This is a genomic window from Actinoplanes subglobosus, from assembly GCF_042650585.1.
Taxonomy (GTDB): domain Bacteria; phylum Actinomycetota; class Actinomycetes; order Mycobacteriales; family Micromonosporaceae; genus Actinoplanes; species Actinoplanes subglobosus.
On record NZ_JBHSBL010000014.1, the window covers coordinates 1 to 115,343 of the forward strand.

The following is a 115,343-nucleotide window of genomic DNA, read 5'->3' on the forward strand; positions in this document are numbered from 1 at the left end:
CCCCGCACCCCGCACCCCGCACCCCGCACCCCGCACCCCGCACCCCGCACCCCGCACCCCGCACCCCGCACCCCGCACCCCGCACCCCGCACCCCGCACCCCGCACCCCGTACCCCGCACCCCGCACCGGCGATCTTGATGGGCCGGATGCCGCGGCGGCGTGGACTGGTGTGCCGTGTTTGGGTTATGTGAGACGGTGTGTGACGTGTTGGACGATCCGGTTGAGGTGGCCACTCGGCTTGTCGGGGAACGTTTCCCCCAGGCACATGCCGCGTTTCTCGGCGGAAGTGCGCCGACCGCCCGCCGGACACCCTGGTCCGATCTGGACATCGTGGTCGTGATGGACGGGGAGCCGGCCTCGTTCCGGGAGACGCTCCGACATTCCGGCCAGCTCGTCGAGTGGTTCGTCTACACGCCGGCCTCACTTCGGCACTACTGGCGGCAGAACGTCTCGGGCCGCCGCACTCCTCTGCTGCGGATGGTCGCCGAGGGAATCCCTCTGATCAGCGTCGACGGTGTGGCCGAGACCTACCAGACCGAGGCTGCCGCGTTGCTCGCCGCCGGGCCGCCGGTGCCGGGCGCGGATCAACTCGCCGTTCAGCGTTACCTGGTCACGGACCTGCTCGACGACCTGCGCGGCGGCTCCGACCCGGTGGAGATCTCGTTCCTGGCAGCGACTCTCGTGCTGGCCGCCTCTGACCTGCTCCTGCTTTCCGGGAATCGCTGGTCGGCACGAGGCAAGTGGCTGCCCCGCCGCTTGGCCGAGGTCGACCCCGATCTACCGGCACAGCTAGCGGAGGCTCAGCGGGCCGTGATCGCGGACGGCGACCGGGAGCCGCTAGTGGCCGTGGTGCTGGCCGTTCTCGACCGGACGGGCGGCCCGCTTCAGGAGGGGTTCCGGCTGGCCGGCGTCGAACCGGGCCGATAATTTTCCGCCGCCAAGCCCTCTCCCGCGCGTACGCAGAGTCATGTCACCGTTCGACTCACCGCTCCACAGTGCCCGGTCTACCTGTGGCGATTCGCAGACTTCTCCGCAAGCCGTGATTTGCCGGAGTGCAATTGCTCACCCTAGGTAGTCACAAGTTGGAGTCGTATCGTCACTTAAAAGTGAGCTATTTCGATAAGTCTCTCTTTTCGTGTGCGTTACGAAGTTACCGGAATACGCAACGTCGCTGATCTTGGGTATTCTCACGTCCGCCCCCCTGTCGCGGCGAACGGAGGAAGAACCGTGACTGAAACTGCCGATCGTGCGGCCGACCCCAACCTGCGCACCGATCTGGAGGACACCTACGGTCGATACGAGGAGCTCCGCTCCGGAGTGGACGAGCTGCAGCGCAGCGTCGCGACCCTGCAGGTCAGCGCCGAGTCCGAGACCGGTGAGGTCCGGGCCACTGTGGATGCTGACGGCCAGCTCGTCGATCTCCGCCTCAATCAGGACGCATGCCGCGAATGGCCGGTCGAAACTCTCGCCCGCGTCATCGTGGAAACCGTTCAGCATGCCTCGGCCGGCAAATCCCGACAGATCGAACAGCTCGTCACCAATCATCGTCAGGTCGACAACACCTGACCGTCCCGACTCTGGAAAGAACGGCACCGGATCGGCGCCACCACCATCCTTTTGCCTTCTGCCCGGGCCACGAGCATGTCCCCCCGTGCGAGACAGCGCTCAACACTTCTTGTTCAGCTGAGCTCTCGCCGAAAGCACCGCGGTATCTCTGGGCCGACGACCCCACCTGATCGTCATGAACTCACGCTTCCACGCCGGGCCGCGGTTCTCACTCCCGACCCGCGACCCGGCAAAATGCCCGTCCTGCGCCCTCTTTACGGGGGCATTGAGCAACAAATGCCCGACAACTCGACGACAAATACGGAATCACCGATTCTGGCGCGCGCCCCAGTCCACCTCGGAGAGCGATTGTGGGCGCCTCTACCCGTACAAGAAATCAAATCGCCATGTCGACGAACCGAGAGAGGTGCAGCTGCGCCGCCACCGTGATGGTGTCGGTCGGGCCGTTTCGGTGTTTGGCGACGATGAAGTCGGCCTCGCCGGCGCGTGGCGACTCCTTGTCGTAGTAGTCGTCGCGATGTAGCAGGATCACGACGTCCGCGTCCTGCTCGATGGAGCCGGACTCACGCAGGTCGGACAGCTGGGGCCGTTTGTCGGTCCGCTGCTCGGGACCACGGTTCAGCTGACTCACGCCGATGACCGGGCACTCGATCTCCTTGGCCAGCAGCTTGAGACCACGGGAGAGCTCGGAGACCTCCTGCTGACGGCTCTCCGTCTTCTTCGGCGAGGACATCAGCTGGAGATAGTCGATGACCAGCAGGCGCAGGTTGTGACGTTGCTTGAGGCGACGCGCCTTCGCCCGGATCTCCATCAAGTTCATGTTCGGGGTGTCGTCGACGAAGATCGGCGCTTGGCTGATCTCGCCCATCCGCCGGGCAAGTTTGGTCCAGTCGTCGTCGGAGAGCTGGCCGGAGCGCAAGGTGTGCAGCGGCACGCGCGCCTCGGCGGAGAGCAGGCGCATGACCATCTCGATCTTGCTCATTTCGAGCGAGAAGATGGCGCTGGCGTGGCCGTACTGAATCGCCGCATTGCGGGCGAAGTCCATGCTGGCCGTCGACTTACCGAGACCGGGACGACCGGCCACGATGATCAGCTGACCGGCGTGCAGGCCGTTGAGCAGCCGATCCAGGTCTTGGAAGCCGGTCGGGATGCCGGTCATCACACCGCCGGATGCACCAACAGCCTCGATCTCGTCGAGGGTGGGCTGCAGCATGTCGCCCAGGGCCGCGAAGTCCTCGCTGACCCGTTTCTCAGTGACCTCGTAGATGGCCTGCTGTGCCAGGTCGACGATGTCGTCGACGTCACGTCCGCCGTTGCCACCGGTGCCGTAGCCCAGCTGCACGATCTTGGTGCCGGCCTCGACCAGACGTCGCAGGATCGCGCGCTCGGAGACGATCCGGGCGTAATACGACGCGTTCGCCGCGGTGGGCACGCTCTCGATCAGGGTGTGCAGGTAGGGCACACCGCCGACACGCTGGAGATCGCCGGAATCGGCGAGGGCGGCCGCGACCGTCAGGGCGTCGGCCGGCTCGCCACGGCCGTAGAGGTCCAGGATGACGTCGTAGACGGTCGCGTGGATCGGCCGGTAGAAGTCGTTGACCTTGAGGATCTCGACGACGTCGGCGATCGCGTCCTTGGACAGCAGCATGCCACCGAGCACGCCCTGCTCGGCCGCGACGTCCTGCGGAGGCGTCTTGTCGAAGCCGCCCTCGAAGCCCCCGCCACCGCCTTTGTTGCCTCCGCCGCCACCCTTGCCTCCGCCACCGCCGGGCTGGGACGGCGGCCGCGACTCGGGCCTCGCGTCGTCGGTGATCGACACCGGTTTCCCCCTCCACTCGGCCAGGGCCGCCTCAAGGTCGAACTGCCTCCCCCTTCGACGGATCCCGGGCGGGATTCAGGGGTTCGCTGAAGATCTGAGGCTGGACCACTGTACGAACCCGGCTGCCACCTGCCCAACTGCCGCGGTGGACGAGCCTCGGGACAACCTGTGGACATCTCCCGTGACTCTGTGGGTAGCCCTGTGCACACGGTGTGGACAACTTCTGAGGCAGCAAACCCGAGCAGGGGATTCGTCGTCCCCACCTGTGGAGGGCAGAAACAAGTCAGGATCTGCGGAAATAGCTACTCGGGTGAGCAAGCAGTCGCACTGAGGCGTTGCGGTTCCGCTTCGGGCACGTCACCCTTTCCAGGTGGACCAACGGGAGTGGGACTACGGGACCCGCATGTCGCGCCCTCGGCGCGCTGCGGGTGCTTGGCCCACCCGGGAACCGGAGATCGAGGAGCCTGAGCAGCGCTGGTCCTCTCTGACCGACACCGGCAGCTTGGCCCCGAGCGACGAGGCGCTCGCCTGGCAGCGCCGTGCCGACGACTGGGCCCAGCAGGCCGAGGTCGAGCCCTACAGCGGCGGTGGCCAGGCGATCGAGCCGGTGAACAGGTGGTCTTCGGAGGTCACCACCACCGGTCGTCCGACCTTCCCGGCCGACGGTGTCGGCTGGCGCACCGAGACCGCCGAGTGGCGGGCCACCGGTGCGCGCTGGCGGCAGACCACCGAGTGGCGCTCGTCCACCGGCTCACACGTCTGGCGTTCCACCACCGAGGCGTGGCGTGCCGAGGACGAGGCCGCCGAGCGGGAGAAACCGTCGATCCCCGGCACCGCGTGGGAGACCGGCGCCGACCGGGAGGTCCCGTCGTGGCGGCAGTCGCCCGCGGTGGAGCAGCCCGGTGGCACCCCGTCGTGGCGGCAGCCGGCCGCCGAGACGCCGTCCTGGCGGCGTAACGATCCGGACACGTCGTCGTCCTGGCAGCGCCGTCCCGACCTGCCGGCCGCGACCACTCCGGTCGAGCAGACCCCGTCGTGGCGGCAGCCGTCCACCCAGATGCCGACCTGGCAGCAGCCGTCCACGCAGACGCCCGGCCAGGCACCCGCCGCGCAGACGCCGTCCTGGCAGCAGCCGCAGCAGACACCGTCCTGGCAGCAACCCTCGGCGCAGCAGCCCTCCGCGCCGCAACCGTCCACCCAGACACCGTCGTGGCAGCAGCCGCAGACCCCGGCGCAGCCACCGGCCGCGTCGCGCCGCCGGGCGGCCGACACCGGCACGGGCACCTGGTCCACCGCGGCCTCCGCCGGCACCTCCTGGACCGACCCGGGCCGGTCCGGTCCCGGGGAGAACACCACCGGCCTGACCCGCTGGGAGCGCACCGACGCGCCCGGCTGGCAGCGTTCGGCCGCCGAGGACGCCCGGCACCTGGTCCGTGAGGACGACCGTGCCGCCTGGCGCCGTGACTCGGGGTTCGGCGACCGCCCGACCCGGGTCGGGCGCCGGCGGGCGGCCGAGGCCGATCCGGCACCGTCCGGCGGCACCGGCTGGTCCAGCGGGTCGGAGTCGGACAACTGGGCCGGGCACACCGACACCGGCAGCATCCCGGTCTTCCGCGATCAGGACGAGCCGCCCGCCTGGGGCATGCGTTCCGAGGCACCGTCACGGCGTGACCGGCGCCGGCAGGCCGAGGAGGCCCGCCCCGAACCAGCCCGCCCGGAGCCTCCCCGTGCCCCGCAGGCACGCCCTGACCAGGGCCGTCAGGAGGCGCCCGGCCGCCGTGGCGCCCAGCCGGACCGGCAGCAGCGGTACAACGCCAATCCGACGAACTGGCGTGAGGACACCGCCTCGTGGGACGCCGATCAGGACACCAGCAACTGGACCCGCGACCCGGACACCGGTCAGTGGAGCCGTGCCGGCGACGACCCGCGGGTGCTCGCGTGGCGTGCCGAGGCGGCCCGCCGCGAGGCCGTCAAGGACGCGCCGGAGCCGCCCGCCCGCCGCTCCCGGCGTGACGAGCCGGTCGGTGGTGTGCCCGGTGGGCCGCTGCCGAGCAGCTCGATCCCGGCCGGAGGCACCAGCGGTGGCGGCTGGTCGGCCGGGAGCGCCCCGATCGACGAGGGCCGTTCCGCCCGTCGTGGCCGCCCTGAGGAGGCGTACCGGGCGGATGGCTACCCCACCGGCCGCCGCCGCGCCCAGGAGCCGCCACAGGCCGCTGAGGAGCCGCTGGGCCCGCAGGCCTGGCAACTCTCCCCCGAGCCCCGGCAGAGCCGACAGTCCCGCCGTCTCGGCGTCGACCCGGAGGGTTACCCGGGTGACGTCGGCCGGTCACGTCCCGACGACTACCCGCCTGACGGCGGCCGGTCCCGGTCCCGGTCGGGGGGTTACCCCGGTGAGGGCGGCCGTCCCGGACCGATGCCGCCGCAGTGGTCGGAGCCGGCCGAGCCCGAGCCGCGCCGCCGGGCGTACCGGGACGAGCCCGAGGCTCCCCGCTGGCAGGATTCCGGTTCCGGCAGCGGTCAGCGTGAGCTTCCGGGCGGTGGCGGCTACGGCCAGCAGCGTCCGGAACAGCGCAGTGGTTTCGGCAGCGCGGCCCGTGAGCTTCCGGCCGGGCCGTCGGCCCAGCCGCAGAGGCCTGCCTATGGTGGCGGTCAGCGAGAGCTTCCGGCGGGTCCTTCCGCACAACCACAACAGCCGGTGTACGGCGCCCGAGAACTGCCGGCCGCACCGGCCAGCGGGCCGTCCTGGGCCGATCAGGAGCGCCAGCAGCGGCAGTCCCCTCAGCAGCGCCCGGCCTACGGCGGCGGCGAGACGTCCTGGCTGGATCAGGAGCGCCAGCAGCGGCAGGCTCCTCAGCGCCCGGCCTACGGTGGCGGTGCCGAGACCTCCTGGCTCGACCAGGAGCGTCAGCAGCAGCCGCAGCGCGGGCCGGCGTACGGCGGTCAGGGGATCCCGGAGCAGCCGTCGGCCTACGACGTTCCGCCGGAGCAGCAGCGGCGCCCCGGTTTCGGGTCGGCTCGCGCGTTACCGGCGGGCAGTTCGGCGCCCGCCTCTGGGCCTGCCTGGACCGGGCAGCAGAAGCCGGTGTACGGCGGTGGCCAGTCCTCCGACGACCTGTCGGCACGCTGGCCCGACCCGCTCACCGACACCTCGTCGCGGCGTGGCCGTGGCGACCGTGACGATCCTCCGCCGCCCTCGGGAGGCGGCTTCGGCGACCGTCCGCCGCTCGCGGACTGGCTCGCCGCCGAACGCGCCGGCCGGCGCGGGGCCGATTACCGAGGCGCCGGGCAGGACGGTGAGACCGACTGGCGCCGAGAGCTGTCCCGCCAGAACGATCTGGCCGAGGGCGAGTCCCGCCGTTACGACACGTCGGACTTTCCTCCCTTTCGGCCAAGCGGTTCAGCCGCGGTCGATGGATCGTCGAATCTGGCCCTGAGCGCCACCTCGGTGATCGCCGCACCCGGCGCGGGTGCCGGCGGTGTCGCCGTGGAGGAGGACACCTCCTGGCCGCCTCGGCGGGCAGCGGGCGCTTTCCAGGGCACCGGTTCCTACGAGCGTCGCCCGATGGGCGGCGACTTCCTGCAGAACAGGCAGAACGACCTGCTCGGCTCGGATGACGACGAGGAGGAGCAGGAGGACAACGGCACCCCGCTGGCCGCGGTCGGTTACACCGTGGGGTGGTACGGCGTACCGGTCGTCCTCTTCGTGCTCGGCATCTTCGTGGTCAACAGTGGCCAGAGCGGTCACGCCTTCGACACGCTCGCCGACGCGGCTCCGGGGTTCGGCATCGCACTGGTGCTGAGCATGGTGGTGGCCTACGGGCTGCGGACCGTCACGACAGCCTGGAAGTCGGCGAGTGTCGGCCTGGCCGCGGCAGTGGTCGGCGGCGGCCTCGCCACGGTCCTGAGCTCTGCGATCACCGGTAACAGCCTGAGCTGACCGGCTCCGCTCCGCTCCGCGGCGGGCGGCCGTGGTGTGGGGAACGAAAACGGCGCGCCGAGCCGAGGCCCGACGCGCCGTTTCGGCGTAGTACGACGACTACTTGGCGGCCACCACGTTCACCGGGAACGTCGCGGTCACCTCGGGGTGCAGCTTGACCTGCACGTTGTACGAGCCCGTGGTCTTGATGTGACCCGGCAGCTCGAGGCGACGACGGTCCAGGGCGGGACCACCGGCGGCCTTGACCGCGTCGACGATCTCGGCCGGGGTGATCGAGCCGAACAGACGGCCACCGTTGCCGGAGCGCGCCTTCAGCGTGACCTTGAGGCCGGCCAGCTGGCCCTTGACCTCGTTGGCCTGGCCCAGGTCACGGATCTCACGAGCCTCGCGGGCCCGCTTGATCACGACGACCTGCTTCTCGGCGCCCTTGGTCCACTGGATCGCGAACCCCTGCGGGAGCAGGTAGTTGCGGCCGTAACCGTTCTTCACCTCGACGATGTCGCCGGGGGTGCCGAGGCCGGAAACCTCCTGCGTAAGGATGATCTTCATCTCGGTGCCCCCTCTCAGCGAGCCGTGGCCGTGTACGGCAGGAGCGCCATCTCACGGGCGTTCTTGACCGCGCGGGCGATCTGCCGCTGCTGCTGGGAGGTCACACCGGTGACGCGGCGGGCACGGATCTTGCCGCGGTCGGAGATGAACTTCCGCAGGAGAGCGGTGTCCTTGTAGTCGATGTAGGTGATCCCGTCCTTGTCGAGCGGGTTCACCTTCTTCTTCGGCTTGCGAAGCGCCGCAGCCTTAGCCATTGCTCAAACTCCTGTTGGTGATCTGGAAAGCCCGGAAGGGCTTAGAAGGGAGGCTCGTCGTCGAACGAGGAGTTGCCACCACCGCCGGAGCGGTTGCCGCCGGACGCCGGTGCAGCCGTGGCCCAGGGGTCGTCGAAGTCGTTGCTGTTGCCACGACCGCCACCACCGCTGTTGTTGCCACCGCCGCCACCGAACTGCCGGTTGCCACCGCCGCCACCGCCGGAGCCGAAACCGCCTCCGGAGTTGCCGAAGCCACCGCCACCGCCGGACCGGACCGCTTTCTGCACCGTCGCCGTGGCGTAGCGCAGGGACGGGCCGATCTCGTCCACCTCGAGTTCGTAGGAGGAACGCTTCTCGCCCTCTTTGGTCTCGTAGGACCGCTGACGCAGCCGGCCCTGCACGATCACCCGGGCGCCACGCTGCAACGACTGGACGACGTGCTCAGCAGCCTCACGCCAGATGTTGCAGGTGAGGAAGAGCGCCTCGCCGTCTTTCCACTCGCCGCTCTGCCGGTCCAGCGTCCGCGGCGTCGAGGCGATGCGGAACGAGGCGACACCCGCACCCGAGTTGGTGTAACGCATCTCAGGGTCGTTGACCAGGTTGCCAACGACCGTGATTACGGTTTCTCCAGCCATGAAACTTCTCCTCGCCGCTCGTGTCGTTGATGCAAAGGGTCTCAGGACCCTCTGACAAAAACGGCTCAGCGGGTCTCGGGACGGATGACCTTGGTGCGCAGGATGGACTCGTTGAGCCGGAGCTGACGGTCCAGCTCGGCCACGGCCTCGGGCGTCGCCTGCAGGTCGACGACCGCGTAGATGCCTTCAGCCTTCTTGTTGATCTCGAACGAGAGCCGGCGACGGCCCCAGACGTCGAGCTTCTCCACCGAGCCACCCGCGGTCCTGATCACGTTCAGGTACTGGTCGAGCGACGGAGCAACGGTGCGCTCCTCGAGCGAAGGGTCGAGGATCACCATGAGTTCGTAATGACGCAAGACAATCTCACCTCCTGTGGGCTATGCGGCCACGGTCTCTCCGTGGCAGGAGGTCTTGTGTCGCTCGCAGAAGAAAGCCGTGGGAGGTATGGCCCACGGCGAACACACTGCGAACCGAGCCAGCATACCCAGGTGGGGCGTGTGACCCAAAAACGGCGACCCCGTCCGTGGGACGAGGTCGCCGATGGAGAGCCGCGGGGCGTCCGGCCCGATTCGTTGGGTGGGACCTGGGGAGGAACGACCACACCGATGAGGTTGGACGCGTCCGCCCCGCGGAGCTTTCAAGGAAGAGCTTACGCCACATTTGTGCGTGATGCACGTTGCGACACGATTGCCCGAATCGCGGCAGTTGCGACACCGAGGATGCAGACGAGCGCCGTGAGGCCCAAGAGCCCCAACGGGCGCCCGTCGTCGATCCGCCCGACAGCGGCCACCGGCTGAGCGGCGTCGAAACTGCCCGGCTCGGTCGGCTCCAGCGCCGGCACGCCGCCGTCCTCGTCCGCCGCCGGCGACGCGACCCGGCCCTCCGGCGGCGCGGGTGGCACCACCGACTCCCGTCCGCCCTGCGCGACATCGGCACCGCCAGGAGGCATTCCGGCGAACGCGGGCGCGCCGATTCCGGCCGTACTCCGCAAAGATCTGCTCTTGATCCTGGGGTTGATGCCGCTGTGCGGCGCCGCCTTCGCCGCGGTGGCCGAGGTCCGCGGTGCCGTCGCCGACCGCTGCTCGGCGGCCTTGTGCGCTCCGCGCCGAGAGTCCTTTGATCTGGTACGGGTGGGCTCCGACACCGGTGCGACCGAGTCCGGCAGGATCGAACCGGAGGTACGTGACGGCGAGCCCGATCCGGCGGCCGGTTTCGACATCACCCCCGGCGAACCACCGCCGAACGGCTCCGGGGTCGGCCCCGGCTCCTCGAACGATGCCGACGGGGCAGCCGTGATCAGCATCGGCATCACGTCCTCACCGAACGAGCACTCCGGGGTGAGCATCACCGCCGTGGTACCGCGGCGGAACACCACCTCGGCCGCCCCATCAGCCGGGATGACCCCCCGCGGCGCGCCGGCCAGCCTCAGCTGGGCGTCGTGCCCGGTCTGGTTGACCACCCGGACCACGCTGCTGGCCGGGACCGTCATCGCCTCGACGCTCGGCCGCGAACCGCAGGACAGCCCGAAGACCCCGAAGCCGCCGAAACTCACCTGCCGATCGTTCGCCTCGACCTGGTCGGCGCTCGCCGTCCCGTTCGCCACCAACGGGGCGCCGAAGATCAGACCGCACAGCCCCAGCGCCGCCATCCGGTATCGGAACTGCCGCGACATGGACCAACCCCCAGTTCAACACCGGCACGCGCCGGCATCCGTCAGCAAAGATCAATGGAGGTAACGAGTCGCTGTGGAGCGCGGTGACGCGTGCGGAAAGCGTCGTACCCGCGTCGTAGGCTCGTCCCATGCGCATCGGAGCCCACGTCGATTCCACCGACCCGCTGGCTGAGGCCGCCGCCCGCGGCGCCGAGGCGGTGCAGTTCTTCCTGACCGACCCACAGAAATACAATTCCCCCAAACCTCGCGAGGACGCCGAGCAGATCCGGGCCTCCGAGATCGAGGTGTATGTGCATGCGCCGTACATCATCAATGTCGCCTCGCCCAACAACCGGATCCGTATCCCGAGCCGCAAGCTGCTCATGGCGCACGCCCGGGCCGCCGCCGAGCTGGGGGCGAAAGGGCTGATCGTGCACGGCGGTCACGTCGGCGCGGGTGCCGACCTCGACGCCGGCTTCGTCAACTGGCGCAAGGCGTTCGAGTATGCGGAGAGCGAGGGTGGCCTGCCGCTTCCCGTCCTGATCGAGAACACGGCCGGTGGCGACAACGCGTGCGCCCGGCGCTTCGACGCCCTGTCCAGGTTGTGGGAGGCGGTCGGCTCGTTCGGTGCCGGGTTCTGCCTGGACACGTGTCACGCGTTCGCCGGTGGTGAGGACCTGCTCGGCATCGTCGACCGGGTCAAGGCGATCACCGGGCGGATCGACCTGATCCACGCCAACGATTCAAAGGGTGGATTCGACTCGGGTCAGGACAGGCACGACAACCTCGGGAGTGGGAAGATCGACACCGAGTTGGTGGTCGCCGCCATCCGCGCTTCCGGAGCTCCGGCCATTGTGGAGACACCCGGTGGGGTCGAGGGGCAGGCCGCCGACATCGCCCTACTGCGGGAGCGGGCGGGCAACTGACGCATCGCCCGGGGGAGGGTCATGTCCGAGCAGCCGCAACCGATCGCGCCCGTTTCCGCGCCCGCGGATCCGGTGTCGCGCGATCCGCGGCCGGCCGCCCCGCGCCGCCGATTCGCCTTGTTCCGGAGAAAGGCCGCAAATCCGGCCTCGAAACCGGCGCCGGTGGTGACTGTCACACCCGAGGCCTCACCGGGGTCAGTCGCCTCTTCTCCCGTCGGGCAGGCGGCTTCCAGCCCAGCCTCGCCGACTCCCGCCGGGCAGACGGGGACATCGGCCGACCCCGCTTCTCCGTCGCAGCAGACGGCTACCGGTCCGGCGTCGCCGACGGTCGCCGCGCCTGCCTCCGTGCTGCCTCCTCCCACCTCACCTGCTTCCGCCTCGCCTTCCCCCGCCCTGTCTTCCTCCACCTCTCCTTCCCCCACGCCGCCTTCCTCCACACCGCCTTCCTCCACCTCGCCTTCCTCCACACCGCCGTCCTCCACCTCGCCTTCCTCCACACCGCCGTCCTCCACCTCGCCTTCCCCGGCCTCGCCCTCCCCCGCCTCGCCGACCTCTGCCTCGCCGCCCTCTACCAGGGCAACAAAGACGGCGTCTGCTGAGGACCTGGTCGGCGACAAGGCGGCGGGAATCGACAATTCCGATAAATCCGGTGAATCGGCTCAGGCTCCACACAGGACGGCAGCCCGGAAGGGCCTCCCCGACACCCGGCCGCCTGGCGCGCCGCCGGACCCGTGGGCCGTGTTCGCCATGACACAGGACAAGCAGCCCGGTCGTCTCCGCCGTGGTCTGCGGGCGACGCTGCGTGGTTTTGTTCACGAATACGCCCTGATGATCTACGCGGCTTGCCTGCTCGCTGTGGCGATGACTTGGCCGGCCCTGCGATACCCGATGCACACCCTGCCGCAGGACCTCGGTGATCCGTCCCGGCAGGCATGGCAGGTCTCCTGGATCGGGCACATCCTGGTCACCGACCCGGTGCGATTGTGGCAGGCCAACGCCTACTTCCCCGCGGCGGACAGTCTCGCTTTCGGCGACAGCCTGGTCGGCTACGCACTGGCCGGGATGATCGGCACCGGCCCGGCCGCCGCCGTCCTGCGGTACAACGTGTTGTTCGTCCTGGCCCATGCCCTGCTGGTGATCGGCACCTACGCCTTGGTGCGACAACTCGGCGCCCAGCGCACCGGCGCCGCGGTCGCGGCCGTCGCGTTCGCCTACGCACCATGGCGGCTGGCGCAGGAGGGCCATCTCGACATCATCTCGGCGGGCGGCATCCCGCTGGCGATCGCCATGCTGGCACGGGGACACGGCTATTCACTGAGGCACGGGTTCCGCTCCGACCGTCGTAGCGCGGCCTGGGCGATCGCTGGCTGGCTGGTCGCGATCTGGCAACTCACCCTCGGCTTCTCCCTGGGCATCCCCTTCGCCTACGTACTCGGCCTGCTCCTGATCGCCCTGATGCTCGCCTCAGCAGTGAACGCCGCCCGAGGTTTCCTCCGCGACCGCCGAGACCGCAAGGACCACCGCGAAGTAGCCGCCCTGACCACCCCCGTCGCGGCCGACACACCTACAACCGGCGACACGCCTGCTTCGGCCCCTGCCGTCACCGGTGCATCCCTTGCTGCCGCGTCCGCTGCCGGCGCCACCAAACCCGGTACAGCCATGCCCGCTACAGCCGCCAAGGAGGGCCCCACCTCCGCCGCCGCTGTCGGGGCCGATGCGGGTGCCGGTGCGGCCGCACCCGCCGCCGGTGATACCGATGCCAGCGCAATCACGTCCTCAAAGGCCGACGCGCCGGCCGGGGCCGGGGCCGGGGCCGGGGCCGGGGCCGGGGCCGGGGCCGCCAAGTCTGCTCTGTCAGATGCCGTGGGCGCTCCATCCGCTGCCTTCGGTGCCTCGGCTCCTGCCGCCGTCGCTCCGGCCGGTATCACTCCCGTTACGGCCGCTGGTTCCGGAGCGGCAACCAGTCCGTCTCCCGGCACTGCTGCCACTTCCGCCATTGCGGCGGCTGGTCCGCCTCATGCTGCCGCCGGTCCCGCCACGGCTGCATCAACAGGTGTTCCTACGCGTGCCGCTGGCACCGCCGCCTCTTCCGAAACCACTGCTGCCGCTGCCGCCGCCTCTTCCGAAACCACTGCTGCCGCTGCCTCTTCCGAAACCACCGCAGGCACTACCGTCGCCTCTTCCGAAACCACCGCAGGCACTACCGCCGCCTCTACCGAAACCACCGCAGGCACTACCGCCGCCTCTTCCGAAACCACCGCAGGCACTACCGCCGCCTCTACCGAAACCACCGCAGGCACTACCCCCACCGCTTCCCCACTCACTACCGCTGCCTCTGACGCAACCTCCACGGTCACCGCCGCCACCGCTTCCCCATCCACGAGTGGGGCTGGGGCTGGGGCTGGGGCTGGGGCTGGGGCTGGCGGGAAGGATATGAAAGACACCGCCGTCCAGCCTGCCCTGGACCTCTCCCGGGCCGACGTGCTGGAGAGTCCGCGCCGCAAGCACAACTGGCTGCGGTTCTTCCGCAGGCCGGTCCCGGTGCGCAAGAAACCCCGCTGGAAACCGCTCATCGGTGTCCTGCTCACCAACGTCAACATCATGGGCGCGACGATCTTCGCTGCGGTCGGCATTCTGATCGCGGTGCCGTACATCCGGCTCGACGACACCGGCTCCCGCCTGGAGGAGATCCAGTTCTTCTCGCCGCCCCTACGCAGCCTGCTGATCGGCCCGGCCGAGTCACGCGTCTGGGGCGCCGCCCACGAGACACCCCGATCCACCCTCGGCTGGGCGGCCGAGATGTCGCTGCTCCCCGGATTCGCGCTCTACGCCCTGGCGCTGGCCGGCCTGTTCCTCTCGATCTGGAAACTCCGGCACCGGCTCCTCCTGCTGACCGCGCTGGCTGTGACGATCGTCCTCACCCTGGGCACGACCTTCTTCGACGGCCGCTGGACCTATCTGCCGCTGTTCGGCCATTTCCCGGCCTCGTTCGACCTGCGCATCCCGGGCCGTCTGATGCTGTGGGTGACACTGCTGCTGGCGATCCTGGCCGCCGGCGCGGTCGACGACTTCGTCCGACGGGCCGAGCACATGGCCGCCCAGCGGATTCCCCCGTGGCCGGGCCCCTGGCTGCGCCTGGCGACACTGACGCCACTGTTCCTGGTGGTTCTCGAAGGCTGGAACACCACGGCCCATCCGGTCGTCCCGGCTCAGCCGGACGCGTTGCGTACCGTCCCCGGCCCGATGCTCGTGTTGCCGACGGCCGAGCTCACCGACCAGACGGTCCAGTTGTGGACCACCACGAAGTTCCAGGACCTCGCGAACGGAGGCGGCGGGTTCGGCGCCCAGAAACAGGCCGAACTGCGGGCCAAGGTCGCCGGTTTCCCAGACGTGACCAGCATCAACTATTTGGACTCCATCGGTGTACGGCGGGTACTGCTGCTGAGCGACCACATCGCCGGCACCTCGTGGGAGGACGCCGGCGATCTGCCGGTGGACAACCTCGACATCCGGCGTGAGGACGTCCCCGGCGCCGTGGTCTTCTACCTGAGCTGAGGAACTCGAAGCGCCTTCGGGACAGCGCGGCCCAGACCGACATCAGCCGTGCAGCGAGTTCCGACACGAAGGCAGAACGTGTGCGCCGACCCACACTGCCGCCGACCCCGATCGGCATGCCGCCAGCCGCCAGCCGCCACTGCCGCCGACCGGCATGCCGCAGCCGACAGCCGCTAATGCCGCCGGCCCTGACCGGCATTGCACCGGCCGATAGCCGCCACCGCCCGCGACCCCGATCAGCGATGCACTGACCGCAGCACCCGGCACCGATCACGGCTCCGGTGATGTCCGGCGACGATCACGGGTGCCGTGGTGTCCCTGCATCGGCCTGTCGGCCTTCACCCCGAGCCCCACCACCACCGGTGCGTAGCCGAGCCCGTGCCCGCACCAGGTTCCGAAACCGTCGGCCCCGCAGCAAACCCCGAAAGGTGTTCAGCTGGTCGGCACCGGCTCGGCCTTGTGGACGGGCGGGGGCGGCGGCGGGGGCAGAGCCTCGTCCGAGGGCCCCATCCCGAAGAGGCGCCGCAGACCGGTGATCCATGGATGCTCCGGCCCGTTCAGCGGACCGGCGTCCGGGTCGGCACCGTCGTAACTGACCCGGACCACGTCGAGCTCGGGCCGCCAGATCTCCCGCACCACCAGACCGCACAGCACGCCGACGGTGACCAGGCGCAGGGTGGAGGCGAGCACGAAGGTGCCCTCGGGGATGACCGCCGTGCCCCCGGCACCGATCAGCTCGGCGTAGAAGGCGGCGAGGTAGCCGATCTCGGCGATGGTCCAGGCGATGATCGCGCCCCACTTCGGCCGGGCCAGGACGACGAGCGGCAGGAGCCAGAGCACGTACTGCTGGGACCAGACCTTGCTGAAGATCAGGAACGCGGCGACGACGAGGAAAGCGAGCTGCGCCAGCCGCGGACGGCGCGGCGCGAGCAGGCCGAGCAGCATGATCGCCAGGCAGGAGAGGCCGAAGAGGGCGTACGACAGGTGGTTGAGCGTCGGCACGTGGTCGCTGAGCCACTGGAACGGGCCCTGGTCACCGGCCTGCCCGGAGTTCCACTTGCTGTCGATGTAACGCCCGATGTACCAGAACGTGCCCCAGTCGATCGGCCGCTCGTCGTTGAGGCGGAAGAACCGTAGCCAACTCTCATGCCACATGATCATGACTGGCAGGTTGACCAGGAGCCAGGTGACACCGGCGGCCACGAACGAGCTGACGAACGCCCATATCCGGCCGGTGCGCAGCGCCAGGATCAGGATCGGCCCGAGGATGAACACCGGCCACAGTTTGGCCGCCGCTCCCAGGCCGAAGAGCACGCCGGCCCACATCGGATACCGCTTCACCCACAGGTAGAGGCCGAGGGCGAAGAACCCGATCGCCAGGAAGTCCCAGTTGATCGTGGCGGTGACCAGGACGATCGGGGAGAGCGCGAAGATCGCCGCATCCCAGGGCCGGCGACGGCGCAACGCCAGGATGACGGCGACACTCATCACCGCGAGGATCGAGAGCACCAGGGCGTTGACGTTGTAGAACCAGCTGCCCTGGTTGATGTCGGGATGGCTCTGCCCGTACGAGTGCACCGGCAGGCCCAGCGCGCCCATGAAGTATCCGGTGACCACCGGATATTCGACCGGGTGATCGCGGTAGGGGACCTTGCCCTCGTTGAGCCCCTCGGCGAAGTAGAGGGCCAGCACATCGGTGTAGCAGTACCGCGTGTACTGGACGTTCTTCTGCCAGTTGCCGTCCATGCAGGGCGACTTCTGCACCCAGGAGAGCGCCAGCACGAGGCAGGCCAGCGCCATCACGATCCGCGGCGCGGTCCAGAACCGGCCGGGCCGGGCGTCCGGCCGGACGGCGTGGGCGCCGAGTGGCCCGCCGATGGCTTCGGAGAGTCCGCGCACGAAGCCGTCCGAGGTCGCGCTCGAGACGTCAGGCCGATCGGAGGGCGGTAGGGCGCTCATGTCTTGGCATCATGCCGCATCCATGGCCCGGAAAGGTGACCGGCCACGTCCGGCACACCGATCTTCATCAGACACACAGGTCATCGAAAGACGAAGCGGCGCCCATCTCCACGAGATGGACGCCGCTTCTCAGCGAAACTCGCTAATCGTCGTCGTTACCTGGGCCGTTGCCGGTATTACCAGCATTGCCCGTGTTGCCGGTGTTACCGGTATTGCCAGTGTTGCCGGTGTTCCCGGTGTTGCCGGTGTTATCCGTCTGGCAGAGGTTCGGGGCGATCTGGCAGAACGAGCTGTTGGGGTCCGGAGTGGTCGGCGCCTGCACGACCGGCCTCGTACCGTTGCCCTTGCTGTCGTCGCCGGTCTTGATGCGCTCCGGGAACTTCTCCTCGTCCCACTTCATCGCCTCGGCCGCGGTCTCGATGAACTCCTCCCAGATCGAGGCAGGAGTACCGGAGCCGAACATGTCGCTGGTGCCGTTCTTCTCCTTCAACGGAACGCGGTTTCCGGCACCGCCGACCCAGACCGTGGCGGCCAGCTGCGGGATGCCACCGACGAACCAGGCGTCACCACTCAGGCTGTCGTTGCCGACCTCGATCTCCCAGGTTCCACTCTTGCCGACCGACTCGTGGCCACTGATCGTCTTCCTGGCCCTCTCCGGGATCTTCTGCATCACCCCGAGCAGGTTGGACATCTGGTCGGCCTCGAAGACCCGCACGCCCTTCTGCCCAGCGGCGTAGAGGGTCTTCTCCTCACCGGTCTTGGGGTTGCGCTGCTTCACCTGGCTGATGAAGTGGGCGTCGTGCCGCACCCCACCGTTGACGAGGGTGGCCACACCTTGAGCGTGGTCGAGGGGAAGCACACGGAACTGGCCGAAGGCGACCTCGTTGCTGAAGTTCTTGTTCAGCGTGCTCTCACTGGCCTTCGCCAGGTCGATTTTCTTGTCCTCGTTGGTCCACAGGGTCCCGATGCCGGCGTCCTTGGCCGCCTCGATGATCTTGGCCGGGCTCAGCTCATCCGCGATCCAATAGAACGGGAAGTTGTACGACCTGACCGTCGCCGTCTCGAGATCGCAGAAGGTGCTCCGGCCGTCACAGATGGCGCCAGGTTCCTGACCAGCGTTGCTGATCTTCTGGCCGTTCGCCTTGAGCTTGGTCGCGTCCCAGACGGTGTCGAAGGAGTAACCCGCCTTGAGAGCAGCCGCGAGGGTATAGATCTTGAAGGACGAAGCCGGAGACTGACCGCCCTTGTCGGGAACACCGCTGCCGTCACCCGACATGTAGCCGCCGTAGTCGATGCCGTAAGGATCGTCTCCGCCGTAGTAGCCGAGCACCTCACCGCTCTTCGGATCGATACCGATCACCGCGGCCTGGTAGGTCTTCTTCTGCTTGTACATCGGCGAGGTCTTGCTCAGCCGGGAACCGGCCTTCTCCGCCGCCTCCTGGACCTTCGGGTTGATCGTGGTGGTGATCGTGTAGCCGCCCTGCTCGAGCATCTTGTCGCTGATGCCGAGCGTGTGCAGCTCGTTGATCACGTGTCGCTTGACCATGCCCACCGGCTTGTCAGCGGCGCTCTTCTTGTTGGTGCCCTTGATCGGCTCAGCGGTGGGGAACTTGCGGTTGTCCCACTGCTCCTGGGTGATCGCGCCCATCTTGAGCATGTTGCCGAGCGTGTACTCCCACCGCTTCTGGGATTCCACCTTGCTGGTCTCCGGGTCGTAACCCGGGTGGCTGTCGGTCGCGTACGGCTGCTTGATGATCGACGCCAGCACCGCGGCCTGGTAGACGGTGATCTCGTTCTTGGCGCCATGGATCACCGAGGCCTTGAAGTACCCCTGTGCCGCGGCTTCCGCGCCGTACTTACCCCGGCCGAGGTCGATGTAGTTCAGGTACATGCCGAGGATCTCGTCCTTGGAGTACTCCGACTCCAGCTTGCGGGCGATGACCGCCTCACGCAGCTTACGGCTGTAGCTGATGTCCTTCTCTTTGGCGACGTACCGCGCGTACTGCTGGGTGATGGTCGAAGCACCCTGCAGCTCACCACCGGTGAAGTTGTTCCAGGCGGCGCGGGCGATGCCCTTCAGGTCGATGCCGTTGTGGTCGCGGAAGTTCATGTCCTCCGCGGCGATGACGGCGTTCTGCATGTTGGGGCTCATCTGCTGGTACGGCACGTTGATCCGGGGCTCGCCGATCTTCTCCAGCACCGAGCCGTTGGACAGCAGGATCGTGTTCATCTGCGCCTCGGCCTGGGCCGGGGGTAGCTTGACGTCGTCGAAGAAGTAGGTGCCGCCGACGATGCCGACACCGAGCATGATGACCAGGACGGCAGCGGCCGCGGTCAGGATGTTGGCACGCCGGTACTTCTTGTCGGCCTTGCTGCGGCCCTTCTTGCCACCGCTGCCGCCGGAGCCACCCGATCCGCCGCCACCGCCGGGGCCGCCCGGCCCGCCGGGACCACCCGGCGACACCGAGGCACGGCCACCGACCGACGCGGCGCCGACGGAGGCGCGGCCACCGACCGAAGCCGACCCCACGGAGGCCGCCCCGACGGAGGCGCGGCCGCCGACTGGGGCGGAGCCCACCGAGGCGCGGCCGGGGGGCGCGGAACCCACGGAAGCTGAGCCCACCGACGCCCGGGCGGCCGGGGCAGAGCCCACCGACGCCCGCCCCGACGAGCCGGCGACCGAGGCCGCGCCGGATGGACGCCGGTAAGCGTCCGGTCCGGGCTTGGCCTGATTGCGTGGCTCGTCGTCAGGCGTGGAAGCAGCGGACGGCCCGGGTACCTGTACCCGGGCTCGTGCGGACTGCGGTTCGCCGTACGCGTTCATTCCCTCACACCTACCGGTCGCGGGGGCGCGGTCAGGTGGCCCGGACGAGCCGTCCCAACGCTGCGCCACGAGCGGGCGTTGTGGGCTGCGGTCCCGGCAGCCCCCATGTCATGTGTCTGCGATGACCGTTTTCCGGTCCCAAACTCGTACACGTTAGCGAGATCGATCCGGTTCATCACCGGGCCTCCCCGCCGTGTGACGACTGACCTGTCCGGTGGGGTCCCCCGCCACCGGACGAGACCATAACGTCGCCGTGCAACGTTTCTTCCGACGCGAGGCCGTCGCGGCCCAGAACGAACCTCTCGATCAAGTGGTTCCACGCGCAGGAGCGGCACACCTCGACGACGAAGACCTGAAACTCACGCAGCGTCATCGCCAGCACGGGCAGCTCGGCCAATTTCCGGGCCTGACCAGCGGACTGCTTGAGCTCGTCGCCATAGACGTAGTGCACCAGTGTCAGGTTGTCCCGGCGGCAGATCGGGCACCTCTCGTCGGTCGGCTCGCCATGGAAAGTTGCGGCGTTTCTCAAGTAAGGAGACGCGTCACACACTTCGAGCGTGCCGATCCGGCCGTTTTTGACGTCACGCAGGACTGCCCGCCTCTGTAGCGAGTAGTCGACTATCTGCCGCTGCGTGCGCATGGCGAAGAGAGTACGCGGTCCCCGCTCCCACGGCGACCGCCATCACTCAGCGTGGCGTGGCGACTGCACAGGGGGCCGGAGTTGCGGACCCGAGCGGGCCGATCTACGGTTGCGATGTATCGAGCCGATACATCGGGACACAGTTCGAGGGAGGGCCAGTGCTGGAATTGGCGATCCTCGGTCTCCTCCAGGAGGCCCCGATGCACGGTTACGAGCTCCGGAAGGAGCTCGCCACCAAACTCGGCACGCTCCGCGCCGCGATCAGCTACGGCACTCTTTACCCCACTCTGAAGCGGCTGAAGCTCGCCGGCTGGATCAGTGAGGCAGAGGCCAACAGCGACATCATTCCCCCGATGACCAGCAAGCGGGGACGGGTTGTCTACAAGATCACCGCGGAGGGCAAGGAGCACTTCGCCGACCTGCTCACCCAGACCGGCCCGGAGACCTACGACGACGCCGGCTTCGGGGTGCACTTCACCTTCTTCTCCCGCACCGACCGCGCCACCCGGCTCCGCATCCTGGAGGGCCGCCGCCGGCGCATCGAGGAGCGCCGTGAGGGGCTGCGCGAGATCCTTGCCCGGGCCGCCGACCGTCTGGACGCCTACACCCTGGAGCTTCAACGCCACGGTCTGGAGGCGTGCGAGCGCGAGGTGCGCTGGCTCGAAGAACTGATCACGAACGAACGCTCGGGTCGTACCCCTGCTTTCCGTAATCGCACGGAGAGCACCCCTGAACCACCGCGTCCGCACCTGGACCGGCCGTGATGAACAACAAGGAGGCAAACGCGATGGGTTCCGTCCGCGTCGCCATCGTCGGTGTGGGTAACTGCGCCTCGTCCCTCGTGCAGGGCGTGGAGTACTACAAGAACGCCGACCCCAACGACCGCGTTCCGGGTCTCATGCACGTGACCTTCGGCGACTATCACGTATCCGACGTGAAGTTCGTCGCGGCGTTCGATGTGGACGCCAAGAAGGTCGGCATGGACCTCAGCGAGGCGATCGTCGCCAGCGAGAACAACACGATCAAGCTGACCGACGTGCCGCCGACCGGTGTCACCGTGCTGCGCGGCCCGACCTTCGACGGTCTGGGCACCTACTACCGCGAGATCATCGAGGAGTCGACGGCCGAGCCGGTCGACGTCGTGCAGGCTCTGAAGGACGCCGAGGTCGACGTCCTGGTCTCCTACCTCCCGGTGGGCTCCGAGCAGGCCGACAAGTTCTACGCGCAGGCAGCGATCGACGCCGGCGTCGCGTTCGTGAACGCGCTGCCCGTCTTCATCGCCTCCGACCCGGAGTGGGCGCAGAAGTTCACCGACGCGGGCGTGCCGATCGTCGGTGACGACATCAAGAGCCAGGTCGGCGCCACCATCGTGCACCGGGCGCTGGCGAAGCTGTTCGAGGACCGCGGTGTCGAGCTGCTCCGCACGTACCAGCTGAACTTCGGCGGCAACATGGACTTCATGAACATGCTGGAGCGCAACCGCCTGGTCTCGAAGAAGATCTCGAAGACCCAGTCGGTGACCTCCCAGATCCCGCACGAGATGAGCAAGAGCGACGTGCACATCGGCCCGTCCGACCACGTGCCGTGGCTCGACGACCGCAAGTGGGCGTACATCCGCCTGGAGGGTCGTTCATTCGGTGACACCCCGCTGAACGCGGAGCTCAAGCTCGAGGTGTGGGACTCGCCGAACTCGGCCGGCGTGATCATCGACGCGGTCCGCGCCGCCAAGATCGCCAAGGACCGCGGCATCGGCGGCCCGATCCTGTCGGCGTCCTCCTACTTCATGAAGTCCCCGCCCGTGCAGTACAGCGACCACGACGCCCACGCGGCCGTCGAGGCGTTCATCGCGGGCGAGATCGAGCGCTGATCTCGGCACGGGGCGGTTCGTCCAGTTCCATGCCCCAGGAAAGCGGTGCCCACTGGACCCGACGCGACCGGAAGGCTTGCGGGACCGGGCGGTACCGGTAGGGATTGTTGGTGACCGCGATCGACGGCACGGTGTTCGACCTGACGAGCACGGCAGCGATCGCGGTGACCTCTTCTTTGAACGTGATCCGGCGTGCGGCGGCGACGATGACGCCCCCCGCACCGATGCGCGCATGATCCCCGGGACCACCAAAACGACGGAGGTCTGATAAATTCGCCGCACTCAATGCCGCTCTCTTCGGGGAGCGACATCTGTTTGCGTGCAGAAAAACGGGGATGAAATGCGCAAATCGAAAATCGGGGCGCTCGTGCTCAGCGTCCTGGCCGGCGCTCTGGCAATGCCAAGCCCGGCGTCCGCCGCGTCGGTGCAGTCGTTCCGCAGCGTCGGCCTTGGCCTCGGTAACTACGTCTACCTGACGACCGCGGGCCTGAACCAGCCGGTCGGTCTGTACCCGGGCTCGTCGACATGGATGATGACCTGGACGGTCGAGAACAAAGGCACCGTCAACGGTCACTCCATGGTGAAACTGGTCGATGACGAGAACCGCTGCCTGGACAGCAACGGCTCGGGCGTGGGCGGGCATCCGTACGTGAGGGCTTGTAACGCCGGCGACTACCAGCTGTGGGAGGTCTTCCACCCCGCCGATCACTCGGGCTGGGTGGTCTTCAAGAGCCGTGGCGCGTTCACGAAGCAGGGTGGCAAGCACCTGTGCATCCACTCGGGCACCAGCTCGGTCAACGATAACGTGACCCTGCAGACCTGCAACACGAACGCCGCTTACCAGCAGTGGGCCTGATCTGAGATCAACGAACGGGGGCGAGTGGTCGTCGACCACTCGCCCCCGTTCGTTTCTCCCGAGTCCGCCGCCGCAGCCCGACCACCGGTGGCCGGGCTGCTAGTGCGATACGCGACCCGAGATCAGGTCAGTACTTGGCGGTACAGACCTGCTTCGTCCGCACCTCTGACTCGCCGTCACGGTAGGTGTTGTAGATGCAGGCCCTGGATTCGTAACCCGCGTCGTTGAGCATCAGGCTCCAGTTGTCGCCCCACGCCGAGTCGATCTTCGCGCCACCGACCTTGAACCTCTGCACCTCGACCGTCCAGTAGTGGTTCGTCCCGCTGGGAGCGGTAGTGGCGGTGTTCTTGGCCCAGGCGGTACGGCACGAAGGGCTGTACCGGAGCGCGATGTTCGTGTTGGTCTTCTTGGTGACCGCATCCTGGTAGCAGCGGGTCGCGACGCCCGGCGCCGGTCCGGCATACGTCCAGATGAAGTACTGCGGGTCCTCGAAGTCGCACTTCGAGCCGCAGCCGCTCGCGGCGAGCGCCGGCGAGGCCGGGCTGACGACCACGAGGCCGAGGACGGCCATCAGGCCGATCATCGCGCCGGCAATGACCACTCTGAACCTGGTGGCAGCCGCGCGGAAATTGTTTCCCACTACTGACATTGCACTTTCCCCCGTTTGTGTTTCCGTTCACATCGGATACCGATTCACCCGACGGCGCACCAATTGATGGTGATGAATACGCGTAGATGGAGTGAGGCCTTCGACGCCTTTCCGCGCCATCGGGATCTGCGAAGCACGAGCATAAAGCACATCGATCGATCTGTGTGTCCCGTGCGTCCGCTACCGTTGCTCCTCATGCACCCAGATCGATACCTTCCGGCGATGGCACTCGCACTACTCCTGCCCGCTTGTGCCGCTCCCGGCGAGCGCCCGGCAACGGCAGAGCCGGCGCCGATCACCGCCTCCCGGTCGCCGGCGGTCGACACCCTGCCGTGCACCAGGGCAAAAGCCGAGCCAGGACGTACGCCCACCGCCGCAGACGTGGCCACGCCGCGCAGTCCCGGCCCCCTGCCCCGCCCCTCGGACGAATACCTCGACGAGGAGTACCGCGGGGAGATGTTGCGCCGCCAGATGGAGGCGAACGACGCCTATCGGGAGCGGCGGCCACTTCCCGAGACCGCCCTCCCCGGCGCCGTCCGGTGTGCCGTCAAGGCAGAAGACGCGTTGAAGCCGCTGTACGAGAAGAAGGTGTTCGACGAGAAGGCTGTCAAGAAGGCCCTGGCCGCAGCCGGCCTACCCGACTCGGCGGTCGAGAAGCCAGCGAGCCGTGACCGCGCTCCGCACGACGGCGTGATCATCGCCGCGTGGACCGGCCAGGCCTGCATCGTCGGCTATCTGAGCCCCGGATACGGCGCACACGTCGAGTACGGGAGCACGATCGCCGACGGCGGCTGTCTCCCCGCACGCGACTGACTCAGCCCCACGCCCGTTGCAGGGCGACCGCGGCCTCCAGCTCCAGCAGGATGCGTTTGCGGTCGAGCCCGCCGCCGAAGCCGACCATCTTGTTGCCGGCGCCGACCACCCGGTGACACGGGACGATCACCGGGATCGGGTTGCGGTTGCAGGCGGTGCCGACCGCACGCGCCGCACCAGGATCGCCGAGCGCGGTGGCGATCGCCCCGTAGGTGATCGTCTCGCCATAGGGGACGCGGGCGATCTCCGCCCAGACGGCCCGCTCGAACTCCGAACCACCGCGCATCTCGAACGGCACCGTGAAATCGGTCAGTTCCCCGCCGAAGTACGCGCGCAACTGCTCCGCCGCGGGATGGTCGGTGGACGGACCGGGCCGGGCGGCGAAACGCACACCCACCACTGCCGGGCCGTCGACGACGAGACCGAGCGGACCGAGCGGTGACTCGATGACGAACATGGGTTCAAGTCTGCCTCGAACCATCCGGCTGTGAAGATGCAAAGATCTGGATCCCCCATGCGTCATGCAGGGCGGAGGTGACCGGCGAAACAGTCACTCGAAGACGAGTTCACCGCGTTCGTCGCGGACCGCGGGCAGTCCCTGCTCCGGATCGCGCACGCTTTGACGGGGGATCGGAACGCCGCCATCAGGGCGTGCACTCTCGCTTTGGTCATGGCGGTGGCCGCGCCCTACGCCGTGTTGCGGGACACCCGGAGCGCCCCGGAACCCCCGGCACAGAAGCCGACCACGGTGTCCTCGAACAGCAGCGACGAGCCACGGGACAGGCCATCGGGACGATCACGGTGCCGGAGGCCTTCACCAACCGGAGGGTGGGCGTGGGCGTGCCCTAGGCGATGTGGCCCTGCTCGCGGGCCCACTTGAGGAGCTCCGCCTCGGCCTCGTCGCGATCCAGCGGTCCCCGGTCGAGCCGCAGCTCCTTCAGGTGCCGCCAGGCCGCACCGACGATCGGGCCCGGCGGGACACCGAGCAGCTCCATGATCGCGTTGCCGTCCAGGTCGGGGCGGACCTTTGCCAGGTCCTCCTCGGCCGCGATCCGGTCGATCCGGTCCTCGAGCGCGTCGTAGTCGGCGGCGAGCTGGGCGGCCTTGCGCCGGTTGCGGGTCGTGACGTCGGAACGGGTCAGCTTGTGCAGCCGGGCCAGGAGCGGACCGGCGTCGGTCACGTAGCGGCGCACCGCCGAATCGGTCCACTCGCCCCGGCCGTACCCATAGAAACGCAGGTGGAGGGCGACCAGCCCGACCACCTCGGAGGTCACGTCCTTGGGGTATTTCATGGCCTTCATGCGCTGCTTGGTGAGCCGCGCGCCGACCACCTCGTGGTGGTGGAAGCTGACCCGGCCGTCGCGGCCGACCGCCTTGGTGGCGGGTTTGCCGATGTCGTGCATGAGGGCGGCCATCCGGAGTGCGAAGTCCGGGCCCTCGTCGCCCTCGAGCCGCATCGCGTTGCTGACCACGATCAGCGTGTGCTCGTAGACGTCCTTGTGCTGAGCGTGCTCGTCGATCTCCAGCTTGAGCCCGGAGATCTCCGGCAGGAAGCGGTCGGCGAGCCCGGTGTCGACCAGCAGGCGCAGGCCGGCGAGCGGGTCGGCGCCGGACATCAGCTTGGTGAACTCGTCCCGGATCCGCTCCGCGGTGATCCGATCGAGATCGGAGGCCATGTCCCGCATAGCCGAGATGACCGACTCGTCCACTGTGAAACGGAGCTTCGCCGCGAACCGGGCGGCCCGCAGCATCCGAAGTGGATCATCACCGAACGAGATCGACGGCGCCGCCGGTGTCCTGATCACCCGTGCCGCGAGGTCACGCAGGCCACCGAACGGGTCGGTGAACTCGTGCCCCGGCACCGACACGGCCATCGCGTTGATGGTGAAGTCACGCCGGGACAGGTCGTCGGCGAGCGACGTACCGTAGGACACCACCGGATTGCGCGTCACCCCGTCATAGGCCTCGGCCCGATACGTGGTGATCTCGATCCGCAGACCGTTCTTCTGGATGCCGATCGTGCCGAACTCGCGCCCGGTCTCCCAGATCGCGTCGGCCCACCCGCTCACCGCGGCGAGGGTCTGCTCGGGCCGGGCGTCGGTGCAGAAGTCGAGGTCGTCGCCGAGCGTGCCGAGCAGGGCGTCACGGACCGAGCCCCCGACCAGGTGCAGCTCGTGGCCGGCGTCGGCGAACCTCCGCCCGAGCTCGTCGGCGACGGGGGACACGCGGAGCAACTCGGCTACCGCTTTCTGCTGGGCGTCGTTCAACACAGACATGGGGTCACCAGGATATCGGCCGTGGCACGAAGAGTTGTCGCCGGGCAGGATGGGCGGCATGCCGGTTCCCGAGGCCTTGCGCCGTTTGTCCCAGGACCCCGACTTCTGGACCGGTCAGGTGACCGAGAGCGCCGAGCTGCACATCTCCTTCCCCGTGGTGGGCGGCTACTCGCTGACTCTAGATATCGATCTTCCGAGCGGCGACCGATATCTGGGGTTACGCCGGCCCGCGTCGAGCGAGCCGGTGTCGCTGGGCTGGGCGCCCGCCGACGGCCCCTTCCCGGCCTCGCTGCACTGGTGGGAGCTGGAGTCCTTCGCCCGGGTGATCGCCCTAGCCGACCCGATGCTGCCGCATCCGGGGCTGGTGGTGGCGCTGCTGTCACCGTTCGCTCCGGCCGGTGAGGACGACGACGCGGCCGGGATCGCCGCGGTGCGCGAGGCCGCGTACCGGTCGCTGCGCCGGGAGGTCCCGGCCGCCGCGCCCTCCGGGCCCGAGCAGACCCCGCTACCGCTCTTCGCCGGCGAGCAATGGTGGCCGGCGCCTCCGACGCCGTCACCGCAGGTCCTCGACGAGGCCGCGATCGCGGAGCTGAGCGCACCGGCCCGGGCGCGGCTCCAGGTCCGCGTGGGCGAGCGGTTCCCCCATGAGGACCTAGCCGATCTGGTACGCCGTACCGCCGCCTTTCTCACACTGCTGCCACAGCACGGTACCTATGCGGGAACCCGTCCCCTGGCCAGGCGCATCGCCGACTCGGGCGACCTGGCCGAGATACCCGATCTGCTCGGGGCCCTGACCGAGGCCGGCTGCGATCATCCGACCGTGCTGGATGCGCTGAGTGAGCCTCTGGTTCCGCTGGAGGCATGCTGGATGGTGGAGACCCTGGCCGGAGCGGAACCCGGCACCCTCCTACGTCACCACGTGTGAGTTTTGCCTTTATGGTGGCTCCATCATCGGCAGGGTTCTGGAGGCTTTGGTGAACGGCGGCCTGTACCGCAGCACGCACGCGGCGCCGGATGGTCGGCCTCCGGCACAGGACGGCGTGACGGTCGTCTCCATCGAGGAGCCGGGGCCGGAGCAGGCCGGGCAGAGCGACGGCAGCGGCAGCACGGCCGGCCAGAGCGCGATCATGGCAATCGGCAGCCTGGTCAGCCGGGTGATCGGGTTCGTCCGTAACGCGCTGATCGGCATGGTCCTCGGCGAGGCGGTCGGTGACGCCTACACCGGTGCCCAGTTCCTGCCGGGTCAGATCTACGAGCTGCTGCTCGGCGGCATCCTGTCCAGCGTGCTGATCCCGCTGCTGGTCCGGCGGCGCAAGGCCGACCAGGACGGTGGGCAGGAGTTCACCCAGCGGCTGCTGTCGTTCGCCGTGGTCATGCTCGGCCTGGCGACTGTCCTGGTGGTGCTGGCCGCACCGCTGATCACGGCGATCCAGACCAGCGGCGACAAGACCACACCGGCCTTCCGTGACCTGGTCACGAACTTCTCGTACCTGATCCTGCCGATCATCTTCTTCACCGGCGTGTCGGCGCTGATCGGCGCGGTGCTCAACGTTCGCGGCCACTTCGCCGCACCGATGTGGGCCCCGATCCTCAACAACATCGTGGTGATCGCGGTGTGCGGGGTGTTCCTGCTGGTCTTCGGCACCGACAAGGACCTGACCGCGGAGAACATCAGCGTCGCCGAGCTGACCCTGATCGGCGCCGGCACCCTGCTCGGCATGGTGGTCCAGGCGATCGGCCTGCTCCCGGCCCTGCGCAAGGTCGGTTTCCGCTGGGCGTGGCGCTGGGCCCCGCGGCAGCTCGGGCTCCGCGAGATCGGCGGCCTGGCCGGCTGGATGCTCTGCTACGTCGGCGCCAACCAGATCGCCGTGTTCGCGCTGGTCCGTGCTCTGAACAGTGCCGGCAGCGAGGACAACCCGGGCGCTCTGGCCTTCAACAACGTCTTCCTGCTGATGATGATGGCGCACGGGATCATCGGTGTCTCGGTGATCACCGCGCTGCTACCGAAGATGAGCGCGGCCGCCGCCGAGGGCCGGCTCTCCGAGGTCAGCGACGACCTGAGCCGCGGCATCAAGCTGGTGTCCGCGGCGCTGGCCCCGATCGTGGTGGCCTACGCCGTGCTGGGTGGGCCGATCGCCGTCTTCCTCTTCTCCGGCGGCCGCATCACCAACGCCGACGCGCTGGACATGGGAACGGTCCTGACCGTCGCCGCGTTCGCCGTGCTCCCGCTGTCGATCAGCTTCCTCTGCACCAACGTCTTCTACGCGATGCAGGGCAACAAGACGGCCGCGCTGATCAACCTGCCGGTGGTGGCGGTCCGGATCACCGGTTACTTCGTGCTCGCCGCGGTCCTCGACGCGTCGCTGACGGCAGCCGGGATGACGGCCGCCAACGGCATCTCCTACCTGCTGTCGGCGCTGATCTCGCTGGCCGTCCTGCGGCGCCGGATCGGCCGGCTGAACCTGGGCTCGGTGGTCGCCTCGCTGCTGCGGGTGGCGGTCGCCGCCGCGGTCGCCGCCGGGCTGGCGGTGCTGGTGACCCGGCTGCTCCCGGGCTCGGGCGAGCCGGACGGCCGGATCGAGGCCATCGTGCAGATCGCGGTCGGGGGTGCGGTGATCCTGGTCGCCTACATCGGCACGGCCCTGCTCCTGCGCGTCGGCGAGGTGAGCCAGGTGGTCGGGATGGTGCGACGCAAGATCGGTCGCTGACCCCCGGATAACCATCCTGAATAGGTGATTTCGGACTGATCAGACACCGATTCGCCCGGTTCGCGTCCTTCGGTGCCGGTGCCGCGCCGGGGGGACGACCTGCCATGGCATGGCCGAGTACGGGTATGGTCGGGGGCGGCATGTGCGGTATCCCGCTGTCCCGAGCGCCGCGAGGCTGCCCGGGGAGTTCAGCACCGAGCAATGCACCACCGAGGGAGGACTGGTGACCCAGGTCGGCGAAGGCCACGAGACCGCGGCCGACGAGGCCGGACCGGTCTTGACCTTCGGTGCACCCACCGCCGGTGAGGTTCTGGCCGAGCGCTACCAGCTGGAAGAGCACGTCAACAACGACAGTGCCGGCCGCCAGGTCTGGCGCGGCATCGACGTGATCCTCCGGCGCCCGGTCGCCATGGTTCTCCGGCACCCCGGCGGTGACTCCGCCGTGGAGATGCTCCAGGCCGCGGTCGCTGCGAGCCGGGTCATCCACCCCAATCTGGTCGGCGTCTACGACGCGATCGACGAGCAGGACCGGGCCTACGTGGTCCGGGAGTGGGTCGACGGCGAGTCGCTGCGTGACCTGGTCGCCACCGAGGGCCCGCTCGACCCGGCCCGGGCGATCTCCATCGCCCACTCGGTCGCCGACGCGCTCACCGCTGTGCACGCCACCGGCATGGTCCACGGCAACGTGCACCCCGGCAGCACGCTGATCGCCGACGACGGCCGGGTGGTCCTGGCCGACGCGCGCGCCGACGCGGCCGACAGCACCGAGTCCGACGTCCGGGCGGTCGGCGGCATCCTCTACTTCGCGCTCACCGGCCACTGGCCGCACGCCGAGGTGGGCCGTTCCGCGCTGACCGACGCCAACCGTGACAGCGCCGGCAACCCGGCCGCCCCGCGCCAGATCCGTGCCGGCATCCCCGCCTACCTCGACGACCTCACGATGGACCTGCTGGACCGTCGGGTCGCCGCGCCGGTCTCCGACGCGCTCACCGCCGAGCTGGGCCGCCTCGACGCCGCCGCCGAGGACGAGGAGTATGAGGACGTCGGTCCCCTCCGCTTCGTGCAGGGCGGTTCCTCGTCGTCGAGCGAGCCGATCCGCAGCGCTCCGAAGATCCTGGTCGGTGTCGGCGCGCTGATCGTCATCGCGATCATCGGTCTGATCTTCGGCATCCGCGCGATCAACAACACCGGCAAGACGACCGCCGCTGGCGACACGCCGGCGACAGAGCCGGCCACCGGTGCGGACGGCGGTGCTGCCCAGGAGCCCGCGCCCGATCCGCAGAAGATCAAGATCACCGCCGACATGGTGCGCATGGTCGACCCGCCCCGCGGAGACCGGCTCGACGGCGACCAGGCGAAATACACCGTCGACGGCGACCCCAGCACCGTCTGGGAGACCTCGCGGTACAACAGCGCCCGTTTCGGTAACTGGAAAGCCGGCATGGGCATCCTGATCAACCTGGGCGAGAAGCGCTCTCTCTCCGAGGTGCAGGTCACGACCTCGGCGCCGGGCGCGACGATCGACGTGCGCACCGGTGAGAACGATCCTGGCGACACCTCCAAGGGCGACGAGAAGATCGTCAAGGAGTACAAGTCGCTCAAGGACGAGACGCCCGACAAGAGCACCGGGACGAAGTCGTACATCACCGGTTTCGATCCGAACCAGAAATACCAGTACGTGCTGGTCTTCCTCACCGAGCTGCCGCGCGCCGAGGACGGCGACCGGTTCCAGATCAGCGTCAGCGAGATCGAGCTGTCCGGGTACTGATCGACGGCGCCGGTGCACTAGATTGCTGGCGTGACGTTCCGGGGCGTACCACCCGGCGACCTCGGTGACGCGCCGAGCGACGCCGACCTGGTCCGTGCCCACGTGGCCGGCGACCCGGAGGCGTTCGCCGAGCTGGTGCGCCGCCACCGGGACAGGCTGTGGGCGGTGGCTCTGCGAACCATCGGCGATCGCGAGGAGGCCGCTGACGCCGTTCAGGACGCGCTGCTCAACGCGCACCGCAACGCGGCGAAGTTCCGCGGCGAGGCGGCCGTCACGACCTGGCTGCACCGCATCGTGGTGAACGCGTGTCTCGACCGGATGCGCCGCCGTCAGGCCCACCCCACCGTCCCGCTGCCCGACGGCAACCGTGACGACGACCGTCCCACCGGCCCCGAGCCGGCCGCGGCCGCCCCCGACCAGGACACCGTGCTGGTCGTGCGGGATGCGCTGGCAGCTCTGCCGTTCGAGCAGCGTGCCGCGATCGTGCTGGTCGACGTCCAGGGCTACGGGGTCGCCGAGGCCGCCGAGATGCTCGGTGTGGCGGAGGGCACGATCAAGAGCCGATGTGCCCGCGGCCGCGCCAGGATGGCGACGGCCCTGGGATATCTGCGGGGGAACCAGAGCGACGGCGGGACCGTCCCATCCAGGCCGGCGGCGGCGAGTCCGCTGCCGTCCGGAGTCGAGCGGAGGGAGCCGCGGTGACGGGCGCCGAGTTCGAGGGGGTCGACTTCGACCTGCTCGCCGACTATGTCGGTGGCGCTCTGGACGGCACCCCCGATGAGGAGCGGGTGGCCTCGCTGGTGGCCACGGACGAGACCTGGCGGGCCGCCTACGAGGCGCTGGAGCCGGGGGTGATCGCGGTCGGTGCGGTGTTGCGGGAGCTCGAGCCGGAGCCGATGCCCGACGATCTGGCGGCTCGGCTGGACGCCATGTTCCGGGTGCCGGTTTCGACGGACACTCTGGTTTCTGCTCCGGCTGATTCCACGGCCGCGGCCGTTCCCGACACCTCGCCGACGGAGAGCGCGGAGCCCGTACCGGCAAAGGTCGTTGATCTTGATAAGGCCCGTCGCCGCAGACGGTGGGCCGCCCCGATCGCGGTGGCCGCCGGAGCTGTCGCGTTCGCCGCTCTCGGGGTTAATTCTTTCCTGACCTCGGACGCTGCGGAGGACACCGCCGCCGGCTCGGGGTTGTCCGAGGCCGCGCCTATGGCGGATCGCCCGGTGTCCGGTGAGATGGCCCGCAGCGGGATCGACTACACCGAGAGCACGCTGGCACAGGCGGCCGCGGGGCAGATGCGCACCGCAGCCGGATCGGTCGACTCCCCGCAGGTCGCCGGCCAGGCGGACCTCTATCAGGCGGGCCGGCTGGACCGTCTGAGCGCGCCGGACGCTCTCGCCGCCTGCGTCCAGGAGATCACCCGGGAGAACGGCGGTGGGGTCCTCGCGGTGGAGTTCACGGATTATGCCCGGTTCGAGGGAAACCCGGCGCTCATCGTGCGTTTCTCCGCCGCCAACGGCACATGGGTGTGGGCGGTCGGCCCGGAGTGCGGCACGCCCGGTGCGGGCGCGGACGAGCTGAAGCGACTGCCGGTACGCTGACGAGAATCCTCGTGTGAGGATCCCCGCGTGAGGTCGGACACCAGCCGTGCCCGGGGAATGGCGGATACCTAGCATGACGTTCTAGCGTGCAGTGTCGCCGACCTATACGTGCGACGAAACAGACTGAGGAGTCGGCAGTGGACGAGGTCCGTAATCTGATCATCATCGGGTCCGGACCGTCGGGCTACACCGCGGCGTTGTATGCGGCCCGGGCCAACCTCAATCCCCTGGTCATCGAGGGTGTGAACTCCGGTGGCGCCCTGATGACCACCACCGAGGTGGAAAATTTCCCGGGCCACCGCGACGGGATCATGGGTCCCGAGCTGATGGACAACATGCGGGCCCAGGCGGAGAAGTTCGGCGCCGAGTTCCTGACCGACGACGTGACCCGGGTCGAGCTGACCGACAAGCCGACCGAGGCCGGCACCGAGGGCCTTAAGACCGTCTGGGTCGGTGAGCGGCAGTTCTTCGCCCGCGCCGTGATCCTGGCGACCGGTTCCGCGTGGCGCCCGATCGGCGTTCCCGGTGAGCAGGAGCTGCTCGGCCACGGCGTGTCGTCGTGCGCCACCTGTGACGGCTTCTTCTTCCGCAACCAGCACATCATCGTCGTCGGCGGCGGCGACTCGGCGATGGAGGAGGCGACCTTCCTCACCCGGTTCGCCGAGACCGTCACCATCGTGCACCGCCGGGACAGCTTCCGGGCCAGCAAGGTCATGCAGAAGCGCGCGCTGGACAACCCGAAGATCAAGATCGAGTGGAACACGGTGGTCGAGGAGATCCTCGGCACCGACGGCAAGGTCGTCGGCGCCCGGCTCCGCGACGTCAACTCGGGCGAGACCAAGGTCCTGGACGTCACCGGCGTCTTCGTGGCGATCGGCCACGACCCGCGCAGCGAGCTCTTCAAGGGCCAGGTCGAGCTGGACGACGAGGGCTATGTGAAGGTCGACGCGCCCAGCACCCGCACCAACATCCCCGGCGTGTTCGCCGCCGGTGACCTGGTCGACCACACCTACCGGCAGGCCATCACCGCTTCCGGCACCGGCTGTGCCGCGGCGCTGGACGCCGAGCGCTTCATCGCTTCATTCGTAGAGCTGTAAGACCCGGGAGGTCCTTGTGGGAGCAACCAAGGTGGTCACCGACGCCACCTTCGCCAGTGACGTGCTGAAATCCGGTAAGCCGGTGCTCGTCGACTTCTGGGCGGAGTGGTGCGTGCCCTGCAAGAAGGTCGACCCGCTGCTCGCGGAGATCGCCAACGAGATGGGTGACCAGGTCGAGATCGTCAAGGTCAACATCGAGGAGAACCCCGAGATCGCCATGAAGTACGGCGTGATGACGGTTCCGACCCTCACCATCTTCAAGGACGGTGAGCCGTTCAACTCGGTGACCGGGGCGAAGCCGAAGAGCTTCCTGGTCAACTTCATCGAGACGGCGCTGTAGAGAATCCTCTCTCGTGAACGCCCCGCGCCCCGGTTGGGTCGCGGGGCGTACTCTCGCGAAGGTCGTCCTTTTCTCGCCCTAGGGAGTCGTGAGTGCGGTCCATCCGACGCGGAGACACCGGCGTGGCAGTTTCCGAGATCCGGTCGATCCTGGTCGGCCTGGAGCTACTTGCCGAGGCTGACCCCGACGTCTTCGACGAGGCGCTGGAGACCGCGGTGCGGGCCTTCCAGCAGAGTCGTGGGCTCGGCATCGACGGCATGGTCGGTGACGAGACGTGGGGCGCGCTCGACGCGGCCCGTTGGCGGCTCGGCTCCCGGGCCCTGTTCCACTCGGTTCCCGACGCCCTGGTCGGCGAGGATGTCCGGTCCCTCCAGGAGCGGCTCCTGGAGATGGGCTTCGACGCCGGTCGTCCCGACGCCGTCTACGGCGGGCGGACGGCTCGTGCGGTCGCCCAGTTCCAGCGTGAGGTCGGTCTCGTCCCGGACGGTTCCTGCGGCCCACAGACGGTCAAGGCGCTGCGCCGGCTCGGCCGCAAGGTCGTCGGCGGCCGCCCGCAGTGGCTGCGTGAGGCCGAGGCGTTCCGCCAGTCCGGCCCCAACCTGGTCGGCAAGACCATCGTCATCGACCCCGGCCACGGCGGCGGTGACGACACCGGTGTGGTGGTGCCCGACGGCCCGCTCCGGTGGAACGAGGCCGATCTGGTCTTCGACCTGGCGTCGCGTCTGGAGGGTCGGCTGTCCGCGGCCGGCATGCGGGTGCACCTGACCCGTGGCCCGTCACCGGCCGCCCCGATGAGCGGCGCCGAGCGGGCCGCCCTGGCCAACACGCTCGGTGCGGACCTGCTGATCTCACTGCATCTGGACGGGCACGAGTCCGAGTCGGCCGAGGGTGTGGCGTCCTACCACTACGGCACCGGTAACGGTCTGAGTTCCACGGTCGGCGAGCGGCTGGCCAACCTGGTGCAGCGCGAGATCGTCGTGCGGACCGGGATGCACGATTGCCGTACGCATGCCAAGACCTGGGATCTTCTGCGGCTGACCCGGATGCCGACGGTGCGTGTGGACCTCGGCTATCTGACGTCACCGGCCGACCGTGAGCGTCTGATCGACCCGATGTTCCGTGAGCAGATCGTCGAGGCGCTGCTCGCCGCGGTGCAGCGGATGTATTTCCCGGTGGAGCGCGATGTCCCCACCGGTTCGATCGACGTCCGCCAGCTGCGTCTCGCGCTGGCAGACAAGAGCTAGCGTCTCTCCCGCTCCGGTCGGCTGCTCGCGGGCGTCTCAGTTCTCCGCAGACCTCGTCGCAGTGACGGGGCGGACCGGGCGCAGCAGGGTCTCCGGGCTCATCGAGCCGAGCAGCTTCTCCAACGCGTACTCGACGTCGGATTTCCAGGACAGGGCCGTCCGCAGCTCCAGCCGCAGCCGCGGGTACCGGGGATGCGGGCGGACCGTCTTGAAGCCCACCGACAGGAAGAAGTCGACCGGCGCGATACAGGCCGACTCGTCGATCTCGTCCGGTTTGGCGTCACCGAAGGCCTCGACCGCCTTCACCCCACGCTTGGTGAGGTCACGGGCCACGCCTTGGACCAGCATCCGGCCCAGGCCGCCGCCGACGAAGGCCGGCACCACCTTGGCTGTGGTCAGCAGAGCGGCGTCGGCACTCACCGGTGATGTCGGGAAGGCCATGCCGCGGGGGACGTAGGCGGGTGGTGCGTACATCACGAAGCCGGCCGGCATCCCGTCGACATACGCCAACTTGCCGCACGAGCCCCACTCCAGCAGCGTCTGCGAGACCCAGGCCTCTTTCTCCAGCCCGGGGTCGCCGGTGGCGCAGGCCCGCTCCGCGGAGACCGGGTCGAGCTCCCAGTAGACGCACTGCCGGCAGGGCCGGGGCAGGTCCTCGAGCGTGTCGAGGGTGAGGTTGACCAGGCGTCGCGACATAAGCCGACCCCTTGCATTCGCATGGGCATGGACCGGACGCCGCCGCGCCCCCGCCGAATCCTACGTCGGAACCACCATGAACGGGAGCAGGTCGGGCAAGTACCGGGCGGCATTAGGATCGCCTCAGTCTCATTTTTCAAGGGGTGATTCGCATGACCGGTACGACCCAGGACGATTACACCGATCGGTACGCGCGACGGGTGCGCGGGATGACCACGTCGGAGATCCGGGCCCTGTTCGCTGTCGCCAGCCGTCCGGAGGTGGTGTCGCTGGCCGGCGGCTCGCCGTACATCGCCGCGCTCCCCCTGGACGCGGTCGGCGAGATGCTCGGCGACCTGGCCTCCCAGCAGGGCGCCACCAGCCTGCAGTACGGCATCGGCCAGGGCACCATCGACCTCCGCGAGCGCATCTGTGAGGTGATGTCGCTGTCCGGCATCACGAACGCGTCCCCCGACGACGTGGTGGTCACCGTCGGCGGACAGCAGGCTCTCGACCTCCTGGCCCGCCTCTTCCTGGACCCGGGTGACGTGGTGCTCGCCGAGGGGCCGACCTACGTCGGCGCACTCGGCGTGTTCCAGGCCGCCCAGGCACAGGTCCGGCACGTGGCAATGGACGACGAGGGCCTCATCCCGGCAGCGCTGGAGGAGGCAATCCGGGCCACCGCGAGGGAAGGGAGGCAAGCGAAGTTCCTGTACACGATCCCCACCTTCCAGAACCCGGCCGGCGTCACCCTGTCGGAGGAACGCCGCGAGCAGATCCTCGACATCTGCGAGCGCGCCGGGCTGCTGGTGGTGGAGGACGACCCGTACGGCATGTTGTCCTTCGAGGGTGACGCCCCGCTGCCGCTCCGGGCCCGCCGCCGTGAGGGTGTCTTCTACTGCTCGACCTTCTCCAAGACCTTCGCGCCCGGCCTGCGGGTCGGCTGGGTGCTCGCGCCGCACGCCGTCCGCGAGAAGCTGGTGATGATGAGCGAAGCCAACGTGCTGTGCCCCAGCGCGTTCGCTCAGGCCGCCGTCACGCAATATCTGTCGACGATGCCGTGGCAGGAGCAGATCAAGGTCTACCGGGAGATCTACCGGGAGCGGCGGGACGCGCTGCTCAGCGCTCTCGAGGATTTGATGCCGGCCGGCACCACGTGGACCAGGCCGACGGGCGGGCTGTTCGTCTGGGCGACCCTGCCCGAGGGCCTCGACTCGAAGGCGATGATGCCGCGGGCCATCGCCGCGCGCGTCGCCTACGTGCCCGGAACGGGCTTCTACGCCGACGGGACCGGACGGGGCAACATGAGGCTCAACTTCAGCTTCTCGGCCCCGGAGCGGCTGCGTGAGGGCGTGCGGCGCCTGTCCGGGGTGATGGAGCAGGAGCTGGCCATGCGTGCCGTCTTCGGCGGTGCCGGCCTTCAGCCGGGACATCAGCGCCGTCGTGGCCCGGCCGCCGCGGACGCTCCCGGTCCCGACTTGGCATGATCTCCAGCATGGGTACGCGTGAGGATCTGCGAGTTCTGGTGTTGGCCGGCGGGCTGTCCTACGAACGGGACGTGTCCCTGCGGTCCGGTCGCCGGGTGCTCGACGCGCTCCGGTCCGTCGGCCTGACCGCCGAACTCCACGACGCCGACGTGTCCCTGCTGCCGGCGCTCCAGGCCGACCCGCCGGACGCCGTCGTCATCGCCCTGCACGGCGCCACCGGTGAGGACGGGTCGCTGCGAGGGGTCCTCGACCTGTGCGGGGTCCCCTACGTCGGTGCCGACGCGCAGGCGGCCCGGCTCGCCTGGGACAAGCCGTCCGCCAAGTCGATGCTGCGAGAGGCCGGGATCCCCACACCGGACTGGGTGGCGCTGCCGCACGACCGGTTCTCCGAGCTCGGTGCGGTCGCGGTCCTCGACCGGATCGTCGACCGGCTCGGTTTGCCGCTCATGGTCAAGCCGGCGCAGGGCGGGTCCGGTCTGGGGGCCGCGGTGGTCCGGGAGGCCGGCGATCTGCCCGCGGCGATGGTCGGCTGTTTCGCGTACGACTCGACGGCGTTGGTCGAGCAGTATGTGACCGGCACCAACGTCACCGTCTCGATCGTCGACCGGGGTGACGGGCCGGAGACACTGCCGATCGTGGAGATCGTTCCGCGGGACGGGGTCTACGACTATGCGGCGCGGTATACGGCCGGGCTGACGACCTGGCACGTACCGGCCCGCCTGTCGGCCGCGGTGGCGGGTCGGGTTTCGGAGATGGCGCTTGCGGCGTACAAGGCGTTGGGATTGCGGGACCTCTCCCGCATCGACGTGATCGTCACGGCGGATGGTGAGCCCCAGGTTCTCGGATGCAACGTGTCGCCGGGTCTGACCGAGACGTCGCTGTTGCCGTTGGCGGTGCACGCGGCGGGGGTTGATCTCGGAGATGTGCTGAGTGCGTTGGTGGAGCGGGCGGTGGCTCGGCGGGAGCGCTGAGGCGATGTTTCACGTGAATCAGGCCCGGCGGGGATCGCCGGGCCTGATTCGTTTTTCGTCCTGGGGTCCGCTTCAGAGCGCGTGGTTGGGTCTGCTCCGGTTTCGCTGCGGTTGGGTCTGCTCCGGTTTCGCTGCGGGGGGCTATTGCGGTGGCGTCCGGTTCTGCCCTCGGGCGCTGATGGGGCTGAACTCGGGGTTCTGATCGTTCGGTCGCATCCGGTTCGCTCCCCGGAATCCTGCTTCCTCGCTCGCACTAGGGACTCTCGGTTCGTGCCGGAATCCCGCTGATTTGCTTGTGGCCGGCTCACCATGGGATCCCGCGTTCTCTGCTCGTGGCCGGCTTGCCGCCGGATCCCGCGTTTCCCTGCTCGTGGCCGGCTCACCATCGGATCCCGCGTTCTCTGCTCGTGGCCGGCTTGCCGCCGGATCCCGCGTTTCCCTGCTCGTGGCCGGCTCACCACCGGATCCCGCGTTTCCCTGCTCCTGGTCGGCTCACCACCGGATCCCACGTTCTCGTTCGGGGCCGGTCGCCCTGCGATCTCACTCCGGAATCGCTCCCTCTGCGATCTCGCCAGATCTCCGCGTTCCTCCTCCTGCGTCCCCGCTGGCCCGCCGCGTTCCTGCCACCAGTACCCGTCCGGCATACCAGCTGGATTCCTTATTTCGCGGCTATCGCTTCGGCGACCGGATCACAACTACGGACCAACTCGGAACCGCGTGCCCGCTGCGCATCCATCTCATGCGGCCTTAGCCCCGCCCTACCGATGGCGGCACCCGTCCAATCTCGGTCTGGCACATCTCGGAGTCGGACGGCCCAGTCACGTTGCCGCACTCGGAAGCCCACCCGGTCCCGCCCGTGGGGCTTCATTCGGGGCCCAACTGGCTCGAACATCAGAGTCGCAGCCCGGAATCCGACCCGCCTATCCACCAAGCCGTTGCCGACTCCGTTGCCGCACTGCCGCACTGCCGCACTGCCGCACTGCCGCACTGCCGCACTGCCGCACTGCCGCACTGCCGCACTGCCGCACTGCCGCACTGCCGCACTGCCGCACTGCCGCACTCTCCAGTGCAGCAAAACAGCTCTCAGCCTCGTCGGCATGCCGTTCGCATCCAGGCGCTGTCTGTCCTCAACGACCGGCCGATACCTACCCGGGTACATCTCTGTGTCGGCGCATCGCCGGGCACGGAAACACGTACATGCCGAACCATTGCCGTCTCGGAGGCCTCTGCATCTCGGAGGCCTCTACGTCTCGAAGGCCTCTACGTCTCCGAGCGTTGCCGGGCGCCTGTCGTCAGAACCGGCATCCATGCTCGTCGGAACGTTGATGGTGGCCGGAGACTCCCACTCGATGTGGGCGGGCTCGGCGTTGGCCTTACCACCGAAGTCAGCAAGCCAAGCAGCAACGAGCGCCAGGTTCTCCCGCCACTGCGCCTCCGGAACAACCGGCAGTATGTCGTCCCAGAGCGACAGGAAGGTGCCACGCAACTGGAGCCGGCCGTAGGGCCGAGCCAGGAACCACATGTGCAGGTGCGCCGAACCGTCCCCCCAACGATTCACGTGAACCCGCGCAACCCCGTCCAACGACCGGATGGCCCGCTCGAGCCGAACCGTCATGACCCCGAGTTCCGCCGCAAGCAGATTCGGCAAGTCACCCAGGTCCAGGTGCGAACGGCACTCAAGGATCAACACCATCGGCAGCCCGGTCGGCCGATCCATGGCGCGAACGCGCCACCTCTCGCTGACCCAGATGTACGAGTCATCATGCGTCCCGCAAGCCACACAGTCAGAGGCGTCCTCCCCGCTCCGGGGTGGTTCCACCTCCACGGGAGGGGCGAGTTTCTTGACCCGCATATCGCCCTCGAAGGGGAACGACGGCCAGCGTGTGAAGTCAGGCAGGGAGGAGGTGTTCTCAGACACGACGTGACCTTAGCCCAGCCCAGGAGGGGCTGTCCCGGGTCAATTTCGCACGAGGGAGGGACCCTTCGCATGTTGACGACGATGAAAATGAGTCCTTCCACACACGCGTCCCCAAGTTATCCACAGGACTTATCCACAGGCCCCCTGGTTTCACGTGAAACACGACGTAGAACGCTTGCGCACCCTGTGGATAGAGCGGTGGACGACGCTCACAACATCGGTGGCGTTTCACGTGAAACACCAGCAGCCCCAGAATCAACAGGCGCAACACACAGGTTGTGGATAGTGGCACTCACGCATGTCTGCCGACCCCCAGACATCGGCACCCGCCCACTTCCAGCGAGCGATCATCGCCGTGTCAGTCCGCCCTGACTCCCCGTGCCAGGCCAGCAAACCCGAACCGTGGTCACATCTGCGCGAGGCCAAGATCCTTCCGGGCGCACCTACCAACAACGACGACACCATCATCGGGACAGGAGGCACGACCCTACTCAAGGGCCTAGCTTTGTCACCGAACTAGCTCAACCCCAGACGGTCCCACCGTCAAAGACCGTGGGCGGGACTCCCGGCAAGAGGTTGTAAGCGAGTCGGCCACCATGTAGGCGGTTTCCAGCAAGCAGCTTTGAATGATCAGTTTTGAGCTAGAGCCTTGGAGCAGGAGTCCCGGAACGCACCTAGGCAAGCGCCCCACAACACGGGACCGCCCCAGGACGAACCCAGCTGAGCTGGATTCAGTTCAATCCAACAGAGACGCTTCCCATCGACCTTTCAATTGCTGAAGGCCGGGTTCAGGAACATCACTGATGACTCCCGCTGTCTGATGACTCCCGATATCTCGCCGAGGAAGGGCAAGAGGAGCACTACGCCGATCGGCTCGCCCGGACCAGCCCCTCGAGCCTACGACGAGTCCCGGACAGCACACCGGAGATGCCGATGCCGCCTTCGGATGAGCTTCACCCTCTTCTCAGGCACCGACACACCACCCTTATTACACGCCGACCCGCCACCCAGCTCCGAGGCGTGGAGGGGCGCAGCCAGAATTCTCAGCTGTGCAGGCCCACTGCGCTTACTTCTGGAATGAGCGTGTCTCCAGCAGACGGGTCTGAGACTTCAAGCGTCGCCATCCGGTTGATCACGACTGCCGCGAGAGCTGTGTCAGAGACCACAACGCTTCGATCGCCGCCGTAATGGATAGCCGGCGTGCCTCGCTGGGCAAACGAATGTCCAGCCACAGCATTGGGCCAAGATTGGCAAGCGATACCAGGGCTTGTCCCGAGTGGTTAGTGACGGATGCCGCGCAGTCCAACGTCGGCAGCGTATTCCAATGGAGGAAGCTGGGGGACGCCAAGGAAGTGTCAAGGGCGGCCTGCTGTGATTGCCGGGCGACGCATCGTTCCTGTCTGGTTGGCCTCCGCGTGGAGCCTTGTCGTTGGCTTCCGCCTCGGCGTTTAGCTGGCGTGGCGTAGCTGCTGTCTGATGGCCAGCGCCCGGTATAGATGACGCCTTGTACTGCGACCGGAGGCATGCGAAGCCAAGCCCGGCTGGATTGGCGACGGGTCGAATTCGTCGTTCAAGAGCCTAGGCATCGTGCGTCCGAATTCCGTTGGGCGGCCCCCAAGCGTGGCAGCATTATTCTGAGCCTGGGATCGAATCCGCAGGGGGCAGGGGTGTCAGCGCAGCTGCGTTGCCTACCCATGAAGGGCGATCTCGCATCGGTGTTGCGGCGGTCAAGAAGCCAGCCGGTCATAGGACAGCGCGGGTCGCAAGCCACCACACATCTCCGGCGCTTTCATTCGACCCATCGTGTTTTCCTTTTCCAACAGTGCCCCCAAACACCCCTGCCGCTCCTGGACGGCCTCCCAACCTGTTCGAAGCTTTCCTCAGACACGCTTGGCAGAGCTTCCGCCGGACACACTTTTCGCAGCGGGGCCCGTGATCACTTCGGCAGCCTCGATTCCAGCATCGCTCTACCGCCGACTAGCGATCACATGGTCGGCCAGTTCTCTTACCGGACTCCTCCACCGATCATGGGCTCCAATTTGACCGTCGCACCAGCCTTACCGCTTCCACGTTTCCAAGGCACTGCCCGTCGATCAAAGGGTGAGGGGTTCTCGGCGCTTCATCATGCATGGCCTCCTCAGCCAAGATCCTTCCCGAAACGACATCCCTAGCATCGGCCCACGTCGGATACGTCTGCCAGGTAACAAGATCGACACCTCTAGCGCCAAGCCGTCGTTTCACGTGAAACACCGGGCACCGGGCACCGGGCACCGGGCACCGGGCACCGGGCACCGGGCACCGGGCACCGGGCACCGGGCACCGGGCACCGGGCACCGGGCACCGGGCACCGGGCACCGGGCAGATTATGCGCCCTCGCGTTTCACGTGAAACCACAGGCGACGTTCGACGAAATCAACGCCCTCGGCCACCGCCGGATGCGCACTAAAAAAGCCGCTGTAGCTTTGGACCACAGACACCCAGCCTTCCCATGGCAACTGCAACATGGCTAGGCGGACGAGTAGCTGTCGGAGCAAGGCGCACTTTCGACAGCGCCGGGACTCGATCCTGATCGACGACGCGCGGCGAGTCTCTTGCCACGCTGGCCCCACTTCAGTCAGTTCAGTAGGGCAACACAACAGTCACCGATCCGGCCTGGTTCAACAGGCTGGCGTTCGACTGGCTCCCTCCTGTGGTCGCAAGAAGTGTCCGACACATAGGACGTCAGATTGCTGTAGCCGGCACAACCGCACTCGACTCCCACACGCCACGCCCCAAACGCGTACCAGAATCTCGCTATAACCGGCCATCCGTCGGAGACGAACGGGAAAGAACACGGCGGCCTAAAGCACCGAAACCGACCAGCCTTGAAGCCGGCAGCGGGGTCTCCTTAGGACCGAACAACCGGACCAACGGATCACCACGGACGGCGTCGATGTCGGCCTGGGCCAACACCGGCTAGCCGCGGGCCCCCGCAGGCAAGGTTCGGTTCCAGTGGGCATCGCAGGCAAGGTTCGGTTCCAGTGGGCATCGTAAGGGCCGCAGCATTTCGCGAGCCTCGGGAAGCCCTCCGCCTAGCGGTGACCGCAATGCTCGGCGCCAACCCGTGCCTCAGCCCGGTACCCCTTCAGGCCGGCGAGGCACCGGCCGTCTAGCCGATTCGGCGTCGCCATCTCTGACGGCTGGTATCCCAACGGGCGCGCCTAACGAGGAGCCCGCAGAGCCTGCTGGATGTAGCCAACCAATCCTTGACGACGCCCCGCCACCCAACCGGGGCGCGGGGCGTTCACGCAGACCCGGCACCTCCCATGCCAATCGTCCAGCAACCAAGCAGCGCTCCAGCCGCGACGACAAACTAAGCGTGCTCCCCAGGCTTAGTTGACACGCGATCTAGCGGCCGAGAAGTCCAGGGCGCCTACACGACTGATCCTCGCAGGCTCACCCGATCCAAGATCAAAAAATGCGCACCATCGTCACGCTACTTCAGGTTGGAGGGTGCCCCTCTTGAACTCAGCTTGGTAGGTACGCGTATTTAGCGCAGTGCAAAGCCGCTTCCTCGCCGCATACAGATCTGCCCGCTAGGGGCGCCCGAGTTGGCAGAAGGCTATCGGCAGGCCGTGTTTCACGTGAAACATCCGTGCTGCTCTCGACTTCAACCGCCGGCATCGCCCCTTCTAAGTCGAGACGAGGTCCTGGGCCACAGACTGCCGAGCTGGGCTCGACATGCCGGTTCGAGCTATTCGATCAGCGAACCTGTGGTTCTACGACAAGACCCAGCCAGCACCACCAAGCCACCGGTTTTCTTCTGCCTGCGCCAGAACCCGTCAGCCGAGCCTCACGACCCTTCTTTGACCGGACGAATCGCCCCACCCTCTGGCCGGCCGCATCCCACTCCGACGATCTTGTCAACCTGGACCGAGCACCCCTGACCCTTGCCCAACCATCCTATGAATAACGAGACCCGCCCAAGGGTGGTTTAACGCGGTCGTAGGTCACCGAGTCCACCGCAGCGCCGATTGGGTCGACTTCCCGGAGTCGGTCTCGATGCCAAGAGATGGTCCCCGACTGGGGCGCGGCCAGGTCGGCTAGCGAAATCCGGGCAGCTTACGCCTAGAGCAGCAAGAGAGCTGGCCCATCCGCCGTCGAGCCAGGCTCTGACCAAACAAATACGTATCCCAATTCAGGTAGAGCGGAGCAGAGGGAGCCGGGCGAGACCGAGCCGGGCGAGACCGAGCCGGGGAAGGCGAACCTAGACGAGACCGACCTGGGCGAGACGAGGTCTGGGCCAGACTGCCGAGCTGGGCTCGACATGCCGCTGTCGGTAGCAGAGACAGCATCGTCGCGCAGTTGACGCTGACCCTCACGATGGCTTGCGCTGACTCAGGGCCGCCGATACTAGAGCCCGGATACGACAGCGACGGCACGGACTAGAGGGCGGCCGTACAACGTCGTGCCTGCGGTCAAGCCAAGGGTCCTTGATGGACCAACCTCTACGGCGTACCGGAGGGCAGCCATGATGCTTGTTCTCGGCTGTACTACCCGGCCCGACCGATCTCCTCACCAACACTGTTTCACGTGAAACGGCGGGGCGACTCGACAGTGCTGCCCTGCCTCGGCACCGGATTCGCGACCGCAGGGCTACCAACGATGCCGATCGCATCTAGTTTGCTCAGCCCAACTAGACCAGCTGCCGCTGAACCGGAACGCAGACTTGGCGGGGTCAGATGAACGGCTCCTGGAGAAGACGGAGGAACGACTTCACCCATTCACGCAGCCCGAGAATGGGTCTAGTTCCGATGCGGAGGATGCGATGTGCACGGCCACGACATCATGACCTCTCTTCCACCACCGCTGTGACAGATGCTCGGGACCAATGCTAGAGAGTTCGTTCTGTATCGTTCGCGAGCCCCGAACCGCCTCGGAAGGCGATGGGCTCCGGCCGGCTGGGTTCGAGTCGGATACGACAGCTATCTCGACGAGGAACCCATCCGGTCCACGCTGAATCAGCTGACATCCAGGTCCCCGGGATACACCGAGCCCCACTAGCCAGCCGAGCCAGCCAGGACCAGGACACGATCCGGCAGGTCATCCACCGGTTCAACAAGACCGAGATGGCCAGCCTGGGCCCCTCGGTGGGCGGGTGGCCATCCCCGCCAGATCAGCACCGACGACGAGCAGTTCATCGTCACGACGGCCAAGGCCCGCCCCGAAGCGCTGGGGCGGCCGTTCACCCGGTGGAGCATCCGCAAGCTCACCGAATACCTGAACCTACAGCCCGCCCGGTCCATGGAGATCGGCCGGGAACGTCTGCGGCAGCAGATCCTGCACCGTAACGGCATCACTTTCCAGCGGACCAAGACGTGGAAGGAATCACCGACCCCGGCCGCGACGCCAAACTCGCCCGCATCGAGTACATCAGCACCACATGCCGCAACGGGTGTTCGCGTTCTACAAGTTCGGGCCGCTGGCGATCCGCCCGCACGGCGGCGCCGGCTGGGCACCCGCCGGGCGTCTCGACCGGCTCCCGGCGAACTATCACAAGCTGCACGGGTGCGGCAGTTCCACGGCTGCTAGAGCGTCGGCGACGACCGGTTCTGGGGCGTCATCCGGCGCCGTAAAGGCGCCGCGAACACGCTCGCCGCACCGAAATCCATCCGCCGGGCACGCCCGGACGGAGCACCGATCTACATCATCTTGGACAACCTGTCCGCGCATAAGGGCAAACGGATCCGTGCCTGGGCGGACCGCAACAAGGTCGAACTCTGCTTCACACCGACGTACGCGTCCTGGACCAACCCGATCGAAGGCCAGGTCGGGCCGCTACGCACCTTCGTGATCGCCGGCTCGAACCACCCGAACCATACCGACCTGGCCCGAAAACTGCACGCTTACCCGCGCTGGCGCAACGCCCACGCCCGCCACCCCGACGTACTGACAGCTCAACGCCGAGAACGAGCCCACGTCCGCAGCGAACGACAACAACGCTGGGGCCAACCCGCCGTCCGAACGGCCTGACGCCAGCACCCCAAACGTTCTTGGTCAGGGCATTAGCTCGGCAACCACCACACTCACAAACGCTAGGTACCGAACCGACCCTGATGGGAACCCACAGCATCGATGCACTGAAGCTCGCTCGATAAGCGACTAGCTACCTAGCCCTGGCGAATAGCAGTGGTCGGCACGATCCGCTCAGGCTCTCACCACCGGCCGCCAACACAGCCGCAGACGCCAGCCCGCTTAGGAGTCGGATGCGACCGAACCTCAAGCGCAGGCCGCCATCGTCACGTCTCTCGAGCCCCGATCACGGTATCGAGCGGCTACAGCAAAGCGCGTTGAGCCGACACGGACCGAGGCCATAGCCCACCAGCACCGATGAAGCCGGAAATGTCGGGAGCGGCGTGTGCACAACAAAGCTCGTCCGAAGGCTCACGACGGCAGCAGCATGTGCACAGCGAAGCTCGTCCGAAAGCTCACGACGCACAACGGCGGAGGTGGTCCGCGCCCCTGTCAACCAAGACAATGGCTGCTGTCCAAGGCACCAAACCACTTCGCCAATGGGGAGTGGTGTGAGGTTGGCGAGGGCCGTTCGCGGGTCGATGTGGGATCCCGCCCGCGTGGTGTCCGACGGCCTGCATGCATCACACAACGGACGGCAGAAGGGCAATCTCAGACAGAACAACTTCAAGTCGATTCACCCACGGAGCAGCCGACGAGTAACCCCATGGGAAAAACGAGTCAGTGAGCTCCCCCGGCCCCCGGCCCCCGGCCCCCGGCCCCCGGCCCCCGGCCCCCGGCCCCCGGCCCCCGGCCCCCGGCCCCCGGCCCCCGGCCCCCGGCCCCCGGCCGATTGTCGCTGACACTTGTCTCATCCATCGGCTGGCGACCAGCCGTCAAGTCGATGAGAGAGACAGCAACGCGAGACACCGCGTCGTACGGAGTGCGACTCGATCTCGGATTCATGTTTTAGACGGACGTCACCCAAGGGCGTTTTCGGTTCTGTCAGAACGATTCTCCTGGGATTTTGAATCCGAGCCGCAACGGCCAAGCTGAACTTCAGAACGCGAACTTAGCCCTTTTTGTCGCAAGCATCGACCGCAACTGCCAATCGAAGAGCGAGGACCAAGATCAGAGACCGAGAGCAGAAGATCCAGAACGAGAGAAGAGGCGCGAGGCGTGAGAAGGGAGCGGAGGTACGCGGGACACGCGAAGGGACGGAAGAGTTGTAACGACACGAGAGACGCCACGGAGGACATGAGGGCAGAAGACACGAGGACAGAGACACGAGGACTGAAGGCACGAGAACGAAGAGGCAGAGGCGCGAGAACGGACGCAAGGATGAGACGCAAGGATGAGACCTAAAGACAAGACCTATAGACAAGACCTAAAGACAAGACCTAAAGACAAGACCTAAAGACAAGACCCAAGACAAGACCCAAGACGAGACCCAAGACGAGACCCAAGACGAGACGCAAAGGAGAGGCCAGGAGAAGACATAGGACGGGAGCGATGGAGGTGCAAGGAGCCGACGATCAACCAACGAAAAGCGGGACACGTGATCACTCACGCGCCCCGCACCGAAGAGCAAGAGCCGGCTACTCCTCGACAGACCCACCGTCGCGGACCGAGCCCTCTTCCTCGACCCCGATCATGCCCACAATCCGCTCAAGGTCATCAACGGTCGCGAACTCTATCGTGATCTTGCCTTTGTTCCGGCCGATGTCGACCTTGACCCGGGTGTCGAACCGATCCGACAACCGCTCAGCCAAGTCATTGAGAGCCGGCGCATGCACCTTGGCGCGCCGAGTAGGCGCAGCCTTCTTAGCTGTCGTCTCCTCAGACGCCGCGAGGTGAACGATCTCCTCGGTAGCCCGAACCGACAGCCCTTCCCGAACGATCCGCTCAGCAAGCGCATCCTGAGCCGCGCTGTTGTCGAGCCCCAACAACGCCCGGGCATGTCCAGCCGACAAAATCCCTGCAGCCACCCGCCGCTGGACGGCAGCGGGCAGGTTCATCAGCCGAATCGTGTTGGAGATCTGCGGGCGGCTGCGCCCGATCCGCCGAGCAAGCTCCTCGTGCGTGGCACCGAACTCTTCCAGCAACTGCTGGTAGGCAGCCGCCTCTTCCAGCGGGTTGAGGTTGGCCCGGTGAATGTTCTCGAGCAGCGCATCCCGGAGCATCGCATCGTCCGGGGTGTCTCGGACGATCGCCGGAATCGTCTCCTTGCCGACGGCTTGGGCGGCCCGCCAGCGACGCTCACCCATGACCAGCTCGTACCGGCCGTCACCGAGCTCGCGCACCACGATCGGCTGGAGGAAACCCACCTCCTGGATCGAGGTCTTGAGCTCCTCCAGTGCTTCTTCGTCGAAGACGTGCCGCGGCTGCTTGGCGTTCGGCTCGATCACCGAGACCGGCAGCTCGGCAAAGCGTGCCCCAGGAACCGGCGCGAGATCAGGCTCCGCAGTCGGTGCGGCTGGCGGTTCGACAACAGGAGAGGGCGGCGGCGACGCCGCAGCCGTGGGCGGCGGCGACACCTGTTCGGCGATCGGATCCGGCAGCACCTCGACCGGAGCCGCCGTCTCACCGGCGGGCGCCGTCGGGATCAGTGCGCCCAGGCCGCGGCCCAGGCCACCCCGCCGGTTCTTCATGCCGTGCCTCCCGTATTGACCCCACGAACGGCGAGTTCCAGGGCAGCCTCGAAGTAGCTGGTAGCTCCTCGTGAACCCGGATCGTAGGTCATAACCGACTGGCCGTAGCTGGGAGCCTCCGATACACGCACGTTTCGGGGGATCACCGCGTTCAGCACCTTTGCGCCGAAGTGGTTCCGCACGTCCTGTTCCACCGCATCTGCCAGACGCGTACGCCGGTCGTACATCGTTAGCAAGATCGTAGAGACATCGAGGGTGGGATTGAGGTGCTGACGCACCAGGTTGATGTTGTTGATCAGCTGATTGAGACCTTCCAGCGCGTAGTACTCGCACTGAATCGGGATCAGCACCTCCTGCGCCGCGCACAGGGCGTTCACCGTCAGCAGCCCCAGCGAGGGCGGGCAGTCGATGAAAACGTAGTCGAACTTCTCCGGGTGACCCGCGATCGCCCGGGCCAGCCGCGACTCACGGGCAACCACCGAGACGAGTTCGATCTCCGCACCAGCGAGGTCGATGGTGGCCGGCACACAGAACAGGTTCGGGATGCCCTCGACCGGCTGCGCGACCTCAGCCAGCGGCACGTTGTCGATGAGGCAGTCGTAGACGTCCGGCACGCCGGCGTGGTGCGGCACGTTCAGGCCGGTGGACGCATTGCCCTGCGGGTCCAGGTCAACCACCAGCACACGGTTGCCGTGGAGCGCGAGCGCCACAGCAAGGTTGACCGTCGTGGTCGTCTTCCCGACGCCGCCCTTCTGGTTGGCGACGCAAATCACCCGCGGGTGGTCTGGGCGCGGCATGATGATCTCGCCGCTCGGGTTGAGGATCTGCACAGCTCGCAACGCTTCCATAGCAAGGGGCGGATCGTCCTCATCCGCCGCTGGCGTTTCACGTGAAACATGCTCGGTCGACTGAACCGGAACCCCCGAAGGAGCATGAACCGGCATCCCCGCCGGAACATGAGCCGACATCTCCGCCGAACCACGATCAGGCATCCCCGGCGGGACATGAGCCGCCCCTCCGGATGGAGCATGACCCGGCCCGCCCAAGGAGGCCTGAACCGGCCCGCCCGAAGAAGGAGCAGAAGCCGGAACTCCTAAGGAGGGAGCAACAGCCGACGCTCCTGGGGAAGGCACAGAAGCATGTGGCATCGGCGCACCGTATTCATACGCCGACGACGGACCATATCCACCCGTCCTGGGCTGCGGAACGTCGCCGGCGTGCGGCCCGCCCACGCTCATGCCCGACGGCCTGTCGAGAGGCGACTCGGTTTCACGTGAAACACCGTACTCATGCACCGCTTCATCCCTGATGGCTAGGAAGGGGTTGGCCGGCAGAACGTGGCTCCGGCAGGGGAGACACTATCGACATCCGGCCAGCCTACGGGTGTCGGGCATGTGTCGCCATGGTCGTCCGTCCGATGAAGCGAACACGATCAAGCAAACACAACGCCGCTCCATCGTCTTCCAATGACACGGCAAACACCATGACGCCGGGCACAAGCTTCTCGCGAACCCACGACTCCCGACCCGAAAGGCCGCCAGAACCGCCGAAATTCAACACCACGATGGGGTACGGCCACCCGGTCCCGTAACAACGCGGAAGAGGTCACACCAACCCGCGCACCCCACAACCGCACCACAGCCCCAACAACCCAAACAGACCCCCTGAGCCCCTCGGTGAGCACCCAAACAGCCCTGCCCCACCCCGAACCAAGCACCCACCCACTTGAGGGCCACTCCGGGACAGAGAACCGCCACCCCACAACGCTCTCACCCCCGGCGCGATCTACCACGCCCGCCGCGGCGACCGGACGCAGAGGAACCAGAAGCAGAAGCAACCGAACGACGCCCAGGCACCACATGCCGCTCTTTGGCGATCTCCACAATCGTCGTAGGCGGATCGATCAGCCCTTCGCCACACAGATGAATCACCGCCGGCCCACCACCGAGACCCTGCACAGTCGCAGCATGCTCAACGATCTCGTCGACCGCAGTGGAACCTTTCATGGCGAGCAGCCGCCCTCCGACCGCGGCCAGCGGAAGGCACCATCCGGCAAGCTTGTCCAGCGCCGCCACTGCCCGAGCGGTGACCACATCAGCGCCAGGCAGCTGTCCAACGACCTCTTCCGCACGCCCTCGAACGACGGTGACGTTGTCCAGTCCGAGAACGACGACCGCCTCATCGAGGAAGGACGTACGCCGCGCGAGCGGCTCGACGAGGGTGATGGCGAGGTCCGGCCGGGCGACGGCGAGCACGAGCCCGGGCAGTCCAGCACCGGATCCGACGTCCACAACGGTGGCACCAGTCGGAATCATCTCGGCCATCACGCCGCAGTTGACGAGATGCCGCTCCCACAGCCGGGGAGTCTCGCGTGGCCCGATCAGCCCGCGCACCACCCCTTCAGTGGCGAGGAGCTGGGCATACCGTCCCGCGAGTGCGAGCCGCTCCCCGAAAACCACACCGGCAGAGGCCGGCGGTTCGCCGAGGGACGTGGAGTCGGAGTCGGCGGGGAAAGACGACGGCCCGGGCGTCTCATCGCCCGGGCCGGAGTCACCCGCGCCGTAGCGGGTATCCGTCACGATCAGTCCGCCACGCGCACCACGATGCGGCGGCTGGGCTCGACGCCCTCGGACTCGCTCTGCACACCCGGAATCGCGTTGACGACGTCGTGGACGCACTTGCGCTCGAATGCCGACATCGGCTCCAGGCGGACCGGGTCGCCGTGCTCCTTGACCTTCTCGACCGCGTTACGGGCGACGGCGGCGAGTTCCTTACGACGGGCGGCGCGGTAGCCGCCGATGTCGAGCAGCAGCCGGCTCGGTGATCCGGTCGCGCGGAAGATCGCGAGGCGGGTGAGTTCCTGGAGCGCTTCGAGGGTGGCGCCGCGCTGGCCGACGAGCGGCTGGAGACGGCCGCCGACAACCTCGACCATCGGCCGGCCCGCGGAGACGAGCTCGTCGATGTCGCCGTCGTAGTCGAGGATGTCCAGCAGGCCCTCGATGTAGTCCGCGGCGATCTCGCTCTGACGGAACAGGTCGCCGTCCGAGGCGACGGTCTCCGACTTCTTGCCCTCTTCGGCGGCGACGGCCGCGTCGGTGGCGGCCGGCTCGACAGCGGTGGCTGACGAGTCGGCGGAAGGGGGAGTGCTGGTGTCGGTCACGGTCTCATCTCCGTTGTGTTCGGGCCGGACCTAAGTCGGTCCGCTGTTCCCACGCGGTGAAGCGCGGGGAGGTCACTGAAAACCGAGGAGAGCGCTCGGGCGTCAGTGGAGCGACGCCCGAGCCGCGATCATCCCTTGGGTTTGTTCGCCGGTCGGGCGCCCTTCTTCGGATTCACCGGTTTGGCGCCTGGCTTGGGTGCGAGGGCCTTGGTCTCGACGACCGGGGTCACCGGCTCGGCCTCGGTCTTGCGACTGAACAGACCACCGGTACGGGCCGGCTGAACCGGGCTCTTGGGACCGCCCGCGGTCTTGGTGCCGGCGGCGGGACGATTACCCGTACCACCCTTATTGGCCATCTGCGGCGGCGGGAACTTGCGGAGCACCCACTGCTGCTGAGCCAGGGTGAACAGGTTGTTCGTCACCCAGTAGATGACCACACCGATCGGGAACAGCGCGCCGGAGAAGAGCAGCGTGAAGGGGATGCCGTAGAGCATCAGCCGCTGGATCATGAGCTGCTGCGGGTCCTCGGCCCAGCCGGTCTTGAGAATCATCTGCCGCTGGGTGAGGAACGTGGTGGCCATCATGACCAGGACCAGGACGGCGGCCAGGATCTTGACGGTGGTGCCGTCGGCGCCGAGGGCCGCCAGTTGCTCGGAGGTGGAGCCGAACTTGGCACTGATCGGCACGTTGAACAGGTGGGCCTGGAAGGCGCTGTTGAACTGCTCGAGCGGCCAGCCGTACAGCTGCTTGTTCTCGTCGGAGAGGCCCGGCTTCAGGTGCTGGAGCACGTGGAAGAGGCCGAAGAAGACCGGGATCTGCAGGAACATCGGGAGGCAGCCCATGAGCGGGTTGGCCTTCTCCACCCGGTAGAGCTCCATCATTTCTTTCTGGAGCGTCTCCCGGTCGCCCTTGTGCTTCTCCTGGAGCGCCTTGACCTTGGGCTGGAGCGCCTGCATGGCGCGCTGGCTCTTGATCTGCTTGACGAAGACCGGGAAGAGGATGACGCGCAGGGTCACGACGAGGAAGAAGATCGCGAGGATCCAGGCCCAGTTCGTGCCGAGCACGCGGTCGTCGGGTATGCCGATCGCATCCCACAGGGAATGCCATCGCAGAAGAATCCACGAGATGGCGTAGTAGATCGGGTCGAGACTCAATCTATTCTCCAGTCACATCGGCAGGACGGTGACGGATCGGGTCAGGCACCGGGTCATACCCGCCAGGGTGGAAGGGATGGCATCGTAGGAGCCGCCAGATCGCCAAGCCCGTACCCCGCAGAGCGCCGTGCCGCGCCAGAGCTTCCTGGGCGTAGGCACTGCATGAGGGGTAGAAGCGGCAGCGTGCCGGCAGCGCCGGACTCAAGTATCGACGGTACGCGACGACCAGAGCGGTCAGGAGCCGGGCGGGCAGGCTCATCGTGGCCGCCGGGGTCTGCTGGCGGACGCGAGCGCCCCTTCCAGGTCGGTGGCCAGAGTGGCGTAGGTGGCACCGGCCGCCGGCGGAAGAGCACGGATCACCACCGTCGCACCCGCGGGAAGCTCGTCGAGCAACGGGCGAACCAGGTGCCGCAGCCGTCGCTGAACCCGATTACGGACGACCGAGTTGCCCACTGCTTTGGACACGACGAAGCCGGCGCGCGCCGTTGAGGCGAACGCCGGCTCATCAACAAGCAGGTGAACGACCAGGGTCCCGCGGCCGGCTCGGCGGCCACCGCGGATCGCTGCGGCGAAGTCCGCACTACGCCGCAGTCGTTGCGCCGCGGCCAGCACGACTACCTGGGCATTCCGACCCGACTAGCGGTCGGCTCAGGCCGACAGCTCGCCGCGGCCCTTGGCGCGGCGGGCGGACAGGATGGCGCGGCCGGCACGGGTGCGCATGCGCAGCCGGAAGCCGTGGGTCTTGGCACGCCGGCGGTTGTTCGGCTGGTAGGTGCGCTTGCTCACGTCAAAACTCCGTCTTCGTACTACGACTCTGGGGGCATCATGCGCTGCAAGACGCCACTTTAGCAGAGCGCGGCGGAGCAACCGCCCAACCCTACGCAGGCCCCCTGGGGTGGTCAACCATATCCTGGGTCGGCACGCCGACATGGGCGGGCGCCCTCGGCCTACCAGGTCTTTCCGTGCACAAAGTGAATCTTTTACCGCGACTGGGCAGGGGATGGCCCGGACGGCGGTTGTAGTCCACCTCTCGCCGCTGTTAGCGTGCGCGGTTGCTGGTCTTACCGGCCGTTCGCAGACCGCGAGGCGGCGGCCAAAACCGGACAAGCAGGTGGATCGTTCGCCACGGTGAGCCTGTTTACCGCCCGCGCCAACACAGGCTCCGGTAAATCTGCCGACCGTCCGGCCGGGAGCGGCCACCGGCACCGCCACGGGTTGTGGATAACCTGTGGATAGCCGGTGGCGCTGTGCGTGTTCAGCACGTTAACTGTGCTGGGTTGGGGGAGCCGTTCGGCTGCCTGTTACTCAGGCGCCGACAGGCACAGGCGAAAGGCCGGACAAGGCCCACCGGGGGTCGGTGGCGATGGGGGTGGCGCGGCGGTGGCCGATCAGGTCGACCTGGGCACGTTGTGGCGTGACACGTTGGACGAATTGTCCGACGAGATCGCGTCACGGCAGCAGCGCGCCTATCTTCAGTTCACCCGCCTGCGGGCCATCGTCGAGGACACCGCTCTCCTATCAGTTCCGGACACCTACACCCGGGACATCATCGAGTCCCGGCTGCGTCCCGCGATCACCGAAGCCCTGACCAAGCGCCTCAGCCGGCCCATACAGGTCGCTGTCACGGTCCGCCCGCCGGAGGACGGTTCGGGCATGCCCGGCACCGTCTACGGCACGCCGTCCGAGCCTGCCCCGCCGAGGGCCGAGCCACAGCCGCGGCATTACGCCGAGCCTGGCCCGTACCAGCCGGAGCTGCCGGGATACACCGGTCCGCAGCGGATGCCCGAGCCGCCGTACCAGCAGACGGCCTTCGGTCCTGCCGAGCACGTGCCGGAGCCGTACCCGACCGGGTCCGCCCAGCATTCGGCGCCGCAGGCGCCGTACTCGCGTGGGGTGCCGTCGGCCCGCGACGGTCAGGAGGCGCTCTTCGCCGACCCGATGCCGCAGCAGCTGCCTCAGCCCCCGGTGAACCGGTCGCCGGCGACACACCCGGCCGACCAGGAGACGTCCAACGACTCCGTCGCGCACCGGATGGCCGCCGATGCCGCCCAGCTGCGGGAGAACCGCCGGCACCCGGACGACCGGCCGATGCCGGGCCCCGATCGCCGCGACGAGATGCCCGTGCGCGCCGGCGACAACGGCCCGGGCCGCCCGCCGATCGACCTGCGCGGCCCCGGAGCCTCACCTCGCCCCGGCGGGCAGGACGGCAACCGGCTGAACCCGAAATACATGTTCGAGACGTTCGTCATCGGCTCGTCCAACCGGTTCGCGCACGCCGCGTCGGTGGCGGTCGCCGAGTCACCGGCGAAGGCATACAACCCGCTCTTCATCTACGGCAGCTCCGGGCTGGGCAAGACCCACCTCCTGCACGCGATCGGGCATTACGCCACCACCCTCGGGCATGCGCGCTCGGTGCGCTATGTGTCGACCGAGGAGTTCACCAACGATTTCATCAACAGCCTGCGTGACGACAAGACGCAGGCGTTCCAGCGCCGCTACCGCGATGTCGACATCCTGCTCATCGACGACATCCAGTTCCTGGAGAACCGCGAGCGGACGCAGGAGGAGTTCTTCCACACGTTCAACACGCTCCACAACGCCAACAAGCAGATCGTGATCAGCTCGGACCGCTCCCCACGGCAGCTGGCGACGTTGGAAGACCGGATGCGCACCCGCTTCGAGTGGGGCCTGCTCGCCGACATCCAGCCACCCGACCTGGAGACGCGCATCGCGATCCTCCAGAAGAAGGCTGCTCAGGAGCGGATGTACGCCCCCGACGACGTGCTGGAGTTCATCGCGTCCCGGGTGTCCAACTCGATCCGCGAACTCGAGGGCGCCCTGATCCGGGTCACCGCGTTCGCCAGCCTGACCCGTTCACCGGTGCAGTTGTCACTCGCCGAGGAGGTGCTGCGGGACTTCATGCCCGACGGCGCCGGCCCGGAGATCACCGCCGACCAGATCATGGTCTCCACCGCCGACTACTTCGGCGTCAGCCTGGAAGACCTGCGCGGCCACTCCCGCAGCCGGGTGCTGGTCAACGCCCGCCAGGTAGCGATGTACCTCTGCCGCGAACTCACCGACCTCTCCCTGCCCCGCATCGGACAGGCCTTCGGCGGCCGCGACCACACCACGGTCATGCACGCCGACCGCAAAATCCGACAACACATGGCGGAACGACGGTCCCTCTACAACCAGATCGCCGAGCTGACCAACAGGATCAAGCAAAACACCTGACGGGGTACGCCGTAGGCACCCCCTCAACCACACCACGGGGCGCTGCCTTCGCGTTTTCGGCGTGGCTGCCCGGTACAGCACGCCAGCGGCCGCCGGGCTGTTGCCCACGCCCACTCAACCCCAGACCCCGCTCCGACCGGCAGACGGCTTGGTCACGACCGGCAGCCTTGACCACATCGACGATCTCGACCGAGTCGATCAGGCCGAACCGGCAGACGGCCTGGTCACGACCAGCAGCCTTGACCACGTCGACGATCTCGACCGAATTGATCGAGCCGAGCAGGACGGTCACCGTTGCCAGAGCCTTCAGCGTGACCTTGAGGCCAGCCCGTCCGAGCGGCTCAAACTCGTGACGCGGACAGCAACTCGGGCTGGTCGCTTTTGGCTCGGACAGCAGCCCGGGCTGGGTGCTTTGCCTCGAACAGCAACCCGGGCCGGTCGCTTCGCCTCGAACAGCAGCCCGGGCTGGGTGCTTTGCCTCGAACAGCAACCCAGGCCGGTCGCTTTACCTCGAACAGCAGCCCAGGCTGGTCGCTTTGCCTCGAACAGCAACCCAGGCCGGTCGCTTCGCCTCGAACAGCAACCCAGGCCGGTCGCTTTACCTCGAACAGCAACCCAGGCCGGTCGCTTTACCTCGAACAGCAACCCAGGCCGGTCGCTTTACCTCGAACAGCAACCCAGGCCGGTCGCTTTACCTCGAACAGCAATCTCAGCTAGTCGCATCCAGTTTCAGGAAGAACTCCGGGTGGTCGCAGGCCCTCATAGATGGGGTGGTCGCAACCCTCCGCATGATCAATTTCGCCCAGGGTCGTCAACGGTCGCCGGTACACGAGAAGGTTTTGTGGGTACTTGCCGCTGCCGTACACAGCGACGATGGACGCCCACGATCGGCACTTTGGGTGCACTGGCAGCCGCTATAGCGGGGATGAGCTCGCACAATGGCTGAATCGGGTGCGCCTGTCGCCCCAGACAAAACGCCCAGCGCGAAGCCAGTTGGTGACAACCAGGGCGAGAGCGCACCAGCACCAGCACCACCGGTACCAGCACCAGCACCACCGGCACCAGCACCAGCACCACCGGCACCAGCACCGGCACCACCAGCACCGGCACCGGCACCGGCACGACCACCGAGTACCAGCACCACCAGCACCACCAGCGCCGGCACCACCGACACCAGCACCGGCACCGGCACCGGCACCGACACCGACACCGACACCGACACCGACACCGACACCGACAATCCGATCACGGCATTGCCTGGGCCTTTGCTGCGGTTGGGGCGCTGTAGGGCGGTGACCAGCGGCTCCAGCCCGGCGGTCGCGGTTTGGTGTGCAGCGGGCAAGTGGTCGCGCCGACAGGCTCGGGAGGTGTGGAAAGGCTCAGCGGCCGCTGCCCGTACCCGATGAGGTTTGGCATTAAAGGGCTGCTCGGACGGCTGTGGAGACGGTGAGGGAAAGCTGCGGCCGCGGGTTTCCACAATCCACAACCGGTGACTCACGGGGGCCGGCTACCGCCCGGGAACGCAGGGACGCACGTCGACGTCCGGACGCCCCGATTTCGGGTTACCCACAGGCCGTCCACGAACGGATGACTACGCTCTGAGCTGCGTAAACGAGCACTCCCACGAGTTGTCCACCGGTTCTGCACCGGGTTGTCCACAGGTTGTACCCAGATCATCTTCCCCTGCTACATACATCGCAGAGTGTCGATGCCAGTCTTCAAGGGACCTCAATGGCCAAAAGTCAACGTTGGGACGGGACAGTTTCGTGCCAACGTTGTCCACAGCTGTCCACAGGCATCCACAGTCTGGATCCCCAGACGGTGGAAATCTCCCGACACCGTCATCCACAGATGTGCACTAACCCTGGGGAAATCGATGTGGACAGACACGGAGGGTGACAAAAGATCACACAGCCTGTGGAGGACTGTGGATTACCTGTTGAAGGATCTGGGGACGACGAGCCGGTAGCGTTCCTGCGTCATCCACAGCGCAGGGGATAAAACCAGTGGATTACCGGTGGATAGCCTGTGGGCAACGGTGGACAAACCCTCGCCGGGTCGGGAACTGTGGACACAAACCCCTGGTTGTACCCCGGTTGCCCACATGTGAATCACCGGTGGATAACCCTCTCACCAGGGCAAACTCGAGTTCTCCACAGAATGCACAGCCCCTATGAAGACGACTAGTTATCTCTTCTAAGAAAACAAAAACCAATCATCAGCGTTGTGGAAGGTGTGGATGCTCGGCTCTCGGCTCGCAGAGGGCTGATCTTCAGAAGCACCGAGAAGCAGCGTTCGGGTCTCCGGTCCTGTCGGTGCAAGAAGGCGGTCCGGGGTCGGGGACGCGGCGGCAGGACCGGAGCCATAGAGTTTCAGTGGGGTCCATGCCCCCTGTATGAGGACGGATCGCGGAGGACAGCATGAAGTTCCGGGTGGAGCGAGACGCGCTCGCCGACGCCGTGGCGTGGACAGCCAAGAGCCTGCCCAGCCGGCCCTCGGTGCCGGTGCTCGCCGGTGTCCTGCTGAGGGTCACCGACGGCCGCCTGCAGGTGTCGGGCTTCGACTACGAGGTCTCGAGCCAGGTGACGGTCGAGGTCCAGGCCGACGCGGACGGCGCGGCGCTGGTCTCCGGTCGCCTGCTCGCCGAGATCACCAAGGCGCTGCCGGGCAAGCCGGTGGACATTGCCGCCGTCGGTGCGCACCTCGAGCTTGTCTGCGGCAGTGCCCGTTTCACCCTCCCCACGATGCCGGTGGAGGACTATCCGACCCTGCCGGATATGCCGTCCAGCGCGGGCACGATCGACGCCGCTACGTTCGCCTCAGCGGTTTCTCAGGTTGCCATCGCCGCGGGGCGTGACGAGACGCTGCCGATGATGACCGGTGTGCGCCTGGAGCTGAACGGGTCGAACATCGCGTTGCTGGCGACCGACCGCTACCGGCTGGCCATGCGTGAGATCGAGTGGTCCCCGGACGATCCGGAGATCAGCTTGAACGCTCTGGTCCCGGCGAAGACGCTGAACGACACGGCGAAGGCGCTCGGCCCGATCGGCGGTTCGGTGACGCTCGCTCTCGCTCAGGGCAGCGCCGGGGAGGGCATGATCGGTTTCGCCGGTGGTGCCCGCCGCACGACCAGCCGCCTGCTCGACGGCGCCAACTACCCGCCGGTGCGTTCGCTCTTCCCGGCCGCGCACAACGCCGAGGCGCGGGTCGCGGTGTCGGCGCTGGTCGAGGTGGTCCGACGGGTGGCCCTGGTCGCCGAGCGCACCACTCCGGTGCTGCTGAGCTTCGGTGACGACGGTCTGGTGGTCGAGGCCGGCGGCACCGAGGAGGCGCGCGCCAGCGAGGCGATGGAGGCGGAGTTCACCGGTGAGGCGCTGACGATCGGTTTCAACCCGCAGTACCTGATCGACGGCCTCCAGAACCTGGGTGCCCCGACCGCGGTGCTGTCGTTTGTCGACGCGTTCAAGCCCGCTGTGATCTCCCCCGCTGGCGAAAGCGGAGAAATCATCCCGGGTTACCGCTATCTGATCATGCCGATCCGGGTCACTCGCTGATACTGAGCTTGAACCAATCGCTCATCTAGGGAGATCACCATGCAACTCGGCCTGATCGGTCTCGGCCGCATGGGTGGCAACATGCGGGAACGACTCCGTGCAGCGGGGCACGAAGTCGTCGGATACGACCAGAACCTGGAAGTAAGCGACGCAGCAAGCCTGTCCGAGCTGGCCGGGAAGCTGGCCGCGCCGAGGGTCGTCTGGACCATGGTTCCGTCCGGCAAGATCACCGAGGACACGATCAACCAGCTCGCCGAGGTGCTCGAGGCGGGCGACATCATCATCGATGGCGGCAACTCGAAGTTCACCGACGACGCCCCACGCGCCGAGCGGTTGAAGGTCAAGGGCATCCACTACCTGGACGTCGGTGTCTCCGGCGGGGTATGGGGCATCAAGAACGGCTACGCGCTGATGGTCGGTGGCGACGCCCCGCAGGTCGAGCACTGCAAGCCGATCTTCGAGGCGCTCAAGCCGGCCGGCGAGTTCGGGTTCGCGCACGCCGGCACCCACGGTGCCGGCCACTACGCGAAGATGGTGCACAACGGCATCGAGTACGGCTTGATGCACGCCTACGCCGAGGGTTACGAGATCCTCAAGGCGTCGGAGTACATCAACGACGTGCCCGCCGTGATCAAGAGCTGGCGTGAGGGCAGCGTCGTCAAGTCGTGGCTGCTGGACCTGCTGGACCGGGCTCTCGACGAGGACCCCGAGCTGGACGCGTTGAAGGGTTACGCCGACGACACCGGCGAGGGCCGCTGGACCGTCGACGAGGCCGTGCGTCTCGCGGTGCCGGCGCACGTCATCGCGGCGTCGCTGTTCGCGCGGTTCCAGTCCCGCCAGGACGACTCGCCCGCCATGAAGGCCGTCGCCGCGCTGCGCCAGCAGTTCGGTGGACACGCCGTCAAGCGCTGATCCATGCACGTACGCCGGGTCGAGCTCACCGACTTCCGTTCGTATGAGCGGGTGGCGGTCGATCTCGATTCCGGCGTGTCCGTGCTCGTCGGCCAGAACGGCATGGGCAAGACCAACCTGATCGAGGCGCTGGGCTATGTGGCCACTCTGGACAGTCATCGGGTGGCCACCGACGCCCCGCTGGTCCGGGCCGGTGCCGCGTCGGCGGTGATCCGGTGCGCGATCGTCCACGAGGGACGTGAGCTGCTCGTCGAGCTGGAGATCGTGCCGGGCCGGGCGAACCGTGCACGGCTCAACCGGTCTCCGGTGCGCCGGCCCCGTGAGGTGCTCGGCGCGCTGCGGATGGTGCTGTTCGCCCCGGAGGATCTGGAGCTGGTCCGTGGTGACCCGTCGGAACGGCGGCGGTATCTCGACGATCTGCTGGTGGCGCGTCAGCCGCGGTTCGCTGGGGTGCGTGCCGACTACGACCGGGTGGTGAAGCAGCGCAACGCCCTGTTGCGCAACGCCTACCTGAACCGCAAGGTGGGCGGCACCCGCGGGCAGGACCTGTCGACGCTGGCGGTCTGGGATCACCATCTCGCGCATCACGGCGCCGAACTGCTGGCCGGCCGGCTGGAGTTGTCGGCCGCGCTGGCACCGCATCTGACGAAGGCGTACGACGCGGTCGCTCCGGGCCGGGGAGCCGCGGCGATCGTCTACGCGTCGCGGCTGGGTGAGTCGTTGCAGGCGGACCGTCCGGCTCTGGAGGCGGCGATCCTCGGGCGGCTCGAGGAGCGGCGGGTCGCGGAGATCGAGCGGGGGACGACGCTGGTCGGCCCGCATCGTGACGATCTTGCGCTCAGCCTGGGCGACCTGCCGGTGAAGGGCTATGCGAGCCATGGCGAGTGCTGGTCGTTCGCGCTGGCGCTGCGTTTGGCCGCCTACGACCTGCTGCGGTCGGACGGGATCGAGCCGGTGCTGGTGCTCGACGACGTCTTCGCTGAGTTGGACGGGCAGCGCCGGGAACGGCTGGCGGCTCTGGTCTCGGACGCGGCACAGTTGCTGGTGACGTGCGCGGTTCCGGAGGACGTGCCGGCGAGCCTGCGTGGCGCGCGCTTCGACGTCGTGACGGGGGTGGTGAGCCGTGTTTCCTGACGCTGATCGCGATCGGTCAGCCGGTGGCGAGCCACGACGGCCGGAAGACCCACCTCAGCGGTTCGCTGATGCCCGCGGGGATCTGTGGGCGGGGGTGGATGAGGATCGGGAGCTTCGGGGCTCTTCACGGGCCGCTGAGGGCGTTTCTCCTCCGCGGGAGGTGGGGGGCGTCGGCCATACTCCGGATCCACAGCCTGTGGAAAACGCGGACCTGGCCGGGCCCGAGCTCGCCCGTGCCGTGCTCGATGCCGCGCTGGCGCGGCGCCGTGAGGCGGCCCGGACTCCGAAGCGGCGGACCGGGAGCGGTCAGGGCAGTGGTCGCCGGTTGCGTGGTTATTCCGGGCCCGGGCCGGACCCACGTGATCCACAGTTGTTCGGCGCGATGCTGGAACGCCTGGTCAAGACGCGTGGCTGGGAGAAACCGAAGGCGGAGGCGACCGTCTTCGGGGCGTGGGAGAAAGTGGTCGGGCCGGACATCGCGGCGCACAGCCGGCCGGTGCGGCTGGAGGGCGGTGTGCTGACCGTCGAGGCCGAGTCGACGGCGTGGGCCACCCAGTTGCGGATGCTCGCGGCAACCCTGCTCCGCAAGATCGCCGGCGAGGTCGGTAACAACGTGGTGACCAGGCTCAACATTCACGGGCCGGCGGCGCCGTCGTGGAGTCGCGGGCCGCGGCGGGTGCAGGGGCGCGGGCCCAGGGACACCTACGGCTGAAACCGATCCGGTGCCGGCCGCGTCGGAGCGGCATGACTCTGCATCTGCGTCGTGTCCTTGTCCTGTTGTTGCTCGTCCTGGCGCCGATCCCGGTGGCGGCGCGACCAGCGTGGGCCTGTTCGTGCGGCGACAATCCGAACCCGATCGAGCGGGCCGAGGTGGCGTTCGTCGGGGTGGCCGACGACGTCGATCCGGACTGGTTCGGCAGCCAGGTCGAGGTCAACTTCGCCGTCGAGTCGGTCCTCAAGGGCGCTCCCGGCCGATCGGTGACGCTGGTCACGATGAAGGACAGTGCATCCTGTGGATACGAGTTCGTCGAGGGCGGCAAGTACCGGGTCTACGCGAATGCTGGCGAGACCTGGTCGTGTGACGGCAACGAACTGCTGTCGACCGGACACGACGTCTCCGACCGGCCCCGGGTGATCTTCTGGGGCGGGACGGCTTTCGTCCTGCTCCTCGTCGCCGGCGGGGTGACCTGGCTGATCCGCAGGTCGTGAGCCCTGGGCGACTCGAAAGCCGGCCTCAGTAGTCGCCTTCCGTGGCCGGTTTCAGGGGCCGGTTTCAGGGGCCGGTTCCAGTGGCCGGCTTCAGTGGCCGGCTTCAGTAATCGGCGAAGATTGCGAAACCGCGCTCGGCGCAGCGGCGGTAGAAACCGGCCAGCACGGCCAGCTCGGTGCGCGCGAAACTCCAGTGCGGCGAGTTCCCGGCGTCGTCGCGCAGCGCCGCGAGCCGCTGGTCCAGCCAGCGCAGCTGCTGCTCGGCGAGCCGGCCCGCGGAGATCGCGGTCCGCAGCACCTCGGTGACGGTGTCGAAAGTGACCAGGTCACCGAACTTCTCGTGACCCTCGACGAAGCGCTCCAGACCGCCGGCGATCCACGCACAGCCGTCCGGGTCGATGACCGGGTCCTCATCCTCCGCCGCGGCCTCGGTGGCGTAGAGCACACCTTCGAGACCGAGCAGCAGATCGATCAATTCGGTGTACGCCGTAGCGCGTACCGTGCCGGTCTTGGCGATGTGCAGCGCGAGAGCCCCGGTGGGCGCGGCCATCTCGGGTCGGTCGGCGATCGCTCCGAAGTCGACGAACTCGGCGGGAGCCACCGGGTCGTAATACTGGTTGGTCCGCGGCCAGTGCACCGCGACGTTGTCCAGGCCCTTGTCGTGCGCCATTGGGGCCACCCCTCCTCGACCTGCCCTGCGACCACCCGGCCATCTCCGGCCCGCGCGGGCGAGGTTACGACACAGGCGCGGGACGTTGTCGAGCAGTGTCGCAGTGAGTGTGTGTGAGGCACGGCAGGCGCGCCCGACCGCCGCAACTGCCGCAGCGTTTGCCATTGCGTGGGTCGGCTGTGCCGTGTAGGGGATTACGTGGGTAGCGCCTCAAGTCGCGCTACGGCACTCTCAGGCACCCGGAAGGGGTGCCGGACCCTCGCCGATTCGTTCCGGCGGAGTAGAATCGACAGCGACCGGGAAAACTGTGCTTGACGGCGAAGTTGGCTACTGGGCCGAGCGACATCGTCACGCTATGCGGTTTTTCCAGCCGATCACGATCCGCGGGCCGTCCGCGGCGACCGGCGTGCACGGTTCCACCGGTGGTCCGCTTCTCCCGCGGTGTCATCTTCGGTCCCCCGTGCGCGTGTGTGTCGTCGCCGCGACGAGTCCGCCAACCCCGTTGCGGGGCCTCCCGGGCCCGGCGCGAGAAAGTGGCCGAGGGTGTCAGAAGATCAGCAGGAATACGGTGCCGGCTCCATCACCGTGCTCGAAGGCCTGGAAGCGGTCCGCAAACGTCCCGGTATGTACATCGGTTCCACCGGTGAGCGCGGTCTGCACCACCTCGTCTGGGAGGTTGTGGACAACGCCGTCGACGAGGCACTGGCCGGCTACTGCGACACCATCGACGTGGTCCTTCTCCCCGACGGTGGCGTCTCGGTCACCGACAACGGCCGTGGTTTTCCGGTCGACCTGCACCCGACGCTGAAGAAGCCGGGTGTCGAGGTCGCGCTGACCGTCCTGCACGCGGGTGGCAAGTTCGACGGCCAGGCCTACAAGGTCTCCGGCGGTCTGCACGGCGTCGGCGTCTCCGTGGTGAACGCGCTCTCGACGCGGATGGCTGTGGAGATCCAGAAGGACGGCTTCTGGTGGCGGCAGAAGTACGACTACTCCGTTCCCGGCGAGCTGGTGAAGGGTGAGCCGACCGACAAGCTCGGCTCGACCGTGCAGTTCTGGCCGGACCCGGACATCTTCGAGACGGTCGACTTCGACTACCAGACCATCTACCGGCGTCTGCAGGAGATGGCGTTCCTCAACCGCGCTCTCACCATCAACTACCTCGACCAGCGCCCGGACCAGGTCGACGAGAACGGTGAGCACCGCAAGGTCACCTTCATGTACGAGGACGGCATTGCCGACTTCGTGCGGCACCTCAACGCCACGAAGAGCCCGATCCACAAGACGGTGATCCAGTTCGAGGCCGAGGACAACGACGCCGGCATGGGCGTCGAGGTCGCGATGCAGTGGAACGAGTCGTACGGCGAGTCGGTCTACACCTTCGCCAACCGCATCAACACGCACGAGGGCGGTACGCACGAGGAGGGCTTCCGTGCGGCGCTGACGACGATCGTCAACAAGTACGGCATCGAGAAGAAGTTCCTCAAGGCCGACCAGAAACTGTCCGGTGAGGACATTCGTGAGGGTCTCGCCGCGATCATCTCGGTGACGCTGCGCGAGCCGCAGTTCGAGGGCCAGACCAAGACGAAGCTCGGCAACACCGACATGAAGAGCTTCGTGCAGAAGGTGGCGAACGAGCAGCTCGCCGACTGGTTCGACCGCAACCCGGCGGACGCCAAGCTGATCATCACGAAGGCCGACCAGGCGGCCCGGGCCCGGATCGCCGCGCAGCAGGCTCGCAAGCTGGCCCGCCGCAAGTCGCTGCTGGAGTCCGGCTCGATGCCCGGCAAGCTGGCCGACTGCCAGTCCACCGATCCGCGCGAGACCGAGCTGTTCATCGTCGAGGGTGACTCCGCCGGCGGTTCGGCCAAGTCCGGCCGGGAGAGCCGTATCCAGGCGATCCTCCCGATCCGCGGCAAGATCCTCAACGTGGAGAAGGCCCGTATCGACCGGGTGCTGAAGAACAACGAGGTCCAGGCGCTGATCACGGCCATGGGCACCGGCATCCACGACGAGTTCGACATCTCGAAGCTGCGGTACCACAAGATCATCCTGATGGCCGACGCCGACGTCGACGGCCAGCACATCCAGACGCTGCTGCTCACCCTGCTGTTCCGCTTCGTGCGGCCGCTCGTCGAGCACGGGCACGTCTACCTCGCGTCGCCGCCGCTTTACAAGATCAAGTGGAACAAGCGGGGGGACGACGCGCAGTACGCGTACTCCGACCGCGAGCGGGACGGGCTGATCGCTCTGCGCCAGCAGAAGAAGGCGAACGCCAAGCCGGACGACATCCAGCGGTTCAAGGGTCTCGGCGAGATGAACTACGACGAGCTCTGGGACACCACGATGAACCCGGACACCCGCACCCTGCGACAGGTGACCCTGGACGACGCGGCCGTCGCCGACGAGCTGTTCAGCGTGCTGATGGGTGAGGACGTGGAGGCGCGCCGGTCCTTCATCCAGCGCAACGCCAAGGACGTCAGGTTCCTCGACATTTAAGTCCGGGAAGCCGTATCCACAGCGTGCGGCCACTTTCCACAGTGTTATCCACAGCCTTATGCCAGTTTCGGCAGCATTTGCCCGGCATCACCTTGAGTAAGGGTTAAAAGTGACTGACACTCCCGAGCCCCCCGGCGACGACGAGACCCCGGCCGATACCGGCGGCAGCGTGACACAGCGCATCGAGCCGGTCGGCCTCGAGGTCGAGATGCAGCGGTCGTACCTCGACTACGCGATGAGCGTCATCGTCGGCCGCGCGCTCCCCGACGTCCGGGACGGCCTGAAGCCGGTGCACCGCAAGATCCTCTACGCGATGTACGACGCCGGCTTCCGTCCCGACCGCGGTTACGTCAAGTGCGCCCGCATCGTCGGCGACGTGATGGGCAACTACCACCCGCACGGCGACTCGTCGATCTACGACGCCCTGGTGCGAATGGGGCAGCGCTGGTCGTTGCGTTACCCGCTGATCGACAGCAACGGCAACTTCGGCTCGCCGGGTAACGACCCGCCCGCGGCCATGCGCTACACCGAGGCGAAGCTGTCCCCGCTGGCGATGGAGATGCTGCGGGACATCGACGAGGACACCGTCGACATGCAGGACAACTACGACGGGCGTACCAAGGAGCCGACGATCCTGCCGGCCCGGTTCCCGAACCTGCTGGTCAACGGTTCCGAGGGCATCGCGGTCGGGATGGCCACCAAGATCCCGCCGCACAACCTGGGCGAGATCGCCAGCGCCGTCCAGTGGCAGCTCGACAACCCCGAGTCGGACGAGGCCACCGCGCTCGAAGCGATGATCGAGCTGGTCAAGGGTCCGGACTTCCCGACCAAGGGCCTGATCGTCGGCCAGTCGGCGATCAACGACGCGTACCGGACCGGCCGTGGGTCGATCCGGATGCGCGCGGTGGTCGAGGTCGAGGAGGACACCCGGGGCCGGCCATGTCTCGTGGTGACCGAGCTGCCGTACCAGGTGAACCCGGACAACCTCGCCGAGCGCATCGCCGAGCTGGTCAAGGAAGGCAAGCTCACCGGCATCGCCGACATCCGGGACGAGTCGTCCGGCCGTACCGGCATGCGGTTGATCCTGGTTCTGAAGCGCGACGCAGTCGCCAAGGTGGTGCTGAACAACCTCTACAAGCACACCCAGCTGCAGGAGACGTTCGGCGCCAACATGCTGGCGATCGTCGACGGGGTGCCGCGCACGCTCAACCTGGCGCAGTTCATCCGCTACTACGTCGAGCACCAGATCGAGGTCATCCAGCGCCGGACCGCATACCGGCTGCGCAAGGCCGAGGAGCGGGCCCACATCCTGCGTGGTCTGGCCAAGGCGCTGGACATGCTCGACGAGGTCATCGCCCTGATCCGGCGCTCGCCGACGGTGGAGGACTCGCGTCAGGGTCTGATGCAGCTGCTCGACGTCGACGAGGTCCAGGCGACCGCGATCCTCGACATGCAGCTGCGCCGGTTGGCCGCCCTGGAGCGACAGCGGATCGTCGACGAGCTGGCGAAGATCGAGCTCGAGATCGCCGACTTCAAGGACATCCTGGCGAAGCCGGAACGACAGCGGGCGATCATCTCGGAGGAGTTGGCCGAGATCGTCGCCAAGTTCGGCGACGAGCGGCGCACCCAGATCATCCCGTTCGACGGCGAGGTCTCCATGGAGGACCTCATCGCCCGGGAGGACGTTGTGGTGACCATCACACGAACCGGTTACGCCAAGCGGACGAAGACCGATCTGTACCGGTCGCAGAGGCGTGGCGGCAAGGGCGTGAGCGGCGCGACGCTGCGACAGGACGACATCGTGTCGCACTTCTTCGTCATCTCGACACACGACTGGATGCTGTTCTTCACGAACAAGGGCCGCGTCTACCGGGCAAAGGCCTACGAACTGCCCGAAGCGAGCCGCGTGGCGAAGGGACAGCATGTCGCGAACTTGCTCGCCTTCCAGCCCGACGAGCACATCGCGCAGGTCATCCAGATCCCGAACTACGAGGTCGCGCCCTACCTTGTGCTCGCCACTAAGAATGGGCTCGTGAAGAAGACCCGCCTGGAGGAATTTGACTCCAACCGCAGCGGTGGCATCATCGCCATCAACCTGCGGGAGGATGACGAATTGGTGGGCGCGGCGCTGGTGGCTCCGGAGGACGATCTCCTTCTCGTGTCCAAGAAAGCCCAGGCCATCCGCTTCAACGCCACCGACGAGGCGCTTCGCCCGATGGGCCGCGCGACGTCGGGTGTCATCGGCATGCGCTTCGGTGACAACGACGAACTGCTGGCCATGGAAGTGGTCCAGCCGGACATGGATGTGTTGGTCGCCACCGATGGTGGGTATGCGAAGCGCACGCCCATCGAGGAGTATCCGGTGCAGGGGCGTGGCGGTAAGGGGGTACTGACCGCCAAGATCACCGAGCGACGTGGTGGACTTGTCGGCGCTCTGGTGATCAGCCCGGAGGATGAACTGTTTGCCATCACCAGCAATGGTGGTGTCATCCGGACTCCCGTGAAGCCTGTACGGCGCACACGGGATCGGAACACAATGGGGGTCAAGCTGATGGACCTCCCAGAAGGTGTAACCATCGTGGCGCTTGCTCGCAATGCCGACGAGCCTGACGAACAGGACTAGTTGATGCCGGAGACACAGGCGAAGTCGGGGGGCCCCGGGACCTCAGCGACTCCGGACGATGCGGCGAAGAAAGACGCTGCCGCACCGGCCGGTCGCGAGACCACAGGGCGTGCCTCTGTCCCCGCCGATGCCCCGTCCCCGCCGAAGTTCACCAGGGCGCCGGGTATGGCCCCGCCGCCCGGTGAACCGGCCGCCGGCAACACCGACGGCGGCGACGCCAAACGCCCAGCCGCGCAGCCACCGGTGAAGGGTTCGGCGTCGGTGCCGGTCGTCACCAAGGGCAAGGGAGCGGCTCCGGGGACGACCTCTGGTCGTACCCCCGTCACTGCTCCCGCCTCGACCCCGGGGACGCCGCCGCGGCCCACCACCCCGCCGGCACCGCAGGCGTCCGCTCCCGGAGCTGCGAAGCAGCGCACCGGATCGGTGACGCCACCGGCGGCAGGCGGAGCGGCGGCGGTCGGAGCGGCCCGTGTCTCCGAGGCCGTGCGGTCCGCCCGCTCCACGGTGTCGTCGGCCGCCGCGCGAGGACCCCGTCGCGCCCGGCTGAACCTGAAGCGGATCGACCCGTGGTCGGTGATGAAGTTCTCGTTCGCCGTGTCGATCGTGCTCTTCATCGTGGTGGTCGTGGCGACGTCGGTGCTCTACCTCGCTCTCGACACGATGGGCGTCTGGGGCTCGGTCAACGGCAACCTGCAGGAGCTGGTCACTGCCAGTGGCGGCGCCGAGGGCGGCACCACCAGTGCCTTCCAGATCACCGCCTGGGGCGTCATCGGCACGTCGATGCTCATCGGTGCGGTCAACGTGGTGCTGTTCACCGCGCTGGCCACTCTGGGCGCGTTCATCTACAACGTTTGCGCCGACCTGGTCGGTGGCATCGAGCTCACGCTGGCCGAACGCGATTGACGAACCGCCGTCGGGTTGCGGGTACCCCCGCTTTGGAGACCCGCAACCCGATGCGGTAACGTTCTGTTCGCAGGTGAGGGGCTATAGCTCAGTCGGTTAGAGCGCAGAGCTGATAACTCTGAGGTCGATGGTTCGATTCCATCTAGCCCCACGAGATGACCGGGTGGCCTCTGTTCGCGGATTGCGCGAGCCGGGGTCACTCGTCGTTTTGGCTAACCTGGGGGCCGAGCTCCCAGACCCCGCGTCACGGTGATTGCGGTGAGCGTTTCGCTAACCGTTAGAGCAATCTACTGTTGTACGGGGTTAGTCTCGTCTGGCTGGATGCTTAAGGGGTGGCGGTTCAGTGTTGAAGAAGCTCCTCATCATTGCCGGTGTCGTCGGTGTGGCGGCCCTGGTGGTCAAGAAGGTCAAGGCCTCCAGCGACGAGCGTGCCCTGTGGCACGAGGCGACCACCGCTCCCGACCTGCGATAGTGCGGGTCACGGGGCCCTAGCTCAACTGGCAGAGCACCGCCTTTGCAAGGCGGGGGTTAGGGGTTCGAGTCCCCTGGGCTCCACAAGTTCTTCTTTCTTCGCCTCCTGGCGGATCGGTCCGCGATGTGATGGCCGTCTCTTTCTGGGTTTCGAAACTGCATCGGGACCGGATGTTCGACGCTCGGCCGAGTGGCGTCAACCATGACGGGGACGTTACGGACCTTCGATCTTTGATCTACTAGGCAGGTGAAACGCCGGTCGGTCCTGCTCCTGCTGTCTCTCGCCTCTGTCGCCGGGTGTGGTTCGCCCGGGGCTGCCGAGCCGATGCCATCTGCTTCCGCTGCCCCTGACTACAGCTGGCCGGCACGGAGTGCAGATCTCACCAGTGGGTTCTGTTTCACGCTGGTGCGGGGCATCAAGCCGTACGACCTCATCGAGAGGCTGGGCGGTGACGAGCTGGAGCGCATCGAGTGGCCGCGGGTCATCGGGCCCGGCGACGGCGAGGTGGGTGTCCGGAGCCGGTACTTCATCGCGATCGCGCGGAACAAGAACTGGTCGATCATCGTGGAGGACAACGGCACCCTCGGCGTTACACCGCAGATCGTGCAGCCCCTGTCGGCTGACGGCGGTGAGGTCATCGTCTACCGGGGTGGAGGCGGTGCTCCCGGCCGTCTGCTGGACTTCCGTGACGGAGATCTCGCACTCGATCTCGACACCTCGGCACCGGACCGGATCACCGGCCGCAGCGTCGACGAACTGCGTCCAGATCTGCTGGCAGCGGGCCTGATCGGTGGTGCGGGGCCGGCTGAGCCGACCGTGCCGGCGCTCACCTTCATCGCCGCCCGCACCGGAGTCGAGCTCACCGAGCAGCTGATGAAGACGAATACGTATCTGCTGGTCACCGTTCCGCAGGCATAGATGCCCATTTGACCGTTCTCGGAATGTGCCGGGTTATCCACAGAGGAATGAAGGAACCCTGCGCGGCACAGTTCATCCGGTTAGCCTGCATGTCGTGGATGAACGAAGACGGGCCGCTGCCGTGATCGTGCGAGACGGTCGTGTGCTGATGGTGCACGAGCGCAGCCGGCGATCCGGTGGCGGCGAGTGGTGGACCCTTCCGGGCGGCGGCCTGCGCCCCGGTGAGACGGCCGAGGAGGCCTTGCGGCGCGAGGTGTTCGAGGAGACCGGCCTCGTCGTCAGCGACGCCCGCTACGTGCTCGAGATGCCCTACCCGTCGGGCATGACATCGGTTTTCGCGGTCACCGTCGCGGACGGGGAGCCGCGCGTCGGGCGTGATGACGGGTTCGGCCCGGAGCAACTCGGGGTTGACTGGCTGCCGGTGCCCGAGCTGCCGATCGAGACCAGCGGTGTGCCGGTGCCGCCGCTGATGGTGGTGCTCCCGACCCTGGCCGGTCAGGCCGACGGTGTCGAGTCCGCCAGCGGGTCCCTGGAGTCGACGGCCGGCGCGGGTGCCGGCCGGGGCGCTGACGCGACGGCGCGGCGGCGTTCCATGACGAAATAGAGGCAGGCGGCGGTGTAGCCGGCGGCCAGCAGGGCGCCGATGGCACGCACGGGCAGGGCCAGGAAGGGCGACGTGGTGGTGGCGCCCGCGATCACCGCCCAGCATCCGAGCAGGACCGTGTTGACGGTGTCGGTGCGGTACCAGGTGATTTGCGAGCGGCGACGGGCCTGGCGCTGGATCTCGACGACGAGAGCGTGTGCCATCACCAGGGCCAGCAGCCCGAGCAGCAGGACAGCGAAGACCGAATGATGGCCGCCGGAGACCGCGACCAGTGCGGTGGCACCGGTCATCAACGCGAGACCGCTGACGGTCCCTACGCGTGCTTGCCGACGATCCTCCACAACCCCTGACGGTCGGCATGATCGGGCCGAATCTGAGTACTTTCCCGTTCTTTCCGGCCGAAGGCGTGTTCACGGGTGCCGATTCGGCTGCGTCTGGTGCATTTGAGGACTACTGTCCGGTGGGCTCTGTTGTACCTCTTGCGGGCCTCGCCGGGACCGCCGGTGGGCATCCCGATGTGCCGTGATCGTCGGCTTGGGCGAGGATGGCTTGATGATGGGAAGCCTCCAGACCGAACCCGCCCAGTCTCGCCCGGACCTGCTCGCGCCGCCGGTGGCCAAGGCCTTGGCGGTGTGGTCGCCTGAGGGCCCCATCGACGCCGATCAGGTGCTGGTGGCGCCGATCGATGCCGGCCTCGCCGACACCGCGGCTTTCTGTGAGGCGTATGGAGTGAGCCTGGCCGAGTCCGCCAACTGCGTCATCGTGTCCGGTAGTCGTGGCGGGGTCACCAGGTACGCGGCGTGCATCATCCTCGCCACCACGCGGGCCGACGTGAACGGCGTGGTCCGTCGTCACCTCGACGTGCGTAAAGCCAGCTTCGCGTCGATGGACGACGCGGTGTCGCTGACCGGTATGGAGTATGGCGGTATCACCCCGATCGGGCTTCCCGCCGGCTGGCCGATCCTGGTCGACTCCCGTGTCGTGGCCACCCCGCATGTGATCATCGGGTCCGGCGTGCGGCACAGCAAAATCGCCATCGCCGGACCGGCTCTCGGTGCACTTCCGGATGCCCAGGTCATCGATGGCCTCGCGCGCCTCGCCCCCACTGCCATTTGACGGTCATCTATGTCGTTTCACGTGAAACGTCATAGACCGGCGTTGGTGCTCTCCCGTCGGGTGATCTCGTCGAACGCGGAGAGCAGCGTGCCGGTGTCGTGCGCGCCGGTCAGGGCGTACTTACCGTCGATCACGAACGTCGGGACGCTGCTGATCCCGAGAGCGCGAGCCTCCTCGATGTCGGTGTTCACGGCGGTGGTGCCGGCCTGCGACTCCAGGTGGGTCAGCGCGGTGGCCGGGTCGAGCCCGATCGAGCCGGCGACGTCAGCGATCGCGGGCAGGGAGCCGATGTCGATACCGTCGGTGAAGTGTGCGCGCTGCAGCGCGTCCAGCATGTCGGCCTGCCGATCCTGCATTGCCGCCCACGCGATCAACCGGTGCGCCGCGAAGGTGTTGGCGGCCAGTGCCCGGTCGAAGTCGATCGTCAGGCCTTCACTCGCGGCCATCGCGGTCACCCGCGCGAGCATCTCCTCGCCGCGCTCCGGCCCACCGAACTTCTCCGCCATCACCTGCTTGATCGGCAGCGGTTGCGGCACCGGTGCGGCGTTCAGCTGATAGGCCCGATAGGTGACCGTCACCTCGCCTCCGAAAGCGGCCAGCGCCTTCTCCAGGCGAGCCTTGCCGATGTAGCACCACGGGCAGATGACGTCGGACCAGACCTGGATATCCACGTCACTCCGCCTCGAGAGAGCTCGTCTGCTCGGCGACCTGGCGCTTGAGGCGACCCAGGATCGCCGTGCCGCCACGCACCCGCAGCGGGCTGATCGCCTGGGCAAGACCCATCCGAGAATAAAGATCATCTGGTACGGCCAGAACCTCCGCCGCCGTCGCACCGGACAGGCCCTCAGCCAGAATGCCGGCGAACGCGCGCGTTGTCGGGGCCTCGGGCGGGCAGTCGAAGAGCGTCACCACACCGCCGTCGGGCTGAACCGTCGCTTTCAGGAAGAACTGGGTCTGGCACTCCGGGACCTGCTCCATGCCCTCGTGATCGGCCAGATCGGCGGGGAGCGGGGGCATCGCGTCGGCGAACTCCAGCAGCATCTCGAGCACGACGTCACGAGGAGCGGTCGCGAACTCGTCGACGATCTCGGCCAGCTTCGGCGGCATGTCACTCACGCCATCGACCCTACGCGCCGATCACCGAACCGCCCGCCGTGCGCTACCTCACCCGCCGCATTCCCGCGTCCTGACCAGCGAGCCCGCCGCACTCCCGCGTCCTGATCAGCGAGCCCGCCGCATTCCCGCGTCCTGATCAGCGAGCCCGCCGTATCCCCGTGCCCTGATCAGCGAAGCCGTCCGTCCGGCGAGCCTGCTGATCAGGGCGGCACGGGTCAGGCCGCGGCCGAGGATGCCGGCAGCAGGGCTATGTCGCTGAGGCTGAGGATGCCCACCAACTTGCGGTCGGCGTCGCAGACGAGCAGGCGCCGGACCCCTCGGTCGCGCATCGCGTGCACCGCCTCGTCGACCGTCGCGCTCTGCTCGATCATCAGCAGCTCACGGGTGGCGATCGCGCCCAATGTCGTGGTGGCCGGGGACAGCTTCTGCGCTATCGCCCGGACCACGATGTCCCGGTCGGTGACTATGCCGGCCATCGTGGGGCCCTCGGTCACGACCACATCGCCGATGCCCTGGTCACTCATCACCTGAGCGGCCTCGTCGAGCGTGGTGTCCTCGGGAAGGTAGACGACCCGCCGGGTCATCGCGTCCGCGACCAGCCTGACCATTGCTCTGCTCCTCCACCGCCGCTGCCTCATCGGGGTTACCCGAGCTCCGCCGCGATTACACCGGCCACGTCCACCAGGGGCACCTCCTTGCGATCCTGCGTGCGGCGGTCGCGGATCTCCACGTACCCCTCGGAAAGACGGCGGCCGACCACGACGCACCGGGAGATGCCGATGAGCTCGGCGTCGGTGAATTTGACGCCCGCCGAGACGTTGGGCCGGTCGTCGACGAGGACCCGCAATCCGGCCCGCGACAGCGTCCCGGCGAGGGTGAGTGCCGCTTCGACCTGGCCGTCCTTGCCGGCCGCGACGACGTGCACGTCAGCCGGGGCGATCGCCGCCGGCCAGGTGAGCCCGCGATCGTCGTGGTGCTGCTCGGCGACGGCCGCGACCGCCCGGGACAGCCCGATGCCGTAGCAGCCCATCGTCGGCCGGGAGGGTTTGCCATCGGGGCCGAGCACGTCGACCTTGAACGCGTCGGTGTAGCGCCGGCCCAGCTGGAAGATGTGCCCGATCTCGATGCCGCGGCGCATCGTGAGACTGCCGTCGCCGCAGGCCGGGCAGGTGTCGCCGGGCCGGACCCCGGCCGCCTCGATCGTGCCGTCGGGGGTGAAGTCGCGGCCGCAGACCACGTCGGTGGCGTGCCGGCCGGGCTCGTTGGCGCCGGTCAGCCAGGCCGTGCCGGGCGCGACGCGGGGATCGGCCAGGTATCGGATCTTGATGTCCTGCGGTCCGATGTAGCCCTTCACCAGGTCGGGCCGGGAGTCGAAACCGTCGAAGAGGACCGCAGTCGCCGGCGCGAGCGCCGCGTTGAGCCGTTTGAGGTCGACCTCGCGGTCGCCGGGTAGACCGATCGCCAGGAGCTCCGGCTCGCGGCCCGGATGCTGGACGGTGACCACCACGTTCTTCAGAGTGTCGGCGGCGGTCCAGTCGGTCCGGCCGGCGATCGCCCGATCGTTGGCCAGGTCGACGAGCGAGGCGATGGTGGGGGTCTCGGGTGTGTCGTGCACCGCCAGCGGGGGCGCGGTCACCTCACGCGCGGGCGGGGCCGGGGTGGTCACGGCCTCGGTGTTGGCGGCGTAGTCACAGGCCGTGCAACCGACGTAGGTGTCCTCGCCGACCTCGGCGGACGCCAGGAACTCCTCGGACGCCGAGCCGCCCATCGCCCCGGACACGGCCGAGACGATCGTGTGCTCCAGGCCGAGCCGGGTGAAGATCCGCTGGTAGGCGGCTCGCATCCGGTCGTACGCCTCGATCAGACCGGTATCGGTGAGGTCGAAGGAGTAGGCGTCCTTCATCAGGAACTCGCGGCCGCGCAGCAGGCCGCCCCGCGGCCGTGCCTCGTCGCGGAACTTGGTCTGGATCTGGAAGAGGACCAGCGGAAAGTCCCGATAGGACCCGGTCATGTCCTGCACGAGCAGGGTGACCATCTCCTCGTGTGTCGGTGCGAGCAGGTGGTCCGCGCCGCGGCGGTCCTTCAGCGTGAAGATGTCATCGCCGTACTCCGTCCAGCGGCCGCTCGTCTCGTAGGGCTCGCGCGGCAGCAGCGCGGGGAAGGAGATCTCCTGCCCGCCGGCCGCGAACATCTCCTCCTGCACGATAGCGACGACCCGGTCGAGGACCAGCTTGCCGAGCGGTAGCCAGGTGTAGCCGCCCGGCGCGGCGCGGCGGACGAACCCGGCGCGCACGAGGAGGCGGTGACTCGGCACCTCCGCGTCCGCCGGCTCCTCGCGCAGAGTCTTGAGCAGCAAGGTGGACATCCGAAGCAACATGGAAACCGAGCTTAGGCACAGCCGCCGGGCAGGACATCCGGTTATCCCCCTGAACAGGCGCTAGCGTGACAGGCATGTCCGTTCCGAACGATCCGGCGCAGGCGCTTCAGGCGTATGCGCATCCTGACAAATTGGTCACCACCGAGTGGCTCGCCGCGAATCTGGACACTCCCGGGCTGGTCGTCGTCGAATCGGACGAGGACGTGCTGCTCTACGACACCGGTCACATCCCCGGTGCGGTGAAGGTGGACTGGCACCTGGAGCTGAACGATCAGGTCACGCGGGATTACCTCGACCCGGCGACGTTCGCGGAGCTGTGTGCGGCCAAGGGCATCGGCCGCGACGACACGATCGTCTTCTACGGCGACAACTTCAACTGGTGGGCGGCGTACGCGCTGTGGGTCTTCAGCCTCTTCGGCCACCGTGACGTGCGGCTGCTAGACGGCGGCCGGCAGAAGTGGGCGGCCGAAGGGCGTGCCCTGACCAGGGACAAGACGGTCCGCCCGGCTGCCGACTACCCCGCCCCGGTCCGCAACGACGCCGAGATCCGGGCCTTCCGTGACCAGGTGATGGGCCACATCTCCAGCGGACGGCCGCTCGTCGACGTGCGCTCGCCCCAGGAGTACACCGGTGAGCTCACTCACATGGAGGCTTATCCACAGGAGGGCGCGCTGCGCGGCGGGCACATCCCCGGTGCGGTGAGCAAGCCGTGGAAGTCGGCGGCCAACGAGGACGGGTCGTTCAAACCACACGACGAGCTGATCAAGATCTACCGCGACGAGCTGGGCCTGGAGTCGGCGGACGACATCATCGCCTACTGCCGGATCGGTGAGCGGTCCAGCCACACCTGGTTCGTCCTCCGCCACCTGCTCGGTTATCCACAGGTCCGTAACTACGACGGATCATGGACGGAGTGGGGCAATCTGGTCCGCGCACCGATCGCCAAGGGACCGGAGCCCGGGGGGCTCAGCTGACCCCTCGTCCATGACGGCGCCGCCTTCCACAGGCGGCGCCGTTCTGCGTGAACCAAAACCGGGACCGTCGGCGATAGTCCAGATGTGCGACGGAGAAGACAGCGACCGATTCCCCCGGTCAGCGAGCAGAGCAGCGATGTCGAGCTGCTGCATGCCATCGCTGCCGGCCAGACCGCGGCACTTCGTCTGCTGCACCACCGCCATGCCGGCTGGCTCCGAGCCCGGCTCCGCCGGCGCTGCGCCGACCCCGACGTGGTCGACGCGGCAATCCAGGACACGTTCGTCGCGGTGTGGAAAGACGCGAAGCGGTATGAGGAGACGACCGCCGACGCGGCGGCCTGGCTCTGGACCATCGCTGTGCGGCGCCTGCTCTCGACACTGCGCGGGCCGGCCCACCGCTGGCTGAGCGGGCCCGCCGACGAGCTGCCCGACACCGTCACCACCCCGTCCGCCGAGGAGCTGGTGCTGCTCGGCATCGAGCACGGCGCTCTGGGCCCCGCCCTCGACCGGCTCTCCCCCGAGCTGCGCCGGCTGATCGAGGCGACCGCGCTCGACGGTCTCTCGGTCCGCGAGGCGGCGAAACTGCTCGGCATCCCCGAGGGCACCGCGAAAACCCGTCTCATGCGCGCCCGGACCCGGCTGAGGGAGCTGCTCACATGACCACCGACTGGCATCTCGACCCAGGTCTGCTCACGCAGTATGGGTCCGGCGTACTCGAGCCCAGCCGGCTGATGGCAGTGGAGGCGCACTTGTCGGCCTGCGCGCCCTGCCGTGCCCTCATCCCGGCCGATGAGGCCTGGCTGGCCGACAGCTGGTCGGCCGTCTTCGACGACATCCACGCGCCGCGGATCGGCCCGGTCCAGCGGCTCCTGGCCCGTGCCGGGCTTCCCGAGCACCGTTTTCGCCTTCTCACCGCGACTCCCGCGCTCCGCTGGTCCTGGCTGCTCGCGACGGCCACCGTGCTGACGCTCGCGGTGGCCGCGGCCTGGCTCGGTTCCGACAGCACTCAGCTGGTCGGGCACGCCTTCCTGGTGCTGGCACCGATCCTTCCGGTGGTCGCAGTCTCCGGGGCCTACGGTCCGCCCGCCGACCCGATGCACGAGATCACCGGCACCACTCCCGCGGCCGGCCCGGCCCTGGTGCTGTGGCGGGCCGTCTCGGTCATCGGCGTCGCCGTCGTGATGGCGGCCGTCGCCGCGGCCCTGCTGCCCGGCCCGGGGTGGTATGCGGTGGCCTGGCTCCTGCCCGCCCTGCTGCTCTGCACCGGGACGCTCGCGCTGGCCACGCTCCTGTCACTGCCGGTCGCCGCCGGCGTCCTCGGTGGGCTCTGGCTCACCGGCGTGCTGTCCGCCGCCGGCACGAGCGGCGAGCTGATCGTGGCATCGATGTTCGGCCCGACCGCGCAGCTCGCCTATCTGCTGGCCGCGGCACTGGCCGCCGCTGTTCTGATCCTGCGGCGCCGCCGCTTCGACCTCGGGGAGAGCTGATGACCACCGTCGCCGTCCATAGCCTCGGCAAACATTACGGCGCGACGATCGCGCTCGACTCCGTCGATCTGGAGATCACCGTCGGGGTGACCGGTCTGCTGGGGCCGAACGGCGCGGGCAAGAGCACCCTGCTGCGCTGCCTGGCCACCGCGCTGGCCCCCGACAGCGGGACGATCCGGGTGCACGGGTTCGACCCTGCCGTGGCGTCACAGCGGACCGAGGTGCGACGGCGGATCGGCTATCTCCCGCAAAACCCTGGTCTCTATCCCAACTTCACGGCGTATGACCTGCTCGACTATGTCGCCGTGCTCAAGGAGATCACCGACGGCCGGCAGCGCAGAGCCGAGGTGCGCCGGGTCCTGGAGGAGGTCGAGCTCGCCGATCGCGCCAAGACCAAGGTGCGCAGACTGTCCGGCGGCATGCGCCAGCGGCTCGGCCTCGCGCAGGCACTGCTCGGCGATCCGGAGTTGGTGATCCTCGACGAGCCGACCGTCGGTCTCGACCCGGAGCAGCGCATGCTGTTCCGTGCGCTGATCTCCCGGCTCGGCGAGCGGCGGACCGTGCTGCTCTCCACCCACCAGACCGAGGACGTCGGCGCCCTGTGCGAGCGGGTCATGGTGATGAGCGGCGGCCGCGTGGTCTTCGAGGGCAACCCGCGCGAGCTGGCCGCGGTTGCCGAGGGGCAGGTGTGGCTGTCCGAGCAGCCGCCGGAGGACAATGCGGCATATTGGCGGAACGCCGACGGCCTCTACCGGACGATCGGGCGGCAACCAGACGGGGCGGAGGCGGCCCGGCCGTCCATCGAGGACGGATATCTGCTGCTGCTCGGCAACGCGGTGACCGCCGGGGTGACCCGATGACCGTCATCATGGATCGGCCCGGGCGCACTGCGCCGGCCCCGCGGGTGGCGACGACGGCGCTGGCCCGGGTGGAGGCCAGACGGTTGCTGCACAGCCCGTTCTACTGGGGTTCGGCACTGCTGGCGACGGCCCTCGGTGTCGCCTGGTGCTGGACGAGGATGCCCACCTGGGAGACGCTCGCCGAAAACTCGGGGATGAGTTCCCTGGTGCTGGCCTGTGGCCTGCTGATCGCCACCCAGCTGGCCACCGGCCGCGACCGGCGGGCCGGCGCCGAGGAGAGCACCCGGACCATGCCGGCCGGTCCCGCCCGCCGAGGGGTCGCGATGCTGGTGGTGATACCGATCGCGGCCGTCTCCGGCGCGTTGGTCTACCTGGCCGAGCTACTGATCCTGCTGCCTGCCTGGCCGGTCGGCGAGTTCGACCCCTGGGCGCCCGCGGTGGTCCTGGTCATCCCGTCGATCGGGGCGGTCATCGGTGTGCTGGTGGGCCGCGTCCTGCACAACGCCTCGGCCGGGCCGCTCACCGCGACCGCTTTCTGTGCCGTGCTGATCGCGCTGCTGGCCCTGCCCAACTATCCGAGAAACTATGCCTCGGCGCTGTGGCCGGTGCCGGAGCGGTCGTGGGAGATCGGGGCACCCCGGCCGACCGGGTGGCACCTGATCTACCTGCTCGGAGTGCTAGTGGCACTGGCCGCGCTGATCATCTGGCGGGCCTGGCCGAAGGCTTCGGTGACGGTGCTGGTCGGGGCTCTGGTGTGCGCCGGGTTGTCGGTGGAGCGGCAGACCGCGGAGAGTCCCAGCGTCATCAGTATGGAACTGGCCGACCGCTACACCGGTCCCGCGGTCCTGTCCTGCCAGACACATCAGCAGGTCCGGTATTGCGCGTTGCCCCACTTCGAGGGCTGGATCGAGCAGTGGCGGGAGGCGGTCGAGCCGGTTGCGGCGCATCTGCCGGCCGACGCTGTCCGGCCAGTGGTGCGGCAGTTCGGCAACTCCTACGACCTGAAGCCGATGACACCCGGTGTCCCGGAGATCATCATCTCCGACTCGTGGGGCCGGGTCGGCGGCTGGGCTGCGGATTCGCGGCTGAGGATGAGTCGCGACTACGTGGTGGCGTCGGTGGATCTGTATGCCGACGGATTGTTCCTCGACGGCTGTGATGCCACCGGCCAGCATCGGACGGTCGCCGGGCTGTGGCTTCTCGCGCAGAGCCTGTCCGGCGGTGCCGCGCAGAGCCTGTCCGGCGGTGCCGCGCAGAGCCTGTCCGACGGTGCCGCGCAGGTCCGCAGCGGAGAGCTCCGTCTGCCCCGCGTGCGGTATGGGCAGGCCGAGCAGGATGCGGCCGCCGCCCTGCTGGATCGGCCATATGACGAGGTCGCCGACTATCTGGCGGAGCACTGGGCGGATTTGCTCGACCCGTCGTCGACCGCGCTGTCCGGGCTCGGTGTGACCCTCGACCCGCCGGCGCTTCCCGCGGCCGAGTCACAGGGCGAGCAACGCACCGAAGGCGGTATGTGTCGATGACGGCCAAACCGCCAAAAAAAGCCAAACCGCCAACAAAGGGCAAACTGCCAGCGACGGCCAGACTGCCGGCAGCGGCCAGACTGCCGGTGACGGGCGAGCCGCTGGCCATGGTCCTGCTTCTTGTGCCGCGTCTGGCGCGGGCGGTGTCGTGGTGGCCGCTCGGTGCGGCGATCGCCCTGGCGGTGCTGGCGCAGGTGTCGGTGCTGGCTGCGGAGCCGTTGGACTGGGCGGTGCTGTCCGGATTGTGGCTGGCGGCGGGAGTGTTGGGTGCCGGGGCCGGGTTCGCGCTGCCCGACCCGATGGCGTCCACTGTGATCACTCCGGTGAGCCGGTGGGTGCGGCAGTGGCTTCGGGCCGGGTTGGCGCTGGTGCCGGCGGTGCTCGTGTGGGCGCTGATCTACGTGGGGGTGCGGGAGGCGGTCCGGCCGGAGATCGTCTGGCCGGAGGGGTTCGTGATCCTTCAGGCGGCGGTGTGCGGGCTGCTGCCGATGGCGGGCGCGGCGGTGGGGGCTCGCTATCGGGATACGACGACCGGTGCCGTCGTCGGTCCGGCGGTGCAGGGGATGCTGCTGGTCGGGAGCCTGTTCTTCAGCGAGCGGGCGTCGCCCTGGGTGATGCCGGGGCCCGAGGGCTGGGCGGTGGCTCAACAGGTCTGGCCGATCGCGTTGGTTCTGGTCCTGATCACGTTCCTGCTGGCCAGCCGTGAGACCAAGAGCCCGGCGGGCGCCTGAGCGGTCGGGGTCCGGCCGGCGCTGAGCCGCGACGGCGCGGCCGGGGGACCGGGCCGACGGGCCCGGGGGACCGGGCCGACGGGGGTCGTCGCGGTCGGAGGGCTTTCGTGGGGCTCGCCGAGTGATATCGGTCGGATTTTGTCGGTGGCAACCGGTACCGTGCCGCGCGTGAGCAACACGTTTCAGGTCGACCTACGGGGCATCGTCGATCTGCTCAGCCACCACCTCTACGCGAGCCCCCGCGTCTACGTCCGTGAGCTGCTGCAGAACGCCGTCGACGCGATCACCGCGGTCGGCCCCGAGCATCCCGGCGTGATCTCCGTCGTCTCGTCCGACAGCACCGGCGACGGCACGCTGCGGATCGACGACAACGGCATCGGCCTGACCGAGACCCAGGTGCACGAGCTGCTCGCCACCATCGGCCGCAGTTCGAAACGTGACGAGCTGGGGTTCGCCCGGCACGAGTTCCTCGGCCAGTTCGGCATCGGCCTGCTCTCGTGTTTCCTGGTCGCCGACGAGATCCGGGTGCATACCCGCCGCGAGGGCGCCGCCCCGGTGGTCTGGACCGGTTTCTCCGACGGGCGCTACGCGGTCCGTCCCGGCGACGAGCGCGAGCCGGGCACCACTGTCACCCTGCTGCCCCGCCGCGGTGCCGAGCACTATCTGACCAGCGAGACCGTGACCGAGCTGGCCCGGACTTACGGCTCTCTGCTACCGGTGACGGTGTCGGTCGACGGCCGTAAGGTCACCACCGGCACGGTCCCGTGGGAGCTGCCCACCGAGTCCCGCATGAGCTATGCCGAGCGGACCCTCGGGTTCCGCCCGTTCGACGTGGTCGAGCTCAACGTGCCCGCCGCCGGCCTCACCGGTGCCGCGTTCGTGCTGCCCACCCCGGTCAATCCGGCTAGCCGTGGCGGTCACCGCGTCTACCTGAAGCGGATGTTGCTGTCCGAGAGCGTCGAGGGCCTGCTGCCGGAGTGGGCGTTCTTCGCCCGCTGCGTCGTCGACAGCACCGAGCTGCGTCCGACCGCGAGCCGCGAGGCCCTCTACGACGACGGCATGCTGGCCGAGACGAGGGAGGCGATCGCCGACCAGCTCCGTGGCTGGCTGGTGCGGTTGTCGGCGACCGACCCGCGCAGGCTCGGCGAGTTCCTGAGCATCCACCATCTCGGGGTGAAAGCGCTGGCCCTGCACGACGACGAGATGTTGCGCCTGGTCGAGCAGTGGTACCCGATGCAGACCAACATGGGCGAGGTGACCCTGGCCGAGTTCCGGGCCCGGCACGGTGTTCTGCGCTATGCGGCCACCGCCGACGAGTTCCGGCAGCTCGCGGGTGTCGCGGCGGCACAGGACCTGGGCTTGATCAACGGTGGTTACGTCTATGACGCCGAGTTGATCCAGCGGCTGGCCGCCGTCGATCCGGAGGTGCGGGCGGAGCGGCTCGACCCGACCGACCTGACGACCCGCTTCACCACTGTGGACGCCGAGGCCGAGCTGCAGATGCGGCCGTTCCTGGCGTCGGCCCAGCGCCGGCTGGACAGGCTGGGCTGCGAGGTCGTGGTGCGGGCCTTCGACCCGGTGACGACTCCGGCGCTCTACCTGGTGAGCCGGGCCGCGGCGTTCCACGACGAGTTCACGTCGAGCCGCGATCAGGCCGACGACCTGTGGGGCGGCGTGCTCGACGCGTTGTCCCGGACGGTGCCGACCGACCGGCCGCAGCTGGTGCTGAACCACCGTAATCCCCTGGTCCGCCGGGTGGCGGCGCTCGGTGACGCCGAGCTGTCCGGCCTGGCGGTCGAGTCGCTGTACGGTCAGGCGCTGCTCCTGGGCCACCACCCGATCCGGCCGTCCGACGCGGCCCTGCTGACGACGTCGTTCCTGGGTCTGCTGGACAGGGCAGTCCCCGCTGAGGAGACCCGATGAAGACCGCTCAGGAGCTGTGGGACCTGCTCGGCCAGGCGCAGGATCTGCCGTACGGTGCCGCGCAGATCGCCATGGTCGACCAGTTGCTCCGGCATGTGGACACGACCGATGACGCGTCGCTGAAGTTCTCGGCCCGGCTGTTCGCGACGACCGCCTACATCTACGGCGGCGAGCCGGTGCGGGCGTTCCCGACGTTCTCGTGGTGTGTGGCCGACTTCGACCGCAATCCGAGTCCGTACCACGAGCGTTGGATGCACAACCTCCTGTGGCTGTTCAAGAACATGGTCCATTCGATGACCAGGTTCCCGGAGCTGCCGCTGGAGCGGACCTACGCGGTGCTCGACGACATGGAGCGGCGTTATCGGGAGAGCGGTCACGGCCTGCAGCCGGTCTTCAAGCACCGCTACCTGGTGGCTCAGCATGTGGGGCTGATCGAGGAGTCGGAGGAGTGGTTCCGCAAGTGGCAGGCCGCGCCCCGCAACCCGTTGTCGGACTGTGCCGGCTGTGACCCGACGAGCCTGGTGAACCATCTGGCTGACGAGGGTCGTTTCGAGGAGGCTGTGGAGCTGGCGACCCCGGTGCTCGCCGGTGACCTGTCCTGCACCGAGCAGCCGCAGAGCATTCTCAGCGAGCTGATGGTGGTCTACCTGAAGACCGGCCGGCTGGCGGAGGCGGCCGACGCGCACCGGCGGTCCTATCTGGTCGAGAGGAACAATCTGGCCGATCTGTGGGGCATCGGCGATCACATCGAGTTCTGTGCACGGACCGGTAATGAGCACCGTGGCCTGGAGATTCTCCAGCGGCACATCGACTGGCTGGACAGGGCGCCGTCGCCGGCCGCGGGGATGAACTTCGCGGCGAGCGCGGTGCAGCTGCTGCGCCGGCTGGTGGCGATCGGGCACGGGGACTCCCCGGTCCGCCGTGCCGGGCGCCCGGATTCGACGGCCGCTGAGCTGGCCGTCGAGCTGGAGACGTTCGTGACCGACCTGGCGGCCCGGTTCGACGCCCGTAACGGCACGGACCACCAGAGTGACATCGTCCGCCGGACGATGGCGGCCGAGCCGTACGGCATCGACGTGTCGTTGTCTCCGAGCGCGCGGCCGGTCAAGGCCGTGACGGTGACGCTGCCGACGCCGCCGGAGCCGGAAGAGATCGAGGTCAGCGACACCGCGACGGCGGCCGAGCTGATCGATCTGGCGGAGCGGTACTACCGGGACGATCGGGGTGACGCCCTTCGCGCGGTCCTGGCGGCTCACGACACCCGGCACCCGGATCCGGATGACCCGGTGCTGGCCGGCCGTCTGTGGACCTTGCGTGGTTTCGTGCTGCCGGACGACGCGGTCGACGAGACGGTTGCGGCGTGGGAGCGGGCAGCCGATCTGTTCACCGCGGCCGGTGACGTCGCCCGGGCGAGCGCGGTGCGTGCCCGACTGGCGCTGTACCGGTCACGGGACGGCGGGCCGGGTGCGGAGGCTCTGTCCGTGATCGAGGCGGACGTGGCGGTGCAGGAGGAGCACGGCGATCCCGGGGGTCTGGCGAGCGCGCTGGTCCGGTTGTCGCAGGTCTACCGGTTGCTGGACCGCTTGGCGGAGGCGAACGACACCGGCGACCGCGCCGACCGGGTCGCGGCGGAGACCGGTGACCAGCGGCGGATGGCCTATCACGCGATGGTCCGGTCGCAGAACCGGTCGATGGCCGATCGTGACGAGGAGGCGATCGAGGCGGCCCGGTCGGCGTGGGCCTTCTATCGGGAGCACGGCCCGGCCCGGGAGATCGCCGAGGCGGGCATGGTTCTGGGCCAGCTCACCGACGACCCGGAGGAGGCGGTGACGGCGCTCAGCGTACCGCTGGAATTCGGTTTGGAGGTCGCGCAGCTGCCTGCCCGGGTGAAACGGGGCCGGGCGTTGATGCAGCTGGATCGGGCCGCGGAGGCGATCGGCGACTTCGTCGAGGCGGTCGCCCTGTGCGCCGAGGCTGGGCAGGTCGAGGGTGGCCTGTTCGCCCGTCAGGAGCTGGCGCAGGCCTATCACCAGGCGGGTCGTCCGGTGGAGGCGGTCGAGGTGGCGGAGGAGGCGTTGCTCGGTTTCGACCGGCTGGGCTTCGAGGAGCCGGCCGCCGACACGCGTTTCCTGCTGGCCGCGGTCTACCGGGAGCTGCAGGACACCGATCAGGCGCTGAAGATCTACCACGCGCTGATCGAGAAGCTGGCCGGCAATCCGGCGGGCCGGGGTCAGGTCGGCGAGCAGGCCGGTTCGCTGCTCTACGACGTGGACCGGGACAGTGAGGCGGCACTGACCTTCCGGGCGGCGGCCGAGTCGCTGCGTGAGGCCGGTGACCTGGTCGGTGAGCTGCGCGTGTTGCGCCGCCGGTTGATGGCGCTCAACTACGCCGACGAGGTGCCGGAGGCGGAGGAGGTCATCGCGCTGGCCACCCGGCGTTATGCCGAGTTGCCGGCCGACCTGGCCGCGGAAGCGGGCGTGATCTGGGGCCGGTCGGTCTTCGCCTTCGAGGTCGGCAACCTGCTGATGCGCCGCGGACGCTATGCGGAAGCCCTTCCCCACCTGTACGGTGCGCCGGAACGCCTGCGTGAGATCGGTGCGATCGACGACGCCGACCGGGTGGAGGGCATGCTCGCCGAGGCGCTGCTGCGATCGGGTTCGCCGAAGGAGGCGGAGCGGATCCTCGGTGCCCTGTTGAAGCGGATGCGGCCGGACGCTCCGACCCGTGAGCTGGCGAGCGGGCTTTACGACGAGGCCATAAATCGGCTGAACGACCGTTAAGCGTCGCGGTGATGAGGGGTTACAGTGGCGAGGTGACGACGGTAGATCAGCGGCACCGGACCACCCCGCCGGCGCCGAGGCGGCGGTCACGCCGCGACGAGATTCTGGAAATCGCGGTGGGACTGTTCGCGTCCCGCGGCTACCACGGCGTGTCGATGGACGACATCGGCTCGGCTGCCGGCGTCACCGGCCCAGCGCTCTATCACCACTTCGCCGGCAAGGAGGCGATGCTGGTCGCCGCGCTGATCCCGGTCAGCGAGGGCCTGCTGGCCGGTGGCAAGGAGCGTGTCGCCCGGCACCCCGACGACGCGCAGGCGGCGCTGGCCGATCTGATCGACTTCCATGTCGACTTCGCGTTGGCCAACCCGGCGGTGATCGCCCTGCACCTGCACGAGTTGGACCGGTTGCCGGAGGATCCGCGCCGGCAGATCCGGCGGCTCCAGCGGCTCTATGTCGAGGAGTGGGTGGCGGTGCTGTCCCGGGTGCGTCCCGAGTTGCCCGCCCCGGAGGCACGGGTGCTCGCGCACGCCGCGTTCGGTCTCATGAACTCGACGCCGTTCCTCGGTGGTGAGGTCGACCGGGTGCGCCGGGCTGCCCTGTTGCGCGATGCGACCGTTCATGCTCTGATCGGCCACTGAGAAGCCTACAAAACTAAACAATGGGGTTGAAGCGCCCACAAGGCAGACTTACCCCACGGAGAGAGCGCTCATGATCGAGTCTTTGCTCATCGCCAACCGCGGCGAGATCGCCCGGCGGATCATCCGTACCGCCAAACGACTCGGCGTCCGCACGATCGCCGTCCACTCCGATGTGGACGCTGACATGCCGTTCGTCCTGGAAGCGGACGAGGCAGTGTGTGTCGGCCCGGCCAACCCGGCCCAGAGCTACCGCAACACCGAGGCGATTCTTGCCGCCGCCAAGGCGACGGGTGCTCAAGCAGTGCACCCCGGCTATGGCTTCCTGAGTGAGAATGCCGAGTTCGCCCGTACCGTCGAAGCGAATGGCCTGGTGTGGGTCGGGCCCTCCGCCGATGCGATCACCGCGATGGGCGACAAGATCAATGCTCGGAATCTGATGGCGGCGGCCGGCGTGCCGGTCGCGCCCGGATCGTCGGATCCGGCGGAGACCGTCGAGGCCGCCCGCGAGGCGGCCGAGGCGATCGGTTTCCCGGTGATGGTGAAGGCCGCGGCGGGCGGCGGCGGGATGGGCATGGCGGTCGCCGAGACCGACGAGCAGCTGATCAGGGAGTACGAGAAGGTCCGCACGTTCGCCGAGCGGATGTTCGGCAGCGGTGACGTGCTGATCGAGCGCTACTTCCCCCGGGTCCGGCATGTGGAGGTGCAGATTCTCGGCCTCGCCGACGGCCGGGTGATCGCCCTCTCCGAGCGGGAGTGTTCGGTGCAGCGCCGCAATCAGAAGCTGGTCGAGGAGGCTCCGTCGCCGGCGGTGAGCCCCGAGCTGCGCGAGCGCATGAAGGCCGCGGCTGTCAAAGCCGGTGAAGCGGTCGGTTATCGCAACGCGGGCACTGTGGAGTGTCTGCTCGACCCGGCGACCGGCGACTTCTTCTTCCTGGAGATGAACACGCGCCTGCAGGTCGAGCACCCGATCACCGAGCTGATCCACGGCATCGACCTGGTCGAGATGCAGTTGCGGATCGCGTCGGGCGAGGCGGTCGCCGTCGACGAGGGGCAGAGCGGTCACGCCATCGAGCTCCGCGTCAACGCCGAGGACCCGAAACGCTTCTTCCCCGGTCCCGGCAAGATCACCACCTGGGTCGAGCCGGCGGGTGACGGCACGCGCGTCGACTCCGGCTATGTCGAGGGCAACACGGTCAGCCAGAACTACGACTCGCTGATGGCGAAGCTGATCGTTTTCGGTACCGACCGGGACGACGCGATCGCCAAGGCGCGTGTCGCGGTGGGCGGCTTCGCGATCGCCGGCCCCAAGAACAACCTGCCGTTCTTCACCGAGCTGCTGGAGAACCCCGAGTTCCTCTCCGGTGACTACGACACCGGCATCGTCGGGAGGATGCGATGACCACGACGGTCTCGATCCGCGAGGTCGGCCCGCGCGACGGCCTGCAAAACGAGGCGCCGGTCCCGGCCGAGGCGAAGGTTCAGCTGCTGGACGCGTTGAGCCGGACCGGTGTGGGCCGGATCGAGGCGGTCTCGTTCGTCCATCCTAAAGCGATTCCGCAGATGGCCGACGCCGACGAGGTCTGGGCGAAGTGCCGGCACGACCCAGGCGTGCGCTACTCGGCGCTGATCCCGAACACGCGCGGTGCCCAGCGTGCGCTCGCCGCCGGCTTCCGGGAGATCGAGGTGGTCGTGTCGGCGAGCGACACCCACAACCGGCGCAATCTGAATCGGTCAACCGACGAGTCGCTCGACGACATCACCCAGCTCATCCCGCTGGTGCACGAGGCCGGCGCGACCCTTGAGGTGATCGTCGCGACCAGTTTCGGCTGTCCGTTCGAGGGCGACATCGATCCGGACCGGGTGGCCGGCATCGTGGCCCGGGTCCGCGCCGACGGTGCGGATCGCATCGCCTTCGGCGACACCACCGGCATGGCGACTCCCCGGCGGGTCCGCGATCTTCTCACCGCGGTGCGGCCCGACCTGCTCCACTTCCACAACACCAGGGGTACGGGACTCGCCAACATCCTGACCGCCCTCGACCTGGGCGTGACCGAGTTCGACGCGAGCGTCGGCGGCCTGGGCGGCTGTCCCTATGCGCCGGGAGCCTCCGGCAACGTGGCCACCGAAGAGGTCGTCCACATGCTGCACGACATGGGCATCGAAACCGGAATCGACCTCGACCTCCTACTGGAGGCGGCGGATCTGGCGGAACGCCTGGTGGGCCGCCCATTGCCGTCCGGTGTTCTCCGTGCCGGCCCGAGAACTCGTCTCAGCGCTCATTAATACAGCCATTTTCCCGATATCCCAGCGTGACTTTCGGCTCTACCCCGTCGTTACCAATACCGAGTGACCAATACGCGCCAAAACGGTCACCTGTCGACGACGAGGGGTAGATCATGACGGACTGGGGAGCTGAGCGCGTCGAGCGCACGGCATGCCGGTCCGCGGTGGTCCCCCACGGCGGCTCCCCGCTCATGCCGTCCCACAGCCAGGGGGCGGAGCGGCGGCCGGAGCGCCGCGCGGAACGCACCGGATCACGGTGGCTTCTGCGTGCACTCGTCGTCGGTGGGCTGGCCGGGGTGGCCTGGCTGCTCACCGGCCCCGCCGCACAGGCCTCGGATGCGAGTGCCGTGACGGTTGCCGGTAACGAACCCACGGTCGGCGAGCTCCTCGAAGCGGCTACCCAGTTGCCGGAGGTCGCACCGGAGAACCACGCCGTGACGTCGATTCCGGTCGTTCGTGAGGTGGCCCCTTCCCCGCGTGCCAGCGGTGGAACGGCGGACGCCGTAGCGAAGACGGCCCGGGCGACCGGAACGGTGAGTAGGAAGCGCCAGGTGAACCGGCTCATCCCGGCCGCTCGGCCGGCGCCGGAGACCCTCCACCGGATTCTGCCCGGTGACGAAGTGCCTGCTCCGCGGCGAATGTATCCCGGGGCAGTCAACGGCATCCCGGCCCACGTGCCGGGAGCATCCCCGGAGTTCGGCCCGTTGGCCGTTCTTCCGGCCCGGGTCGCGAGAGGTGCGGTGGACGACCACCGGCTTCCGGTCGCGGCCGATGTCGAGGCCCGGCGCAATGACGCCGTGGCGCCGACCGTGTCCCCCGACTGACCGCTGGCTCAGTTCCACCTTTGCCGGGCCACACGATTCCTGAACCGTTTGCGCACAGGCGGCGAATCGTACGAGTGCCCGTGATCCCCCCTGATCGCTGCTCATCCTCGCCCAGGGCACCACTGTGCCCAAAAAGCGGAGCATCCAACTGAATACGCGAAATCAACGTTGACCATTTGCGAAAGGCGACCCTTTTCTAATGAAGAAGACTTGGATTCGTAAGACTCTGAGTGTCGGAATCCTCGCCGCGGGCGCCCTCCTGCTCGCACCGGCCGCCATGGCACAGGCCGACGTCGACCAGGCAAGCTTCGACAACGCCGGCACCCTGAACGGCAACCAGCTGGCCCTTCCGGTCACCGTGCCGGTGAACCTGGTCGGCAACTCGCTCGGCATCCTCGGCAAGGCGCAGAGCTTCGGCGTCGGCTCCAACAACGTCGAGAGCGGCCGTGGCGGCGGGACCCGTCAGGCGTCGGGCCACAACAAGGGCCTCCTGAACGGCAACCAGCTCGCGGTTCCGGTGACCATCCCGCTGAACGTGGCCGGCAATGCCGCGGCGGTGGCCGGGGAGTCCAGCGCGACCGGGTTCGCCTCCAACCGGGTCGAGAGCGGTGGCCTGCTCGGCGGTCTCGGCAGCTTCGGCGGCGGCGTCAGCCAGGTCAGCTTCGGCAACTTCGGCACGCTGAACGGCAACCAGGTGGCCATGCCGATCAGCATCCCGACCAACGCGTGTGGCAACTCGCTCGCGCTGCTGGGTGCGGCCAGCTCCTACGGCTCCTGCTCCAACGGCGGTGGCGGTGGCTTCGCGGCCGGCTACGCCCGCCAGGCGGTCCAGCAGGTCACCGCGGTCGAGGTCCCGGTCCGGAAGCAGTTCGTGCGGGGCGACAGCTACTCGAGCTGCTCGGCCTACGTGGTCGACAGCCCGTGTGGTGGGGGCGGTGCCGCCTACGGGGTCGTCGCCGACAGCTACGACTACGGGTACGACTACGACTACGGCTACGACGTCGACCAGGTCGCCTACGGCGCCGCCTCGTACGTGGAGCCGGTCGACGCGTGCGGCAACTCGCTCGGCATGCTCGGCTACGCCAGCGCGTACGGCACCTGTGGCAACTACGTCGACACCGACGTCGTCTACGCCCAGCAGGTCCAGTACGTGGAGCCGGTCGTTCCGGTCTACACCACCTCGGCCTACGTCCTCGGTGGCTCCGACTGCGTCCGCATCTGTGGCGGCGGCAACAACAACGCCTACGTCGCCGACGTCCGTGGCCAGGGTTACGCCCCCAAGGCCCCGAAGCGGCACAAGGCCCCGCGGGGCGACGTCCGTGGCGCCCAGGGCTACGGCAACAAGGGTGACGTCCGCGGTGACCAGGGTTACGGCGACGTCCAGGACGACAACGCCGGTTACGACCAGGGTGGCGCCCGTGACAACGACGTCCAGGACAACGACGTCCAGGACGACGACGCCCAGTACGGCAACAAGGGTGGTGGCCGCAGCATGGAGAAGTTCTCGGCGACCGGTCTGACCCGTGGCATCCCCGGCCTCGGTGACCTGGGCGGTCTGGGTGGTCTGGGTGCCCTCGACCTGCTGGGCGGCCTCGGCTGATTCAGCGCGGTGATAGACCGGGTCGTGCCGGTCCCGGGCGCGACCCGCGTCGGCTCCACACGGAGCCGATGACCGCCGGTGTTCCTCCACAGCGCCGGTAGCAGTGAAAACGGACGGGAGTCCCCGAACCTCGGGGGCTCCCGTTCGGCATTGCCCGCCGTCCACTTGGTGAGATAACCTAACGCTCGTTAAGTCGACATCGTCGACTACGGATGCGGAGGCGGTATGGACGGCGAGGCCCTGGCCGGAGCGCGCAAGCGAGTGTTGGCCGGCGGTGCGGAGCGCTATCACGCCGCAAACGCCGACAAGGGCAAACTCTTCGCCCGCGAGCGGATCGCGCTGCTGGTCGACGAGGGCTCCTTCGTCGAGGACGGCCTCTTCGCCAACAGTCTCGCCGACGGGCTGCCCGCGGATGGCGTGATCACCGGAGCTGCCCGGATCGACGGGCGCGACGTGTGCGTGATGGCGAACGATTCGACGGTCAAGGCGGGCTCCTGGGGCGCCCGCACGGTGGAGAAGATCATCCGGATCATCGAGCGCGCCTATCAGACCGGCGTCCCGATGGTCTACCTGGTCGACTCGGCCGGTGCGCGGATCACCGACCAGGTCGACCTGTTCCCCGGCCGTCGTGGCGCCGGCAAGATCTTCCACACCCAGGTCAAGGCGTCCGGCTCGATCCCGCAGGTCTGCGCGCTCTTCGGGCCGTCGGCCGCCGGTGGGGCGTACATTCCGGCCTTCTGCGACGTCGTCGCCATGGTCGAGGGCAACGCGAGTATGTATCTCGGGTCCGACCGGATGGTCGAGATGGTCACCGGCGAGAAGACCACGCTCGAGGCGATGGGCGGCGCCCGGGTGCACTGCACCGAGTCCGGCGTCGGCCACTTCCTCTGCAAGACCGAGCGCGAGGCGCTCGACGTGGTCCGTACCTACCTGTCCTACCTGCCGTCCAACTGGACCGCCGACCCTCCGGCGGCGACCGCCGCAAACCCCGCCAAGGTCGATCTCGCCGGTCTGGTCCCGGTCTCCGAGCGTCAGGCCTTCGACATGCGGAGGTACGTGAAGGGCCTGGTCGACGAGAACTCGTACTTCGAGATCTGGGCGTTGTGGGCCCGTGAGCTGACCGTCGGTTTCGCTCGCCTGGACGGCCAGGTGGTCGGCGTGATCGGTAACAACTCGATGTTCAAGGGCGGCGTGCTGTTCGTCGACTCGGCCGACAAGGCGAGCCGTTTCGTGCAGCTCTGTGACGCTTTCAACGTCCCGCTGCTGTTCCTCACCGATGTGCCCGGCTTCATGGTTGGCACCGCGGTGGAGAGACAGGGCATCATCCGGCACGGCGCCAAGATGATCACCGCCATCTCCGAGGCGACAGTGCCGAAGATCTGTGTGGTGGTGCGTAAGGCGTACGGCGCCGGTCTCTATGCGATGGCCGGTCCCGGTTTCGACCCGGACGCGACGATCGCCCTGCCCACCGCCAAGATCGCGGTGATGGGCGCCGAGGCGGCGGTGAACGCCGTCTATGCCAAGAAGATCGCGGCGATCGAGGACCCCGAGGAGCGGGCCGCCTTCGTCGCCGAGCGCCGCGCCGAGTATGAGCGCGACATCGACATCATGCGCCTGGCCAGCGAGCTCGTGGTGGACGCCGTGGTGGAGCCGGGCGACCTGCGGGCCGAGTTGGTGCGACGGTTCTCCGCCGCCCGCGGCCGGGACCGCTCCTTCTCACGGCGCCGGCACGGCGTCAATCCTGTGTAGAGAGAGGTTGGGATGGTCGACTTCCGGCTCGACAAGGAGTACGAGGAGTTGCGCGACAGCGTGCGTCAGTTTGCACGTGAGCAGGTCGCGCCGGTCATCGCCGAGCACTACGAGAAGAAGACCTTCCCGTACGAGGTGATCCGCCAGATGGGGGCCATGGGCCTGTTCGGCCTGCCGTTCCCCGAGGAGCACGGCGGGATGGGCGGCGACTATTTCGCGCTCTGTCTGGTCCTGGAGGAGCTGGCCAGGGTGGACAGTTCGGTCGCCATCACCCTGGAGGCGGCGGTCTCGCTGGGTGCCATGCCGATCTACCGATTCGGGACCGACGCGCAGCGCACCCAGTGGCTGCCCCGGCTGACCAGCGGCGAGGCGCTCGCGGCGTTCGGCCTGACCGAGCCGGGCGCCGGTTCGGACGCGTCCGGCACGCTGACCCGGGCGGTGCTCGACGAGAGCCGGGGCGAGTGGGTGATCAACGGGACGAAGGCGTTCATCACGAACTCCGGGACCGACATCACCTGCCTGGTCAACGTGATGGCGGTGACCGGTACGAACCCGGACGGCAGCAAGGAGCTGTCGACGATCATCGTGCCCTCGGGGACGCCCGGTTTCACCGTCGCGCCGGGGTATTCGAAGGTCGGCTGGTGTGCGTCGGACACCCACGAGTTGTCCTTCGACGACGTGCGGGTGCCGGCCGCCAACCTGCTCGGCGAGCGCGGCCGGGGGTACGCGCAGTTCCTGCGCATCCTCGACGAGGGCCGGATCGCGATCGCGGCGCTGTCGGTGGGCCTGGCCCAGGGCTGCGTCGACGAGTCGGTGACGTACGCGAAGAACCGCACCGCCTTCGGCCACGCGATCAGTGACTACCAGGCGGTCAAGTTCCTCATCGCCGACATGGACCTGCGCGCGCACACGGCCCGGCTCGGCTACTACGACGCCGCGGCCCGGATGCTGGCCGGCGACGACTTCAAGCGTTACGCGGCGATCGCCAAGCTGAACGCCAGTAATGCCGCCATGGAGAACAGCCGGTGGGCCACCCAGGTGCACGGTGGCTACGGCTTCATGAACGAGTCTGCGGTGGGCCGTTTCTACCGCGACGCGAAGATCCTCGAGGTCGGCGAGGGCACCTCCGAGGTGCAGCGCATGCTCATCGCCCGGGGCCTCGGGCTGTAAGCGTCACCTCAAGCGGGCAGTGCGGTCTCCGCGCTGCCCGCTGTCGCGCACGGGTTGACCGCGTCGCGGATCGTGCGCAGCGAGTCGAGCAGCTCAGTGAGCTTCGTCTCGGGGAGCAAGCCCACATACCACCTCTGGACCAGCTCTAGGTGGCCCGGCAGGACGTCGGCGAGACGCTGCATGCCGATGTCGGTGATCACCGCGTAGGAGCTGCGCCGGTCGCTCGGGCAGGCCTCGCGCCGGACCAGGCCGGTGCGCTCCATGCGGTCGACGACCCGGGTGACGCCGCTGGTGGAGAGCGTGGTCTGACCAGCCAGATCGGTCATCCGCAGATGGTTGCCGGGGGACCGGGCGAGCCGCATGAGCACCTCGAACTCCACCTGTGACAGGCGGTGCTCCTCGAACTGCGCGGCGAGCCGGTTCATCAATCCCGTGTACGCCTCGGCGAGCAGTCCGACTGCGGTGAGGCGTGGGTCGTCCAGGTCCTTGTTCACGATGTGAACTCTAGCAGGCACTTGACAGGAGGAATATTGCCGAGCATATAGTTGCTCCGTCAGACAAGCATCCCCACAGAGCTTCGAGAGAAGGCAGTGTCATGACCGTCAGCACCCGTGAGTTCGAAGGCCTCCAGATCCCCGCCGCCGGCACCTACGAGCTGGATGCGGCACACAAGCGGGTCGGATTCGTGGTCAAGCATCTTATGGTCAGCAAGGTTCGCGGCCAGTTCGCCGAGGCGAGCGCCACCATCACCGTGGCGGAGAACCCGCTGGAGTCCTCGGTCAGCGCCACCATCAAGACCGCGAGCGTCGAGACCGGCCAGGTCGACCGGGACAACCACCTGCGCACCGGCGACTTCTTCGAGGCCGAGAAGTACCCGACCATCGAGTACCGGAGCACCCGCGTGAAGTCGCACGCCGGCGCCGAGTTCGTGCTCGAGGGCGAGCTCACCATCAAGGACGTGACCCGGCCGGTCGACCTGGTCGTCGAGTTCGAGGGCGCCACCACCAGCCCGTATGGGCAGCACCTCTTCGGCTTCAGCGCGCACACCGAGATCGACCGGGAGGACTGGGGCCTGACCTACAACATGGCCCTGGAGACCGGCGGTGTGATGATCGGCAAGAAGGTCAAGATCGAGATCGAGGGCGAGGCCATCCTCCAGCAGGGCTGACCCTCCACAGTCGAAGAAGCGCCGTCCGGGCTCCGGGCGGCGCTTTTCGAATCCCTGGCGGTCCTTCGCGCGAGATGGCAGGCTAACCCAACGCATGCGTTCGTTCACAGAGCGGTGATCGACGTCCGGTTCGTCCTCAGCCGTCCCCGGGAGGGATCATGGGCAAGGATCTGGTGACCGCCGTCTTCACGCCGCATGACCGTGTCGTTTTCCGCCGGAAGGTGCGCCGCTGCCTGGACGTCCTGGCCGAGATGATCGACACGGTGCCGTTCCAGGCCGGCGGGCCGACCGCAGGCCTGGAGATCGAGATCAATCTGGTCGACGCGGACGCCGTGCCGGCCATGCGCAACGCCGAGATCCTCGCTGACCTCGGCGATCCGCGATTCCAGCCAGAGCTGGGCCGATTCAATCTGGAACTCAACGTCCCACCCGGCAGGTTGTCCGGCGAGGGTCTGGCCGAGTTCGAGCAGGACATTCTGGATGCTTTGCGCGGCGCGGCCGACTGCGCCCGCAAGGACGAGTGCCGTCTGGTGCTGGTCGGCATGCTGCCCACGCTCACCCAGGACCACGTCGTGCTGGCCAATCTGTCCGACAATGAGCGCTTCCGGGCTCTGGACGCCGAGATCGCCGGCGCCCGGGGTGACGACTTCCGCATCGACATCCGCGGTGCCGAGAGGCTCGTGACCAGCAGCGACACCATCGCGCCGGAAGCGTCGTGCACCAGCACCCAGTTCCACATCCAGGTCGAGCCGGACCATTTCGCCCGCTACTGGAACGCGTCGCAGGCGATCGCCGGCGTGCAGCTCGCGCTCGGTGCCAACGCGCCGTTCCTCTACGGCCGGCGGCTCTGGGCGGAGACCCGCATCCCCTTCTTCGAGCAGGCCACCGACGCCCGCCCGGAGGAGTTCAGCGCGCAGGGCGTACGGCCGCGGGTCTGGTTCGGCGATCGGTGGATCGACTCCATCCTTGACCTCTACGAGGAGAATGTCCGATATTTTCCACCGCTGCTTCCGGAGCTCAGCGAGGAGGATCCGGTCGCGGTCCGCGATTCCGGCAAGATCCCTCAGCTGTACGAGCTACGCCTGCACAACGGGACGGTCTACCGCTGGAACCGGCCGGTCTACGACGTGTCCGGCGGGCGGCCCCACGTACGGGTGGAGAACCGGGTGCTCCCCTCCGGCCCGACCGTCGCCGACCTGGTCGCCAACGCCGCCCTCTACTTCGGATTGGTCCGCCGCCTCGCCGAGGAGGACCCGCCGGTCTGGTCGACTCTCGGTTTCGCCGCGGCCGAGGCGAACTTCCGGGCCGGTGCCCGCGACGGCATCGAGGCCTGCCTGACGTGGCCCGGAGTCGGCGAGGTGCCGGTCACCACTCTGATGCGTGACGTGCTCCTGCCGAAGGCGCACGCCGGCCTGGACCTGCTGGGCGTGTGTCCGGCTCAGCGTGACCGGCTGCTCGGCATCATCGAGGGCCGCTGCCGAACCGTCCGCAACGGCGCGACCTGGCAGACCGCAGCGGTCCAGGCGGCTGAGGCCCGAGGCTTGAGCCGTCCGGCCGCGCTGCGCGAGATGACCCAGCGTTACCTGGAGAACCAGCAGACCAACGAGCCGGTCCACACCTGGCCCCACTGACCTCAACCGGTAGTGGTGGCTACTTTCCGGGTTGGGGCTTGTCGGGGTTGATCCTGGCCACGGTCGGGTTCGGGGGCGGCGGCGTGATCGTCGATCGCGGCGGCTCGCCGTTGCCGTTCTTCCGCTTCGCCGGTGCGCGTCCGCTCGGCCGTGCGGCCGCAGCGATCTCCGGATCGGCGACCGGCGGCGTGGTCGGCTTCTCGGGGACCGTCGCCCGCTGCGACGGCGCGGCCACGCGGCCGGTCACCTTCGCCTTCGCGGCTTCCGTCCTCGCCGCTTCCGCCTGCGCAACCTCCGCCTGTGCCGCTTCGGCCTTCGCCGACGAGGTCCTCGCTGCCGGGGTCCTCGCCGCCTCGGCCTTCGTCGGTCCGGCGGGCGGCGCGGGAAGAGCCGGCGTCTCGCGACGCTCGACACGGTTGCGGCGCCCCTTCACTATCCCCACGGTCAGCGCGGAGCCACCGAGACCAGCGAGAACGGCATAGGGAGCGATCAGGTACGCCGACTCGATCGGCCCCATCGCCTCGGTCAACAGTGGAGCGAGCGTGAGGAACGAGAACGCCACCAGCAGTGGCCCGACCGCGCCGGAGATCGCCGTACCCAAACCGAGGTCGCCGCGCAGTGCCGCCGGCGTGGCCGCGAGCAGGCCGATCGCGAACGCCGCGAACAGGGTCAGCAGGGCGCTCGGCCAGTAGATCCCGCCGTATTGCACCGGACTGACCGACTCGGCGAACTGCCAGCTGGTCAGGTAGGTGGCGAAGTCACGCCCGGTGACCAGCTCGGCCACCACACCGGCGATGGCCAGAGCCCACAGCCACAGGGCCGTCCCGATCAGGTTGGCCGCCACCGGCCCCGACGAGACGGCCCAGAACGCCACCACCAGCCCGGCGAGCAGCCCGGCGAGCGCGTAACCGGCCGCGACCGCCTGTGGGGACAGGGTGCCGCTGCGGACCGCGTCACGGGCCGGCAGCGCCACCAGAGCGACGATCACCAGTGCGCCCAGAGCCGAGGCGACCGCCAGGGCGAACCGCCAGAGTCCACGCCAGCGGTCGGATCGCTCGGCTCGTAGCCGCCCGGCGATCACCGCGCCCAGCACTGTCGCGCTCGCCGTGATCCAGGTGGCCCAGCCGAGGCTGCCCAGCCAGACACTGTCGGCCTCGGTCGCGCTCACCGGCCAGGCGATCACACCCAGCCCATATCCCAGGCCCAGTTGTGCGGCCCCGGCGCCGGCAGCGATGCCGGCCGCCGTGGCGGCCTGTGTTGTCCAGCCCTTGTCGGCCATGCCGCGCACTGTACTGCTCACCGCCGATGTCTGTGAAATGGCCGACGACGCTGCTTTCCCCTGGTGGAAACCACGTTGGCCGAGCAAGATTCGATACCTTGACGCTGCGATGAGCGCGGATGCACGGAGCGGAAGGAACGCGGCGATGCCCGAGGAGCGCGATCCGGAGCCGATGGGTGACCGTCCTGATTCAGGCGATCGGGACCGTGACGTGTGGACCGGGCGTGCCGGGGTCCGGCCCTACGGTGCGGTGCCACGGGACCCCTACGACCGGGAGGGGGACTGGGCCGACCCCGGGCAGACCGAGCCGTCCGGTCGCTGGTGGGCGCCGATCGCCGTCGGTACCACGTCGCTCGTCCTGCTCGTTCTGCTGGTTCTCGGCGGCATGCTGATCGTCCAGAACCTCGGTGACGAGACGGACACGCCCGAGGCAACGCCGTCGGCCGCTCAACTTCCGGCCGAGACGGGTGCCGGTGTCGCCACGCCGCCGATGGGGACCACGGCGACAGGTTCAGCGACCACGGACGCGGCCGATCAGGAGGTGAATGTGCCTGCGCTGCGGGGCATGCCTCTTGCCGACGCGCAGGCGGCGCTGGAGCGTACCGGCCTGGGATGGCGGGTGATCCGCCGGGCGAGTGAGGCCGAACCGGACACGGTGATCGACTGTGACCCCGCGGAGGGCCAGCAGGTGCCGTCGGACACCCGGGTGACCCTGATCGTCGCGTCAGCGAGGGCGGGCACGCCGACGACGTCGACGCCCGTGACTACCGCGCCCTCGGTCGGCGCTACCGGTTAGCGGTTGGTGGTGCGGATCGGCCGGGCGGGGAGGACTCCCGGCCGGGTGGCCGGCTGACGGCCGTTACGGGCCCGCGGATCGGGCGCTTTTCCGACCGGGCGCAGCCCGTTGACCTGGACGAAGATGGATCGGCGCTCGACCGCGTCACCGGCCGAGTTCAGTTCGTAGCCGTCCAGCCAGACCCAGCCCTCGTAGGTCGGCCAGTCGTGCACCCGGATGACCCGGAACAACATCGGTGATGCGAATTGGACGCTCGCCGCTTTAGTCACGTGGATGACATCACCGGACCGAGGTAAAACCACGTCATCTCCTGCCCTGAGACTCGTGTGGGATGTGGATGGTGACAAGTGCATCAGTTTGCCGCCTCGATGCACTTTTGCAAGTCTTCGACGGTTTTGACCATCGAAGGAGGTTGCGGAACGTCACTATCGCCGAACAGCCCCACCCGTGTCGGGGCGGAAGTCCACAACGGACTGCCTAAGGCTCGGCGCCCCGTGATGGACGTCGTTTGGTGCTTTTCGTCGGACTTGCCCACGCCCCTCAAGAACATTAAGTGACGCTAGCCATACGGAAAGATTGCACCACCAGTCCCGTCGATGCAAGTTGCATGTCACGCTTCCGTGATTCTCCGTGATCATCCACTGTGCTTGAACGATCATGAACGGGTCGGAAGACTGGGCTGGTGAATCGACGCCGCAGTCCCACCCTTCGTCGCCGCCGCCTCGGTGTGGAACTGCGCAGACTCCGCGAGGCGGCCGGCGTGACCATCGACGTGGTGGCCGAACGGCTGGGCTGTTCGCCATCCAAGATATCCCGCATCGAAACCGGACATACCAGCGCTACGACCGCCGACGTAAGCGACATGTTGGCTTTTTATGGCGTTAATCCGGACATTGCGGAAATTCTCGTCGGAATTGCTCGAGACGCTCGCCAGAGAGGTTGGTGGCATCCGTACTCAACCGTCCTGAACAGCACTTATGTAGGTTTCGAGGCAGAAGCTAGATCAATTAGGACGTACGAGCAGCAGGTCATTCCAGGCCTATTGCAGAGTGAGGACTACGCCCTGGCTCTCATCGGATCCGCCCAATGGGATGACACCGACCAGAGAATCGCGCAACGAGTCCGCGTCCGCATGCAACGCCAGTCGTTGTTGATTCAGGACGATCCAATCGATCTCTGGGTGGTGCTCGATGAAGCGGTGGTGAGTCGCCCGGTCGGTGGCCACGAGGTCATGCGTGAGCAGTTGCTGCATCTGCTCGAAGCGACCCGTCTGCCGAACGTGACTCTCCAGATCCTGCCGTTCGCTGTCGGCGCACACGCCGCGATGGACGGCGCGTTCGCGATCCTCGACTTCCCCTCGGACGGTGACCCCGACCTGGTGTTCGCGGAGAACGCGGCCGGCGGGCTCTTCCTGGAGAAGGACGACGAGCTCCGTAAGTACCGGGAGGTGTTCGACACCATCCGGGCCGCCGCCCTGGATCCGGATGCGTCCAGCGAGATGATCAAAGTGCTGGTAGAGGAGCCATTGTGGAAATCGAGGCGAAGGGCCTCCGAGTCGATCTGAACCACGCGCGGTGGTTCAAGAGCGCGCGAAGCGGCCCTAACTGCGACAACTGTGTCGAGGTCGCGTTCGTCGGTGAGGCGATCGCGGTGCGGGACTCGAAGAACCCGTCGGGACCGGCGCTGATCTTCACGACGGCCGAGTGGGACGCGTTCGTGGGCGGTGCCAAGGACGGCGAGTTCGACCTCTGAGAACGTAGGCACGGCCGGCCCAGCGATCCGATCGCACGGGCCGGCCGTTGCTATTTGCCCGACTCTGCCGTCGCTGTGTGCGATTCGCCTCGTTGAAAAGTCCAAGCGCGGACCGGACCGCGCTGTGGGCCGGGACACATCACCGGCTGGTTCTCAGCGCTGCCCCGAGAGTTCGGGTGCCGCACTGAGCGCGAGCCCGAACATAGGCAAGGCAGACAGATGACGATTGGTTCCGACAACCTCAGCAACGGTTCGTCGACGGCGCAGGACAGATTCAGTGGCGGGGTGAGCGCTTACCGGCAGGGCCGACGGGAGGCGCTGGCATCCGACAACGACACCGAGCTGATGTCCCGTAACGGTTCCGGGCTGCCGATCCGGTCACCCGGCCGGTCACACGCCAGCATCGAGCCGTCCAGCACCCTGGACCGGGCCTCGAAACTTCCGTCCCTCGACCTGAACGACCCGGTCTTCTCAGCGGGCTGGGCCGACTCGTCGAGCCAGTCGATGGCCGACCACCCGCTGCTGCGTGGCCTGTTGCTGGAACTGCCGGCCCGCGGCACCCTGCCGCCGTCCGAGTGGCTGGACCGCTGGTTCGAAGCGGCCCGGTCCATTCTGGAGCTCCTCTACGTTCAAGAAGCCAAGAAGCATTAAGTACGGCTACCGCGTCAGCGGGCGCCGGCCGGGGTCCGGTCGCGATCCCGGTCGAGCGGAGCCAGCACCAGCGGGGCCAGCCGGCTGTGCCGCAGCGCGGCCCGGATGCCGATGACGGCGACCGCCAGCACGATCACGATGGCGGCGACGCCGGCCGTCGTGGTGGCCTGTCCACCGGGCAGCGCCACCAGACCGGCGGCGATCGGCATCCCGATCAGCGCGGCCAGCCCGGTGACCTGGAGAGGCGCGGCCAGTAGCGGATGTGCCGCGGCCGCCCGCAGGGCAGGTGGCACCGGAGTGCGCGGCGCGGTCGAGAAGGCCCCCGCGCCACGCCGGACCCAGCCGAGACGGCGGACGGTCGCGGTCAGCACGAACAGGGCCGGAACGGCCGGCAGCAGCGCGGCCGTCGGTGCCGCCGAGACGCCCGGCACCAGGCCGGAGACCAGTGGCACCGCGGCGAAGACCACGACGCCCGCACCGACCAGCGCGGAGAGCAGCCCGGCCCGGCGCCGGAGATGGAGCGCGCTGGCGGCGGTGGGCATGCCGTCGGCCAGCAGCCCGGCAGCGAGCCAGACGGCGGCGAGAGCGCCGATCAGGATGACGTCCACAGCGGTGTTCACATCGACAGCGTTCACCGTTTGTGACGGTTGCGAAACCGGGATATGCCCGGACGTGGTACCCCTACGGGTGCGGTGTCACTTTCAGTGCGCGACAAGTCGCGTTCCGTAGAGGATCTCGCGGACTATGTGGACAAATATGGTCGCTCAGTAAGTGATCTGTGACACGCTGTCGGATAGAAGATCCAAATGCTCAGACGGCGAACTCGGCCACCGGCACCGTCGCCGGAGCGGGCGGGGTCGCCTTCCACAGGCCGAGTTTCTGCGCGCCGAGCCGGCTCAGGTAGGCCGGGTTCAGCAGGACGTACCGCTTCCACAGCCGCTTCGGCTCCAGGCCGAGACGCCACAGCCACTCCAGCGCGTACTTCTGCATCCACGCGGGCGGGTTCTTGAGCAGGCCGGCGTGATAGTCGAACGCCGCACCCACCGCCAGCAACGGCATGTCCAGCAGAGGCCGCATGGCGTAGGTGAAGACCTCCTGCCGCGGGCATCCGAGCCCGACCAGCACCACCCGGGCCCCGGACGCCTTGATCCGCTCAGCGATCGCCTCCGGCTCACCCGGCTGTGACTTGCGGAACTTGGACGCCTCCACGCCGGCGATCTTCAGAGCCGGGAACATCCCCTGCAGGGCGGGAACGAGCCGCTCGAGAGTCGGCTCGGTGGACCCGTAGAGGTAGACGGGCAGACCCTCGGCGGCGGCCTGCTCGACCACCTTCAGAGTCAGGGTCGGCCCATACACGCGATCGGTCAGCCCGGCCCCGTGCAGCAGATTGAGCGCCCACCGAACCGGCTGCCCATCCGGAGTAACAAGATCAAAAGAGTTCAGCCGAGCGTTGTGAGCGGGATCCTCGACCCCGGTCATCACACCGTGTACGGCCAGAGCGGTAACCGCGAACGGCCGCTGCTCCCGAGCCGCCTCGATGATCCGAGCCGTAGCAGTCGCGTAGTCGGTCGCATCCACAAGCACCCCGAGAACGTTGCGCTTGCCCTGCGCCACACCAGCACCAGTCGCCGTCACGACCGCACTCCACCCTGCAGACCGAATAAAGCCGCGAGCATAACGCCCCCACCACCTTCACCCGAAAGGCGACGAAGCCTCAAGTCGAACCAGTGGACCAGTAGCCGTATCCCCACAAGTTTTTGATCTTGGCTTAGCCATGACCGATCCACCTGCCGCGCCCACCCGGGGTAACCGCAACAGACTCACCTGCCGCGCCCACTCACCTGCCGCGCCCACCCGGGGTAACCGTGACCGATCCACCTGCCGCGCCCACCGTGATGCGGGGTTCCCGGGGGCTCGGCCCCCGGGGTAGAAAAGACGAGAGCGACCACAGGTCTGCGCTTTCCGCAGACATGGGTCGCCCATTCGATCTCGTGGGGATGGGGGGAGTTGAACCCCCACGTCCTTTCGGACACACGGACCTGAACCGTGCGCGTCTGCCATTCCGCCACATCCCCATGTGACTTGCCTCCAAGATCATACATCTGACCTCTTCGGCTGAAGCTGGCCGGTCGGGCCTGCTTCTTGTTACTCGCTGCGACAGACTACGCTGTCGCACGTCACCTAGCGAGTTGATATCGCCCCGGCAACGGAGGAAACACTAGCACGGCGTTGCGGGGCGCCATACGAGGGTCAGAAGTGCCGGCTGCTCTTGGGCTACAGATGCGCAAGCGGTCGCCGGATACCATCATGTCCTCGGAACCCGAGGAGGAGCCGGTGAGCGTGCTGCAGCGCTTTGAGAAGCGATTGGAAGGCCTGGTCGAAGGGGCCTTCGCGAAGGTGTTCAAGGGTGTCGTGCACCCTGTGGAGATTCTGAATGCCATGCAGCGGGAGGCCGAGGCGCACAAGGCCATCCTGGCCGGTGGCCGCACTCTCGTGCCCAACCGCTACGTGATCGATCTGTCGCCCTACGACCACAGCCGGCTGGCGCCGTATGCCGCCGCGCTGGCGCAGGAGCTGGCGCAGTCCCAGGCCGAGTTCATCGGCGAGCAGGCCTGGACGGTGTACGGCGACGTGATCGTGGAGATCGAGCGGGGCGATGGCCTGGACACGGGCATGTTCCGTGTCACCGCGGAGGTGTACACGGGTGGCGAGGTCGCCCCCGTGCAGCAGCCCGCGTATGACGCCGCCCCGCAGTATTCGCCCTACGACCAGCAGGGTGGTGGCTACCAGCAGCATCACCACGGTGGTCCGCGGAGTGTGGGCCTGGTCTCCGGCGATGGCCGGACCTACCCGCTCCAGATGGGCTCGACGGTGATCGGCCGAGGCGACCAGGCGAACCTGCGTCTGCCCGACGTCGGCATCTCGCGCCGGCACGCCCGGCTGGACTATGACGGCAACCAGGTCGTGCTGACCGATCTGGGCTCGACGAACGGCACGATGGTCAACGGCCAGCGGGTGTCCGCCGTCGCGCTCAACCCGGGCGACATGATCCAGCTCGGCACGACCACTCTCACCTTCCGAGTGGACGGCTAGCGACCTTGCCCGAATTCGTCCTCACCGTCGCCCGGTTCGGATTTCTCATCCTTCTGTGGATCTTCGTGTTCACGGTTGTCGGGGTGATCCGGCGGGATCTCTTCGCGGGCGGCCGGACCAAGAGCATCGTCGCCAGCCCTCGGGGGGTGGGTGGCGCGGTGCTCCAGGGCCGGCCGGCGAAGGTGAAACGCGGTAAGGCAGCGCGGCAACTGGTCGTGACTGCCGGCAACCTGGCCGGCACGAGGATCACTCTCGGTGAAGCCCCGATCACGATCGGGCGGGCTGAGGATTCGACGCTCGTCATCACCGATGACTTCGCGTCGGCCCGGCACGCCCGTCTGGTGCCTCGCGAGGGCCAGTGGTTCGTCGAGGACCTCGGCTCGACCAACGGCACCTACCTTGATCGCGGTAAGGTCTCCGGACCCACTCCAGTCCCCCTTGGCGTTCCGATCCGGATCGGGCGCACTTCCCTCGAGTTACGGCCATGACCCTGACCCTGCGCTATGCCGCTCAGAGCGACCGCGGTCTGATCCGAGACCTGAACCAGGACTCCGTCTACGCCGGGCCGCGACTTCTCGCTGTCGCGGACGGCATGGGCGGTATGGCCGCTGGTGACGTCGCATCCAACATCGTCATCGCTGCGATGGCCCATCTCGACGACGACGTCCCCGGGGACGCCATGGTCGACGCCCTGCGGCACGCCGTCGGGACAGCCAATCAGCAGCTCCGTGACACCGTCGACGCCAACCCGCAGCTGGAGGGGATGGGGACCACGCTGACCGCGGTCCTCTTCTCCGGCAGCAAGTTCGGGATGGTGCACATCGGCGACTCCCGGGCCTACCTTCTGCGCAAGGGTGAGTTCGCGCAGATCACCAAGGACGACACGTACGTTCAGATGCTGGTCGACGAGGGCCGGGTCAGTCCGGAGGAGGCGAGTAGCCATCCGCAGCGATCGCTGCTCACCCGGGCACTGGACGGCCGCGACATCGACCCGGAGTACTCGGTTCGCCAGGTGCTCAAGGGCGACCGCTACCTGATCTGCAGCGACGGGCTCTCCGGAGTGGTCAGCGGCGAGACGATCGGCCAGACGATGCGCGAGCTGGCCGACCCGAAAGCGTGCGTCGAGCGGCTGGTGCAGCTGGCGCTGCGCGGCGGCGGGCCGGACAACATCACGGTCATCATCGCCGACGCCACCGACGCCGACATCATGGAGCAGTCCCCGATCGTGGGCGGCGCTGCGTCACTCGACCGGGGCAACACCACTGTCGCGGACAGCTCCACCTCCGCGGCGCGGGCCGCCGCGCTGAAGCCACCACCCCGTCCGGCCCAGCCGGAAGCGACCGGTGGCTACGAGCGTGACGCGGAACCGGCCGGCCATCCGGTCCGGACGACCCTGATGGTGGTCGCTCTGCTGGCGGTGCTCGGCGGTGGTCTGTGGGCCGGCTGGCAGTACACCCAGAACCAGTACTACGTCGGCGCGACCGAGCAGGGACAACTCGCCATCTTCCAGGGCGTGCCCGGCCAGATCGCCGGCTTGGACCTGTCGACGGTGAGCGAGACCAGCGCGGTTCGGCTGGAGGACCTGACCACGGCCGCCCAGGAGCGGGTCAAGGAGGGCATACACGCTGCCGACCAGGCAGCCGCCCGGACCACCCTGGCCGACCTGACCAGCGAAGAGCCGTCGAACCCGAACCTCAAGCCGATCTGTACCGCTGCCGGAACGGCGCCCTCGACTGCGGCTTCGCAGAGCCCGGCGCCGAAACCGAGCGGGTCAGCCTCCGCTCCGGCTGCTTCCGAAAGTGCTCCGTCGACGGTCGATCCGGTCGGGTGCCGGACCGTCGACTGAGCACGGCCTACCAGTCTGGGGAAGATTCTTGACCGCGTCCGCCGTACCGGCTCCACCGCCCGCTCCCACGGGCGAGATGTCGCGTATCCGGGGATTGAAGACTCGCCGCAACGCCGAACTCGGACTGCTGGTCTTCGCCATGCTGCTAGTCGCCGCGTTCGGCGCGACGGTGGAGGCCAACCAGTTCGACGAGATCCGGGCGAACTTCTGGGTGCCGGCCGGCCTGATCGGCATCCTCTTCTTCGGCCTGCACATGGTGGTGCGGTTCACCGCGCCGTACGCCGACCCGGTCCTGCTGCCGGCGGTCGCGCTGATCAACGGCATCGGCGTGGCCTTCCTGCGACGGCTGGACCTGGCCCGGGCGATCGCCAACGATCTGCCCGAGCCCGGTTTCTTCGCCGACACGAGCGGCCGTCAGCTGGCCTGGACACTGTTGTCACTGGTCCTGGCCGCGGTGCTGCTCCTGGTCATCCGGGATCACAAGGTCATCTCGCGGTACGCGTACACGCTCGGCCTGGTCGGCATCGTGCTGATGATGATCCCGGCCGTGCTGCCACGCAGCCTCTCCGAGGTCAACGGCGCCAAGCTGTGGATCAAGTTCGGGTCGTTCTCGATCCAGCCGGGTGAGTTCGCGAAGATCGCACTGGTCTCCTTCTTCGCGTACTACCTGGTCCGCAAGCGCGAGGTGCTGTCGCTGGCCAGCCACCGCTTCCTCGGCATCGACTTCCCGCGCGGCCGTGACCTGGGTCCGGTTCTCACCGTCTGGCTGTTCAGCCTCCTGGTCCTCGTCTTCGAGAAGGACCTCGGTACCGCTCTGCTCTACTTCGGCCTCTTCGTCGTGACGCTGTACGTCGCGACCGAGCGGTCCAGCTGGCTGATCATCGGCCTGGTCCTGTTCTTCGGCGGTGTGTACCTCGCCTACCTGCTGGGTCGCTCCGTCGGTGGCCCGTTCGCGAACTTCTACGACCGTGCCGAGCTCTGGCTCGACCCGTTCTCCCAGGCGAACTACAACCGCCCGAGCGGTAACAGCTACCAGCTCGTCCAGGGTCTGCTCGGCCTCGGCACCGGCGGCCTGTTCGGCACCGGCCCGGGTGCCGGCTCGCCGGGCCGGGTCCCCGAGGTCCGGACCGACTTCATCTTCGCCGGCCTCGGCGAGGAGGTCGGCCTCTTCGGCCTCTCCGCGATCCTGATCATCTACCTGCTGATCGTGGAGCGTGGCCTGCACGCAGCCCTCGCGGTCCGCGACTCGTTCGGCAAGCTGGTCGCCGGCGGTCTCGCCTTCACGCTCGGCCTCCAGGTCTTCGTGATCCTCGGCGGCATCACCGGCCTGATCCCGCTGACCGGCCAGACCACCCCGTTCCTCTCCGCCGGTGGCTCGTCGCTGATGGCGAACTGGTTGCTCATCGCGATGCTGCTACGGATCTCGGATGCGGCCCGACGGCCCGCGAACACCCCGGCCGAACGCGGCGGGGTCGGCGGACCGAAGAAGGCACCACCCCAACTGCACGGCGCCATGACGGAGGTGATCAAGCCGTGAACGCCCCTCTCCGACGCTCCGGTGTCGTCATCCTCGTCCTGTTCGCGCTGATCTTCGGCAAGCTCAACTGGATCCAGGCGTACAAGGCCGACGAGTACCGCACCGACGCCCGCAACAACCGGGTCCAGATCGCCGAGTACGAACGGCCCCGCGGCGTGATCGAGGCCGGCGGCGAGACGCTGGCCTCCAACACCGAGACCGAGGGCGAACTCAAGTACCAGCGGATCTACCCGAAGAAGGAGATCTACGCGCCGATCCTCGGCTACAAGCCGGTCAACATGGGTGCCGTCGGTGTCGAGTCGTTCGAGAACGACATCCTCTCCGGCTCCAGCGACAAGCTCTTCGCCGACCGGCTCAGCGACATGTTCACCGGTGACAAGACCGGTGGCGGCAACATCGTGCTGTCGGTGATCCCGCGGGCTCAGCAGGTCGCCTGGAAGCAGATGACCGACAACGAGCGCGGCGTGACCAAGGGCGCGGCAGTCGCGATCGACCCGGCCACGGGTGCGGTCCAGGCGATGGTCTCGATGCCGAGTTACGACCCGAACCCGCTGGCCAGCCACGACGACAAGGTGGCTCTGGACGCGTACAAGAAGCTCAACGCCAACGATGGTGAGCCGCTGCTGAACCGGGCCGTCGCGAACACCCTGCCGCCCGGCTCGGTCTTCAAGGTGATCGTCTCGGCGGCCGCGCTGGAGAACAACTACGACCTCGACACCGAGATCCCGGCGGGCGCCGTCTACCAGGAGGGCGGCGCCACGATCCGCAACTCCGAGGACGAGGTCTGCCCCGGCAGTCAGATCACTCTCAAGGACGCGCTGACCACGAGCTGTAACACCGGTTACTCGAAGCTCGGCGTGAAGCTCGGCCGTGATGTGGTAATCGACACAGCCAAGAAGTGGGGCTTCGAGGACGAGTCGCTCTTCGTCGGTGACCTCGAGAAGCCCGACAAGGGCCTCCAGGTGGCGGCCAGCCGGATGGGCGCGATCGCCAACGAGGACGGCAGCGTCGACAAGTCCGCTCTCGCCCAGTCCTCGCTCGGTCAGCGTGACGTCCGGATGACTCCGTTGCAGGGCGCGATGATGGCCGCCGCGGTGGCCAACGAGGGCAAGCAGATGCAGCCCTACCTGGTGCAACAGCAACTCGACTCGGACCGCCGGACGATCTACACGGCCAAGCCGAAGGTGCTTCGGGAGCCCGCCAGCGCTGGCGTCGCCGAGGGTCTCAAAGAGATGATGATCAGCGTCGTCGAGAACGGCACCGGCAAGAACGCACGGATCAGTGGTTTCACCGTCGGAGGCAAGACCGGTACCGCGCAGAACGCCGAGGGCGCGGACCCGCACGGGTGGTTCATCGGCTTCGCGTACGACAAGGACGGTAAAGCGGTGTCCGCGGTGTGCGTCATGCTGGAGAACGTGCCCGGCGGTCATGCCAGCGCCGAGGCAGCCCGGATCGCCGGGCTCATCATGAAGGCCGCCGCGGGCCAGGGAGGGGACTGAGATGATCCGCCCGGGGGTCATGCTCGGTGGGCGATACCGCTTGGAGGAGCGGATCGCCGGCGGCGGCATGGGTGATGTCTGGCGCGGCACGGACGACGTGCTGGGCCGGACCGTCGCGGTCAAGATCCTGCTGCCGGCGCTGCTCGACGAGCCCGGCTTCGCCGAGCGGTTCCGCGGCGAGGCACGGACCATGGCCACCATCAATCACCCGGGCGTCGTGGACGTCTACGACTACGGCAGCGATCAGCAGATCGCGTTCCTGGTCATGGAGTACGTCGAGGGCGACGCCCTCTCCCGGACGCTGAGCCGGGTCGGCCGCCTGACGCCGGCGCGCACCATGGCGCTCGTCGCGCAGGCCGCCGACGCGTTGCAGGCCGCGCACGGCAACGGCATCGTTCACCGAGACGTCAAACCAGGCAATCTTCTGGTACGGCCGAACGGCACCCTGGTTCTCACGGACTTCGGCATCGCCCGTTCCGCCCTGGTCGGGCAGCTGACCGTGGCCGGCGCGGTGCTCGGCACGGCGTCGTACATCTCCCCGGAGCAGGCGGCAGGCGACGTCGCGACCGCAGCCTCCGATGTGTACGCTCTCGGCGTCGTCGCTTACCAGTGCCTCTCCGGCCATCGCCCGTTCGACGGGGCCACCCCGATCGAGATCGCGATGAAGCACGTCCGCGAGACCCCGCGACCACTTCCCGCCGACATCCCGCCCGCGGTTCGCGCCATCGTGGAACGCGCCATGGCCAAGGACCCGGCTGCCCGCTGGCCGAGCGCGTCGGCGATGGCCGCGGTGGCCCGGCAGGCGGCCTCCTCCCTGACGACCGCGCAGCAGCCGGTCGCCCCGCAGTCCGCTCCGCCGGTGCACAACTCGCGTCCGACGAGCGCCCCGCCGAACCGTCCGCAGTCGGGTGGCCCCACGTCGGGTGCCGCGCGGGCTGCGGTGCCGCGTCCGGTGTCCGGTGCCCGTGGCGCGGCTTCCGTGCCGTCCGCTCCTCCGGCCTCCCAGCCGATGTCGCCGGCGCCCCCGCCGTACCGGCCTCAGTCGGGTCCGCCGATGAACGCGTACCAACCGCAGCCCCCGGCCGCGAAGCAGGAGAGTTCCTTCGGGCGCCAGGTTCTGGTGGTCCTCGCGGTGGTGCTGGCTCTGCTGGTGCTGCTCTGCGCCGGGGTCATCTCTTTCCTGTTACGACATGGCAACAGCAACTCCGCCTCAGGCAGCACGCTGGGTAATCACAGCAGCTCTGGGGCTATCCTCCGCTCGGACGTGGTCGTCGACCCTGTGTCGGTGGCGTCGTACCGTCTTGCAAAGGCCGATGCCCAGCTCGGCTGGATCCGACCGAACGAAGGACGACAGACGTTATGACGGCTCAGGCCCGCCTGCTCGGTGGCAGGTATCAGGTCGGCGAGCTGCTCGGTTACGGCGGCATGGCCGAAGTGCACAAGGGTCGCGATCTGCGCCTGGGGCGTGACGTCGCGATCAAGATGCTGCGCACCGACCTTGCCCGGGACGCCACGTTCCAGGAGCGGTTCCGTCGTGAGGCGCAGAACTCGGCGGCCCTGAACCACCCAGCGATCGTCGCCGTCTACGACACCGGCGAGGAGATCTCGGCCACCGGTGAGAAGCTGCCGTTCATCGTGATGGAGTTCGTCAACGGGCGGACCCTGAAAGAGGTCCTCGCGCAGGAGCAGCGGCTGCAGCCACGCCGCGCCCTGGAGATCATCGCCGACATCTGCGCCGCTCTGGAGTTCAGCCACCGGCACGGGATCATCCACCGGGACATCAAGCCCGGCAACGTGATGATCACGCAGAACGGCCAGGTCAAGGTGATGGACTTCGGTATCGCCCGGGCCCTGGCCAGCGGCGCCACCACCATGACACAGACCAGCGCGGTCATCGGCACCGCGCAGTACCTCTCCCCCGAGCAGGCGCGCGGCGAGTCGGTCGACGCCCGTTCCGATGTGTACGCGGCCGGTTGCGTCCTCTTCGAGCTGGTCATCGGTCACCCGCCGTTCGTCGGCGACAGCCCGGTCAGTGTCGCTTACCAGCACGTGCGCGAGGAGCCGCGGGTTCCGAGCTCGGTCAACCGCGAGGTCCCGCCGGACGTCGACGCGATCGTGCTGAAGGCGCTGGCGAAGAACCCGCTGAACCGTTACCAGAGTTCCCAGGAGATGCGCGCCGACGCGCTGCGTGCCGTTTCCGGCCGCCCGGTCATGGCGACCCCGGTGATGAGCCAGGCCGAGACCGTGGCGATGCAGGGCGGTCCCCGCCAGTGGCAGCCGCAGGCCGCCACCACCATGCAGCGTCCGATCTCCGCGCCCCTGGGCGGCCAGCAGCAGCCGGAGAGCCGGTCGTCCTGGGTGATGGCCGTGGTCGCCGGTTTCGCCGTCCTCGTCGTGGTCGTGCTCGGTGTCGCCCTGGCGCTGTCGAAGTCCGGCAACGACAACGACAACCAGGCGCAGACTCCGACGTCCATCGGCATGCCGGATCTGGAGGGCATGAAGCCCGAGGAGGCGGAAGCCGAACTCAAGCGGGTCGGCCTGACGAATTACACCGCGCAGAAGCCCGACACGAAGAAGGACTGCGACGGCACCGTCGTCTCCCAGAGCCCGTCGAAGGGCGCCACGGTCGAGCTCACCGCCGAGGTCACCTACAAGGTCTGCAATGCGCCCGACCCGGTTACGGTGCCGAAGGACCTGGTCGGCGGCACCGCCAGCGCGGCCGAGGCACGGCTGACCAGTCTCGGTCTCACCGCCGACATCCAATCGGTGAACAGCTCTGCCGAGAAGGACCGTGTGCTCAGCGTCGAGAAGGCCGGCGACAAGGTTGACCCGGGGACCACGATCACCGTGAAGGTTTCCAATAACTCCCTGGTCAAGGTGCCCGACGTCGAGGGCAAGCCGCTCGTCGGAGCGCAGGCTCTGCTCGAGGCCCAGGATCTGATCGCCGATCCGGTCTTTGTTCAGGCGGACGGCGAGCCGGGCACCGTTATCGGTCAGAGCGTCCAGGCCGACAAAGAGGTCAAGCGGAACACCACGATCCAGCTCCAGGTGATTGCCGAGGTCGACCCGAACCCGAGCGTCTCGGAGTCGGCCGGAACCGGCGATGAAGAGCCCTGACCGACGGTAACGACGAAGGCCGGTGTCCCCTCGGGGTCACCGGCCTTTTCCGTACGGTCGATCAGGCGCCGGCGAAAGCGGCCCGGCGGCGGGTCTCCACCTCGGCGGCCAGGGCCGGGGCCTTCTCCAGGGCGGACGGCAGGCCGCACGACGCGAGCCAGTTCGCCAGCATGGTGTGACCGCCTTCGGTCAGCACCGACTCGGGGTGGAACTGCACGCCCTCGATCGGGAGCGTCCGGTGCCGCATCGCCATGACGACACCGGAATCGGTGGTCCCGGTCACCTCGATTTCCTCGGGGAGGGTGTCCGGGACGACCGCCAGCGAGTGGTAGCGGGTCGCCGTGAACGGGTCGGGCAAGCCGGCCAGCACACCGGTGCCCTTGTGGTGTACCTCGGAGGTCTTGCCGTGCAGCAGCTCGGGAGCGCGGGTCACGGTCGCCCCGAACGCGGCACCGATCGCCTGATGGCCGAGGCACACGCCGAACATCGGGATCTTCCCGGCGTATTCCTTGATCACGTCCATCATGATCCCGGCCCGGGTGGGCTCGCCCGGACCCGGCGACAGCAGGATGCCGGCCGCGCCGAACCCGCCGACGTCGGCGACCGAGATCTCGTCGTTGCGGCGGACCTCGCAGTCGGCGCCGAGCTGGCCGAGGTACTGCACGAGGTTGAAGACGAACGAGTCGTAGTTGTCGATCACGAGAATGCGCACGTCGTCACCTGCTGGGGCTCGGCTTGGGCTGGTTGGAGGCGGTGTCGTAGGGAACCTCGTCCGGGCCCTCTTCGCCCGGAATCGTGGAGCCGGCGTCCTGCCCGTTGCCGGCCTCGACCTGCACGTCGTCGAACGGCAGCAGCGGGGTCGCCCACGGGAAGATCACATACCAGAGGAGGGTCCCGACAGCGGTGAGCAGCACGACCGAGAAGGACAGCTTGCTCCAGACGCCGCCCGGCAGCTTGCGCCAGATCCACGCGTACATCGTCGTCAGGAAGCTTTCATCTCGGCGGGCATGCCGGCGTCGGGCAGGGTCTGGTCCCGCGGGACCGTCTTGACCAGCTCGGCGTGGATGATCAGGCGCTCGTAGTTGTTGAACTTCGGGTTGCAGGTGGTCAGCGTGAGCAGAGCCTTGGTCGCCTTGGCCTTCGGCTTGCCGGGCACCGGGGCGACCACTTCGACCTGGGTCGGCTTCACGACCTCCTGCTGGTAGACGTGGTAGACGTACCAGCTGTCGCGGGTCTCGACGCCGATGACGTCGCCGTCCTGCATCTCGTCGAGCCGCCAGAAGATCTTCCGGACCCGGTGGCCGGCGACCGAGAAGTTGCCGACCTGTCCCGGTTTGGCGGTCTCCGGGTAGTGGCCCGGCGCGTACCGGATGTCGTCGGGCTGGACGCCGTCGACGACCACCCACTTCTTGTCGAGTTTCGGGATGTAGAGGCGGCCCACCAGGTTGGCGCCGGGAGCCTTCGGTCCCTTCACCGCGCTGGCCGTCGGCGCCACCGTGGGGTCGGCCCACGCCTGGTCCAGCTCGGTGCCGAGGGTGTCCTGCTCGGCGTCGAC

At 68.0% G+C, this 115,343-nt stretch carries 99 protein-coding genes, 3 tRNA genes and 2 pseudogenes (1 of these 104 running past the window's edge); 65 read left to right on the plus strand and 39 right to left on the minus strand.

Features of this window, described 5'->3' with window-relative positions; translation table 11 throughout:
* Positions 1–205 precede the first annotated feature (205 nt).
* Both ACFO0C_RS13590 and ACFO0C_RS13595 read left to right on the plus strand, forming a co-directional pair.
* Complete coding sequence (locus tag ACFO0C_RS13590) at positions 206–928, plus strand: nucleotidyltransferase domain-containing protein (RefSeq protein ID WP_378066957.1); 723 nt, start codon at positions 206–208, stop codon at positions 926–928.
* 300 nt (positions 929–1,228) lie between these two features.
* Positions 1,229–1,567 (plus strand): YbaB/EbfC family nucleoid-associated protein, encoded by a 339-nt coding sequence (locus tag ACFO0C_RS13595; protein WP_378066958.1) that lies wholly within the window; start codon positions 1,229–1,231, stop codon positions 1,565–1,567.
* A 376-nt stretch (positions 1,568–1,943) separates the two neighbouring features.
* Here ACFO0C_RS13595 and dnaB read toward each other — a convergent pair whose 3' ends face one another.
* Positions 1,944–3,386: a replicative DNA helicase gene (gene dnaB / locus ACFO0C_RS13600; RefSeq protein WP_378066959.1), complete on the minus strand. Its 1,443-nt coding sequence runs from the start codon at positions 3,384–3,386 to the stop codon at positions 1,944–1,946.
* 370 nt (positions 3,387–3,756) lie between these two features.
* Here dnaB and ACFO0C_RS13605 point away from each other — a divergent pair, with 370 nt between their 5' ends.
* Positions 3,757–7,323, plus strand: coding sequence for a hypothetical protein (locus ACFO0C_RS13605; protein ID WP_378066960.1), 3,567 nt, complete (start codon positions 3,757–3,759; stop codon positions 7,321–7,323).
* A gap of 99 nt (positions 7,324–7,422) precedes the next feature.
* Here the strand turns inward: ACFO0C_RS13605 and rplI are convergent, their stop codons facing one another.
* From rplI to ACFO0C_RS13630, 5 genes are all read right to left on the minus strand, one after another.
* A complete protein-coding gene (gene rplI, locus ACFO0C_RS13610) occupies positions 7,423–7,872 on the minus strand; it encodes a 50S ribosomal protein L9 (protein ID WP_043529634.1) in 450 nt (149 codons plus the stop codon).
* A 14-nt stretch (positions 7,873–7,886) separates the two neighbouring features.
* Positions 7,887–8,126 carry a 30S ribosomal protein S18 gene (rpsR, locus tag ACFO0C_RS13615; RefSeq protein WP_007073789.1) on the minus strand — a complete coding sequence of 80 codons (240 nt, stop codon included), beginning with the start codon at positions 8,124–8,126 and terminating at the stop codon, positions 7,887–7,889.
* A 41-nt stretch (positions 8,127–8,167) separates the two neighbouring features.
* Positions 8,168–8,761, minus strand: coding sequence for a single-stranded DNA-binding protein (locus ACFO0C_RS13620; RefSeq protein WP_378066961.1), 594 nt, complete (start codon positions 8,759–8,761; stop codon positions 8,168–8,170).
* Positions 8,762–8,826: 65 nt separating this feature from the next.
* Complete coding sequence (gene rpsF / locus ACFO0C_RS13625) at positions 8,827–9,117, minus strand: 30S ribosomal protein S6 (protein WP_014448192.1); 291 nt, start codon at positions 9,115–9,117, stop codon at positions 8,827–8,829.
* A 293-nt stretch (positions 9,118–9,410) separates the two neighbouring features.
* Positions 9,411–10,433, minus strand: coding sequence for a hypothetical protein (locus ACFO0C_RS13630; RefSeq protein ID WP_378066962.1), 1,023 nt, complete (start codon positions 10,431–10,433; stop codon positions 9,411–9,413).
* A 128-nt stretch (positions 10,434–10,561) separates the two neighbouring features.
* On the opposite strand from ACFO0C_RS13630, the gene ACFO0C_RS13635 reads away from it, so the two are divergent.
* Both ACFO0C_RS13635 and ACFO0C_RS13640 read left to right on the plus strand, forming a co-directional pair.
* The gene (locus ACFO0C_RS13635) at positions 10,562–11,338 is read left to right on the plus strand and encodes a deoxyribonuclease IV (protein WP_378066963.1); all 777 of its coding nucleotides are present in this window, start codon (positions 10,562–10,564) and stop codon (positions 11,336–11,338) included.
* A 747-nt stretch (positions 11,339–12,085) separates the two neighbouring features.
* A complete protein-coding gene (locus ACFO0C_RS13640; protein WP_378066964.1) occupies positions 12,086–14,893 on the plus strand; it encodes a hypothetical protein in 2,808 nt (935 codons plus the stop codon).
* A gap of 432 nt (positions 14,894–15,325) precedes the next feature.
* On the opposite strand, the gene ACFO0C_RS13645 is transcribed toward ACFO0C_RS13640, so the two are convergent.
* The 3 genes from ACFO0C_RS13645 to ACFO0C_RS13655 form a co-directional block, all read right to left on the minus strand.
* Positions 15,326–16,852, minus strand: a complete 1,527-nt coding sequence (locus tag ACFO0C_RS13645; protein WP_378066965.1) for a glycosyltransferase family 87 protein — start codon at positions 16,850–16,852, stop codon at positions 15,326–15,328.
* Between the two features lie 142 nt (positions 16,853–16,994).
* Entirely contained in the window at positions 16,995–19,382 is a 2,388-nt protein-coding gene (locus ACFO0C_RS13650) for a transglycosylase domain-containing protein (RefSeq protein ID WP_378066966.1), read from the minus strand.
* 469 nt (positions 19,383–19,851) lie between these two features.
* Positions 19,852–20,316: a DUF5318 domain-containing protein gene (locus ACFO0C_RS13655; RefSeq protein WP_378066967.1), complete on the minus strand. Its 465-nt coding sequence runs from the start codon at positions 20,314–20,316 to the stop codon at positions 19,852–19,854.
* Between the two features lie 158 nt (positions 20,317–20,474).
* On the opposite strand from ACFO0C_RS13655, the gene ACFO0C_RS13660 reads away from it, so the two are divergent.
* From ACFO0C_RS13660 to ACFO0C_RS13675, 4 genes are all read left to right on the plus strand, one after another.
* Positions 20,475–21,080, plus strand: a complete 606-nt coding sequence (locus tag ACFO0C_RS13660) for a PadR family transcriptional regulator (protein ID WP_378066968.1) — start codon at positions 20,475–20,477, stop codon at positions 21,078–21,080.
* A gap of 23 nt (positions 21,081–21,103) precedes the next feature.
* Complete coding sequence (locus tag ACFO0C_RS13665; RefSeq protein ID WP_378066969.1) at positions 21,104–22,183, plus strand: inositol-3-phosphate synthase; 1,080 nt, start codon at positions 21,104–21,106, stop codon at positions 22,181–22,183.
* 110 nt (positions 22,184–22,293) lie between these two features.
* Entirely contained in the window at positions 22,294–22,419 is a 126-nt protein-coding gene (locus ACFO0C_RS13670) for a hypothetical protein (protein ID WP_378066970.1), read from the plus strand.
* Between the two features lie 83 nt (positions 22,420–22,502).
* Positions 22,503–23,039 carry a ricin-type beta-trefoil lectin domain protein gene (locus tag ACFO0C_RS13675; RefSeq protein ID WP_378066971.1) on the plus strand — a complete coding sequence of 179 codons (537 nt, stop codon included), beginning with the start codon at positions 22,503–22,505 and terminating at the stop codon, positions 23,037–23,039.
* 127 nt (positions 23,040–23,166) lie between these two features.
* Here the strand turns inward: ACFO0C_RS13675 and ACFO0C_RS13680 are convergent, their stop codons facing one another.
* A complete protein-coding gene (locus tag ACFO0C_RS13680) occupies positions 23,167–23,610 on the minus strand; it encodes a DUF2690 domain-containing protein (protein WP_378066972.1) in 444 nt (147 codons plus the stop codon).
* A gap of 300 nt (positions 23,611–23,910) precedes the next feature.
* On the opposite strand from ACFO0C_RS13680, the gene ACFO0C_RS13685 reads away from it, so the two are divergent.
* Entirely contained in the window at positions 23,911–24,501 is a 591-nt protein-coding gene (locus tag ACFO0C_RS13685) for a DUF6993 domain-containing protein (RefSeq protein WP_378066973.1), read from the plus strand.
* 1 nt (position 24,502) lies between these two features.
* On the opposite strand, the gene ACFO0C_RS13690 is transcribed toward ACFO0C_RS13685, so the two are convergent.
* The gene (locus tag ACFO0C_RS13690; protein ID WP_378066974.1) at positions 24,503–24,958 is read right to left on the minus strand and encodes a methylated-DNA--[protein]-cysteine S-methyltransferase; all 456 of its coding nucleotides are present in this window, start codon (positions 24,956–24,958) and stop codon (positions 24,503–24,505) included.
* A 388-nt stretch (positions 24,959–25,346) separates the two neighbouring features.
* Positions 25,347–26,777 (minus strand): CCA tRNA nucleotidyltransferase, encoded by a 1,431-nt coding sequence (locus tag ACFO0C_RS13695; protein ID WP_378066975.1) that lies wholly within the window; start codon positions 26,775–26,777, stop codon positions 25,347–25,349.
* Between the two features lie 58 nt (positions 26,778–26,835).
* On the opposite strand from ACFO0C_RS13695, the gene ACFO0C_RS13700 reads away from it, so the two are divergent.
* From ACFO0C_RS13700 to ACFO0C_RS13735, 8 genes are all read left to right on the plus strand, one after another.
* Positions 26,836–27,702 (plus strand): hypothetical protein, encoded by an 867-nt coding sequence (locus tag ACFO0C_RS13700; protein WP_378066976.1) that lies wholly within the window; start codon positions 26,836–26,838, stop codon positions 27,700–27,702.
* A gap of 49 nt (positions 27,703–27,751) precedes the next feature.
* The gene (gene murJ, locus ACFO0C_RS13705) at positions 27,752–29,485 is read left to right on the plus strand and encodes a murein biosynthesis integral membrane protein MurJ (protein WP_378066977.1); all 1,734 of its coding nucleotides are present in this window, start codon (positions 27,752–27,754) and stop codon (positions 29,483–29,485) included.
* A 223-nt stretch (positions 29,486–29,708) separates the two neighbouring features.
* Positions 29,709–31,253, plus strand: coding sequence for a protein kinase family protein (locus ACFO0C_RS13710; protein WP_378066978.1), 1,545 nt, complete (start codon positions 29,709–29,711; stop codon positions 31,251–31,253).
* A 30-nt stretch (positions 31,254–31,283) separates the two neighbouring features.
* A complete protein-coding gene (sigM, locus tag ACFO0C_RS13715; protein ID WP_378066979.1) occupies positions 31,284–31,955 on the plus strand; it encodes an RNA polymerase sigma factor SigM in 672 nt (223 codons plus the stop codon).
* Complete coding sequence (locus ACFO0C_RS13720; protein ID WP_378066980.1) at positions 31,952–32,851, plus strand: hypothetical protein; 900 nt, start codon at positions 31,952–31,954, stop codon at positions 32,849–32,851. The genes sigM and ACFO0C_RS13720 overlap by 4 nt, the downstream gene beginning before the upstream one ends.
* A 137-nt stretch (positions 32,852–32,988) precedes the next feature.
* A complete protein-coding gene (gene trxB / locus ACFO0C_RS13725; RefSeq protein WP_378066981.1) occupies positions 32,989–33,948 on the plus strand; it encodes a thioredoxin-disulfide reductase in 960 nt (319 codons plus the stop codon).
* Positions 33,949–33,964: 16 nt separating this feature from the next.
* Entirely contained in the window at positions 33,965–34,288 is a 324-nt protein-coding gene (gene trxA, locus ACFO0C_RS13730; protein WP_378066982.1) for a thioredoxin, read from the plus strand.
* 92 nt (positions 34,289–34,380) lie between these two features.
* Entirely contained in the window at positions 34,381–35,532 is a 1,152-nt protein-coding gene (locus tag ACFO0C_RS13735) for an N-acetylmuramoyl-L-alanine amidase (RefSeq protein ID WP_378066983.1), read from the plus strand.
* Between the two features lie 36 nt (positions 35,533–35,568).
* Here the strand turns inward: ACFO0C_RS13735 and ACFO0C_RS13740 are convergent, their stop codons facing one another.
* Positions 35,569–36,228 carry a GNAT family N-acetyltransferase gene (locus ACFO0C_RS13740; RefSeq protein ID WP_378066984.1) on the minus strand — a complete coding sequence of 220 codons (660 nt, stop codon included), beginning with the start codon at positions 36,226–36,228 and terminating at the stop codon, positions 35,569–35,571.
* 152 nt (positions 36,229–36,380) lie between these two features.
* Between ACFO0C_RS13740 and ACFO0C_RS13745 the strand changes: the two genes are divergently transcribed.
* Positions 36,381–37,694: an aminotransferase-like domain-containing protein gene (locus tag ACFO0C_RS13745; RefSeq protein WP_378066985.1), complete on the plus strand. Its 1,314-nt coding sequence runs from the start codon at positions 36,381–36,383 to the stop codon at positions 37,692–37,694.
* A gap of 8 nt (positions 37,695–37,702) precedes the next feature.
* Complete coding sequence (locus ACFO0C_RS13750) at positions 37,703–38,665, plus strand: D-alanine--D-alanine ligase family protein (RefSeq protein WP_378066986.1); 963 nt, start codon at positions 37,703–37,705, stop codon at positions 38,663–38,665.
* A 1,255-nt stretch (positions 38,666–39,920) separates the two neighbouring features.
* On the opposite strand, the pseudogene ACFO0C_RS13755 reads toward ACFO0C_RS13750, so the two are convergent.
* A pseudogene (locus tag ACFO0C_RS13755) lies at positions 39,921–40,583 on the minus strand (hypothetical protein); the annotation flags it as partial.
* Between the two features lie 4,925 nt (positions 40,584–45,508).
* Between ACFO0C_RS13755 and ACFO0C_RS13760 the strand changes: the two are divergent.
* Positions 45,509–46,595 (plus strand): annotated as a pseudogene (locus ACFO0C_RS13760) (IS630 family transposase).
* A gap of 1,577 nt (positions 46,596–48,172) precedes the next feature.
* Here ACFO0C_RS13760 and ACFO0C_RS13765 read toward each other — a convergent pair.
* The 8 genes from ACFO0C_RS13765 to rpmH form a co-directional block, all read right to left on the minus strand.
* Positions 48,173–49,225 carry a ParB/RepB/Spo0J family partition protein gene (locus ACFO0C_RS13765; protein WP_378066987.1) on the minus strand — a complete coding sequence of 351 codons (1,053 nt, stop codon included), beginning with the start codon at positions 49,223–49,225 and terminating at the stop codon, positions 48,173–48,175.
* Complete coding sequence (locus ACFO0C_RS13770) at positions 49,222–50,463, minus strand: ParA family protein (RefSeq protein ID WP_378067137.1); 1,242 nt, start codon at positions 50,461–50,463, stop codon at positions 49,222–49,224. The genes ACFO0C_RS13765 and ACFO0C_RS13770 overlap by 4 nt, the downstream gene beginning before the upstream one ends.
* Positions 50,464–50,994: 531 nt before the next feature.
* Positions 50,995–51,807 carry a 16S rRNA (guanine(527)-N(7))-methyltransferase RsmG gene (gene rsmG / locus ACFO0C_RS13775; protein WP_378067138.1) on the minus strand — a complete coding sequence of 271 codons (813 nt, stop codon included), beginning with the start codon at positions 51,805–51,807 and terminating at the stop codon, positions 50,995–50,997.
* Entirely contained in the window at positions 51,807–52,385 is a 579-nt protein-coding gene (locus ACFO0C_RS13780) for a Jag family protein (RefSeq protein ID WP_378066988.1), read from the minus strand. The genes rsmG and ACFO0C_RS13780 overlap by 1 nt, the downstream gene beginning before the upstream one ends.
* A 128-nt stretch (positions 52,386–52,513) precedes the next feature.
* Positions 52,514–53,539 (minus strand): membrane protein insertase YidC, encoded by a 1,026-nt coding sequence (gene yidC, locus ACFO0C_RS13785; RefSeq protein ID WP_378066989.1) that lies wholly within the window; start codon positions 53,537–53,539, stop codon positions 52,514–52,516.
* 1 nt (position 53,540) lies between these two features.
* Positions 53,541–53,798 (minus strand): membrane protein insertion efficiency factor YidD, encoded by a 258-nt coding sequence (gene yidD / locus ACFO0C_RS13790; RefSeq protein WP_378066990.1) that lies wholly within the window; start codon positions 53,796–53,798, stop codon positions 53,541–53,543.
* Positions 53,795–54,151, minus strand: coding sequence for a ribonuclease P protein component (rnpA, locus tag ACFO0C_RS13795; protein WP_378066991.1), 357 nt, complete (start codon positions 54,149–54,151; stop codon positions 53,795–53,797). The genes yidD and rnpA overlap by 4 nt, the downstream gene beginning before the upstream one ends.
* Positions 54,152–54,187: 36 nt before the next feature.
* Complete coding sequence (rpmH, locus tag ACFO0C_RS13800; RefSeq protein ID WP_093620811.1) at positions 54,188–54,325, minus strand: 50S ribosomal protein L34; 138 nt, start codon at positions 54,323–54,325, stop codon at positions 54,188–54,190.
* Between the two features lie 594 nt (positions 54,326–54,919).
* Between rpmH and dnaA the strand changes: the two genes are divergently transcribed.
* Complete coding sequence (dnaA, locus tag ACFO0C_RS13805) at positions 54,920–56,773, plus strand: chromosomal replication initiator protein DnaA (protein ID WP_378066992.1); 1,854 nt, start codon at positions 54,920–54,922, stop codon at positions 56,771–56,773.
* Here dnaA and ACFO0C_RS13810 read toward each other — a convergent pair.
* Complete coding sequence (locus tag ACFO0C_RS13810) at positions 56,757–57,065, minus strand: hypothetical protein (protein WP_378066993.1); 309 nt, start codon at positions 57,063–57,065, stop codon at positions 56,757–56,759. The two genes, dnaA and ACFO0C_RS13810, sit on opposite strands and share 17 nt — an antisense overlap.
* Before the next feature lie 500 nt (positions 57,066–57,565).
* Positions 57,566–57,901: a hypothetical protein gene (locus tag ACFO0C_RS13815; RefSeq protein ID WP_378066994.1), complete on the minus strand. Its 336-nt coding sequence runs from the start codon at positions 57,899–57,901 to the stop codon at positions 57,566–57,568.
* 1,292 nt (positions 57,902–59,193) lie between these two features.
* Here ACFO0C_RS13815 and dnaN point away from each other — a divergent pair.
* The 5 genes from dnaN (at position 59,194) to ACFO0C_RS13840 (ending at position 63,582) form a co-directional block, all read left to right on the plus strand.
* Entirely contained in the window at positions 59,194–60,327 is a 1,134-nt protein-coding gene (gene dnaN, locus ACFO0C_RS13820) for a DNA polymerase III subunit beta (RefSeq protein ID WP_378066995.1), read from the plus strand.
* A 39-nt stretch (positions 60,328–60,366) separates the two neighbouring features.
* The gene (gene gnd, locus ACFO0C_RS13825) at positions 60,367–61,239 is read left to right on the plus strand and encodes a phosphogluconate dehydrogenase (NAD(+)-dependent, decarboxylating) (protein WP_378066996.1); all 873 of its coding nucleotides are present in this window, start codon (positions 60,367–60,369) and stop codon (positions 61,237–61,239) included.
* A 3-nt stretch (positions 61,240–61,242) separates the two neighbouring features.
* On the plus strand, positions 61,243–62,373 hold the full coding sequence (recF, locus tag ACFO0C_RS13830) for a DNA replication/repair protein RecF (RefSeq protein ID WP_378066997.1): 1,131 nt from the start codon (positions 61,243–61,245) through the stop codon (positions 62,371–62,373).
* Positions 62,374–62,533: 160 nt separating this feature from the next.
* Positions 62,534–63,085 carry a DUF721 domain-containing protein gene (locus ACFO0C_RS13835; RefSeq protein ID WP_378066998.1) on the plus strand — a complete coding sequence of 184 codons (552 nt, stop codon included), beginning with the start codon at positions 62,534–62,536 and terminating at the stop codon, positions 63,083–63,085.
* 32 nt (positions 63,086–63,117) lie between these two features.
* A complete protein-coding gene (locus ACFO0C_RS13840; RefSeq protein ID WP_378066999.1) occupies positions 63,118–63,582 on the plus strand; it encodes a hypothetical protein in 465 nt (154 codons plus the stop codon).
* Positions 63,583–63,685: 103 nt separating this feature from the next.
* On the opposite strand, the gene ACFO0C_RS13845 is transcribed toward ACFO0C_RS13840, so the two are convergent.
* Positions 63,686–64,252: a hypothetical protein gene (locus tag ACFO0C_RS13845; RefSeq protein ID WP_378067000.1), complete on the minus strand. Its 567-nt coding sequence runs from the start codon at positions 64,250–64,252 to the stop codon at positions 63,686–63,688.
* Between the two features lie 543 nt (positions 64,253–64,795).
* On the opposite strand from ACFO0C_RS13845, the gene gyrB reads away from it, so the two are divergent.
* The 8 genes from gyrB (at position 64,796) to ACFO0C_RS13885 (ending at position 72,268) form a co-directional block, all read left to right on the plus strand.
* Positions 64,796–66,748, plus strand: a complete 1,953-nt coding sequence (gene gyrB / locus ACFO0C_RS13850) for a DNA topoisomerase (ATP-hydrolyzing) subunit B (protein WP_378067001.1) — start codon at positions 64,796–64,798, stop codon at positions 66,746–66,748.
* Positions 66,749–66,857: 109 nt separating this feature from the next.
* Entirely contained in the window at positions 66,858–69,371 is a 2,514-nt protein-coding gene (gene gyrA / locus ACFO0C_RS13855) for a DNA gyrase subunit A (RefSeq protein ID WP_378067002.1), read from the plus strand.
* Between the two features lie 3 nt (positions 69,372–69,374).
* Entirely contained in the window at positions 69,375–70,274 is a 900-nt protein-coding gene (locus tag ACFO0C_RS13860) for a DUF3566 domain-containing protein (protein WP_378067003.1), read from the plus strand.
* A 77-nt stretch (positions 70,275–70,351) separates the two neighbouring features.
* A tRNA-Ile gene (locus ACFO0C_RS13865) sits at positions 70,352–70,425 on the plus strand.
* Between the two features lie 192 nt (positions 70,426–70,617).
* Entirely contained in the window at positions 70,618–70,746 is a 129-nt protein-coding gene (locus tag ACFO0C_RS13870; RefSeq protein WP_211304171.1) for a DLW-39 family protein, read from the plus strand.
* Positions 70,747–70,756: 10 nt separating this feature from the next.
* Positions 70,757–70,829: transfer RNA gene (locus ACFO0C_RS13875), tRNA-Ala, on the plus strand.
* Positions 70,830–71,070: 241 nt separating this feature from the next.
* Positions 71,071–71,664 (plus strand): DUF6461 domain-containing protein, encoded by a 594-nt coding sequence (locus tag ACFO0C_RS13880; protein WP_378067004.1) that lies wholly within the window; start codon positions 71,071–71,073, stop codon positions 71,662–71,664.
* Positions 71,665–71,758: 94 nt separating this feature from the next.
* On the plus strand, positions 71,759–72,268 hold the full coding sequence (locus ACFO0C_RS13885; protein WP_378067005.1) for an NUDIX domain-containing protein: 510 nt from the start codon (positions 71,759–71,761) through the stop codon (positions 72,266–72,268).
* On the opposite strand, the gene ACFO0C_RS13890 is transcribed toward ACFO0C_RS13885, so the two are convergent.
* On the minus strand, positions 72,160–72,558 hold the full coding sequence (locus tag ACFO0C_RS13890; protein ID WP_378067006.1) for a hypothetical protein: 399 nt from the start codon (positions 72,556–72,558) through the stop codon (positions 72,160–72,162). The two genes, ACFO0C_RS13885 and ACFO0C_RS13890, sit on opposite strands and share 109 nt — an antisense overlap.
* Before the next feature lie 29 nt (positions 72,559–72,587).
* Here ACFO0C_RS13890 and ACFO0C_RS13895 point away from each other — a divergent pair, with 29 nt between their 5' ends.
* Positions 72,588–72,794, plus strand: coding sequence for a hypothetical protein (locus tag ACFO0C_RS13895; RefSeq protein ID WP_378067007.1), 207 nt, complete (start codon positions 72,588–72,590; stop codon positions 72,792–72,794).
* Between the two features lie 29 nt (positions 72,795–72,823).
* Complete coding sequence (locus ACFO0C_RS13900) at positions 72,824–73,384, plus strand: YbaK/EbsC family protein (protein WP_378067139.1); 561 nt, start codon at positions 72,824–72,826, stop codon at positions 73,382–73,384.
* A 29-nt stretch (positions 73,385–73,413) separates the two neighbouring features.
* Here the strand turns inward: ACFO0C_RS13900 and ACFO0C_RS13905 are convergent, their stop codons facing one another.
* The 4 genes from ACFO0C_RS13905 to ACFO0C_RS13920 all read right to left on the minus strand — a co-directional run bounded on the left by ACFO0C_RS13905 (position 73,414) and on the right by ACFO0C_RS13920 (position 76,877).
* On the minus strand, positions 73,414–74,055 hold the full coding sequence (locus tag ACFO0C_RS13905; protein WP_378067008.1) for a DsbA family oxidoreductase: 642 nt from the start codon (positions 74,053–74,055) through the stop codon (positions 73,414–73,416).
* Position 74,056: 1 nt separating this feature from the next.
* Positions 74,057–74,500, minus strand: a complete 444-nt coding sequence (locus ACFO0C_RS13910; RefSeq protein ID WP_378067009.1) for a SufE family protein — start codon at positions 74,498–74,500, stop codon at positions 74,057–74,059.
* 215 nt (positions 74,501–74,715) lie between these two features.
* Positions 74,716–75,108, minus strand: a complete 393-nt coding sequence (locus ACFO0C_RS13915) for a CBS domain-containing protein (RefSeq protein WP_378067010.1) — start codon at positions 75,106–75,108, stop codon at positions 74,716–74,718.
* Positions 75,109–75,143: 35 nt separating this feature from the next.
* Entirely contained in the window at positions 75,144–76,877 is a 1,734-nt protein-coding gene (locus ACFO0C_RS13920; protein WP_378067011.1) for a proline--tRNA ligase, read from the minus strand.
* 74 nt (positions 76,878–76,951) lie between these two features.
* Here ACFO0C_RS13920 and ACFO0C_RS13925 point away from each other — a divergent pair, with 74 nt between their 5' ends.
* The 15 genes from ACFO0C_RS13925 (at position 76,952) to ACFO0C_RS13995 (ending at position 95,419) form a co-directional block, all read left to right on the plus strand.
* Positions 76,952–77,851: a sulfurtransferase gene (locus ACFO0C_RS13925; RefSeq protein ID WP_378067012.1), complete on the plus strand. Its 900-nt coding sequence runs from the start codon at positions 76,952–76,954 to the stop codon at positions 77,849–77,851.
* Between the two features lie 84 nt (positions 77,852–77,935).
* On the plus strand, positions 77,936–78,511 hold the full coding sequence (locus ACFO0C_RS13930) for an RNA polymerase sigma factor (protein ID WP_378067013.1): 576 nt from the start codon (positions 77,936–77,938) through the stop codon (positions 78,509–78,511).
* Positions 78,508–79,338 (plus strand): zf-HC2 domain-containing protein, encoded by an 831-nt coding sequence (locus tag ACFO0C_RS13935; protein WP_378067014.1) that lies wholly within the window; start codon positions 78,508–78,510, stop codon positions 79,336–79,338. Before ACFO0C_RS13930 ends, ACFO0C_RS13935 begins: the two co-directional genes overlap by 4 nt.
* Positions 79,338–80,198: an ABC transporter ATP-binding protein gene (locus ACFO0C_RS13940; protein WP_378067015.1), complete on the plus strand. Its 861-nt coding sequence runs from the start codon at positions 79,338–79,340 to the stop codon at positions 80,196–80,198. Before ACFO0C_RS13935 ends, ACFO0C_RS13940 begins: the two co-directional genes overlap by 1 nt.
* Complete coding sequence (locus ACFO0C_RS13945; RefSeq protein ID WP_378067016.1) at positions 80,195–81,721, plus strand: hypothetical protein; 1,527 nt, start codon at positions 80,195–80,197, stop codon at positions 81,719–81,721. Before ACFO0C_RS13940 ends, ACFO0C_RS13945 begins: the two co-directional genes overlap by 4 nt.
* Before the next feature lie 107 nt (positions 81,722–81,828).
* Positions 81,829–82,452 carry a hypothetical protein gene (locus ACFO0C_RS13950; RefSeq protein WP_378067017.1) on the plus strand — a complete coding sequence of 208 codons (624 nt, stop codon included), beginning with the start codon at positions 81,829–81,831 and terminating at the stop codon, positions 82,450–82,452.
* Positions 82,453–82,620: 168 nt separating this feature from the next.
* A complete protein-coding gene (locus ACFO0C_RS13955; RefSeq protein WP_378067018.1) occupies positions 82,621–84,375 on the plus strand; it encodes an HSP90 family protein in 1,755 nt (584 codons plus the stop codon).
* A complete protein-coding gene (locus ACFO0C_RS13960) occupies positions 84,372–87,155 on the plus strand; it encodes a tetratricopeptide repeat protein (protein ID WP_378067019.1) in 2,784 nt (927 codons plus the stop codon). The genes ACFO0C_RS13955 and ACFO0C_RS13960 overlap by 4 nt, the downstream gene beginning before the upstream one ends.
* 11 nt (positions 87,156–87,166) lie before the next feature.
* Complete coding sequence (locus ACFO0C_RS13965; protein WP_378067020.1) at positions 87,167–87,793, plus strand: TetR/AcrR family transcriptional regulator; 627 nt, start codon at positions 87,167–87,169, stop codon at positions 87,791–87,793.
* A 70-nt stretch (positions 87,794–87,863) separates the two neighbouring features.
* Positions 87,864–89,192 carry an acetyl-CoA carboxylase biotin carboxylase subunit gene (locus ACFO0C_RS13970; protein WP_378067021.1) on the plus strand — a complete coding sequence of 443 codons (1,329 nt, stop codon included), beginning with the start codon at positions 87,864–87,866 and terminating at the stop codon, positions 89,190–89,192.
* Complete coding sequence (locus ACFO0C_RS13975) at positions 89,189–90,076, plus strand: hydroxymethylglutaryl-CoA lyase (RefSeq protein ID WP_378067022.1); 888 nt, start codon at positions 89,189–89,191, stop codon at positions 90,074–90,076. The genes ACFO0C_RS13970 and ACFO0C_RS13975 overlap by 4 nt, the downstream gene beginning before the upstream one ends.
* A gap of 113 nt (positions 90,077–90,189) precedes the next feature.
* Entirely contained in the window at positions 90,190–90,900 is a 711-nt protein-coding gene (locus tag ACFO0C_RS13980) for a hypothetical protein (protein ID WP_378067023.1), read from the plus strand.
* Between the two features lie 199 nt (positions 90,901–91,099).
* The gene (locus ACFO0C_RS13985) at positions 91,100–92,500 is read left to right on the plus strand and encodes a chaplin family protein (RefSeq protein WP_378067024.1); all 1,401 of its coding nucleotides are present in this window, start codon (positions 91,100–91,102) and stop codon (positions 92,498–92,500) included.
* Positions 92,501–92,725: 225 nt separating this feature from the next.
* Complete coding sequence (locus ACFO0C_RS13990) at positions 92,726–94,249, plus strand: acyl-CoA carboxylase subunit beta (RefSeq protein WP_378067025.1); 1,524 nt, start codon at positions 92,726–92,728, stop codon at positions 94,247–94,249.
* 12 nt (positions 94,250–94,261) lie between these two features.
* Complete coding sequence (locus ACFO0C_RS13995; RefSeq protein ID WP_378067026.1) at positions 94,262–95,419, plus strand: acyl-CoA dehydrogenase family protein; 1,158 nt, start codon at positions 94,262–94,264, stop codon at positions 95,417–95,419.
* An 8-nt stretch (positions 95,420–95,427) separates the two neighbouring features.
* On the opposite strand, the gene ACFO0C_RS14000 is transcribed toward ACFO0C_RS13995, so the two are convergent.
* Positions 95,428–95,913 (minus strand): MarR family winged helix-turn-helix transcriptional regulator, encoded by a 486-nt coding sequence (locus ACFO0C_RS14000; protein ID WP_378067027.1) that lies wholly within the window; start codon positions 95,911–95,913, stop codon positions 95,428–95,430.
* A gap of 101 nt (positions 95,914–96,014) precedes the next feature.
* On the opposite strand from ACFO0C_RS14000, the gene ACFO0C_RS14005 reads away from it, so the two are divergent.
* Together ACFO0C_RS14005 and ACFO0C_RS14010 are read left to right on the plus strand one after the other, a co-directional pair.
* The gene (locus ACFO0C_RS14005) at positions 96,015–96,587 is read left to right on the plus strand and encodes a YceI family protein (RefSeq protein WP_378067028.1); all 573 of its coding nucleotides are present in this window, start codon (positions 96,015–96,017) and stop codon (positions 96,585–96,587) included.
* 158 nt (positions 96,588–96,745) lie between these two features.
* Positions 96,746–98,218, plus strand: a complete 1,473-nt coding sequence (locus ACFO0C_RS14010) for a glutamate--cysteine ligase (protein ID WP_378067029.1) — start codon at positions 96,746–96,748, stop codon at positions 98,216–98,218.
* 19 nt (positions 98,219–98,237) lie between these two features.
* Here the strand turns inward: ACFO0C_RS14010 and ACFO0C_RS14015 are convergent, their stop codons facing one another.
* Positions 98,238–99,518: a Hansenula MRAKII killer toxin-resistant protein 1 gene (locus ACFO0C_RS14015; RefSeq protein WP_378067030.1), complete on the minus strand. Its 1,281-nt coding sequence runs from the start codon at positions 99,516–99,518 to the stop codon at positions 98,238–98,240.
* A 124-nt stretch (positions 99,519–99,642) separates the two neighbouring features.
* On the opposite strand from ACFO0C_RS14015, the gene ACFO0C_RS14020 reads away from it, so the two are divergent.
* Positions 99,643–100,293, plus strand: a complete 651-nt coding sequence (locus ACFO0C_RS14020) for a PASTA domain-containing protein (protein WP_378067031.1) — start codon at positions 99,643–99,645, stop codon at positions 100,291–100,293.
* Here the strand turns inward: ACFO0C_RS14020 and ACFO0C_RS14025 are convergent.
* The gene (locus tag ACFO0C_RS14025; protein ID WP_378067032.1) at positions 100,290–100,646 is read right to left on the minus strand and encodes a hypothetical protein; all 357 of its coding nucleotides are present in this window, start codon (positions 100,644–100,646) and stop codon (positions 100,290–100,292) included. The two genes, ACFO0C_RS14020 and ACFO0C_RS14025, sit on opposite strands and share 4 nt — an antisense overlap.
* 329 nt (positions 100,647–100,975) lie before the next feature.
* On the opposite strand from ACFO0C_RS14025, the gene ACFO0C_RS14030 reads away from it, so the two are divergent.
* The 3 genes from ACFO0C_RS14030 to ACFO0C_RS14040 all read left to right on the plus strand — a co-directional run bounded on the left by ACFO0C_RS14030 (position 100,976) and on the right by ACFO0C_RS14040 (position 102,696).
* Complete coding sequence (locus ACFO0C_RS14030) at positions 100,976–101,857, plus strand: helix-turn-helix domain-containing protein (protein WP_378067033.1); 882 nt, start codon at positions 100,976–100,978, stop codon at positions 101,855–101,857.
* Positions 101,827–102,045 carry a DUF397 domain-containing protein gene (locus tag ACFO0C_RS14035; protein ID WP_378067140.1) on the plus strand — a complete coding sequence of 73 codons (219 nt, stop codon included), beginning with the start codon at positions 101,827–101,829 and terminating at the stop codon, positions 102,043–102,045. Before ACFO0C_RS14030 ends, ACFO0C_RS14035 begins: the two co-directional genes overlap by 31 nt.
* A gap of 219 nt (positions 102,046–102,264) precedes the next feature.
* A complete protein-coding gene (locus tag ACFO0C_RS14040; RefSeq protein ID WP_378067034.1) occupies positions 102,265–102,696 on the plus strand; it encodes a hypothetical protein in 432 nt (143 codons plus the stop codon).
* Between the two features lie 14 nt (positions 102,697–102,710).
* Here ACFO0C_RS14040 and ACFO0C_RS14045 read toward each other — a convergent pair whose 3' ends face one another.
* The 3 genes from ACFO0C_RS14045 to ACFO0C_RS14055 form a co-directional block, all read right to left on the minus strand.
* Positions 102,711–103,331 carry a hypothetical protein gene (locus ACFO0C_RS14045; protein WP_378067035.1) on the minus strand — a complete coding sequence of 207 codons (621 nt, stop codon included), beginning with the start codon at positions 103,329–103,331 and terminating at the stop codon, positions 102,711–102,713.
* A 175-nt stretch (positions 103,332–103,506) separates the two neighbouring features.
* Positions 103,507–104,310 carry a WecB/TagA/CpsF family glycosyltransferase gene (locus tag ACFO0C_RS14050; protein ID WP_378067141.1) on the minus strand — a complete coding sequence of 268 codons (804 nt, stop codon included), beginning with the start codon at positions 104,308–104,310 and terminating at the stop codon, positions 103,507–103,509.
* A 378-nt stretch (positions 104,311–104,688) separates the two neighbouring features.
* Positions 104,689–104,771, minus strand: a tRNA-Leu gene (locus ACFO0C_RS14055).
* Between the two features lie 232 nt (positions 104,772–105,003).
* Between ACFO0C_RS14055 and ACFO0C_RS14060 the strand changes: the two genes are divergently transcribed.
* The 7 genes from ACFO0C_RS14060 (at position 105,004) to pknB (ending at position 113,788) form a co-directional block, all read left to right on the plus strand.
* A complete protein-coding gene (locus ACFO0C_RS14060; protein ID WP_378067142.1) occupies positions 105,004–105,789 on the plus strand; it encodes an FhaA domain-containing protein in 786 nt (261 codons plus the stop codon).
* 5 nt (positions 105,790–105,794) lie between these two features.
* The gene (locus ACFO0C_RS14065) at positions 105,795–106,277 is read left to right on the plus strand and encodes an FHA domain-containing protein FhaB/FipA (protein WP_093620755.1); all 483 of its coding nucleotides are present in this window, start codon (positions 105,795–105,797) and stop codon (positions 106,275–106,277) included.
* Complete coding sequence (locus ACFO0C_RS14070; RefSeq protein WP_378067036.1) at positions 106,274–107,635, plus strand: BofC C-terminal domain-containing protein; 1,362 nt, start codon at positions 106,274–106,276, stop codon at positions 107,633–107,635. Before ACFO0C_RS14065 ends, ACFO0C_RS14070 begins: the two co-directional genes overlap by 4 nt.
* A 76-nt stretch (positions 107,636–107,711) precedes the next feature.
* Positions 107,712–109,172 (plus strand): FtsW/RodA/SpoVE family cell cycle protein, encoded by a 1,461-nt coding sequence (locus ACFO0C_RS14075; protein ID WP_378067037.1) that lies wholly within the window; start codon positions 107,712–107,714, stop codon positions 109,170–109,172.
* Positions 109,169–110,671 carry a peptidoglycan D,D-transpeptidase FtsI family protein gene (locus ACFO0C_RS14080; protein WP_378067038.1) on the plus strand — a complete coding sequence of 501 codons (1,503 nt, stop codon included), beginning with the start codon at positions 109,169–109,171 and terminating at the stop codon, positions 110,669–110,671. The genes ACFO0C_RS14075 and ACFO0C_RS14080 overlap by 4 nt, the downstream gene beginning before the upstream one ends.
* Before the next feature lies 1 nt (position 110,672).
* A complete protein-coding gene (locus ACFO0C_RS14085; protein ID WP_378067039.1) occupies positions 110,673–112,034 on the plus strand; it encodes a serine/threonine-protein kinase in 1,362 nt (453 codons plus the stop codon).
* Positions 112,031–113,788 carry a Stk1 family PASTA domain-containing Ser/Thr kinase gene (pknB, locus tag ACFO0C_RS14090; protein WP_378067040.1) on the plus strand — a complete coding sequence of 586 codons (1,758 nt, stop codon included), beginning with the start codon at positions 112,031–112,033 and terminating at the stop codon, positions 113,786–113,788. The genes ACFO0C_RS14085 and pknB overlap by 4 nt, the downstream gene beginning before the upstream one ends.
* 61 nt (positions 113,789–113,849) lie before the next feature.
* Here pknB and ACFO0C_RS14095 read toward each other — a convergent pair whose 3' ends face one another.
* The 3 genes in view from ACFO0C_RS14095 to ACFO0C_RS14105 are tightly spaced (at most 5 nt apart) and all read right to left on the minus strand, a layout consistent with a single transcriptional unit that may run on beyond the window.
* Positions 113,850–114,500, minus strand: coding sequence for an aminodeoxychorismate/anthranilate synthase component II (locus ACFO0C_RS14095; RefSeq protein WP_378067041.1), 651 nt, complete (start codon positions 114,498–114,500; stop codon positions 113,850–113,852).
* Between the two features lie 4 nt (positions 114,501–114,504).
* Entirely contained in the window at positions 114,505–114,765 is a 261-nt protein-coding gene (locus ACFO0C_RS14100; RefSeq protein WP_378067042.1) for a hypothetical protein, read from the minus strand.
* Positions 114,766–114,770: 5 nt separating this feature from the next.
* Positions 114,771–115,343: the 3' portion of a class E sortase gene (locus tag ACFO0C_RS14105; RefSeq protein WP_378067043.1), read on the minus strand. It continues 435 nt past the right edge of the window; the window shows 573 of its 1,008 coding nt (coding positions 436–1,008); its start codon lies off the right edge, out of view; it ends in the stop codon at positions 114,771–114,773.

Coding starts and splice junctions, on each gene's coding strand:
- ACFO0C_RS13995 (WP_378067026.1), top strand. CDS start 94,262: ATGGTCGACTTCCGGCTCGACAAGGAGTACGAGGAGTTGCGCGACAGC.
- ACFO0C_RS13960 (WP_378067019.1), top strand. CDS start 84,372: ATGAAGACCGCTCAGGAGCTGTGGGACCTGCTCGGCCAGGCGCAGGAT.
- ACFO0C_RS13920 (WP_378067011.1), bottom strand. CDS start 76,877: ATGTTGCTTCGGATGTCCACCTTGCTGCTCAAGACTCTGCGCGAGGAG.
- yidD (WP_378066990.1), bottom strand. CDS start 53,798: ATGAGCCTGCCCGCCCGGCTCCTGACCGCTCTGGTCGTCGCGTACCGT.
- ACFO0C_RS13770 (WP_378067137.1), bottom strand. CDS start 50,463: ATGAGCGTGGGCGGGCCGCACGCCGGCGACGTTCCGCAGCCCAGGACG.
- ACFO0C_RS13915 (WP_378067010.1), bottom strand. CDS start 75,108: ATGGTCAGGCTGGTCGCGGACGCGATGACCCGGCGGGTCGTCTACCTT.
- ACFO0C_RS13700 (WP_378066976.1), top strand. CDS start 26,836: ATGCCGGTTCCCGAGGCCTTGCGCCGTTTGTCCCAGGACCCCGACTTC.
- dnaN (WP_378066995.1), top strand. CDS start 59,194: ATGAAGTTCCGGGTGGAGCGAGACGCGCTCGCCGACGCCGTGGCGTGG.
- ACFO0C_RS13680 (WP_378066972.1), bottom strand. CDS start 23,610: ATGGCCGTCCTCGGCCTCGTGGTCGTCAGCCCGGCCTCGCCGGCGCTC.
- ACFO0C_RS13880 (WP_378067004.1), top strand. CDS start 71,071: ATGCCATCTGCTTCCGCTGCCCCTGACTACAGCTGGCCGGCACGGAGT.
- ACFO0C_RS13950 (WP_378067017.1), top strand. CDS start 81,829: ATGGTCCTGCTTCTTGTGCCGCGTCTGGCGCGGGCGGTGTCGTGGTGG.
- ACFO0C_RS13935 (WP_378067014.1), top strand. CDS start 78,508: ATGACCACCGACTGGCATCTCGACCCAGGTCTGCTCACGCAGTATGGG.
- ACFO0C_RS13740 (WP_378066984.1), bottom strand. CDS start 36,228: ATGTCGCGACGCCTGGTCAACCTCACCCTCGACACGCTCGAGGACCTG.
- ACFO0C_RS13925 (WP_378067012.1), top strand. CDS start 76,952: ATGTCCGTTCCGAACGATCCGGCGCAGGCGCTTCAGGCGTATGCGCAT.
- ACFO0C_RS13640 (WP_378066964.1), top strand. CDS start 12,086: ATGACACAGGACAAGCAGCCCGGTCGTCTCCGCCGTGGTCTGCGGGCG.
- ACFO0C_RS14070 (WP_378067036.1), top strand. CDS start 106,274: ATGACCCTGACCCTGCGCTATGCCGCTCAGAGCGACCGCGGTCTGATC.
- ACFO0C_RS13860 (WP_378067003.1), top strand. CDS start 69,375: ATGCCGGAGACACAGGCGAAGTCGGGGGGCCCCGGGACCTCAGCGACT.
- ACFO0C_RS13840 (WP_378066999.1), top strand. CDS start 63,118: ATGACTCTGCATCTGCGTCGTGTCCTTGTCCTGTTGTTGCTCGTCCTG.
- rpsR (WP_007073789.1), bottom strand. CDS start 8,126: ATGGCTAAGGCTGCGGCGCTTCGCAAGCCGAAGAAGAAGGTGAACCCG.
- ACFO0C_RS13645 (WP_378066965.1), bottom strand. CDS start 16,852: ATGAGCGCCCTACCGCCCTCCGATCGGCCTGACGTCTCGAGCGCGACC.
- ACFO0C_RS14060 (WP_378067142.1), top strand. CDS start 105,004: ATGTCCTCGGAACCCGAGGAGGAGCCGGTGAGCGTGCTGCAGCGCTTT.
- ACFO0C_RS13690 (WP_378066974.1), bottom strand. CDS start 24,958: ATGTTCGTCATCGAGTCACCGCTCGGTCCGCTCGGTCTCGTCGTCGAC.
- ACFO0C_RS13750 (WP_378066986.1), top strand. CDS start 37,703: ATGGGTACGCGTGAGGATCTGCGAGTTCTGGTGTTGGCCGGCGGGCTG.
- ACFO0C_RS14025 (WP_378067032.1), bottom strand. CDS start 100,646: ATGCACTTGTCACCATCCACATCCCACACGAGTCTCAGGGCAGGAGAT.
- ACFO0C_RS14010 (WP_378067029.1), top strand. CDS start 96,746: ATGGGCAAGGATCTGGTGACCGCCGTCTTCACGCCGCATGACCGTGTC.
- ACFO0C_RS13990 (WP_378067025.1), top strand. CDS start 92,726: ATGGACGGCGAGGCCCTGGCCGGAGCGCGCAAGCGAGTGTTGGCCGGC.
- ACFO0C_RS13655 (WP_378066967.1), bottom strand. CDS start 20,316: ATGCGCACGCAGCGGCAGATAGTCGACTACTCGCTACAGAGGCGGGCA.
- ACFO0C_RS14020 (WP_378067031.1), top strand. CDS start 99,643: ATGCCCGAGGAGCGCGATCCGGAGCCGATGGGTGACCGTCCTGATTCA.
- ACFO0C_RS14040 (WP_378067034.1), top strand. CDS start 102,265: ATGACGATTGGTTCCGACAACCTCAGCAACGGTTCGTCGACGGCGCAG.
- ACFO0C_RS13665 (WP_378066969.1), top strand. CDS start 21,104: ATGGGTTCCGTCCGCGTCGCCATCGTCGGTGTGGGTAACTGCGCCTCG.
- ACFO0C_RS13765 (WP_378066987.1), bottom strand. CDS start 49,225: ATGAAGAACCGGCGGGGTGGCCTGGGCCGCGGCCTGGGCGCACTGATC.
- gnd (WP_378066996.1), top strand. CDS start 60,367: ATGCAACTCGGCCTGATCGGTCTCGGCCGCATGGGTGGCAACATGCGG.
- ACFO0C_RS13940 (WP_378067015.1), top strand. CDS start 79,338: ATGACCACCGTCGCCGTCCATAGCCTCGGCAAACATTACGGCGCGACG.
- ACFO0C_RS13635 (WP_378066963.1), top strand. CDS start 10,562: ATGCGCATCGGAGCCCACGTCGATTCCACCGACCCGCTGGCTGAGGCC.
- ACFO0C_RS13745 (WP_378066985.1), top strand. CDS start 36,381: ATGACCGGTACGACCCAGGACGATTACACCGATCGGTACGCGCGACGG.
- ACFO0C_RS13965 (WP_378067020.1), top strand. CDS start 87,167: ATGAGGGGTTACAGTGGCGAGGTGACGACGGTAGATCAGCGGCACCGG.
- ACFO0C_RS14005 (WP_378067028.1), top strand. CDS start 96,015: ATGACCGTCAGCACCCGTGAGTTCGAAGGCCTCCAGATCCCCGCCGCC.
- ACFO0C_RS13980 (WP_378067023.1), top strand. CDS start 90,190: ATGACGGACTGGGGAGCTGAGCGCGTCGAGCGCACGGCATGCCGGTCC.
- ACFO0C_RS13975 (WP_378067022.1), top strand. CDS start 89,189: ATGACCACGACGGTCTCGATCCGCGAGGTCGGCCCGCGCGACGGCCTG.
- pknB (WP_378067040.1), top strand. CDS start 112,031: ATGACGGCTCAGGCCCGCCTGCTCGGTGGCAGGTATCAGGTCGGCGAG.
- ACFO0C_RS13685 (WP_378066973.1), top strand. CDS start 23,911: ATGGCACTCGCACTACTCCTGCCCGCTTGTGCCGCTCCCGGCGAGCGC.
- ACFO0C_RS14075 (WP_378067037.1), top strand. CDS start 107,712: ATGTCGCGTATCCGGGGATTGAAGACTCGCCGCAACGCCGAACTCGGA.
- ACFO0C_RS13985 (WP_378067024.1), top strand. CDS start 91,100: ATGAAGAAGACTTGGATTCGTAAGACTCTGAGTGTCGGAATCCTCGCC.
- ACFO0C_RS13890 (WP_378067006.1), bottom strand. CDS start 72,558: ATGACCGGTGCCACCGCACTGGTCGCGGTCTCCGGCGGCCATCATTCG.
- ACFO0C_RS13900 (WP_378067139.1), top strand. CDS start 72,824: ATGGGAAGCCTCCAGACCGAACCCGCCCAGTCTCGCCCGGACCTGCTC.
- ACFO0C_RS13620 (WP_378066961.1), bottom strand. CDS start 8,761: ATGGCTGGAGAAACCGTAATCACGGTCGTTGGCAACCTGGTCAACGAC.
- rplI (WP_043529634.1), bottom strand. CDS start 7,872: ATGAAGATCATCCTTACGCAGGAGGTTTCCGGCCTCGGCACCCCCGGC.
- ACFO0C_RS13845 (WP_378067000.1), bottom strand. CDS start 64,252: ATGGCGCACGACAAGGGCCTGGACAACGTCGCGGTGCACTGGCCGCGG.
- ACFO0C_RS13945 (WP_378067016.1), top strand. CDS start 80,195: ATGACCGTCATCATGGATCGGCCCGGGCGCACTGCGCCGGCCCCGCGG.
- ACFO0C_RS14100 (WP_378067042.1), bottom strand. CDS start 114,765: ATGTACGCGTGGATCTGGCGCAAGCTGCCGGGCGGCGTCTGGAGCAAG.
- ACFO0C_RS13630 (WP_378066962.1), bottom strand. CDS start 10,433: ATGTCGCGGCAGTTCCGATACCGGATGGCGGCGCTGGGGCTGTGCGGT.
- recF (WP_378066997.1), top strand. CDS start 61,243: ATGCACGTACGCCGGGTCGAGCTCACCGACTTCCGTTCGTATGAGCGG.
- ACFO0C_RS13970 (WP_378067021.1), top strand. CDS start 87,864: ATGATCGAGTCTTTGCTCATCGCCAACCGCGGCGAGATCGCCCGGCGG.
- ACFO0C_RS13695 (WP_378066975.1), bottom strand. CDS start 26,777: ATGTCTGTGTTGAACGACGCCCAGCAGAAAGCGGTAGCCGAGTTGCTC.
- ACFO0C_RS14085 (WP_378067039.1), top strand. CDS start 110,673: ATGATCCGCCCGGGGGTCATGCTCGGTGGGCGATACCGCTTGGAGGAG.